Below are 113,320 nucleotides of genomic sequence, written 5' to 3' on the forward strand. Positions count from 1 at the left end.
GTCGAGCGCCTCGGTCCAGCCGTTCACGAAGGGCGGCATGATCACGCCCGTCGGCTCCGACTGGCCGCGCATAACGACCTGGCGGATGGCGTCGCGGTTGATCGCCATGTTCATGGCCTGCCGGACCTTGACGTCGGCCAGCGGGTTCGCCCCATCCACGTCGTCACGCTCCAGATCCGCGGCGCCCTGGTTCATGCCCAGGAAGATCGTCCGGTTCTGCGGCGCCGACTTGACCACCAGGTTGTCGGTCTCGTCCACCCGGCCCAGATCCTGCACCGGCACGTCCTGGATGAAGTCCACCTCGCCCGACAGCAGCGCCGCCACCCGCGTCGCCGCGTTCTGGATCGGGGTGTACTCGATCCGGTCATAGGCCAGCGGGAATTCCCCCACGCCCCAATAGTCCGGGTTCGCCTCCAGCACCGTCTTCACGTCCGGCTCGCGGCTGACGACGGTATAGGGGCCGGTCCCGTTGGCGTTGGTCGCCGCGAAGGTCGTCTCGCCGTTGGCGATGTCCTGCACCGCCACGACGCCGTTCTCCTCGGCCCAGCCCGAGTCCATCATGAACAGGTTGGTGAAGTTGTTGGGCAGGATCGGGTTCGGCCCGTCGGTCACGAACTCGACCGTGGTGTCGTCCACCGCCCGGACCTCGACGATCGAGGTCAGAAGCTCCTTCATCGCCGAGGTCTCGGACTTGGCGCGCTCGAAGCTGAACACCACGTCCTCGGCGGTGAAGTCCTGCCCGCCGTGGAATTTCACCCCCTCGCGCAGGTTGAACACCCAGACGTTCGGGTCGTCCTCGCTGACGGCCCAGTCGGTGGCCAGCGCCGGCTCGAACGCACCGGTCTGGTCGCGAATGATCAGAGGCTCGTAGATCTGGTGCGCCAGCGTGTGCGTCGGCCCCTCGTTCTGGGCATGCGGGTCCAGCGTCAGGCTGTCGCCGGCGCGTGCCCAGCGCAGCGTCTCGGCATTCGCCATGCCGGCGGTCAGCGCCAGCGTGGTCAATATGGCAGTGGTGCGAAGCATCGTCGTCTCCCTGTGGATGCGGCCCCTTCCCCGGGGCTCATGCGCGGGAGGGGACCATTGTTTGCGGGGCGGTGCAAGGGGACGGTGGGGGCGGTCGAGGGAGACGAGGTTCTGCTGTCCCGTCCGCGACGACGACGACGAGGACAAGGACGAGGACGAGGACGAGGACGAGGACGAGGACGAGGACGGTCTGTGCGACACGGTCTGGCCCGGCGAGACCAGCGTCGGAAGCCGAGTGCAAAAGCGATGATCCGCCCGCCCTCTCGGGACATCGTTTCGCAATACCCTGCCGGGTGAGGGACCAAGGGAGTCAGTTCACCAGCATAGATTGGGCTCCTTTCCTGAAAGCCCACGACCTCGAGCATTCCATGAACCGTCGCGGCAATTGCCACGATGACGCCGCCGCCGAGAGCCCTTTCAACCTGTTCAAGCATGAGTGGGTCATCCCCGCCGACCGCCATGCGGCGTTCGGGTGGCCGGCGACGCGGGTTCGACGTTTGCGGTCTCGGTGCCCGGATCAGGGGCCCTCTCGACCCGTCCTGCACGGCCGGGCCCGGCGGTTGAGCTATGAAATTGGGAGGGCTGCGACAGAAGCCTCAGCTGCGACCGTACCAGCGCCTCGGATACGGAAATCGTGGCAGGCACGGCAACGGTCACACGTGAAGACGAAGGCCGAGATTCCGTCCTATACGCGGCAAAGTCGCTTCCGCGTGTCGGCAGAATGCGCTGACGACGGGGCTTGCCGTTCGGGACCGTTGGGTCAGCAAGCTTATGGTTCGCGTCGTCCCCGAGCCGGTCAACGGCAGCGCGACGATCGTCTCCGGCAGTGACCGCGTCGCGAGGCCCGGCAAGACCGTGATGCCCGCACCGGAGGCGACCATGGCGAGCAAAGAGAGATTGTTTCGCGCGGACATGCGGCTGCCCTCGACCAGCGCCACCGTTTCGTCCGAGCCGACGGACCGGATCGTCTCGTTCACGATCAATGCGCCGCGCCAAAGGTCTGCCCAGGTCAATCCCTCGCCGCGGCTGGCGAGGATATCGGTCGGCTTGCAGATCACGAACAGCGTATCGCTGAACAGCGGTCGCGACCGAATACCGGAACTTTCCATGGAATTGTCGGCGATCCCGATGTCCGCGTGACCCGAGGCGACTTCGTCTCGAACGGCCGCGCTGTCGCTGTCCATCAGGTCGACGCGGACGTCGGGATGGATCTTCATGAAGGACGATAGGAGCTCCGGCAGGATCAGGGCGGCGACCGACGGGACGGACGCGATCCGCAATTGCCCCGCTTCGCCGCGGGAATAGGCCCGGATCGTGGCCAGGCAGGCATCGTGATCCCGGACCATGCGGTCACCCACGTCTTTCACGAACCTTCCAAGATCGGTCAGATCCCGCTTGCGGTCCGTCTCGAAGAGGGGACCACCAAGGTCGGTCTCGAGCTGCTTCAATGTCATCGACAGAGCGGATTGCGTTCGCCCAAGTTCCTGCGCTGCCGCTCGCAGGTTTCCGTGATGGGCGACGGTCGTGAACACGCGGATGCTATCGAACTTGATCATGCAGGGCCGCAATTTCAGAAAAACTCAAACGGAGTCAAAAAATACAAGATTGCCTGAAGCCGCGCAACGATCATGATGAAGGTCGAGGGGCTGGTTCATGAGCAAGACACTTACACTGGACGACGTCGAGACGCTGGCGCATCGCCGCCTGGTGAGGGCCGGGGCCTCGTCCGAGGCCGCATCCTCCGTGGCCCGGTCGACGCGCCGGGCGGAGCGGGACGGCCTGCGCAGCCATGGCCTGCTCTACGTGCCGATCTACGCGGAGCATCTGGAATGCGGCAAGGTAGCCACCGATGCCGTTCCGGCCGTGACGACGCCCCGACCCGCGGCCATCTGCGTGGACGCGGGGAACGGCTTTGCGCACCCTGCCATAGACGCGGGCTGGGCTGCGTTGACCGATGCGTCGCGGACCTGCGGCGTCGCAGCTCTGAGCATCAAGAATTCGTACAACTGCGGCATTCTCGGTCATCATGCCGAACGGCTGGCAGAGGACGGTCTGATCGGCCTTTGCTTCACTCACGCGCCCGCCTCCATCGCGCCCACCGGTGGCAAGCGCCCGGTGATCGGCACCAACCCGTTGGCGCTCGCCGTGCCCGATGGCGAGGGCGGCGCACGGCTGGTGCTGGATCAATCCGCCAGCGCCATCGCCAAGTCCGAGATCCTGCTGCGCAGCCGCGAAGGTCGAAGCATCGAGCCGGGCTGGGCGCTGGACGCCGACGGGAAACCGACGACCGACGCCGATGCCGCGCTCGAGGGTTCGATGGTTCCGGCGGGCGGGCAGAAGGGCTTTGGCGTGGGGCTCATGGTCGAGATCTTCGCCGCAGCCCTGACCGGCGCAAACCTAAGCACCGAGGCCAGCCCCTTCTCGGGCCCCAAAGGCGGACCGCCGGGAACGGGACAGTTCTTTCTGGCCGTCGACCCGTCGGCCTTCGCCGGAGACGGATTCGCGGCTTCGATGGACCGTCTCATCGCTTCGATCGAGGAACAGGAGGGCGCGCGCCTGCCGGGGCAGCGCCGGATGGACAACCGCCGCCGCATCGAAGCGGCGGGGGTCATCGTGGACGACGACCTGCTGGCGCGGATCGAAGGAGAGGACGCATGAACCTGCAGGTCGAGACGCGGAACCTGATCGCCGGGCGCTGGATCGGAACGGATCGCAAGGTCGCGAACGTGAATCCATCCGATCTGTCCGACGTGATCGGTGACCACGCGCAAGCGACGCGCGCGCAGCTTGACGAGGCCGTCGATGCCGCTGGCCGGGCACAGCGGGTCTGGTGGGCCGCCGGCATCCAGAAGCGTCACGACGTCCTGATGGCCATCGGCACCGAATTGATGGCGCGCGCGGGCGAGATCGGTACGCTAATTTCGCGCGAGGAAGGCAAGCCGCTGGCCGAGGGCACGGGCGAGGTCTACCGCGCCGGACAGTTCTTCACCTATTTCGCCGCCGAGGCGCTGCGCCAGATCGGCGATACCGCCCAGAGCACGCGACCCGGCATCGAGATCGACGTGCGGCGTGAACCGGTTGGCGTCGTCGCCATCATTTCCCCGTGGAACTTCCCCGTCGCCACGCCCGCCTGGAAGATCGCTCCGGCGCTTGCCTTCGGCAATGCCGCCATCTGGAAACCCGCCAGCCTGACCCCCGCCAGCGCCGCCGCCATGGCCGAGGTCATCGCGCGGCAGGATATCCCCGAGGGGCTGCTGTCGATGCTGATCGGACCGGGCGGCGAAATCGGCCGGGCGATGGTCGAACATCCCGGGATCGATGCGATCAGCTTTACTGGATCGGTTCCCGTGGGACGGGGCATCGCGGCTTCGGCCATCGCGGGCATGAAGAAGATCCAGATGGAGATGGGATCCAAAAACCCGATCATCGTGATGGACGACGCCGACATGGACCTTGCCGTCGCCCATGCGGCGGGCGCGGCCTTCGGGGCGTCGGGGCAGAAATGCACCGCCGCCTCGCGCCTGATCGTGCACGACGCGGTGCATGACCAGTTCGTCGAAAGGCTGGTCGATGCGGCCAAGGCCCTGAAGGTCGGCCACGCGCTGGAAGACGGGACCCAGATCGGGCCCGTCGTCAGCGCCGGGCAACTGAAGGCGAACCTTGCCTATGTCGACGCGGGCCAGGGGGAGGGGGCTGAGCTTCTGTGCGGCGGCACGCGGCTGGAGCGGGCGACCGAAGGGCACTACATGGCCCCCGCCGTCTTTGCCGGCACCACCAACGACATGCGGGTCAACCGCGAGGAGATGTTCGCCCCGATCACCTGCGTGATGAAGGCTGGCAGCTACGACGAGGCACTCTCCGTCGCCAATGACAGCGATTTCGGCCTGACCGCCGGGATCATGACGCGCAGCCTCGCACGGGCCAGTCATTTTCGCGCGAACATGCGGGCCGGCACGCTGATGGTCAATCTGCCGACCGCCGGGACCGACTACCACGTACCGTTCGGTGGCATGGGCGCATCGTCCTATGGCCCGCGCGAACAGGGGCAATACGCGGTGGAGTTCTACACCACCGTGAAGACGGCCTATGTTTTTGCAGGAGATCCCGACTGATGCCTGTCGTCGACGGTCTGCAATACGGGAACTGGTCGGAGAAGATCTTCCGCCAGATGCGCGCCGGCGGCATCGATGCGGTGCATGTCACGATAACCTACCACGAGACGTTTCGCGAAACGGTCCTGAACATCGAAGCCTGGAACCGCCGGTTCGAGCGGTTCCCGGACCTGATCTTCCAGGGGTTCACCGCCGAAGACATCACGCGCGCAAAGGCAACGGGGCGCACCGCGATCTTCTTCGGATCGCAGAACCCGTCATGCATCGAGGACGATATCGGTCTGGTCGAAGTGCTGCACCGTCTTGGCCTGCGGTTCATGCAGCTGACGTACAACAACCAGTCGTTACTCGCGACCGGCTGCTACGAGGATGACGACACCGGGTTGACCCGCATGGGCACCGCCGTCGTGGCCGAGATGAACCGCGTCGGGCTGGTCGTCGACATGAGCCATTCCGGCGAGCGTTCCACGCTGGAGGCGATCGAGCATTCGACCCGTCCCATCGCCATTACCCACGCCAACCCGCATGTCTGGCACGCGGCACCGCGCAACAAGTCGGAGACGGTCCTGCGGGCACTGTCGCAGACTGGCGGGATGCTTGGCTTCTCGCTTTACCCGCATCACTTGGCACATGGCGGGGCCTGCACGCGGGCCGAATTCTGCGAAATGGTCGCCCGCGCCGCCGAGGCGTATGGCGTCGCAAGTCTCGGGATCGGGTCGGACCTGTGCCAGGACCAGCCCGATAGCATCGTCGAATGGATGCGCACGGGCCGCTGGACCAAGACCGTCGACTACGGCGAGGGGAGCGCCGACGCCCCCGGCTTCCCTCCGATGCCCGATTGGTTCGCGACGAATGCCGATTTCCCCAACATCGCCGCGGGTCTGCGCCAGATCGGGTTCTCGCCCGAAGAGGTCGCAGCCCTGATGGGCGGCAACTGGGCGCGCTTCTTCGAAGTCAGCTTCGGGGCCGAGACATCGCCGTTGGCTCAGGTCGCGGAATGACCTGCGCGCCGCTGTCCCCCGTGCCGGACGCGGCGAATTACCGTCGGGATGCGGCGGACGTGATGCGCCTGTCGCGCATGGGGGCGGCCCATCCGACGCGCCTGTCCTTCCATCGGGTCCTGCTGCGGCGGATGCAGGCCGAGGGATGGACCTTCGACCGTCCCGTCTTCGATTTCGACGCCGCCGGTGTGGGGCGCGCGGTCTATCGCGCTCGTGGGCCGGAGCGGACCTATTCGCTCGTCGCGTTCGGCCATGACCTGCCGCCCGAGCAGCGCTCGGACCGGGTGATCGCGACGGCTTGGGACGCGACTTTCGCGCTGTTCGACGGTGAACCGGACGCCGCCGATCTGGACAGGCTGGCGGCGGACGTTCCGGTGCAGGAGGCCGGGCGCGTGACCCGGAAGGAGCTGACGCTGAGCCGGGCGAACAGGTCGGTGCGCCTGTTCGCGAACGTCGTCACGGCCCTGTCCGAAGGGCGGCAACCGGATGCGGAGATGCTTGCGCAGACCGGCTACCTCATGCGGACCACGGCGGTTTACGGGTCTGGCAAGTTCGGCGCCGCGTGCCACGCCGACATGGCGATCCGACCGGAACTGGCCGCCCCGTTCCAGGCCGAAATGCTGACCGTCTGGCTGATCCGGACGTTCACCGTAGATCTGGTGGAGCATATGGCGCGCGCCCGGGGGGGCGACGTCGCCGTTCCGCTCGATCCCGCCTTGCGGCGCGGCTTGGGTGTTGGCAATTCGACCGGTCTCGGGATGGCCCCGTTTCTGGTGCGGCACCCGCGCCTTCTCAATAGCTGGATGATGGTGCGCGAAGAGGCGTTGGCACGTGTCCGGTCGCGACCCGATGCCACCGCCGCGGAGGTGGAAGAGTGTCGCATCGCGCTGGAGGAGGCGCAGGAGAACGCACGGATCTGGAACAGCGAGCACCCGTTGCAGGGCGCACGCCTGACGGATCTGCGCACCGGGCTCGATCGGATCGCGGCCCATATCGAGGCGGAGTGGGACCCGACCGATCCCCACCCTTGGGATGCTCTCTGGCGCTGGGCCGAAGCGAATGTCGCCGCAGAAGCGCAGGAGGCCCTCGTCGCTATTCTGCTGGAGCCGCACGGCGATCTGGTCGACGGCCTCATGTCCTGCCTGAGTGCCGATGAACATGCCGGCTTCGCCATCGACGGCACGATGTCCGTCGGGGTTTTGCGCGGGCTGATGACCGACAGCTACGGATGGGCCACTGGCACGGATTACGCCGGGACGTCGGAATGTGCCCGGTTCTGGTACGTTTCCGAAGACAAGCTGGAGCCGCGCCTGGGTGAGCGCCACGAGGAGCCGGGGGCGGAGCGCGAACTGCCGCTGGACATTGGACGGCAGGCTGCGGCGTTGACCGCCGCACTGGAGAAGTTCGATCCCGCCACACCCGTTGCGCGGCTCCTGCTGGCAACGCCGGAACATCGCCCGATGGTGCGCCGCGCACAGATGACGCGGGGCCACCCCTTCGCGGAAATCCGCGACAATCTCATCTCGGCCGATCTGCTGCCGATCGACATGCTGCGCTGCAAGCTGGCCTTCTTCGGCGCGACCCGTTTTGACCCCCGCTCGGACCGCTGGGTGCGAATTTCCCTGTTCCAGGGAGCGCCCTATCCCGACGAGCTGGAAAAGGCGGCCCCGGTTTGATCCTCTTGGGCGACGATCCCACCCGCCTCGCGGGTCGGCCGGTCTCGACGGACCAGGGCAAGGTCCGCCTGTCCTGGAGCGAGGTGGAAGCGGGCACGACGCGATCGGCGCGGGGGGCCGGGATGACCTGGGGCGACGCGGAGGAATGCGGCGCTGCGGCGGTGTGGCTGGCCCGCTGCCGGCTTCCCTGGGCCGAGATCCTGCTGTCGCGTCTCGAAGGCCCGGCCGGCAGCGTCTTTGAACCCGCGCCCGGGGCATGGGCGTCGGACGGCCCGATCTGCGGACTGCGGGCGGGCATCGCCCTGTCGGATTTTGCCGCTCTGCCCGAAGGCGTGGGCATCGCGCCGCTGTCGCTGGGCTCCGTATTGGATCCGATGTTGCTCCTGCCGTTCCTCGGCCGCGTGGCGGAACGGCAAGAGACGCCGATCCGTGTCGAAATCGGGGGTGTCCGGTGCGCGACGGTGTCTACGCAGGGGCTCCATCTTTTCGAGGGCCCGCTCGGCGACGGAGCGCAGGGGCCGGTCACGCTGCGGTTCGATCCCGCTGCGGATGCACCCGACCGGCCCGCCGCCCCCGCCGCGCACGCGGGGGACATCGAAAATGCCCTTTGGAACCAGCTGGACCTGCTGGCCATCAGAATAGCTGTCCCATCGTCCGAAACCTCGCAAGCCCGCGCCGGCGGCGCGATGCCCGACGACGACTGAGACACCCGTCATCGGGGGCAGGTTTGATGCCACGGCAAGACCGGCCCCGATCAAGAGAAGAAACGACGCAACACTATCTGGGAGACCAACATGAAGAAGATCGCAATCGCTGCCGCCATGACGACGTTCGCCGCTCCTGCCTTCGCGCAGGAACAGTGCGGAGAGGTCGTGCTGGCCGAGATGAACTGGGCTTCGGCCTCGATCATCACGAAGATCACCGAATTCCTGATGACGCAGGGCTATGGCTGCGACGTCCAACTGGTGCCGTCGGCCACGGTTTCCGCCGTTACCTCGCTGGCAGAGAACAACCAGCCAGACATCGTGCCGGAACTGTGGGTCAATTCCGCCCCGCTCTACAACGAACTGGAGGCGGAAGGGAAAGTTATCACCGCGGCCAACGTCTTCTCCGATGGCGGCACGGAAAACTGGTGGGTGCCCGACTATCTGGTCGAAGCTCACCCCGAGCTTGCGACGATCGAAGGCGTGCTGGCCAACCCCGAGTTGGTGGGCGGCCAGTTCCACAACTGCCCCGAGGGTTGGGGCTGCCGCACGGCAAACGACAATCTGATCCAAGCTTTCGATTTCGACGGGCGCGGCATGGATGTCTTCAACCACGGCTCCGGCGAGACGCTGGCCGCGACGATGGCTGCAGCCTACGAAGCCAGGGAGCCGTTCTTCGGCTACTATTACGGGCCGACCGCCATCCTCGGACGCTACAACATGGTCGCCGTCGACATGGGTCCCTACGACGCGGAGATCCACGCCTGCAACCAGACCGAAAAATGCGAAACGCCGGGCATCTCGTCGTATCCGGCGGCCCCGGTGCTGACGGTGGTGACGTCGGATTTCGCCGAGCGGAACCCGGATATCTTCGATCTCGTCAGCAAGATCACCTTCACCTCGGCCGATCTGAGCACGCTGCTGGCTTGGCAGGACGACAACAGCGCCTCGGCCGAAGAAGCGGCGGTCCACTATCTGAGTCAGAACACAGAGACCTGGAAGAACTGGGTGAACGAGGCCGCGGCCGAGAAGCTGGCACCGCTGCTCCAGTGACAGATCCAAGGCCGGGCGGCGGTCACGCCGCCCGGACACCTGTACAGACACGGGTCAGTCGTCTCGGATTCCTGCTTTTCCCGGACTTCCCCATGGCCTGTCTGACCTCGACCATCGAACCCCTCCGCGCCGCCAACGAAATCGTGGGCCGAGGCGTCTTCTCCTGGACATTGCTGGCGGAGGCGGTAGGGCCGATCGTCTCCAGCGCCGGGGTCGAGTTCGAAGCCGAAACCGCTTTGCGGAATGCGGATCCCCTCGACATTCTCCTGATCCTCGGGGCGCCGGTATCCCGATTTCGCGACCCGCAGGCTGGAAACGCCACATTGCGCGATCTGGCCCGTCACGGCATCGGCGTCGGCGCGATCAGCGGCGGGGTGTTTCTCCTGATGCGCTCGGGCGTGATGGTGGGGCGGCCCGTCTCGGTGCATTGGTGCTATGAGGCGGCTTTCCGGCAGGAGTTTCCGCAGGCAGACGCGCGGTCGGACGTGATCGTCGAGAACGGGCGGCATCCGACGATATCGGGGGCCGCCGCGGCCTTTGATTTCGCGCTGGCCTTGGTCGATGCGTCTTTGGGCGGCGACGTCGCACATGAGGTCGCCTGCTGGTTCCAGCATCCCCCGATGCGCGGCGCGGGCGTGCGTCAACGGGTGCCGCGCTGGGCTCCACCGACGGGAAACGATGCACTGCCCGATCTCGTGGCGCGCTGCGTCGCGATCATGTGCGAAGACCTGTCCGACCCTGTGACGGTCGATGATCTGGCAGACCGGGTCGGCGTCTCTTCTCGCCACATCCGCCGCGCTTTTGCGGCGGCGACGGGTGACGGACCCAACCGCTACCTGCGCGGCATGCGAATGCGCGCGGCGCGCCAGATGGTGCTCTACTCCGACACCGGGATGGGAACGATCGCGGGGGCCGTTGGCTTTGGAAACCTGGCAACCATGACAGCTTACTACCGGCAGGCCTTCGACGTCACGCCATCCGAGGATCGGGCGCGGATCAACGCGTTCCGGGTCGAGGGGGATCTGCCGTTGCCGCGCTAAACCGCGCCCATCGCCGTCAAGACAGCATGGTGCAGGGAGCGGGCCGAGGCCCGGGGGCCGTAGAGAACGACGCGGTCGGCATCGCGCACCAGCAGGCAGCGCAGATGATGGATCGTCGTGAATGTCCCTGATCCAACCATCATCTGCCTATGGTCGAGGTTCGACAAACGCTCCAACACCGGCACGACGTCATCGCCGGTCAGGTCCAGGCGCACCCACGCGTCGGTCTGCTCCACAAGGATGACCGGACCGCCTATCGCGACCCGCAGGACCGGTACGATATCCGCGTGCGTGTCGTAGGGCGCTTCGATCAGCCACTGGTCCCGTCCGGTCCAGATCGCCCGAAGGCCAAGTCCCGCCACCCGGCCCGGCGCTGGGGCGTCCGCTCCGATCAGGGCGGACACGGCTGCGCGCGCCGCCTGCTCTCCTCCACGGTGTGCGGCGACGGTGGCCAGGGCGACATCGGGTCGTTCGGTGAGGGTCAGGCCAGCCGTCGTATCGACACGGGGGGCTTGGCCGCCCAGGGCGCAGAGCGGGGCCAGATCAGTCACGGGCGCGCCCTCCCTCGGGATCGACGAAGTGGGGGGAAACGACATCCACATCGGCCTCGAGACCGGTCAATGGAGAGACGAGACGGAGCCGTTCGCCCATCCGGTCCGCACCGCGTTTCAGAAACCCAAGTCCGATCATGTGCCCCAATGTCGGCGAATGGCAGGCCGAGGTGACGTGGCCTTGATCGTGCGCCGCATCGATCGGACCGTCCGACGCCATCAGATGTCCGCCGGCGGTGATCTTCGCGCGGGGATCCACGGGCGAGAGACCGACCAGCCGCAGATCGTCCGGCGCATTCAGGCCGTCACGCCGCGACAAGACCGCACCGATGCTGTCCTTCTTGTCCGACACCATCCGCCCCAGCCCGAGATTCGCCGCAGTCGTCGTTCCGTTCAATTCGTTGCCTGCCGCGTGGCCCTTTTCGATGCGCATCACGCCGAGGGCTTCGGTCCCGTAGGGTGTGACGCCGAGGTCTTCGCCCGCCTCCATCAGCCGCCGCACCAGCGCATCGCCGAAGCGGGCGGGGACGGCGATCTCATAGGCCAGCTCTCCGCTGAAGGAGATGCGGAACAGGCGCGCCCGCAACCCGCCGCATACGGTGATCGGCCGGCATGCCATGAATGGAAAGGCGTCGTTCGACAGATCGATGGCGTCATCGACCACCCGCCGCAACAGGTCGCGTGCCCTGGGTCCGGCGACGGCATATTGCGCCCAGGCTTCGGTGGTCGGGGTCAGGACGACATCCAGATCGGGCGTCAGGCACTGCGCCACGAATTCCATGTGCCGATAGACGCCGGCCGCGTTGGCGGTGGTTGTGGTGACAATGAAATGATCTTCGGCCAGCCGCGCGGCCGTTCCGTCATCCATGACGATCCCGTCCTCGCGCAGCATTACGCCATATCGCACCCGGCCCACGGCCAGCTTGGCAAAGCCGTTGGCGTAGACGCGGTTCAGGAACGACGCCGCGTCGGGACCCTGCACGTCGATCTTGCCCAGCGTGGTGACGTCGCAGACGCCGACGCCCGATCGGGTGGCCATGACCTCGCGATCGACCGATTGGCGCCAATGCGACTCGCCCGGCTGCGGGAAATACTGCGCCCGCATCCAGTCGCCGACTTCCACGAAGACCGCCCCCCGCTCTTCGGCCCAACGGTGCGATGGCGTCAGGCGTGTGGGATGGAAGTGCGGCCCGCTGCTGCGGCCGGCAAAGGCACCGATGGCGACGGGGGTGTAGGGCGGGCGGAAGATCGTGGTGCCGACCTGCGGGATCGTCTGGCCGGTCAACCCTGCCATGACGGCAAGGCCCGCGATGTTGGACGTCTTGCCCTGATCGGTCGCCATGCCCAGCGTGGTATAGCGCTTGAGGTGCTCGACGGCCGTGAACCCTTCGCGATGGGCCAGCGTCACGTCCTTGACGGTGACGTCGTTCTGCTGGTCGAGCCAGGCGCGCCCGACACCCTGCACATGCCAGAACGGCGTCTGCGACACGGGTTCGTCTTCGGCTTCAGGCAGGTCCGTCGTCCGAGCGCGCATCCCGCAATCCGACAGCACCGCATCAGCCGCATCGCGCCCCTGCGCCAGTGCGCCATGGGTCGAGAACACTCCTTTCGCGGCCCCGGCCACGGACAGGCCCGGCGGTCCGTCGGAGCCGGGAACGAAGGCCGCGATATCCTTGCGCCAGGTCGGGCGGCCCCGGTGGTGGGACGTCAGATGAACGTTCGGGTTCCAGCCTCCCGCCAGCCCGAGTGCGCCGACCTCCAGCATTCTCTCCCTGCCGTCGGCCAACCGCACCTGGACGAAGGTCAGCCCCAACCGCCCACGCGTGCCGATCACCTGCGCACCGCGCAGCACCTCGTAGTCGTGCGAAATTGGCCCGTCAGCGCGCGTGTCGATCACGGCGGCGATCCTGACGCCTTTGGCGTGCAGGTCGGCGGCGGTGCGATGGCCATCGTCGTTGCATGTGAAGACCGCGACGCGGCGCGCGGGCGTGGCGGCAAATCGATTGGCGTAGCTGCGCAGGGCCGAGGCCAGCATCACGCCGGGCCGGTCGTTGTCGGCGAAGGCGATCGGGCGTTCGATGGCCCCTGCGGCAAGGATCGCGCGCCTGGCCGTGATGCGCCAGAGGATCTGGCGCGGCTTGCCGGGCAGGGGAGCGGAGAAGTGATCGGACACCCGTTCCAAGGCGCCATAGATACCGTGGTCGAAGGCCCCGATGACGGTCGAGCGCGGCATGAGGCGGACGTTCGGCAGAGTGGCGAGTTCCGCGACGGTTCGGGCCGCCCAGTCCGCACCGTCCATGCCGCCGACCTCCAGCCGTTCGGACAGCAGGGCGCCGCCCATCTCGACGTCTTCGTCGGCCAGGATCACGTCCGCCCCCGCCCGCCCCGCAGCGAGCGCCGCCATCAAACCGGCGGGGCCCGCGCCCACGACCAGAAGGTCACAGTGCCGGAAGCCCTTGTCATACGTGTCCGGATCGGGGGCCCCGGACAATGCGCCCAGACCTGCGGCGCGGCGGATGATCGGCTCGTAGAGCTTCTCCCAGAACGAGGCGGGCCACATGAAGGTCTTGTAGTAGAATCCGGCTGTCAGGAACGGCGACAGCCTGTCGTTGATCGCCAGCGCGTCGAAGCGCAGAGATGGCCAAGCGTTCTGCGACCGCGCGTCCATCCCGTCGAACAGTTCCGCCGTGGTGGCGCGGGTGTTCGGTTCGGCCCGCGCGCCGCGGCCCAGCGTGACGAGGGCGTTGGGTTCCTCCGACCCGGCGGTCAGGGGGCCGCGCGGGCGGTGGTATTTGAAGCTGCGTCCCATCAAGCGCACGCCATTCGCCAAGAGGGCCGATGCAAGCGTGTCGCCCGGGTGGCCGGTGTAGGTCTTGCTGTCGAAGGTGAAGGCGAGCGTGTGTTCGCGGTCGATCCGTCCCCCCGTCAGCCGGTTGATCTGGCTCACGATGATCGTCCTTGCGCGCGCGCCACGTCGCGGGCCAGTCGAACGTCCGAAATCTCATGCGTTACGGTATCGCGGGTCACCACCAGCCACGACCGGTCGCCCTGGCCGTGAAACCACAGCTCGCGGTGCGTGCCCGCCGGGTTGTCACGCAGGTAGGCGTAGTCGTGAAACGCTTGCGCATCGGTCATGCCATCGGGCCGGTCGATCAGGGTTGCGTCGCCCATATAGGTGAACTCCGACGCGTCGCGGGGACCGAGGAGAGGGTGGTCGATGATCATCGCGGCGTCCTCAATGCAGATTGGGCTGCGCGCCCATCCCTTTTTCATCGATCATGTGCCCCGTCCTGAAACGGTCCAGACGGTAGGCGGTGGCCGTTTCGTGCGGGGTGTCGGTCGCCAGCAAATGTGCGAAGGCCAAGCCGGACGCGGGCGTCGCCTTGAAGCCGCCATAGCACCAGCCCCCGTTGAAATAGAGACCGTCGATAGGCGTGCGGTCGATGATGGGCGAGCCGTCCATCGACATGTCCATCACGCCGCCCCACATCCGCAGGAGCCGTGCCCGCCCGATCATCGGCATCAGGGCCATGCCGCCTTCGCAGACGTCCTCGACGGTCGCGAGGTTGCCGCGCTGTGCATAGGAGTTGTAGCCGTCGATATCGCCACCGAACACCAGCCCGCCCTTGTCGGACTGGCTGACGTAGAAGTGGCCGGCGCCGAACGTGATGACGCCGGGCAGGATCGGCTTTAGCCCCTCGGACACGAAAGCCTGGAGCACGTGGCTCTCGATCGGCAGCCGCAGCCCGGCCATCTTCATCACGCGGCCGGAATTGCCCGCGACCGCCACGCCGACCTTCCCGGCGCCGATGAACCCGCGCGTCGTCTCGATGCCCCTGACCGCCCCGTCTTCGATGCGGAATCCGGTGACTTCGCAGTTCTGGATTATGTCGACGCCCCGCTGGTCGGCGGCCCGCGCATAACCCCAGGCGACGGCATCGTGACGCACCGTGCCACCCCGGCGCTGCGCGAGCGCCCCTTTGATCGGAAAGCGCGCATCATCGAAGTTGAGGAACGGCGCCTCGCGACGAACGGCATCGGCGTCCAACAATTCGGCGTCCGCCCCATGCAGGATCATGGCATTGCCGCGCCGGATGTAGGCATCGCGCTGCGCATCGGAATGGATCAGGTTCAGAATGCCACGCTGGCTGACCATGGCATTGTAGTTGATGTCCTGTTCCAGTCCTTCCCAGAGCTTCAACGACATCTCGTAGAACGGCTCGTTGCCATCTAGCAGGTAGTTCGAGCGGATGATCGTCGTGTTGCGTCCCACGTTCCCGCCGCCGATCCAGCCCTTTTCGACGACCGCGATCGAAGCCTGGCCGTATCTGCTGGCCAGAAAATGCGCCGTCGCCAGCCCGTGTCCGCCACCACCGACGACAACGACGTCGTACCGTGCCCTGGGCGCGGCATCACGCCACGCAGGCCCCCAGCCACGGTGGCCCGTCAGAGCTTCCTTGATAACTCTGAAGCCGGAATAGCGCATCGATCACCTCCCTTCCCTTAATCTTATCAAGACAAGGTTGGTCGGGCTCTCCAAAACCGGACGTCTAAGCCACCATTCCGGACTCACCGAGAGACATTTGATGCCTGACCTTGTTTGAAGGGATGTCGCAAATCACGGCGCCCTCATCGCGACCCGACGGGATGTCCAACTCGGAGAGGCTGCACTGACGAGCACTGTCCGCTTCGGGCCGCTTCCACACCCTCCCTCACTCGTCATCCGCATCCCGCCCCATCCCTTCCCGGCGTCGCGCCGGCGCCTGCGTGAAGGGGGCGGGGTTCGCGCATTCGGTCCACGCGGTGTTCTTCCGTAAGGTCCTCGCCCTGGATCGGTTCACCGAGGGCAGCGGCATGAAGCAGCGCCGCACGTCGTTCATCCGCGGCCCGTCGCCCGACCGCATCCAGCGGAAGAACCTGATCACGTCCCCCTCCAGCCGCAGATGGACCGACCCTTTCCGGCAGCGGCGCTTCCTCCGGATCGTCTCCTGTTACCTCTGCGTCGTGGCCCAGGCCGGGTGGATCCAGGGGTCGGCCTCCTCCCGGGGCAGGGACCGGTTCAGGATGTGGTCCGACATCTTTTCCCCCACCATGATCGACGGCCCGTTCAGGTTGCCGTTGGTGATGCGCGGAAAGATCGAACTGTCCGCCACGCGCAGCCCGCGGACCCCGATCACCCGCCCTTCCGGGTCGACCACCGCACCCGGGTCGTCCACCGCCCCCATCCGGCAGGTGCCGCAAGGATGATACGCGGATTCGGCATGTTGCCGGATCGCCTCGTCCAGATCCGCGTCCGTTTGCAGATGTTCGCCCGGCTGAATCTCGTGCCGCCGGAAGGGCGCGAACGCCTCCTGCGCGAAGATCTCCCGCGTCAACCGGATGCAGGTCCGGAACTCCGTCCAATCGTCCGGATGGCTCATATAGTTGAACCGGATCCGCGGCGCCTCCGACGGATCGGCCGAGCGCAGCGTGACGTCCCCTCGCGACTTCGATCGCATCGGCCCGACATGCGCCTGGAACCCATGCCCCTCGGCCGCGACCTGCCCGTCGTAGCGCACCGCCAGCGGCAGGAAATGGTATTGGATATCGGGATATTCGACGCCGGCCGCCGAACGCACGAAGGCCGCGCTCTCGAAGTTGTTGCTGGCCCCCGGCCCCGTCCGCGTGAACAGCCACCGCGCCCCGACCCAAGCCTTGCCGGGCAGGTTCCAGTACCGGAACAACGTCACCGGCTGCGACGCGGCCATCTGCACGTACATCTCCAGATGGTCCTGCAGGTTCGCCCCGACCCCCGGCCGATCCGCGCGCACCTCGATCCCGTGTTCGCGCAGATGCGCCCCGGGCCCGATCCCCGACAGCATCAGAAGCTTCGGCGAATTGATCGAGCTGGCCGCCACGACCACCTCCGCCCGTGCCGCGACCAAACGCCCGTCGGCCAGTTGGATACCGGTCGCGCGTCCGTCGGCGAATGCGATCCGGGCGGCCAAACCCTTGGCGATATGGCACCGGCCCGTCGCCCGCGCGGGCCTCAGATAGGCGTTCGCGGCCGACCAGCGACGGCCCTTCCAGACCGTCTGCTCCATCGGGCCGAACCCCTCCTGCTGCGCGCCGTTGTAGTCGTCGGTGACCGCGTACCCGGCCTGCCGCCCGGCCTGAACGAACGCATCGTAGAGCGGGTTCGCCCGCATCCCCCGCGACACGTGCAGCGGCCCGTCGCTGCCGCGCCAGACCGGATCGCCACCATGGCCGCCATCGTGCCAGGTCTCCATCCGCTTGAAATACGGCAGGACGTCGGCGAACGCCCAGCCATCCGCCCCGGCCTCGGCCCAGTGATCGTAGTCGCGCGCATGGCCGCGCACATAGACCATGCCGTTGATGCTGCTCGACCCGCCCAGCACCTTGCCCCGCGGCGTGGCCAGGACACGCCCGCCCAGATGCGGCTCCGGCTCCGTCCGGTAGCCCCAGTCGTAGCGCGGCATGTTCATGGGGAACGAGAGCGCGCCCGGCATCTGGATCAGCGGCCCCGCATCGGTGCCGCCATACTCGACCACCAGAACGGATTTCCCCGCCTCGGCCAGCCGATAGGCGATGGCGCAGCCGGCACTGCCGGCACCCACGACGACGTAATCCGCGATCAGCGATGGCATCAGAACGCGGCCTCGACCGGGCCCATGCCGACATAGACCGTCTGGACTTCGGTGAAGTGGTCCATCGCGACCCGCGCGTTCTCCCGCCCGATGCCGGATTGCCGCGACCCGCCGAAGGGCATCCCGGGCGGCGTCAGGTTGTACTGGTTGATCCAGCAGGTCCCCGCGCGCAACTGCGCCACCACCCGATGCGCGCGCGCCAGGTCGCGGGTGAACAGACCCGCCGACAGGCCGAACTCGGTGGCATTGGCGCGGGCGATCGCCTCCTCCTCGTCCGTGAAGGTCAGGACGGACATGACGGGGCCGAAAATCTCCTCGCGGACGCAGGTCATCGCGTCGGTCAGGTCGGTCAGGACCGTGGGCGCGATCCAGAACCCCTCGCGGTCGATCCGATGGCCGCCCGCCGCGACGCGCGCCCCCTCGGATCGCGCGGTGTCGAGATGGCGCAGCACGATCTCCATCTGCGCCTCTGTCGTCATCGGCCCGAAATTCGTCGCCTCGTCCAGCGGATCGCCGATCCGCGCATCCTTCAGGCGTTCGGTCAGACGGGCCAGGAAACCGGCTTCCACGTCCGCATGCACGAAGACCCGCGTGCCGTTGGAGCAGACCTGACCGGACGAATAGAAGTTCGCGTTGATCGCACCCGACACGGCATCGTCCAGATCGGCATCCGCGAACACGATCAGGGGCGACTTGCCGCCCAACTCCATCGTGACCTGCTTCATCCGCGCGGCCGCGGCGGCATAGACGCGGCGCCCCGTCGGCACCGACCCGGTCAACGAGACCTTGGCCACGCGCGCGTCACCGGTCAGCGCGGCACCCACCTCGCCCGCGCCCTGCACCACGTTGAACAGGCCCGCAGGCAGCCCCGCCTCGTGCAGGATCTCGGCGACCTTCAAAGCGCAGAGGGGCGTCGTCTCGGACGGCTTGAACACCATCGCATTGCCGGTGGCGAGCGCGGGCGCCCCTTTCCAGCAGGCGATCTGCGTCGGATAGTTCCACGCCCCGATGCCCACGCAGACGCCCAGCGGACGGCGGATCGTATAGGCCCAGTCGCCGCCGAACTGCATCGTCGTCCCGGTCAGATCGGCCGCCAGCCCGCCGAAATACTCGAGCGCATCGGCCCCCGACGTCGCGTCGGCCACCAGCGTCTCCTGAAGCGGCTTGCCCGTGTCCATCGTCTCCAGGACGGAAAGCTCGCGGTTCCGCGCGCGGATCATGTCGGCGGCCCGGCGCAGCACGCGACCCCGCTCCGTCGGATCGGTCGCGGCCCAAGCCCCCTGCGCCCGCGCGGCGGAGGCAAGCGCGCGTTCGATCACATCGGGCGTGGCGGCATGGACGGTGGCGATCGTCTCACCCGTCGCGGGATAGATCACCGGGATCGGCGCGCCGGTCCCGTCCTCGACATATTCGCCGTCGATGAAATGGCTGGCCTCGGGCCTTGCATCGGGTCTGGTCATCTCGTCTTCCTCTGGCCGGAAATACCTCGGGGGTGCGGGGGCTGGCCCCCGCTTCGCGGTTCAGTCCTTGGGCGCGCGCTGCGCCTCTTCCACCACGTTCAGATCCATGTGGTTTCGCATGTAACGCTCGGACGCCACGCGCATCGGCTGCCAGTCCCAGGGGTAGTAGCCGCCCTGGCGCAGCGCCTCGTAGACGATCCATCGGCGGGCCTGGCTCTCGCGCACCTCGGCGTCGAACCGGTCGAGGTCCCAGCGAAGCTCCGCCTCGGCCCGGAACCGGGCCAGCGTGTCGGCATGGGCCGGGTCGGCGGCGAGGTTCGACAGCTCGTGCGGGTCCGCCTCGAGGTCGAACAGCAGTTCGGGGTCGAGCGCGCAGCGCGTGTATTTCCACCGCCCCTGCCGAAGCGCGACCAGCGGGGCATAGGACCCCTCGGCGGCGTATTCCATCGCCACCGGCGTCCCGCGCGTGCCGCCCTGCCCCAGGGGCACGAGGGACTCGCCCGTCGTCCAGGGCTCCACCTCCGACATGTCCACGCCGGCCAGGTCGCAGAGGGTCGGGCAGACGTCGATGTTGCTGACGGGCGTGGTGTCCAGCCCCGGCGCGATCCCCGGCGCGGCGATCATCATCGGCACGCGGGCGGAGCCCTCGAGGAAGGACATCTTGTACCACAGCCCCCGCTCGCCCAGCATGTCGCCGTGGTCGCTGACGAACAGGACGATTGCCTCCTGCCGGGTATCCTCCAGCACCTTCAGGATCTCGCCGATCTTGCCGTCGAGATAGCTGATATTGGCGAAATAGGCGCGGCGCGAACGGCGGATGTCTTCTTCGGTCACGTCGAAGTTGCCGCGGTCGTTGGCGTCCAGGATGCGCCGGGAATGCGGATCGTGATCCTCATAAGGCATCTCGCCCACTTCGGGCATCAGATGCGCGCAGTCCTCATAGAGGTCCCAGAACTCGCGTCGCGCGACGTAGGGGTCGTGCGGATGGGTGAAGCTCGCGGTCAGGCACCAAGGGCGCGGGTCGTGGCCGCGCGCATAGTCGTAGAGCTTCATCTTCGCGTGGTGGCAGACCTCGTCGTCGTATTCCATCTGGTTGGTGATCTCGGCCATGCCCGAGCCGGTGACCGAGCCCATGTTGTGATACCACCACTCGATCCGCTCGCCCGGCTTACGGTAGTCGGGCGTCCAGCCGAAATCGGCCGGGTAGATGTCGGTCGTCAGCCGCTCCTCGAAGCCATGGAGCTGATCGGGGCCGACGAAATGCATCTTGCCGGAAAGGCAGGTCTGCCACCCCGCGCGGCGCAGGTGATGGGCATAGGTCGGGATGTCGGAGGCGAACTCAGCCGCGTTGTCGTAGACCCGCGTGCGGCTTGGCAGCAGCCCCGACATGAAGCTGGCCCGCCCCGGCGCGCAAAGCGGCGACGCGGTGTAGCAATTGGCGAACCGGCGCGACCGTTCGGCCAGCCGCTTGAGGTTCGGTGCATGCAGCCAGTCGGCGGGGCCGTCGGGGAACAACGTCCCGTTCAGCTGGTCCACCATCAGGATCAGGATGTTCGGCCTGGTCATCGGCGAAGCCCCATTTCGATGTAGTCGAGGACGAGCGCGGTCGACGCCTCGGACGACAGGCCCTCGCGGCGCAGCGCCTGCCGGACATAGAGGCCGTCGATCATGGCGCCGATTCCCTCGGCCAGCGCATCCGGGTCATCGGACAGCGACCGCAACGCATGCAGCAGGTTCGACCGCAGACGCGCGTGATAGATATGCAGAAGGCGCCGCGTCCCGCCCTCCCTCTGCGCCTGGACATAGAAATTGAGCCAGGCGGCCACCACCTCGTCGCGGAAGTTCGACGGGGTGAAGCAGGCGCGCACGATGGCCGTCAGCCGTTCGTGCGGTCCGGTGGCCATGGCGAGCGCGCCGCGCGCCTCGGCGCCGAACGTCGCCAGCACATGACGCATCGCGGCCAGCAACATCTGATCCTTCGACCCGAAATAGTGATGCGCCAGCGCGGGCGACATGCCGGCGCGCCTGGCGATCCGCGCGACCGTGATGTCGAGCGTTCCGGCATTCGCGATCTCGGCGATCGTGGCGCGCACCAGGGCGTCGCGACGCTGGGGTTCCATTCCGATGCGGGGCACAGCAAAGTCCATCTCGGTTGCAACTTGGCGGATGGCCTGTCTTAATTGATCCGTCAATCAATAAAAATCCCCAAAGCGGGGCAAAATCCCCAAGGCGGGGAACGTCAACATCGGGAGAGATACGCCATGAAGACCATCCTGACCGCCGCATCCGCACTGGCGATGACCGCGGGCCTGGCCTCGGCCGCCTGCGAGGAGGTGACTTTCGCCGACGTTGGCTGGACCGACATCACCGCGACCACGGCGGCGACGACCGTCATCCTCGACGCGCTGGGCTACGAGACCGACGTCAAGGTGCTGTCCGTGCCGATCACCTACACCTCGATGGCCGAAGGCGACATCGACGTCTTCCTCGGCAACTGGATGCCGACGATGGAAGCCGACATCGCCCCTTACCGTGAGGCAGGCACCGTCGACACCGTGCGCGCCAACCTGGAAGGCGCCAAGTACACGCTCGCCGTCAACAAGGCCGCGCAGGAGCTCGGCATCGAGAGCTTCGCCGACATCGCCAGCCAGGCCGAGGCGCTGGACAGGAAGATCTACGGGATCGAGCCCGGCAACGACGGCAACCGCCTGATCCAATCGATGATCGACGAGGACGCCTTCGGCCTGTCGGATTTCGAGGTCGTCGAAAGCTCCGAACAGGGGATGCTGGCCCAGGTCGACCGCCTGTCCAAGCGCGACGAGCCGATCGTGTTCCTGGGGTGGGAGCCGCATCCGATGAACGCCAATTTCGACATGGGCTACCTGCAGGGCGGTGACGATTTCTTCGGCCCCGATCTGGGCGGCGCCACCGTCTACACCAATACGCGCGCGGGCTATGTCGCGGAATGTCCTAATGTCGGCCAACTCCTCGAGAACCTGGAGTTCAGCCTGTCGATGGAGAACGAGATCATGGGCGCGATCCTGAACGACGGCGCCGATCCCGAGGAGGCCGCCCGGGACTGGCTCGCCGCCAACGCGGATGCGCTCGACGGCTGGCTGGACGGCGTGACCACCGTCGATGGCGGCGACGCGATGGAAGCGGTGAACGCCGCGCTGCAGTGACGCAGTCCGCCGCGATGGCTGCGGGCGCGTGCAGGCGGGTCCGGCACGCGCCCGCGCCCGATTCAGACCGCCGGCATCTCGGCCTTGGTGCGATCCGGGGCCGCGACCTTCTTCATCATGTTGATGGAGACATGCGGCCAGCGGATGAGCCCCGGAAAGCCGTCGCGCCGCCCGAAGAAATCGAGCATGACGATTTGGCTGTAGGCGAGGATCAACTCATCGCTGTCGGCAATCTCCATGATCCAGAAGGTCGAGCGCATCGCCGTGGCGTCGGCCTGCCGCTCGATGAACGGGATGTTGTGGATCCCCGCCTTCTCGCGCGTCGTGTCGAAATCGAGGATCGTCGTCCGCGCCACATTCGGCGGCAGGAAGTTCAGAAGTCCGTTCGGCGCCACCGGATCGAAACCCGGAAAGCCCGCGTCCTCGATGACGCCCTTGAACGGGTTGTCGGCGAAGAACTTGTAGGGCGACAGGTACGGATGATCGAGGTCCTGCGGCGCGCCCACCGGCAGGCCGTTCACCGCCGGGATCGTCGGCGGCCCGTCGATGACCCGCACGTTGCCGAGGGCAAGCGCCACGTTGCCATGCGGCACCGTCGCCAGGCGCGCCACCTCGATATCGCCGGTGGTCAGGTTCGTCATGTTGAGGAACAGGCCCGGTTCGTGATGGATCGCGAGGTCCGGCCCGCCTTCCAGATCGCTTTCGGGGCGATCGTCGGCCGCGATCTGCTTGATCATCTGCTCGTAGTCGAGCGTGACGATGAGCTGGTCGGTATTGACGCTGGGACTGCCGCGCTCGATGCCGCGGTTCGGCACACCCTTGTCCACGAGCGTGAACTTCAGCTCCTCGTTGTACTGGTTGACGAGGACGCGGTAGTCGAGCGGCCCTTCGCTGGCGAAGGGAAGCGCGATCATGTTCCAGCCGCGCCCCTCGAAGCCGTCCTCGTTCTTCCACGTGCCGGGCAGGAGTTTCAGCGCGCCGAGATCCTCGTCGCCTTCCTGCGCCAGTTCGACGTGGCGCGCGTTGCTGCGATACTGATGAATGAAATCGACCTTGTTCATGGGAAACACTCGCTCTTGATTGGAAATGACAATCGGCGTGCGGCGGCTGGAATCCCGGTCGCCGGTGGGTCATCCTACCATTCCGGCCCCATCCGCCCGATTGCGGGAAACCCCACCCGGGCGGCACGGCCGGGGCGAAAGGCCGCGTGACATGGACTGGCTGACCGAAAACAAGATCCCGGTGGGCGACCGCGCCGCCGACGTGTTCGAATGGCTGGAACGGGTCGGGCAGCCCTTCTTCGACGGCCTCGCCCTGGTCATGGAGGCGATGATCGACGCCATACTCTGGCTCATGCAGACGCCGCACCCCCTGATCGTGATCGCCGTCTTCGTCGCGGTCACCTGGATGCTGCAGAGGTCCTGGAAGGTCTGCCTGTTCGTGGCCCTGGGGTTCCTCTTCGTCCTCAACCAGGACTACTGGGAGGAGGCGACCGAGAGCCTGACGCTCGTGCTGTCGGCCTGCGTGGTCTGCATGGCGATCGGCGTGCCCATCGGCATCGCCGCGGCGCACCGGCCCCGCCTCTATGCCTGGATGCGGCCCGTGCTGGACCTGATGCAGACGCTGCCCACCTTCGTCTACCTGATCCCGGCCATCGTCTTCTTCGGCATCGGAATGGTGCCCGGCCTGATCGCCACCGTGATCTTCGTGCTTCCCGCCCCGATCCGCCTGACGCATCTGGGCATCTCCTCCACCCCGGCCGCCCTGACCGAGGCGGCGGAGGCCTTCGGCGCCACCCCGCGCCAGACGCTCTGGAAGGTGGAACTGCCCTATGCGCTGCCGCAGATCATGACCGGTCTGAACCAGACGATCATGCTGTCGCTGTCGATGGTGGTGATCGCGGCCCTGGTGGGCGCCGACGGGCTGGGCGTGCCGGTCGTGCGCGCGCTGAACCAGGTCAACACCAGCCTGGGGTTCGAGAGCGGCTTCATCATCGTCGTCGTGGCCATCATGCTCGACCGGATGCTGCGGATGGAACGGAAATGATGCGCGGACGCTGCCATTGCGGAACCGTCACGTTCGAGGTGCGGCCGACCGACGGGGTCGCGACGGCGCGGCGCTGCGACTGTTCACTCTGCGCGCGCCGGGGGGCGGTCGCGATCTCGGCGCCGCTGGACGGTATCACCTACCTGACGGGGGCCGATAACCTGACACTGTACCAGTTCGGCACGAAGGTCGCGGAACACTGGTTCTGCAAGACCTGCGGCATCTACACGCATCACCGGCGCCGCTCCGATCCGGGCGAGATCGGCGTGAACCTCGCCTGCCTCGACGGGTACACGCCGTTCCTTCCCGAAGTGATCGTGAACGACGGGATCAACCATCCGTCCGACGGCCCGTCGGGTCGCGCCGGCATCCTGCGATTCACGCCGGAGGTTTCCGAATGACGCGCCCCGCCGTCGAGTTCGACCGCGTCTCCATCGTCTTCGGCGAACGGCCCGAGACCGCGCTGCCGCTGATGGACGAGGGCCGCACCCGCGCCGAGGTGCAGGAGGCGACGGGGCAGGTGCTGGGCGTCCACGATTGCTCGCTGACCGTGGAGCAGGGCGAGATCCTGGTGCTGATGGGCCTGTCCGGCTCCGGCAAGTCGACGCTGCTGCGGGCCGTGAACGCGCTGAACCCCGTCGTCCGCGGCGAGGTGCGGATCGACGATGGCGAGGGGATGGTCTCGGTCACGAATGCACGGCCCCGCGACCTGCGGCGGCTGCGGCAGGGCCGCGTGGCGATGGTGTTCCAGCAATTCGGCCTGCTGCCCTGGCGGGACGTTCGGCACAATGTCGGCCTGGGGCTGGAGCTGGCGGGCCAATCGGCCGCCGCCCGGCGCGAGGCGGTGGACCGGCAGCTGGACCTCGTCGGCCTGTCGGACTGGGCCGATCGCAAGGTGGGCGAATTGTCGGGCGGCATGCAGCAGCGCGTGGGCCTCGCGCGCGCCTTCGCCACCGATGCGCCGATCCTGCTGATGGACGAGCCGTTCAGCGCGCTCGATCCGCTGATCCGGACCCGCCTGCAGGACGAGCTGTTGGAGCTTCAGGACCGGCTTCGGCGCACCATCATCTTCGTAAGCCACGACCTCGACGAGGCGTTCAAGCTGGGCGGCCGCATCGCCATCATGGAAGGCGGGCGCATCATCCAGTGCGGCACGCCGGCCGACATCTTCAACAGCCCCGCCGACGATTACGTCGCGGATTTCGTCGCCCACATGAACCCGCTGGGCGTGCTGACGGCGGCCGACGCCATGGTCCCCGGCACGGGCACAGGCACCGCGATCCCGGCGGCCATGCCGGTCCGCGACCTGATCCGCCTTTGCGCCACGCGCGACGGCCCCATCCCGGTGGAACGCGACGGCGAGGTCGTGGGCACGGTCGACCGCCAGACCCTGTTGGCACGTCTGGGTCGCTGATCGGGGCCGCGCGGGCGTTCAGCCCTCGGCCACCCGGCGCAGATAGCTGCCGTAGCGGTTCTTGGCATATCTGTCGGCCTCGGCCAGCAGGGCCTCGCGCCCGATCCAGCCGGCCTGGAACGCGATTTCCTCCAGGCAACCCGTCTGCAACCCCTGCCGCCGCTCCAGCGTGCGCACGAAGTTGCCCGCGTCCAGCAGGCTTTCATGCGTTCCGGTATCCAGCCAGGCATAGCCGCGCCCCATCCGCTCGACCGCCAGGGCACCATCGTCGAGATACATCTGCAACAGCGAGGTGATCTCCAGCTCGCCCCGCTCCGACGGCGTGATGGCGCGGGCGCGGTCCGGCGCCGTCCCGTCGAGGAAATAGAGCCCGGTCACGGCATAGCTCGACGGCGGGTCGGCCGGCTTCTCCACGATCCTGCGGGCCTGCCCCGAGGCGTCGAAATCCACCACGCCATAGCGTTCGGGATCGGAGACCTGATAGCCGAAGACCGTGCCGCCGGCCCCGCGCGCATCCGCCGCACGCAGGATCTCGGGCAAGCCGTGACCGAAGAACACGTTATCGCCCAGCACCATGGCCGAGGCGGCCCCATCCAGCCAGTCGCGCGCCAGCAGATAGGCTTGCGCCAGCCCGTCGGGCGAGGGCTGTTCGACATAGGACAGCCGGATGCCCCACCGGCTGCCATCGCCCAGCGTCCGCCGGAACTGGGCGCGATCCTCGGGGGTGGTGATCATCAGGATTTCGCGGATGCCCGTCAGCATCAGTACCGAGATCGGGTAGTAGACCATCGGCTTGTCATAGACCGGCAGCAGCTGCTTGGACACGCCGGCAGTCACCGGATAGAGCCGCGTCCCCGATCCCCCGGCCAGGATGATGCCCTTGCGTGTCGTCATGCCGCCCCCGTCGCTGCACGATCGATAGCCAGCCGGAAGCGGCCCGGCAAGCGCGCGCCGTTAAGGTTCGATTAACCAAGGCCGCGCAATAACGCCGGGTGCGGTCCCGAAACCAGGCCGGACGGAACGGGCGGGACAGGTGAGATGACACAGGAAATCATCCCGGTGATCCTTTGCGGGGGATCGGGCACGCGGCTGTGGCCCGTGTCGCGCCGCAGCCACCCCAAGCAGTTCGCGGCCCTGACGGGGCAGGAAAGCCTGTTCCAGCAGACGGCGCAACGCATGTCCGCGCCGGGGTTCGCACCGCCTCTGATCGTGACCCATTCGGACTTCCGCTTCACCGTCACGCAGCAGTTGGCCGAGGTCGGGATCGACCCCGGCCCCATCCTGATCGAACCCGACGCGCGCAATACCGGTCCGGCCCTTCTGGCCGCAGCCCTCGTGGCGGCGCGCGCGGACCCCGCGGCCCTGCTGCTCGCCGCGCCGGCGGACCATGCGATCGCGGATCCCGCGGCCTTCCGCGACGCGGTGGCGCGCGGCCGGGACGCAGCCCTGCGCGGCAGGATCGTCACCTTCGGGGCCGAACCCGATCGGCCGGAAACCGGCTATGGCTATCTGGAACCGGGCGGAGATGCGGCGCCCGTGATGCCGCTTCGCCGCTTCGTCGAGAAACCCTGCGAAGCGGATGCGCGGCGGATGGTAGACAATGGCCATCTGTGGAACGCGGGCCTGTTCCTCGCCCATGCGCGGACGCTGATCGAGGCATTCGCCGAACACGCCCCGGACCTGTTCGCCGCGGTCACGGCGGCCGTCGAGGCGGCGCGGCCCGATCTGGGATTCCTGCGCCTCGACCGCCGGTCCTGGCGGGCCTGCCCCGACCTGTCGGTCGACTACGCGGTCATGGAGGCAGCGCGGAACCTCGACGTCGTGCGCCTGCCCTGTGCCTGGTCCGACCTCGGCGGGTGGGAGGCGATCTATCGACATGCCGAAACAGACGCGCAGGGCGTCGTCCGGCAGGGTCCGGCCGAGAGTTTCGACTGCCGCGACACCCTTTTGCGTGCCGAGGAGGGGGGGCAGCGCCTCATCGGCCTCGGCCTCGACAACGTGGTCGCGATCGCGATGCCCGACGCGGTGCTCGTGGCCGACCGGGGCCGCGTCGGCGAACTGGGCCAGGTGGTCCGCGCGATGCGCAACGCCAACATGGCGCAGGCCGACAGCTTTCCCAAGGTGCATCGCCCCTGGGGCCATTTCGAGACGCTGATCCGCGGCGACGGCTTTCTGGTCAAGCGCATCGTCGTCAATCCCGGCGGCCTCCTCAGCCTGCAGAAGCACCTGCACCGCGCCGAACACTGGGTGGTCGTCGCCGGCGTCGCGCGGGCGACCATCGGGCCGGACGTCCGGCGCGTGACCGAAAACGAGTCGGTCTTCATCCCCGTCGGCACCGTGCACCGGCTGGAAAACCCCGGCACCGAACCCGTCGAACTGATCGAAGTGCAGACCGGCGCGTTTCTGGACGAGGACGACATCGTCCGGTTCGACGACCGTTATGCACGGGCGACGGCGGATCACGACGTCGCCCTCACATAATGTCGATCGCCTCGGCCAGGCCGGTCAGGCCGGTCATATCGTGCAGAAGGATCGCGTCGTCGCCCGGCAGGTCCAGCAGGACCCCTTCGGCCGTCTCGCGCGCGTAGCGGGCCACGATCTGCGCGCCGGTTTCGGCATCGCCGACGAGCGCCCGGTCCAGCAGGATGCGGTCCGCGCCCAAGCGGAAATCCTCGACACGGTCCCGACCCGCACTCGCGCGGAAGACGAAGACATCGGCCCCGTCGCCGCCGCGAAGCACGTCGTTCCCCCGCCCGCCGTCGAGCCGGTCGCCCCCGTGACCACCGATCAGCGTGTCACGCCCCCCGCCGCCGCTCAGACCGTCATCGCCACTTCCCCCGTCGAGTCGGTCCTGCCCCGCGCCACCCAGAAGTTCGTCCGCATCATCCTCTCCCAGCAGGGTGTCGGCGCCGTAGTCGCCCGCGATCGTGTCGCGACCGGCCCCGCCCGAGAGATGGTCGCCGCCGCCGCCGCCCGAAAGATGGTCGCCGCCATTTCCCCCCGCGGCCCGGTCGGCCCCGGCCTCGCCCAGGATGCGGTCATCGCCCCGACCCCCTTCGGCGACGTCGCCGCCATCGCCGCCCCACAGGGTATCGGCGCCGCGTCCGCCGAACAGCCGGTCACTGCCGCCGCCGCCGGAGAGATGGTCCGCAGAATTGTTGCCGCTCAGTTCGTCCGATCCGCCACCACCGACAAGCAGGTCCGCCCCGCGCCCGCCGGCCAGCGTATCCATTCCGCCGCCGGCGAAAAGCGTGTCGTCCCCACGCCCCGCACCGATCCAGTCATCGCCCTGCTCGCCCGAAAGATGGTCGTCCTCCGATCCGCCATCCAGCCGGTCGTCCCCCTCCCCACCGACCAGACGATCCACGCCGGCCCCGCCCGCGAGACGGTCCGCGCCCGCGCCCGCGAACAGGCTGTCATCCCCGTCGCCACCCAGAAGCGTGTCTGCATCGCGTCCGCCGGACAGGTGATCGGCGCCGTCCCCGCCGTCCAGCCGGTCTGCGCCGCGATCACCGGTCAGGGTGTCGTCACCCGCGGCCCCCAAAAGCGTATCGCCCCCGTCGCCTCCGGCCAGACGGTCCCATCCCGCGCCCCCGTCCAGTTCGTCGTCGCCGGTATCGCCGTCCAGGTCGTCGTCGCCGGCCCCGCCCAGCAAGGTGTCGTTCCCGGCGTCGCCCCTGAGCGTGTCTGTATCCGCGCCCCCCTCGAGCAAGTCATGGCCGCGCCCGCCGAGAAGGAGGTCGGACCCGGCCTCGCCCATCAACGTGTCGTTGCCGTTCTCGCCCGCCAGCGTGTCCCGGCCATCCCCGCCGAGCAGGAGGTCGGGCGCGTCGCCCCCTTCCAGGACGTCGCCGCCGCCATGCCCCTGCAACACGTCGCGCCCCCACGAACCCTGCAGCGCGTCATCCTCTGCCCCGCCGGTCAGCGTCATGTCGGGGGCGCGGAACGTCCGGTTCGGTCCGCGCAGGATCGCCGCGCGGACCTCCTCGGGCGGGATCGGGGCGAGGTCCAGGGCGATCAGCGTCAGAACCTCGCCCCGCCATTCGATGCGGGCACCATCGGCGGTGGACAGGATCGACAGGCTGTTCACGTCGTAGAGGAAGGGCCAGGCGCCCAGGTCCAGGCGGTCGTGCCTGGGGTTGAAATCGGTGATGACATCCGCCGTTCGGTCCGATGCCAGCACGAAGGTGTCATGGCCCCAGCCGCCGGTCATGCGATCCGCGCCGGCCCCGTCCGACAGGATGTCGTCACGTCCGCCCCCGTCGAGCGTGTCACTACCCGCGCCGCCCGCGATCAGGTCCAGCCCCGACGTCCCCGAAAGGCGGACCGGGCCGTCGTCCTCGGCGCGCAGGGTGCGGCCCGCCTTGCCGGGGGCGTGCCGCAGATGGGTGATCCCGACCTCGCTCTCGGACGTGACGTAGATCTGGATCGCGCCGTCGCGGAACTCCATCGCGATGGCCGTGACGTCGGCCAGCCCGGCGGTCAACGTATCCTCGAAGCTGTCGATCAGGACGAGCTTGCCGTCGGGCATCAGCACGAACAGGCTGATCCCGCCATCCGTGCCCCCCGCCGCGACATAAACGACGCCGTCGCGGTTCAGCGTCTCGACGGCCCGCGCCCCGCCGAACCGGGTGTCGCGCGTGTCGTTCACGTGATCGACGGGCAGCATCTGCCCCTCGGGGTCGACATGCATCACGCTCAACCCGCCGGACGCGCCCTGGGCGGAGGCGAGGATGAGCCAGGTCTCGCCCGCGACCGTCGCGGTGGCAATCGACGTCGGCACCATGAAGCCGACCCCGTCGAGCGTGGCGACGATATCGGCGGGGCGCAGGCCGCCCGCATCCGCGGTCCAGCTGCTGACACCGGAATCTGCCTGCGAATAGCCGTCCCCCTGCGCGGCGGCGAAGACGATCTGACGACCGCCGATGTTAGCATGGGCCAGGTCCGCTACGCCGCGCGCGCCGTCCTGCGGCCCGGTGCCCGCCACGGCGATCGGATCGGCCAGGCCCGCGCCACCGGCCGAGAGCGCCAGCCCGGCCCCGCCCGCGGCACGCGTGACCAGCAAGCCGTCGTCGATCTCAACGGCCACCGAGACGTCGACGGCGGCGGGAGCGCCCGAAGGCAGATCCTGCGCGATGTCGAGCCGGCCGTCGGACCCGATCGTCAGCGTCGCGGCCCCGTCGCGGCGGCCGCCGACGAGCAGTTCCACCCCTTCCGCCGTCGTCTGCACGGTCGTGGCGACACTTGTGCCGGCGGTCCGGTCCATGCCCACGCCGCGGTCGTTCAGCGCCACCAGTTCCCCGTCCGCGGCGATCGCATGACCGAAGATCCGCCCGTTCGGGTCGGTGGCGAACAAGATCGCCTGGCCGTCCACATGCACGAGGTCCAGGTCCGACAGCGTGGCGAACCGGTCGTCATGCGCGGGCAGCGTCATGCCTATGAATGTAAGCGTCATCCTCCGGTCCGCGCCGCTTGGGTCGGATCGGATCTAGGTCGCCGGTTCAGCCGGCCGGCGGCACTATTTGGACGGACCTGTGACGCATCCGTCTGATTTTACGACATCTTGTCTCGACCGTGCGGGCATCGCCGCCCTCGACTGCGCGGACTCAGGCCAGCAGTTCCCTGTGACGGGCCACGCCGTCCTCCAGCTTGTCGTAGAATTCCAGCTTGCCTCCGGTCAGCACCAGGGCCGCGTCGCAGTAGTCGCGCAGCTTCTCCATCTGATGGCTGACCATGATGGCGCTGGCGTTGCGAATCCGCTCTCGGAAGACGGCCTTGCTCTTGCGGTTGAAGCTGGCGTCGCCAACGGCGGTGACCTCATCGACCAGGTAGGTGTCGAAACGGATGCCCATCGACAGCCCGAACCCCAGCCGCGCCCGCATCCCCGAGGAATAGGTCTTGACCGGCGCGTCGAACTGCCGCCCCAGCTCCGAAAAGTCGAGGACGAACGCCTTGAGGCTTTCGGTATCGACACCGTAGACCCGCGCGACGAAGGCCGTGTTCTGCGCGCCGGTCATCTGCGGGTTGAAGGACCCGCCGAACCCGACGGGCCAGGAGACCGCGCCGGTCGAGATCACCCGGCCGGAATCGGGGCGCTGCACGCCGGCGATCAACTCCAGCAGCGTCGACTTGCCGGCCCCGTTTCGCCCCAGGAGCGCCAGCGACCGCCCCGTCGGCAGCGTCAGCGTCAGGTCCGAGATGACCGTCCGCTTCTCGCCCTTGAGCCAGAAACTCTTGGAGAGGTTCTCGAGACGCAGCACCGGCCGAACCCTCAGCGGCTGTCGCGGATCGAGTAGTAGATCAGCACCAGGATCGACCAGCCCAGCAGCAGGAACAGCCCCGTCAGGCCGAAGATGATGCCGCGGCGCGGATAGCCGGCCGATTGCGGGTGGGTGGGGCTGATATAGGTCGCTAGGTAGCGCGTCTGCCGCGTCGCGTTCGTGCGCGAAATGTCGAGTGCGGTCAGCGCCGCGCGATAGCTCTCCTCTGCGAATTCGCGGTCGACCACCAACCCTTCGTATTCGGCCAGCAGCGACGGATAGTCGTCGCCATCGACGTCGGACTGGCCGGCGGCGACGGCGGAGCGTTCCTGGCGGATGCGCTCGCGGATGACGTCGATCTGGCGCTGCGCCTGCACCGCGCGCGGGTCCGAGGCGTTCGTCCGCTCCAGCAGGATGTCGAGATCGACGAGTGCCTGCGCCAGCTGCGCCTGCAACGTGTTCACGACCGCCATCCGGCCCTGCAGGTCTGTCTCGGGGTCGACGATCTGGGTGCGGGTGCGGAACAGGGTCAAGGCCTCGCGGGCGGTCTTCAGCCGTTCCAGCGCCTCCTCCAGGTCCTGCCGCGCGAAGCGGCTGGCATCGTCGCGGGCGGTGGCGTTCAGATCGTTCACGAGGTCCTGGCTCTCGCGCAGGATCGCCTCGGCGATCTCGGTCGCGGTGACGGGATCGAAGGCCTGAACCCGCAGCTCCACCTGGCCGCTGGTCTGGTCGTAGGCGACGTCGACGACGCGCGACCAGTACCACAGCAACTCCTCGATCGAGGGGCCGGGCCAGATCGAAAAGACGGGATCCTCCTCCCAGTATTGCGAATAATGCGTCACCAGGTCGATCTGCTCGTCGATGGCCTGAACCATCGCCTGGCTCTGGATGTACTCATAGAGGATCGCCGCGTCCGAACTGGCCGCGCCGCCCGACAGCTGTGCGGCGAACCCGCCCAGCAGTTCGGTCGCGGCGCCGCCCTCCTCCTGCCGGACGGTGAAGCCGGCGGTGGACGCGTATTGATCGCGCGCCATCGTCCAGAGATACCCGCCCGTCAACGCCAGCGGCAGCAGCACCACCAGGATGAAACTCGCGATCACGCCCCAATGGCGCCTGCGGACGCTTGCCGGCGCGGCGACGGGTCCGACCTCCACCGGGGGCGGCTTCGGCTTGCCGCCGCCCTTCTTGCCGCCGTTCTTGTTGTTCTCGCGCCGCTTTGCCTGCCGGGCCTTGCGGGCCAGGCGCTCGGCGCGCTCCTCCTCGGTCTCGGGCGTGTCCGTGGCGGGCGGGGTCTCGGCCGCGGGGGGCAACGTCTCCGGCGGGGTGTCGGAAGGGGCGCGGTCTGACATGGGGATCGGGTGCTCGCTTGCCGGGACGCGCGACGGAAGATCCCCGGCGCGCGATTGCAGTTCCTGTGGATTTCTTAAATAGCTTGGGCGCAGATTGCCAGTTCCGCGAGGGAGGCCGTGCGCGACACAGAGACCATAAGACCGGCGCAGACGCCGAGGTTCCAGGTTCCGCGCAACGGCAGCCGCGTGCGGTCCACGGTCGCGCTGACGCTGCGCGAGATGCAGGCCCGCTACGGCCGCTCGCCCGGCGGCTATGTCTGGGCCATACTGGAGCCGCTGGGCATGATCGTGTTGCTGGCGTTCGGCTTCTCGCTGCTGCTGCGCCAGCCGTCCTTAGGCGACAGCTTCCTGCTGTTCTACGCGACGGCCTTCCTGCCCTTCAACCTGTTCAGTCGGGTCCAGCTGACCGTCTCCTCGGCGCTGACCTACTCGCGCAACCTGCTGGTCTATCCGGTGGTGTCCTGGCTCGACGCGGTCGCGGCGCGGATCGTGCTCAACACGCTGACGGGCGTCCTGATTGCGACCCTGCTGCTGGGCGGGATCATCATCCTGCAGGACATCCACACGCGGATCGACATGGCCATCGTGATCGCGGTCTACGCCACGATCGTGGCGCTGGGGGCGGGAATGGCGATGGTCAACGCGGTCATCGCCGCCTATTTCCCGATCTGGAAGACGATCTGGAACATCGCGACGCGACCGCTCTTCCTGGCCTCGGGCATCATCTACCTGTTCGAGGAACTGCCCCGCGTCGCGCAGGACGTGCTGTGGTGGAACCCCCTCATTCACCTGACGGCGGCGATGCGGGCTGGGTTCTACCCGACCTACGACCCGCAATTCGTCTCGCCGGTCTTCCTGGCCGTGGTGACGTTGGGGTTGCTGTTCTTCGGGCTGCTGCTGATGCGCCGGTTCAACGCGAAGGTGCTGGAGAAGTAAGGAGGGCGCGGACGGCCGCGTGGTCGCGGTCGCGCCGCCCCGCGAGCCCGTCGCGCATCGCCGCGCGCCAGAGCTTCAGATAGGCGCGCCGGTCCGATCCGTAATGCCGCGCCCGCGCCAGCCAGATCGCCCCGAACGCGAGGAAGATCGCCGTGCCGGCCACGCGCCCGGCCGTCAGCCGATAGACGAACGCCCGGTTTCGATAGAGGTAGAACACCTTCCAGAGCGGCGCGATGCGTCGCGCACCCACGATCGCCGTGGCGCAGTCATGCTCGAACACCACGTCCGGATCGAACCCGAGCGGGCCGGCACGACGCCCGAGCGCCAGCGAATAGATCGTGTCATCGCCATAGATGAACAGCCTTCCGTCGGGATAGCCCGCGACCTCGACCGCGCGGCGCGACAGGAACGCGCCGACGAAGGACCCGCCGTCGATGTCGCGGGGGGCCCCGGCGTCATAGGCCTCGGGGCCGGCATGGAACGTCTCGCGCCCGCGCAGCAGGGTGCGCAGGATGCGGCCCCAGTCCCGGAACGGGTCCAGAAGGGGGCGGTTCATCTCGCAGATCGTGCCGTCGGGATAGACCACCGCCGCGAACCAGGCGATGCGGTCGCCGCGATCCCGCGCGGCGAAGCGGGCCAGGGCATCGGGCCGCGGCCGGGCGTCGTCATCCATCAGGCAGAACCATTCGGCGTCGGTCCGTGCCATCGCATGGCGCAACCCCGCCTCGAACCCACCGGCCCCGCCGACATTGGACGGCAGCGTCAGCACCTCCAGGCGCGGATCGTCTTGGGCGGCGAGCCAGTCCGCCGTGCCGTCGGTAGAGGCGTTGTCGACCACCAGCACGCCGTCCAGATGCGCCGGATCCGCGTCGAGCAGACGCCGCAGCGTCCTTGCCAGCTGATCGCGGCGGTCGAATGTGACCACCACGGCCCAGAGCCCGGATCGGCGCCCCTCGGTCAGAGCGGTGACCGCAGGAAAGGCGGCAACGAACGCCCTGCCGCATGTGCATCGAGATAGGCGCGCGCGGTGTCCAGCGCCTCCCGGATGCAGACATCCATGTCGAGATAGCGATAGGTGCCCAGGCGCCCCATGAAGGTCACGCCGCGCACGCCCTCGGCCAGGGAGACGTAGTCGCGCAGCATCGCCTTCTCGTGCACCTGGCGGATGGGGTAGTAGGGGATGTCGTCCGGCCCGCAGTCCCGCGACGTCTCGCGCGAGCAGATCGTGGCGGCGTGTTCCTCCCACGGGGCGAAGTGCTTGTGTTCGGTGATGCGGGTCTGCGGCACGTCGGCATCACCGTAGTTCATCACCGGCGTCCCCTGCCAGTCGCCCTGGGCCGTGAAATCCTCGAAATCGAGGGTCCGGTATCCCAGCCGCCCATGCGCATGGTCGAACCACGCGTCGAGCGGCCCCGACCAGAACAGGTGATCGCCCGGCCCGGTGTCCCCGGGCGCGTGCGGCTGGTTCAGCCTCAGGCCGATGCCGGGGTGGTCGAGCATGGCCTGCACGACGGCGGTATATCCGTCCTCGGGCATGCCCTGCCAGGGATGGGCGAAATAGCTGTCGTCATAGCTGAACCGAAGCGGCAACCGCTTGAGGATCGAGGCCGGCAGCTCGCGCGGCGAACAGCCCCACTGCTTCTCGGTATAGCCCTTGAAGAACGCCTCGTAGAGATCGGGCCCCACCATCGCCAGGGCCTGCTCCTCGAAGGATTTCGGATCGGTGATCGTGCGGTCCGCCTGTTCGGCGACGAAGGCCCGCGCCTCCTCGGGACGGAAAGTCGTGCCGAAGAACTGGTTGATCGTCAGCAGGTTGATCGGCAGCGAATAGACCGCCCCCTGCGCCGTGGTCTGAACCCGGTGCCGGAACGGACGGAACCTGCCGAAACGGTTGACGTAGTCCCAAACCTCGGCATCGCCGGTGTGGAAGATGTGCGGCCCGTAGCGGTGGACCAGAACCCCCGTGTCCGCATCGCGCTCGGTGTGGCAATTGCCGGCGACATGGGGCCGGGCGTCGACCACCGTGGCGCGATGCCCCGCCTCGGCCAGTTCGCGTGCGAGCACGGCGCCCGAAAAGCCCGCGCCGACGATATGGACATGCGACGCGCGGTCAGCGGGCATAGTAGGCGTGCGTCTCGGCGATGCCGCGTTCCAGATCGGTCACCCCGTCGCCCAGCAGGACGCGCACGTCGCGCGGGTTGGCGATGACGTCCCGGGGCTCGGTGGCCAACAGGTCCTCGGCCGGGACCTTCTCGTAGGCCAGGGGCTTGCCTGCGGCCTTCTCGACCGCCGCGATCACGTCCATCAGCGAGGTCGACCGCCCGCTGCCCAGCATGTTGACCGGGTCCGTCTCCTCGCCCGCGGCCAGCTTGCGCGCCAGCGTGGCGATGCCGCGGCCGACATCGCCGGCATAGATGAAGTCGCGGCTCTGACCGCCGTCGCCGTTGACGAACACCTGCCGCCCCTCGATGGCGGCGCGGGTGAAGGCATGGATCGCGCTCTTCTTGTTGTCGGAATAGCGCCCGAACACGTTGGTCAGGCGCACGACGCGGAACGTGCCGCCGCGCAGCGCGACCAGCTTCTCCAGGATCATCTCCTCGGCGGCCTTGGTCGCGCCATAGAAGTTCTTGGGGCAATAGGGGCTGTCGACCGACACTTCGAACGTGCCGTCGAACAGCGCGCCGGCAGTCGAGACGAGGATGAACCGGTCGCCGGGCCGCACGGCCTGCATCACGAAACGCGACGGGTCGGCGATGTTGGCCTCGATGAAGTCGAGAGGGCGGTCCTTGCTTTCGGCCACCCGCGTCTCGCCGGCGAGGAACACGAAGGTGCGTCCGGCCGGACCCGCCTCCATCCCCTCCAGGAAGTCGATCGCGCCTTCGGACTGGTAGCCGCCCAGATGCATCGGCAGATCCAGCGCGTCATGCCCCGGTGCCGGGTTCGACAGGTCGTCGATCACCGACGGCGCAAGGTCGGCGAACCCGGCCTCCGTCCCGATCGCTTCGAGGATGTTGCGCCCGACGAAGCCGAGGCCGCCAACGAGGACGAGGGAGGAGGAGTTCTTCATAGGACCGGATCACCAGAATTGCCTGCGGACCGCCCCCGGGGCCGTCCGATGCGGCGGATACCTACGGATGGGGCGGTCGGGTTGCAAACGGCGAATTTCCGCTTGGGCGGGGAGTCGCGGAGGTCGTTTGCCATGTCCGGGTTTTGCGACGATATAGCCCCGCAATCCATAGGTCGATTCGAAGAGGAAGCAGCACGATGAAGGTCATCATTCTGGGCGGGGACGGGTTCTGCGGCTGGCCGAACGCGCTGTATCTCTCCGCACGCGGGCACGACGTCACGATCGTCGACAACCTGTCGCGCCGCGAGATCGACCTGGAGCTAGAGGTCGAGAGCCTGACGCCGATCCGGCCCATCGGCGAACGGCTGCGCGTCTGGAAGGAGATGACGGGCAACGAGATCAAGTTCCACAACTTTACCGTGGGCCAGCACTATCACCGCCTTCTGACCCTGTTCCAGGAGGAGCAGCCCGACGCCGTCGTGCATTTCGCCGAGCAGCGCGCCGCGCCCTATTCGATGAAGTCCGCCGCGCACAAGCGTTACACCGTGTCGAACAACCTGAACGCCACCAACGACGTGCTGGCCGCGATCGTTGAATCGGGCCTCGACATTCACCTGGTCCATCTCGGCACGATGGGCGTCTACGGCTACGGCACGGCGGGCATGCAGATCCCCGAGGGCTACCTGAAGGTACGCATCGACACGCCGGCCGGCGAAAGCGAGCAGGAGATCCTGTACCCGACGAACCCCGGCTCGATCTACCACATGACCAAGAGCCAGGATCAGCTGTTCTTCCACTTCTACAACAAGAACGATCAGGTGCGGATCACCGACCTGCACCAGGGCATCGTCTGGGGGACCCAGACCGAGGAGACGCGCCGCGACGAACGGCTCATCAACCGCTTCGACTATGACGGCGACTACGGCACGGTCCTGAACCGGTTCATCATGCAGGCCGCGGTCGACTATCCGATGACCGTCCACGGCACCGGCGGCCAGACCCGCGCCTTCATCCACATCCAGGACACCTGCCGCTGCATCGAACTGGCGCTCGAGAACCAGCCGCAGAAGGGCGAGCGGGTGAACATCCTCAACCAGATGACCGAGACCCACCGCGTCCGCGACCTCGCCAAGATGATCGCCGACCGGATGGACGCCGAGATCGCCTATCTTGAGAATCCCCGGAACGAGGCCGACGAGAACGACCTGCACGTGGCCAATGACAGGTTCCTGGGTCTGGGCCTCGACCCGATCAAGCTGTCGGACGGCGTGATGGAGGAGGTGCGCGACATCGCCGCGAAATACGCCGACCGCTGCGACCGCACCAAGATCCCCTGCGTCTCGCTCTGGCGCTGACCGAGCCTCGCGCGACCCGATTGGCGGGCGGCTCCCGGCGGGGCCGCCCGTCTTGCCTTCAGGCGCGCCGGCTGACGTTCCGCGGCCGTATCGGCCGCCCCGGATCGCGCACCCCGCAAAAGGCCGCGAGCCGCCCATGGTCGCGCAACTCCTCCATCCGCAGTTCCAGGCAATCCTCGGGGAAGGCGTCCGCCGCGGCGCGGAAGTTGCGCCAAGCCCGGTCGCGGCGCGCGGTCACCTGTGCGATGCGGGTGTCGGGCCGCGTCCGCCATTGGCGACAGCCTGGATAGGTCTCGGGATGCGTCTCCTCCCAATGGCGGACGCTCTCCAGCCAGTCCTGCAGCGGGCGATCGACCCAGATGAACCGCGCCCGTGGCGCCAAGGCACGGATCAGCACCGGGTGGACCTGTCCGTGGCCGAAAGGCGCATCGGCGAAGATGTCGAACGGCGTCATCAGCAGGGCGACGCGGGCGAACCTGCGCCGCACCTCCGCGCCCCGGGACGCGAGGAAGGCCGCGGCGTCGTCGAAACCCGCCATCCGCGCCTCCCACCGGGCGAAGGCATCGCGGCGTGCGCGGGGCAGCGCGGCGCAATAGGGCATGACCGCGCGCCCCGCACCCAGATCGGCAAGCGCGCGGCCGACCGTCGTGGTCGCCGTCTTGTAGGGCGAGACGACGAAATAGGATGGACGCCGCCGCCAGATTTCCAGATATTCGCTCTCGTCGGGGGTCAGGGGCGTCGGCATGCCGGGCCTCGTCGTGATGTCGGACATGCCGCCTAGCGCTGCCGATCGCGCAGCGCCGCGTGAACCCGCAGGAGCACGGGCTTGAGCACGGGGAATCGCTCGGCCAGCTTGCGGCCGGTCTCGACCACGGACCCGCGGCGCCCCGGCGCGGTCTGGACCCGCTGCCGCGCCAGCACCTCGGCGTAGAACGGGGTCTGCATGATGGCTGCCCAGTAGTGCTGCGCCATCGGGACGGCCACGCGGTTCCACGGCTTGTAATCGCCCGCGGCGTAATGGACCAGTCGCGGCGCGGACCTGGCCTGCATCGCGCGCCGGTGGTTCGGCGCGGGCACCCGGTTGTAACCCGCGCGGATCGTGTTGAACACGTTCCATTCGTCGGGAAGCACGTGCAGGTCGTCCTTGAAATGCATGTTCAGGATGTCCTGGTCCCGGAACAGGTAGCGCCCCTTCTCCGCCGCCGCGAAAAGCGTGCGCCCGGTGGCCGCGACGTCCATGCGGGTGAAATCGAACAGCAGCAGCCCGGCGTTGAAGTAGCGGGCGATCTGATCGTCGCTCAGGCCCAGAACCTCGCGGTGATAGGTCCGCAGGTCCGGCACCTCGGGGTCGACGGTCGGGGTCGCGCCGGTCAGCGTTCGGGTCATGATGTGGTCGGTCACGGCCCCCAGCGCGGCCCCGCCCATGTCCGTGTCGAACAGCGCGCAGACGTCGTCCAGCGCGATCATGTCGACGTCGAGATACAGCAGCCGGTCCAGCCCGGGCAGCAGGTCGAACAGCAGGAACCGGTTGTAGGTGGCGTTCGACGGCGCACGGCTGGCCGACCGATAGGCGCCGCCGAAGGTCTCGCCCGCGTTGATCGGGTGCAGCGTCGCACGGGGATGGATCGCCACCACCTCGCCCAGCAGTTCCAGATCGACGGGCGCGATGTCCGAATGCAGGAAGAACAGGTTTATCCGCCGCGCGGGGTCGGCGCGCGACAGCACCGATTGCAGCATCGCGGCCGTATGCGGAAGATAGGCCCGGTCGGCCGAGAAGGCGATGTTGACGTCCTCGGGCCCGTTGCAACGGTCGTCGCTGACATAGGGATTGAACAGGGCGTTCGACGTGTTGATGATATGGACCTCGCGGACCCGCAGGTTCGGGCGCCGGGCCCGCAGGTACCGCATGTACACGCCCAGCAGCCGTTCGGCCAGAAACCCCAGATAGCGCGCTTGCGTGGGCGAGTAGTGGGTCCGTTGCAAATCGGTCACGGCCACCCGTTCCAGGATGTCGAAGAGCCATTCGCAATAGCCATCGAAGATGTCCCGCCGCATCAGGAAGATATTGCCGAGATAGATCCGGCGATGCGCAGCCTCGGCCTCGAACGCGTCGAGATGGGCGGGGTGGAACTCGGCGATCACCGCGCGCAACCGGTCGAAATCGGCGGGCGCGTGGCCGCGACGATAATTCGTCTCGACCGTCCGACCCATCGTGTGCCGTCGCGGCAAAATGACGTCCCAGTCGTCGCCGTGCTCGGCCAGCCAGTCCGACGTGCGGGCGGCCCAATCCCGCGCGTCGAAGCGGGGCACGAACAACTCCGCCTGCGCCCCCTCCGCCGTGCCCGCCATGTCCAGCATGCGGCGATAGTGCATCAGGCCGATACGTGCGCTTGTTCGGTCATTCTTCCACGCCCAGTAGAGGGCCGTCAGCTCGCAATAGGCGGGGTTCCGCGCCGAGATGTTGTCACCCGTGTCGTCGCCGATCATCCCGTCCAGGGGCGCGGCGGCGCGCGCCCGTCCGACATGGATCGGGACCACGAAATCGGCGTCGATGACGGGGGCCGGCGCGTGAAACGCAGCATAGACGGCGGTCTTTCGGCTCAATTCCAGCTCCGGGCCTTGGCGCATGTGGGCAGGTCGCGGCCTCTATCGGGCGTTCCGGTGTCTGTCAACGCGGGCCGACCGACCCGACGGCGCCCGGGCGAGAACGGGGTTGATCGTGCCGCTGCGCGCGGGCCAAGTGGCGCGCGGAGGGGACGATGAACGACTTGGCCGCCGGTCTGGGCGAGGCGCTGCGCCTCGTCCTCTCGCTGGATCCCGAACTGCTCGAAATCACGCTGCGGTCGCTGCGGGTGACGCTGACCGCGCTGGTGATCGCCTGCCTGATCGGGCTGCCGCTGGGGGCTTGGCTGGCGGTGCGGCGCTTTCGGTTGCGGCGCTTCGTGATCGCCACGCTGAACGCGCTGATCGCGCTGCCGCCGGTGGCGGTGGGCCTCGTGGTCTATCTGTTCCTGTCGCGCCAGGGTCCGCTGGGCGTGCTGGGCCTGCTGTTCACGCCGACGGCGATGATCACGGCGCAGGTGGTGATCATCACGCCCCTTGTCGCGTCGATCGCGCATCAGGCCACGCGCGACCTGTGGGCCGAATACCACGACCTCCTGATCTCGATGAACGCGACGCGGTGGCAGCGGGTCGCGACCCTTCTGATCGACGGGCGCCGCGCCCTTCTGACCGCGGCGCTGGCGGGGTTCGGCCGCGCTATCGGCGAGGTCGGCGCGATCATGATCGTTGGCGGCAACATCGACGGCGCGACCCGCGTCCTGACCACGGCCATCGCACTCGAGACGGGGCGCGGCGATTTCGCGCTGGCGCTGGGCCTCGGCATCGTGCTGATCGGCCTGTCGCTCAGCGTCAGCTGGGCCAGCCACTGGGTCATGCGCACCGAACGGCGTGGCACATGGTAGCCGCGCTGCCGCTGCGGCTCATGGGGGCCACGCTGCGCCGGCGCGGGCGCAATCTGGTCGGACCGGTCGACCTGACGGTCGGCACCGAAGGCATCACGGCGGTGATCGGGCCGAACGGGTCGGGCAAGACCTCGCTTCTGCGGATGATGCACGGGTTGCAGCGGGTGGCCGCGGGCCAGGTGACCTGGTCCATGCCCGAGGTGGAGGCCCGAACGCGGCAGGCCTACGTGTTTCAGCAACCGATCGCGTTGCGCCGGACGGTGCTGGCGAACCTGGCCTTTCCGCTGCGCCTGCGCGGGCTGACCCGGCGCGCCGCCGAAGCCCGCGCCCGCGACCAGGCCGCGCGGTTCGATCTGGCCGACAAGCTGCCGCGCCAGGCGCCGTCGCTGTCGGGGGGTGAGATGCAGCGGCTGGCACTCGCCCGCGCGCTCATCACCGAACCCGAGATCCTGTTCGCCGACGAGCCCTGCGCCGCGCTCGACGGACGTGCCACGCGCGAGATCGAGGCTCTGTTAGTCGCGGCATCCGCGCAAACCCGGATCGTCGTGGCGACGCATGACATGGGACAGGCGCGGCGGATTGCGTCCGACGTCATCTTCCTCTTGCATGGCCGCGTCCACGAGGCGAGTCCGGCGCCCGCCTTCTTCGCGGCGCCGCGTACGCCCGAGGCGGCGGCGTTCCTGAAAGGAGATATCGTCGAATGATCCGCGCACTGGCCCTCGCCCTGCTCCTTCCCCTCGCCGCCGCGGCCGAGCCGATGCGCATGGCGGTGACGACCTCTTTCCAGAACTCCGGCCTCGCCGACATCCTGCTGCCCGCCATCGCCGAGGAGACCGGGATCGAGGTCCAGCTCGTCGTCGTCGGCACCGGCCAGGCGCTGCGCCTGGGCGCGGCGGGCGATGTCGATGCCGTGCTGGTCCATGCGCGCGCCGCCGAGGCGGCTTTCGTCGCCGAAGGGCACGCCCCCCACCGGCGCGAGATCATGTACAACGACTTCGTCATCGTCGGCCCCGAGGACGACCCCGCCGCCATCGCCGGGGCCGACAGCGCGGCGGCGGCGCTGACGCGGATCGCCGAAGCGGAATCCCCCTTTGTCAGCCGCGGCGACGACAGCGGCACCCACAAGGCGGAACTGTCCCTGTGGCAGGCGGCGGACATCGTGCCCGATGGCGACTGGTACCGGCCCGTGGGCGCGGGCATGGGCGCCGCACTGAACACGGCCGTGGGAATGGGGGCCTATGTCCTGTCGGACCGCGCGAGCTGGCTGAATTTCGGCAACCGCGACGGCATGGCGATCGCGTATCAGGGCGATCCCGCGATGTTCAATCAATACGCCTATCTGCCGATCAGCGCGGACAAGCACACGGATCTGCGGGCGGACCTCGCCGCCCGGCTGGAGGAATGGCTCGTCTCCGAAAGCGCCGAGATGCTGATCGACAGCTACCGCGTGCAGGGCGAGCGGCTGTTCACCTTCAACGCGGAACGCTGACGCTATTCGTCGCCATGTACCGCGACCTGCGCCAGATCGGCGTCGCGCGGCGCCAGGATGCGGAACGTCTCGGTCACGCCAGCGGGGCCCAGGTCGCGCGCGACGGTCATGACCCGATTCGCGTCCACCCCGTCGCAGAGGTCGATCATCGCATCGACCTCCTGCGTGGCGACGGGATAGGCCGCATCGCGGTCGGGGGCACCGTGCATCGCGACGAAATGGTCGGCCAGGGCCTCGATCAGCGCCGCGCGCTCGGGCGCCTCGATCCGGGTGACGGCCACGAAGGTGACGCGGCCGAACGTCTCCAGCCCCAGCCAGCCATTCGCGAAGGCCTGCCGCGCCTTTCCGGTCAGGTCGCCCTCCGTCCAGTTGGAGAACTCGAACCCGCCGGGGATGCACCACTCGCCGGTGCGCGCGGCCACGTGATAGACGTTGCGGTCGCTGTCGTCGAAATGGATCGCGCGGGCGAGGTTCATGGCAGCTCCAGCAGGTCGGTCGGCGGGTCCAGAATGGTCGCGTCGCCGTTGCGGCGCAACCGGCCCAGATCCTCGGACAGGCCCAGGAAGGCCGCGTCCTTCGCCTCCCGCTCCCAACTCGCGGCCGTCAGTTCGGCGTGAAGGGCGCGGGGGCCGTCCTCCCATTCGGACAACCGGTGCATCAGGTGGCGGGCCCAAGCCTCCAGCAGGGCGACCGGATCGACGTCGCCGCCGCCTTCCAGCAGGAGCGCGGTGCCGACCCCGTCATCGGGAAAGATATGCAAGGTCAGGTGGATCACGACCCAGTCCGGCACCGCGTCGACGGCCGGGTCCGGCACAATCGGGCGGACGCGTCCCGCCTCTGCCCCGTTCAAGAGGATGCCCCCGTCCCAGCCCAGGTGGATCGGCAGTTCCGCCGGCCCCGTCGCGCCGAGCGCGTCGCGCAGGGCCACCGCGCAAAGCGGCGCCATCTGGACGGCCCGCGACAGCGGCACGTCGGGGGCGAAGACGACCGCCATGTCCAGAACCCCGCCCGCGCGCCAGAAGATCGTGCCGCCGTCGCAGCCCGCCCTCGCCGCGGCGATGGCCGCGGCGCGCGGATCTTCGGCCGCGACGCCGCGCATCAGCGGCGGAAAGTCAGGCATGGCCATCCGCGACCAGCCGCCGCGCCAGGGCGCGGAAAGCCTCGGCCTGCGGGCTGCCGGGTTTCGAGGCGACGACGGGCGCCCCGCCATCCGCCGCCACCCGGATCGACAGGTGCAGCGGGATCTCCGCCAGAAGCGGCACGCCCAGCTTTTCGGCCTCCGCCGCGACGCCGCCATGGCCGAAGATGTGCTCCTCGTGCCCGCATTCGGAGCAGATATGCGTCGACATGTTCTCGACCATGCCGACGACCGGCACGCCCATCTGGCGGAACATGTCGATCCCCTTGCGCGCATCCAAAAGCGCGACGTCCTGCGGGGTGGAGATGACGATGGCGCCGTACACGGCGAATTTCTGCCCAAGCGTCATCTGCACGTCGCCCGTGCCCGGCGGCAAATCCACCAGCAGCACGTCGAGCGCGCCCCATTGCACCTGGTTCATCATCTGCTGCAGCGCGCCCATCAGCATCGGACCGCGCCAGACGACGGCCTGATCCTCGTTCGTCATCAGGCCCATCGACATCATCGTGACGCCGTGATTGCGCAGCGGCAGGATGGTCTTGCCGTCGGGCGATTGCGGCCGTCCCGACACGCCCAGCATGCGCGGCTGGCTCGGCCCGTAGACATCCGCATCCAGCAGGCCGACGCGACGCCCCTCGGCGGCGAGCGCCACGGCCAGGTTCGCCGAGAGCGTGGACTTGCCGACGCCGCCCTTGCCCGACGCGACGGCCAGGATCCGGTCGACGCCGGCCACGGGCTGCGGCCCCGTCGGCGCAGCCGGGCGCGCGGGCTTCAGGTCGGGCGGCGCCTTGTCGGAATGCGCGGTCAACAGGACGGTCGCGCGGGTCATGCCCGGCATCGCGGCCATCGCCGCTTCGGCCGCGTCGCGCACCGGCTGCATCGCGGTGGCCTGGGCCGGCGCGATCTCCATCACGAAGCGCGCGGTGCCATCCTCGACCGACAGCGCGCGGACGAGGCCGGCGGACACGATGTCGCCGCCGCCGGGCGCCTCGATCCCCTTCAGGACGGCAAGGACCGCCTCGCGGGTGGGTCCGCTCATTCGGGCGTGCCGTTGATCGTACCGGTGACCACATGTTCGAGGTCGAGCCCGTCGACGGTCAGGACGACCTTCGCTTGGAACGGGCCGGACTTGCCGCTGTCGCGGGCGGCCTTCTCGATCTCCTGCTGCGAGGTCACGCCGACCTGCTTGAGGAACTTGCGCATGGACATGTTGAAATCGTCGGACATCGGGTCTCTCCGTCAGTTGAGGTAATCGTCGCTGCTGCGCGTCTTGGGGCGCGGGCGGGACGCGAAGGGGTTGTTTTCGGAATGCGCCATCGCGTCCACCCGGCAGGTGTCGCACATGCGGATCATGCGGGCCTTGTCGCCCCCGAACATCGCATGCTTGTCGGCCAGCATGCCCGCAATCCGCTCGACGGTGGCGGCCGTGCCGAACGCCTTGCCGCATTCGACGCAGAGCGCCGGCTCCTCCGCGTTCAGGACGCGGGGCGACAGGGCGGCAGGGCTGAGGTCGAGCTGCGGCCGCAGCGCGATCGCATCCTCGGGGCAGATATTGGCGCAGAGGCCGCATTGCAGGCAGGCATCCTCCTGGAACCGCAATTCGGGCCGGTCCGGGTTGTCCAGAAGCGCGCCCGACGGGCAGAGCGACACGCAGGACAGACACAGCGTGCAGGCCTCGGTATCGACCAGCACCGCGCCATAGGGCGCGCCCGCCGGCAGCGGCAGAACGGGCGTGCCGCCTTGCAGCGCCGTCGCCGCGACCCGCGTGACCTGGCGGCGCGTGCCCAGCGGCAGGATCGGATCGCGGTCGCAGGCCGGGACCGGATCGCGGGTCGCGGCCTCCAGCGCGTCGGGCTCGCCCGCATCCGGCAGGCGGACCAGATCGTGCCCCGCCAGGGCATTAGCCAACGCGACCTGCGCGGTCAGCGGCCCACGTTCGGTCCGGGGGCCGGGCAGGATATCGACCCGCGCGAACCCCGCGCCCAGGGCCGCGACCGCCTCGGCATGGCCGAACGCGGCGAGGGCGGGCAGTTCCAGCGGCACGGCATGGGCGGGAAGGCCGCGCCCGTGGCGCGCCGACAGGGCGATCATCTCGCGCCCGTATTCGTCGTGGACCAGCAGGGTCGGCGTGGCGCCCATGCCGCGAAATACGCGGGCCAGAACCTCGATCCGGCGGAAGACGTCGTCGACCGGCGGCGCATCATAGGCGATGGCCCCCGACGGGCAGGTCGCCGAGCAGGCCCCGCACCCGGCGCAGACCATCGGATCGACGGTGACATGTTCGCCTGCCGGCAGGATCGCCCCGGTCGGGCAGAGGTCGAGGCAGCGGATGCAGCCCGTCTGCTCGGCCCGCGAATGCGCGCAGAGGGCCGGTTCGACCCGGACATGCAGCACCTTCTCGAACGTACCGACCATCTGGCTGGCCTCGAGGATGGCGTCGGCCACGGCCTGGCGGTCGCCGGGATCGGGACGCAGATAGCCCTCGCGCTTGTGATGCGCCGGAAACAGCGGCGTGCCGCCCGTCAGATCCAGGATCACGTCGCAGCGCGTCTTCGCCCCGTCGCGCGCGGGCCCGAAGGCGATCGCGCGCCCGGCCGGATCGACCTGCCGCAAGCCGTCCAGCGTCAGGTCGAACCCGCCGAAGGCGCCGGTCGCGCGTCGGATGCGGCCCGACACGATGTCCACCGCCCGCGTCTCCGGCGCCGCCGACCCTTCGGGCAGAAGCACCGTGACGGCGAGCGCGTCCTTCAGCCGCGCCGCCGCCGCCATCGCGCGGTCCGCCGGACCGACGATCAGGCACAATCCCTGGGACGCCACGTCGAGCACGCGGGGCGCCGGCGCGGGCAGCGCGGCCTCGGCCAGCAGCGCGGTCTGCTTGGGCGTCGCCGGGCCGTCATCGGACCAGCCGGCCCGGTCGCGGATATCGGTGAACATCGGCGGCGCCACGCCGCCCTCGGCCGCAAGTGCCGCCAGGCGCGGCGCCTCCTGCGCGCAAGCCATCAGCGTGTCGGGCTGGGCGAAGGCGCGGGCGACCACCTCGGGCGCGGCCAGGCACAGCGCGTCATGCACCCGCCCGCAGGCCCGGCCGGTCGCCTGCGACAGCGCGTCCGCATCCAGTTCCTGCGTCCCCGCGCAACTGCAAAGAACCAGATGTCCGCCCATGGATTCCCTCCGGAGGTTCGGGCGCAACTTGGCCACGCGACCGGTGCGGTTGCAAGCAGTCCGCCGAATGCCCCTTTCGCGCGGCGCCGCTTTCACGGCAACATGGCCGCATGGACGAGACGCCGAAGACCGCCACCATGCCCATCGGGGTGCTGCTCCGCCGCAGCCCCGGCGTCACCCGCTGGGTGGCGCAGGTCTGGACCCTGGCCGGAATCGTGCCACACGCCCCGCCCGCCGACTGGACGCCGCTCCGCGACGACGGAACGGTAGCCGAATTCCACGCCGCGACCCTGACGCTGGAGTTGCATCGCAAGGACACCGACAGCCTGATCCAGAACCTGACGGCGCAGGTGCCTTCGGTCTGGGTCGCACTGCGCGGGGCCGGACGGCCCGAACCGGTCAAGGTCACCGCCAGCCCGTTCGAGGCCAGCTTCCACGAGATCGACGCCGAGGATCGGGTCGAGAAGGTCGCGATGCCGGCGGGCATGGTCGAATGGGTGGAAGCGTTCGTGGCGCTGCACCATGTCGACGAACCCTTCGTGAAGCGCCGCCGCGACAAGCATCGCGAAGGGGCCGCGCAGGACGGGATCGGCGACGCGCGCATCGCGCAGGGCGCCGATGTCTGGCGCAATCCGCAATCGCTGCGTGGGCGGCGGTGAGCGACTTCTGGGCCCGCCGCAAGCGCGCCGTCGAAGCGGCGGAGACCGCCGAGGCGCGGGCCCGGGAGGCGCGCGCGGCCGAAGCCGAGGTGGCCGAGCTGGCCGACCTGCCCGAGGCGGAAATCCTGGAGCGCCTGTCCCTGCCCGACCCCGACAGCGTTCGGTCGGGCGACGACGTCGCGGCGTTTCTGGCGCGCGCGGTGCCGAACCATATCCGCAACCGGGCACTGCGCAGCCTGTGGCGGTCGAACCCGATCCTAGCGAACCTGGACGGGCTGAACGACTACGACGGGGACTTTACCGGCGATGGCCTGAACGGCGGGGCGCTGCGCACTTCCTACGAGGTGGGCAAGGGGCTGGCCGCCCATCTCCGCCACCTGTCCGAACCGAACCCCGCACCCGATGCCGAGGTCGTGGCCGAGCCGGAAGCGCCCCTCGGTGCGGACGTGCATGATGACGCAGGGGAACCGATTTCTCTTGCCCGAACGCCCCCGGCAGAGGATGATCGCGATACGGACGGCGCGGCGGAGGAGGTCGCGCCCGCCGTGGTGGAGGCACTGCCCCGGATGCGCTTCACCTTCGAGGGAGACTGAGAGCGAATGAACGCCAGCGCCCCCGCACCCGCGGGCCAGCCAGCCGAGGAAGACCGCCTTCGCGCGGATCTCTACAATTATCTCGGGCTCGTGCTCGCGCGTCCGATGGACCGGATGGTGCTTGACCAGACGGCGGCGCTGTCGGGCGATTCCACGCCGCTGGGCCGGGCGATCCACGATCTGGCGGGGGTCGCGCGACAGGCCGATCCGGTTTCGGTCCGCCGCGAATACGACGCGCTCTTCATCGGTTTGGGGCGGGGCGAGTTGTTGCCCTATGCCAGCTACTACCTGACCGGGTTCCTGAACGAAAAGCCGCTCGCCGCACTGCGCGCCGATTTCACCCGGCTGGGCCTCGCCCGGGCCGGGGGCGTGTTCGAACCCGAGGACGGCATCGCCTCGCTGATGGAGGTGATGGGCGCGATCATCGTCGGCCGCTTCGGCGCGCCGGTGGCGATGTCGCGACAGCGCGAGTTCTGGGCCCGGCATGTCGGCCCTTGGGCGGGGCATTTCTTCGCCGACCTGACGGAGGCCAAGGGCGCGCGGCTTTACGCCGCCGTCGGCCGGGTGGGTCGGGAATTCATGGATATCGAACGCGAGGCGTTCCGGCTGGCGGCCGCCTGAGCGCCGCATCTTCTGGAGGACACGGACATGACCGACGAGACGCAGAACGAAGAGGTCCGGCAGGGGCGCCGGGGGTTCCTGAAGATGGCCGCCGTGGCGCCCGCCGCCGCGGCCGCGACCGTCGCCGGCACCGAGGGGGCCGAGGCCGCCACCGGGCCGCAGAAGGGCCTGGCCGATACCGAGCAGACCCGCGCCTATTACGCCAGCGCACGTTTCTGAGGGGGACACGCACATGCTTCGCAGGAAAACCACGCAGGCCCCCGCCCAGGGCGGCATCGGCCTGATCGACCGCGCCGCGCGCACCGGCGTCGACCGCCGCGCCTTCCTTCGCGGGTCGGGCCTGGCCATCGGCGGCCTGGCCGCGATCGGTGCGACCGGCGGCACCGTCGCCCGCGCCGACATGGCCGAATACGCCGTCGCCGACGGGGTCGAGAAGATCCGGTCTGTCTGCACCCATTGCTCGGTCGGATGCACCGTCGTGGCGGAGGTGTCGAACGGCGTCTGGTTCGGGCAGGAGCCGGCCTACGACTCGCCCTTCAACCTGGGCGCGCATTGCGCCAAGGGCGCCGCCGTGCGCGAACACGCCCATGGCGAACGACGCCTGAAATACCCGATGAAGAAGGTCGCCGGCGCCTGGGAGCGGATCTCCTGGGAGCAGGCCATCGACGAGATCGGCGGCCAGATGCTGCAGATCCGCGAGGAGAGCGGCCCCGACAGCGTCTATTGGCTGGGCAGCGCCAAGCACAACAACGAGCAGGCCTATCTCTTCCGCAAGATGGCCGCCTATTGGGGCACCAACAACGTCGACCACCAGGCGCGCATCTGCCATTCGACCACCGTGGCCGGCGTGGCGAACACATGGGGCTACGGCGCCATGACCAACAGCTACAACGACATCCACAAGTCGAAGGCGATCTTCCTGATCGGCGGCAACCCGGCCGAGGCGCACCCCGTGTCGCTGCTGCACATCCTCAAGGCCAAGGAGGAGAACTCCGCCCCGCTGATCGTCTGCGACCCGCGCTACACGCGCACCGCGGCCCATGCCGACGAATTCGTGCGCTTCCGGCCCGGCACCGACGTCGCCCTCGTCTGGGGCATCCTGTGGCACATCTTCGACAATGGGTGGGAGGACAAGGAATTCATCCGCACCCGCGTCTGGGGCATGGATCAGATCCGCGACGAGGTCGCCCGCTGGACCCCCGAGGAGGTCGAGCGCGTGACCGGCGCGCCCGGCAGCCAGCTGCGCCGCGTGGCCCGCACCCTGGCCGAGAACCGGCCCGGCACCGTCATCTGGTGCATGGGCGGCACCCAGCACACCAACGGCAACAACAACACCCGCGCCTATTGCGTGCTGCAACTGGCACTCGGCAACATGGGCACATCCGGGGGCGGCACCAACATCTTCCGCGGCCATGACAACGTGCAGGGCGCGACCGATCTGGGCGTGCTGGCCGACACGCTGCCGGGCTATTACGGCCTGTCCGACGGATCCTGGGCCCACTGGGCGCGGGTCTGGGACGAGGACCTCGACTGGCTGCGTGGCAATTTCGCGACCATGGTCGGGCAGGGCGCCGACGGCGCCGACCGGATGATGATGAACGAGACCGGCATCCCGGTCAGCCGCTGGATCGACGGCGTGCTGGAGGAGGCCGAAAACCTGGACCAGCCCGCCAACACCCGCGCCATGGTGTTCTGGGGCCACGCCCCCAACAGCCAGACCCGGATGAAGGAAATGAAGACCGCGATGGAGAAGCTCGACCTTCTCGTGGTGGTCGATCCCTATCCGACGCTGACGGCCGTGATGCAGGACCGCGAGGACGGCGTCTATCTGCTACCGGCCTGCACCCAGTTCGAGACGCGCGGCTCGGTCACGGCGTCCAACCGTTCGCTGCAATGGCGCGACCGCGTGGTCGAGCCCCTGTTCGAGAGCTTGCCGGACCATACCATCATGGCGATGTTCGCCGACAAGTTCGGCTTCAAGGATCGCCTGTTCCGCAACATCGCCATCGACGGCGCCGAGCCGAACGTCGAGGATATCACCCGCGAGTTCAATCGCGGCATGTGGACGATCGGCTATACCGGCCAGTCGCCCGAGCGCCTCAAGATGCACATGGCCAACCAGCATACGTTCGACAAGACGACGCTGCGCGCCAATGGCGGGCCGGCGGATGGCGACTATTACGGTCTGCCCTGGCCGTCCTGGGGCACGCCCGAGATGAACCATCCGGGCACCGCCAACCTCTATGACATGTCGCTGCCGGTGGCCGAGGGCGGCCTGACCTTCCGCGCCCGCTTCGGGGTGGAAAAGGACGGCGAGAACCTTCTTGCCGAGGGCGTGGCGAGCGTCGGGTCGGAGATCCAGGACGGCTATCCCGAGTTCACCATGCAGATGCTGCAGGACCTGGGCTGGGACGGCGACCTGACGCAGGACGAACGCGCGATGATCGAGTGGGTCTCGGGCCTGCGCGGCGCGCGGCCCGGCGAGGAAGAGGTCGGCGAGACGTCGCAGCAGGGCGAGATCCCCTCCGACTACAAGGAGAAGGTCGCCGGCGTGAACTGGAAGACCGACCTCTCGGGCGGCATCCAGCGGGTGGCCATCGCCCATGGCTGCGCCCCCTTCGGCAACGCCAAGGCGCGGGCCGTGGTCTGGACCTTCCCCGACCCCGTGCCGCTCCACCGCGAGCCGCTCTATACGCCGCGGCGCGACCTGCTGCCGCAATATGCAACCTACGAGGACAAGAAGTTCTGGCGGGTTCCGACGCGCTATGCCTCGATCCAGACCGAGGATTTCAGCAAGGAATTCCCGATCATCCTGACCTCCGGCCGCCTGGTCGAATACGAGGGCGGCGGCGACGAGACGCGGTCGAACCCCTGGCTTGCCGAGCTGCAGCAGGAGATGTTCGTCGAGATCAACCCGCGCGACGCCAACGATCTGGGCCTGCGCGACGGCGGCGATGTCTGGGTCGAGGGGCCCGAGGCCGGCAAGGTTCTGGTCAAGGCGATGGTGACGCCCCGCGTGGGCGAAGGCGTGGCCTTCATGCCCTTCCACTTCGGCGGCATCTTCGAGGGGCGCGACCTGCGCCACAAGTATCCCGAGGGGGCCGATCCCTACGTCCTGGGCGAATCCACCAACACGGCGCAGACCTACGGCTACGACTCGGTGACCCAGATGCAGGAAACCAAGTCCACCCTGTGCAAGATCTACGCGGCGTAAGGAGAGAGATCATGGCAAGAGCGAAGTTCCTCGTCGACGCCGAGCGCTGCATCGAATGCAACGCCTGCGTCACCGCCTGCAAGAACGAGCACGAGGTCCCCTGGGGCATCAACCGCCGCAAGGTGGTCACGATCCAGGACGGCCAACCGGGCGAGCGTTCGATCTCGGTCGCGTGCATGCACTGCTCGGACGCGCCCTGCATGGCGGTCTGTCCGACCGATTGCTTCTATCAGACCGATGACGGCGTGGTGCTGCATTCCAAGGATCTGTGCATCGGCTGCGGCTACTGCTTCTACGCCTGCCCGTTCGGTGCGCCGCAATTCCCGACCGCCGGCAATTTCGGCAGCCGCGGCAAGATGGACAAATGCACCTTCTGCGCCGGCGGGCCGGAGACCGACTTCTCGGAGGCCGAGTTCACCAAGTATGGCCGCAACCGCATCGCCGAAGGCAAGCTGCCGATCTGCGCCGAGATGTGCGCGACCAAGGCGCTGCTCGCGGGCGACGCGGCCGAGGTTTCGGACATCTACCGCGAACGCGTGGTGGCCCGCGGCTTCGGCTCGGGCGCCTGGGGATGGTCCACCGCCTACGGGGCGCAGGGCAACCTCTGATCCGACCGAACCCCGGTCCAAGGGCCCGCCAGATGCGGGCCCGAACCAACCCCGAAGGATGGTCGACGATGTTTCGCGCGATTCTCGTGTTCCTCACGCTGACGCTCCCGGCCCTCGCGCAGGACGCCGCGTCACCCGACGGCCCGCTGGTCATCGACCGCAGCACCACCGGCGGCGCCACCACGCTGGAGGAAATCCTGGCCCGGCAGGAGGCCCTGCGCGCCGGAGAGGAACCGCCCCCCGTCGATGACGCCTACCGGCGGACGAATATCGGGGGCCCGGGTCGCCCCACGGACGCGCCGCTGGGTGGCCTGGGCGGAGCGTCGGATGCGGACCTCTGGCGTGGAATCCGGTTCGACACCGCGCCCACCACGACGCAGCAGCGCGGCCCGGCGGCCACGACCCTGATCCAGACCGGCGGGATGGACTGGCTGACCTTCCGCGCCGGCCCCCTGCGGACCTGGGGCGGCGGGCTGCTTCTGGGGACGCTGTTTGCACTGGCCCTGTTCTATCTGCTGCGCGGGCGGATCCGGATCCACGGGCCGCGCACGGGCCGCAAGCTGCTGCGCTTCCGAACCTATGAGAGATTCGCCCACTGGCTCCTGGCCGGCAGCTTCATCGCGCTGGCGATCACCGGACTGCTGGTCCTGTTCGGCCGCGTGGCCTTCATTCCGATCTTCGGGCATGCGGCCTGGGCGCCGGTCGCGCTGGCATCGAAATGGGTGCACAACAATGTCGGCTGGGCCTTCATGGTGGCGCTGGTCGCGATCTTCGTGATGTGGGTCATCCAGAACCTGCCCGACCGGACCGACCTGAAATGGCTGGCCCGCGGCGGCGGCCTGTTCGGGGGCGGACACGTGCCGGCCAAGAAGTTCAATGCCGGGCAGAAGCTGATCTTCTGGTCGGTCATCCTGGGCGGGGCGTCGCTCTCGGCCTCGGGGTTGTCGCTGCTGTTCCCGTTCGAGATGCCGATGTTCGCCGGCACCTTCGAGGTGCTGAACGGGACGGGCGTCTCGCAGGCCCTGGGTCTCGGAACGCTGGAGACAGACCTCACACCACAGGAGGAGATGCAATACGCGCAGCTCTGGCACGGGATCGTCGCCTTCGGCCTGACGGCCGTGATCCTCGCGCATATCTATCTCGGCTCGCTCGGGATGGAGGGGGCATATGACGCGATGGGCGACGGCGAGGTGGAAGAGCAATGGGCGCGCGAGCACCACTCCATCTGGGCCGAGGCCGCGATCGCCGAACGCGACGGACGACCGGCGACCGACACCGTCGCCCCCGACGCCACACCGGCGGAGTGACCCGATGAAGACCATGCTCGCCGCCTTCGCCGCCATCCTCTTGATCGCGATCGTCGCGGATCTGGCGCTGGACGAGATCGGCTTCGAGTCCGACGAACGCCACACGGCCGATTCCGTCCGCCTCGACTAGCGGGTGACCGTCTCCTTGCGCAGGCGGTCGGGCGCGTCGGGGTCCAGGCCACGGGCGCGCGATGCCGCCTCCAGCGCGACATAGGCCGGAACGAGGTCCAGAAGCGCGTCCGACACCGAATGCAACCCCGCGCCGAATGGCATGCGGAGCGGCACCGTGTCGGCCAGCGCCGGCCCGCGGGTCAGATCGTACACCGGATGGCCGTCGCGGATCACCTGCAGCGGGCCATGCCGCAGCTCGGCGGTGGAATAGGCGAGGGCGGGAATGCCGCACAGCTCCATCGCCTTCAGCGCGATCTCCTCGGCCACCCCCAGCGACGGGCCGCGCCCCAGCACCAGCAGGCGGTCATCCATGGCCAGCGACCGCGCCAGTTCGGGCATGGGCGTCGAAAGGGCCGCCCGCAGCGTGTCCGGCAAGCCCTGCAACGAGGCCAGTAGCGACGGGTCGTCCAGCCAATGTCCCAGCAGCAGCGCGCCTGCGAGGACCGAGTTCACGAAGCTCTTGGTCGCGGCCACGGCCCGTTCGGGGCCTGCATGGATATCGATCACCAGCTCGGCCTCCCGCGCCAGCGGGGCGTCGGGCGTGTTCGTCAGCACCACCAGCGCGGCGCCGCCGGACCGCAACGCGCGTGCCGACGCGATCAGGTCCGTGGACCGGCCCGACTGGCTGATGGCGACGGCCACCTGCCCGGCGACGCGCGGGCGCTGCGCGTGGAGCGAGGCCAGCGACGGCGGATAGCTGGCCGGGACGATGCCGGAAGCCTGCCCGCAGGCATAGGCCAGGACCGTCGCCGCATGATCCGAGGAGCCGCGCGCCACCGTCACCATCATCGCCGGATCGCGCCTGCGCAGATGTCGGGCGACGTCCCGGATCGACCCCTGCCCGCGGTCCAGCAGACGCGCCGCCGCCTCGGGGATCTCGTCGATCTCCCGCGCGAGAAGGGTCGGGCCGGTCACTGCGCCGCCGCGAGGCCGGTGCGGCTCTGCCGGATCGCCTTCGTTCCGGTCATCCCGCCGACCGCCGCCACGGCCGCTGCGCCGCATTCGATGCCGCCTTCCAGGCAGTCGGGCAGCGGCCGACCGTCGAGCCAGCGATGAAGGAACCCGGCATTGAACGCGTCCCCGGCCCCGGTCGGGTCGCGGCAGGGACCCGACCGGGCGGCGCGATCGATCGGCGTGCCGCCGTCATGCGCCGTCGCGCCCCGGTCGCCCCGCTTGACCACGGTCAGGGGCGCCGGGCGGACGGGCAGGCCAAGATCCGTCAGATAGGCGCTCTCATCGGCATTGGGCAGGAACAGGTCGACCCCGGCGACCAAGGGGGCCACGCCGGCATCCAGCCCCGCATCCCATCCGCAGTCGAGCGAGACGGTCATTCCGGCCGACCTCGCCTGCTCCAGGAGCGCCGGCCGGTCCACCAGGGTCCGCAACTCGCCGATATGAAGGTGGACGAAGCCCCGCGCGCCAAGCGCCGAGATGTCGATCTCGGGCGCCACGGCCCCGGTGGCGCGGGTCAGGAAGGCGCGGTCCCCGCCCGCGACGATGGCCACCGTGACCTGCGGATCGCGCGGTACGGGATCGGCGGCGAGGAGGGTCGTATCGACCCCCTGGCCCCGGAGGTCGGCCAGGATGCCGTCGTCGAACGGCGCACCGGGCAGATGGGCGGCAAGCGCGACCTCGCGCCCCGACGCGGCGAGATAGGCGGCGGTGATCGCGGCCCCGCCGCCGGCATGCAGCGCCAAACCGCCGGCGAATGTCTCCGTCCCGAGCGTCGGCAAAGCGGGAACGCCGGTGAAGACGAGATCCGCGTAGAGCCGTCCGAGACAGAGGACCTTGCCGTTCATGTCAGCGCGATACCCGAGGCGCGGTCGAACAGGTGCAGATCCTGCGTGGCCGCCCCGAGGCGCACCGTCGCGCCGACCTCGGGCGGGCGGCGGCCGTCGGCCTTGGCGATGATCTCGCCCGCGGCGGTCTCGACATAGATCAGGGTCTCGGGGCCCAGCGGCTCGCGCACGGTGACGCGGCCCTCGATCAGCGGGTCGCGCTCGACGGGGTGCAGATCGTCGGGCCGGACCCCCAGCAGGACCTCGCCCGCGCCGCGGTTCAGCGCCGCCGCGCCGCCCGCCGACAGCTGCACCGTGCCGCCCTCGGCGCGTCCTTCCAGCAGGTTCATGCTCGGCGCGCCGATGAAACGCGCGACAAAGGTGTTGGCCGGGCTCCGATAGACCTCGGACGGCGTGCCGACCTGCTGGATATGGCCGTCCTTCATGATGACGATCCGGTCGGCCATGGTCATCGCCTCCACCTGGTCGTGGGTAACGAAGACGATGGTGTTCCCGACGCGGTGATGCAGCTTCTTGATTTCCAGCCGCATCTGCGTGCGCAGTTGCGCGTCGAGGTTCGACAGCGGCTCGTCGAACAGGAACACCGCCGGGTCGCGCACCAGCGCCCGGCCGATGGCCACGCGTTGCCGCTGGCCGCCCGAAAGCTGGTTGGGCTTGCGGTCCAGCAGCGCCGTCATGTCCAGTATCTCGGCCACCTCGTCGATGCGCCGTTCCTTGTCGGGCTTGGGCATTCGCGAGGAGCGCAGCCCGAAACCGATGTTCCGTCGCACCGTCATATGCGGATAGATGGCGTAGTTCTGGAACACCATGGCGATGTCCCGGTCCTTCGGCTCCAGCCGCGACACGTCGCGACCGCCGATGGCGACCGTCCCGTCCGAGACCTCCTCCAACCCGGCGATCAGGCGCAGCGTGGTCGACTTGCCGCAGCCCGACGGCCCGACGAAGACGACGAACTCGCCATCGGCCACCGACAGGTCGATGCCGTGCAGAACCTCGGTCGCGCCGTAGCGTTTGGTCAGGTTGGAGAGCGTCAGGTCTGCCATTGTGTCAGGGCTCCAGCAAGTCGGAAAATGCCTGTTTCAGGCTCTGCTCGGCGGTTTCGTGACGCATGCGACGGTCGTGGCGGCGGCCCGAAAGGGTTCCCAACTCGTCGCGATACAGGGCCAGCGCTGTATCCAGCGCGGCCGGCGCCGGGCCGCCGATCCGGTCCCGGCGGGCGACGAAGGTCGCGGGGTCCACGGCTTGGGCGAAATCCGCATCGGTCATGCGCGGCGCGCGGCCGGCCACTTCCTCGAACGCGGCGCAGAACGCCGCCGTCCCCTGGCCCAGGGGCCGGTCGCGGGCGATCACCTCGCGCGCGGTCCGCGCGGCGACCGCGTGGGCCGCGCGAAAGGTCAGCCCCTCGTCGCGGACCAGCGTGTCGGCAAGCTCGGTGACGGTGATGCAGGCCGCATCCGCGTTGCGGCGCACCCGGTCGCCGTCGATCCGGGCAGCCGCGACGACGGCGGCCATCAGGTCCAGCATCCGGCCACCGCTGTCGAAGGCGGCATATCCGGCCTGCTGCACTTCCCCTTCGCTGTCGTTCATGTCGGTGAAGGGCGTGTTGCGCATCGTGTCGACCATCGTGTCGCAACGGCCGGCGGTGACGGCCGCCAGATGGCGCATGTGTTCGATCGGGACGGGGTTTCGCTTCTGCGGCATGATCGAGCTGATCTGCACCAGGCTGCGCGGCAGGTGGAGCTGCCCCACCTCAAAGGCCGACCAGAAGGCGAAATCCTGCACCACGCGGCCCAGGTGGACGAAGGGCAGCTTCATCGCCGAATAGAGCGCGGTGATATAATCGACGCTGGCGATACAGGCATAGCTGTTCACCGAAACGGCCCCGAAGCCCAGCAGATCCGCCACGCGTTGCCGGTCGATGGGAAAGCCGCTGGTGGTGATCGCGGCGGCGCCCATGGGGCAACGCTCCAACCCGTCGGCGGCGTCCGACAGGCGCACGGCATCGCGGAGCAGCACCTCCAACGCGGCGGCGAGATAGTGGCCGAAGGTCGAAGGCTGCGCCGGCTGCCCATGCGTATAGGCCACGATCAGCGTGTCGCGCTCCGCCCGGGCCTTGTCGAGAAGTGCGGCCGCCAGCGCATACACCTGCCCTTCGAGCACCGTCACCCGCGCGCGCAGGGCCATCTTGAACAGCGTGTGGTCCATGTCGTTGCGCGACCGCGCGGTGTGCAGCGCCCCGCCCAGATCGCCCAGTCGGCCGCGCAGCTCGGCCTCGACCAGGAAGAACCAGTCCTCATGCGCGCCGGTATATGTCAGCGCGTCGCGGTCGGTGGTGGCGGCGATGTCGCGCAGGGCGCCCGCGATGGCGCGCCCGTCATCACGCGACAGGATGCCCGTCTCGACCAGCATCACCAGATGGGCCCGATCGATCGCGTCCATTCCGTCGGCGTAATGCGCCTTCACCCCATCGAAGAGGGGCGCCAGCACCGTCTCGCGATAGACCGGGTGCGGAAAGGCATCGAGGTCGGTCATGTCTGCGTCACGCCCATCTCCGGCGGCACCTTCCTCTGGCCCGAAATACCTCGGGGGTACGGGGGCGGCGCTCCCGCCCGGGCCACGGCACGATCCGCCTGCTTCGCCGAACCGGTCCTGAGCTCCGCCCGTTCGGGCCTCGGACCGTCCACTGAACGATCCGTCGGCTTCGCCGAACCGGTCCTCACCCCTTCAGCCCCGCCATGACGACCCCCCGGATGATGAACCGCTGGAAGATCAGGAACACCACCAGCGTCGGGATGGTCGAGATCGCCGCACCGGTCATGATCAGCTCCCACGCGACGTCGGCCTCGTCGCCGAAGCCCGACAGGCCCACCGGCAGGGTGTACATCTCGACCGAGTTCGTCACGATCAGCGGCCACAGAAACGCGGTCCAGTTGCCCAAGAAGACGAAGATCGCGAGCGCGGCGAGGGCGGGGCGGACCAGCGGCATCGCGACTTCCCACCAGATCTGGAACTCGTTCAGGCCGTCGATCCGTGCCGCCTCGATGAAATCGTCGGGCACGCTTTCGAAGAACTGCTTCATCAGGAAGACGCCGAAGGCCGTCATCAGGCCCGGGAACATGATGCCCCAATAGCTGTCGAGCCAGCCGAACTGCTGCGACATCAGGTACCACGGAATCACCAGCATTTCGGTCGGGATCATCAGCGTCGACAGGATCGCGATGAACACCAGCGTGCGGCCCGGAAAGCGGAACTTGCACAGCGTGTAGCCCACCAGGCTGTCGAAGAGGAGGTTCGAGACCGTCGTCAGCGTCGCAATGACCAGCGAATTGACGAACCAGCCATAGAAGCGACCGTCCTCCAGCACATAGGTGTAGTTCTCCAGCGTGGGTTCCTCGGGAATGAGGTTCACGTTGTAGACCTCGTGCGGCCATTTCAGCGAGGTCGAAATCATGTAGGCGATCGGCATCACCATCAGGATCCCGCCCGCGAACAGGATCAGCCAGCGGATGATCTGCGCGTTGTCGCGCGGGCCGCGCCCCGTGGGCTTGGCCAGCAGCGCCTCGGACGTGGGGCGGACGGGGCCGGGGACTTCGGTCACCGCCATGTCAGTCGCTCCTCAGCAGGCGCAGCTGGATCAGGCTGACGATCAGCAGGATCGTGAACAGCACGACCGTCTGCGCGGCGGCGTAGCCCATGTCGAAGCTGGTGAAGGCGGTCTCGTAGATCATCAGGACGAGGGGCTTGGTCGAATTGAGCGGCCCGCCCGGATTGTTCGTCGTCATGTTGAAGACGTGATCGAAGATCCGCAGGAACCCGATCGAGGAGAACACGACGATGAACACGATTGTCGGTCGCAGCAGCGGCAGCGTGATCTCGGTCAGGACGGTCCACCAGCCCACCCCGTCGATGCGCGCCGCCTCGTAATAGCTGGTCGGGATGGCGCGCAGGCCGGCCATGAAGATGATGATCTGGAAACCCAGCCCCGCCCAGATCGCCGGCGCCAGCACCGCCGGCAGCGCGTTCGTGGTGGAGTTCAGGAACTCGATCTGCGCGATGCCCATCGCCGCCAGCATGTTGTTGAACAGCCCGATCGGGACGCCCTGATAGAACCAGCGCCAGACCCAGGCCATGGCCACCGCGCTGGTCATGAAGGGCAGGAAATACAGCATCCGCAGGAACGAATGGGCGAAGCGCAGTTTGTCGAGGTGATAGGCGATCACGAAGGACAGCAGGAGCGACAGCGGCGTGCCGATCAGCAGGTACTGGAACGTGTTGACGAACACCTTCCAGAACACCGGGTCGTTCCAGAGCTTGGCGTAGTTGTCGAGCCCGGTCCACGTCCGCGAACCCAGCAGGTTCCAATCCTGGAACGAAATCAGGATCGCGTTGCCCGTCGGGTAGAAGCGGATGATCCCGTAGAACAGGACCGGGACCGCCAGGAAGGTCCACGCCCAGGCGATCCGCTTCTGCCGGATGGTCAGGTTTCGATAGAACGACATGGGCGGCCCCGTCGAATGGGGCGGCCCCCGCAAGGGCGCCGCCCGGCGGACGTCACTCGGCGTAGTATTCGTCGAGCAGCGCCTGTTCGGCCTCGGCCGCCTGGGCCAGGCTCTCGGCGGGGTCCTGCCCCTCGATGTCGACGCGGCCCAGCATGTCGACCAGCACCTGACGCTGCCCGCTCTCATCGGCGAACTTGGTGGTGTGGGCATAGTCGAGCCCGCGGATGAACGGGCCGTAGACCGGATCGTTCGCGTTGGCCTCGGTCATGCCGACCGACGGCTTGGCGGGCAGTTCGCCCACGATGTCCAGCCAGATCTGCATCGCCTCGTCCGAGGTGATGTACTCCATGAACTTGACGGCGGCGTCATAGCGCTCGCCCTCCGCCTTGGTCGTGATCGCGTTCACCCAGTAGGAGGAATAATTCGACCGCGTCCCGTCCGGCCCGGCGGGCAGTTCGGCCACCCCGTAACGCAGACCCCTTATGTCGGCGAGCGAGCCGATGCGGAAGCTGCCGTCGATATGCATGCCCGCCCGCTGCGCCTTGAAGGCCGCCTGCGGCTCGTCCATGAAGCCCGACGCGGTGACGCCATGCTCCTTCTCCAGCCCGGCATAGAAGTCGAGCGCGGCCAGACCGGCGTCGCTGTTCCAGTTCACGGTGCGATAGTCGTCGGTGTAGGGCTCTCCGCCGAACTGCCGGACGAGGACCTCGCGGAACCAGTGGTGATCCTGCGCCGTCATGCCGGTGGTGATGCCCACCTGCGTGATGTTGCCGGCGCCGTCGCGCTTGGTCATGGCCTTGGCATGTTCGACCAGCTCGTCCAGCGTCTCGGGCGGGCCGTCCAGACCGGCCTCCTCGAACAGGCGCTCGTTGTAGAACAGCGCCAGGCTGCGCACCGCCGTCGGCAGGGCGTAGTACTGGCCGTCGACCTTCATCGCCTGGACCATCGGGAAGAAGCTCTCGTCGATCTCCTCGGCCGGGAAGGCATCGGCGGGCAGCGGCTGGATCAGCTCGGCCTCGATATAGTCGTTGAGCCAGCCGTAGAAGAGTTGCACCACATCCGGTCCTTCGCCCGCGGGGATCGCGGCGGCGACTTTGGTGCGATAATCGGCATAGGGGAAATGCGTCATCTTGACGGTGATGTCCGGGTTCGCCGCCTCGAAGTTCTCGATCAGCTCCTCCATCGCGGCCACGCGCGCATCGAAGAAATACTGCCAATACTCGATCTCGACGGCCTGCGCCGAACCGGCCATCCCGAATGCAAGCGCCCCCGCCAGGGCCGTTTTCCCCATTCCGAACATCTTCGCCTCCCCTTGAATGGCGTCCGCCGCGCGCCCCCGGGGGCGCCGGTCTGTACGACCCAGCGTTAACTCAACTTGATTGAACGGACAACTGTCTTGAGTTATCGCGGGGTCATGCGACCGACCGTCATCCTGCGCGGCGTCAACGCCGCAAGATCGCGCGACCACAATCGGCAGCTGGTTCTGGGCCACCTGCGCGCGGGCGGCCCGCTGGGCCGCGCGGAACTGGCACGCCGGTCCGGCCTGTCGACCCAGGCCGTCAGCAACATCATCGCCGGGATGGAGGAAGACGGCCTGCTGCGTCCCGAGGGCGCCCGCAGCGGGCGCCGCGGCCTTCCGGCCATGCAGTACACGCTGAACGCCGAGGGCGCCTATGCGTTCGGCGTGGAGATCCGGCCGACCGTCCTGCTGGCGGCGCTGCTGGATTTCGGCGGCACGCCCGTCTGGCAGCGGCGGCTGCCCCTGTCCGAACCCGCCGCGCCCGAACCCGTCGCCGAGGCGCTGCGGTTGATGGTGGCGCGCGCCGGACGCGCCGTGCCGCGCGCGGCGGGGCGGATCCTGGGGGCCGGTGTCGTCATGCCCGGCCCGTTCGGCCGCACCGGCGTGGCGGGTCACGACACCGACCTGCCCGGATGGGACGCGATCGACCCGGCCGGCCACCTGACCGACGCGCTCCGCGTGTCCGTGACGGTCGAAAAGGACGCCAATGCCGCAGCCATGTCCGAGCGGATCTCCTTCGCGGCCGAGGACCTGACCCATTTCGGGTGCCTCTATTTCGGCGCCGGGCTGGGCCTGGGGATCGTCCATGACGGGCGACCCTATGGCGGTGCCTTCGGCAACGCGGGCGAGATCGGCCACATCCCGATCCCCACGCCCGATGGGCCGGTCCCGCTGGAATCCCGCCTGAGCCGTCTGTCGGCCGAACGCCACCTGCGCCGCGCCGGCCACCAGGTTGCCGATATCGAGGGGCTGGAAAGACTCTATCTCGACCGGGACCCCGACTTGATGGCCTGGCTCGACGCGGCCGAGGACCCGCTGCATCAGGCCGTCGCAATCATCGAAAACCTGATCGACCCGCAGACCATCATCCTGAACGGCGCCATGCCGGAGCCGATCGTGCGCCACCTGGTCGACCGGTTCACGCCGCCGGCCCGCTCCGTCGCGCGACGGTCCGACAACCCCCATGCGCCGCTGCGGATCGGAACCTGCAGCCGGATGACCGCCGCCTTGGGCGCCGCGGCGCTGGTGCTAAACCGCAGTTTCACGCCCGCCCTGGCCAGCTAAGGAGCGCCGATGACACCCGATCAGGCCCGACTGGAGGCGGACCGCGCGCGGCCCCGCATCGTGGAACTCTGGCATGCGCTGACCGCGCTGCGGACGCCGCTGACCTTCCTGCAGTCCGGCGCCCATCCCGATGACGAGACCTCGGCGATGCTGGCCGCGCTGCGGTTTCGCGACGGGATCGGCGTGGGCTATGCCTGCGCGACGCGGGGCGAGGGCGGGCAGAACGACATCGGCCGCGCGCGCGGCACGGCGTTGGGCACGTTGCGCACCGCCGAGATGGAAGCCGCCGCCGCCCGCCTCGACATGGACCTTCACTGGCTGGGCACCGGGCCGGAGGACCCGATCCGCGATTTCGGCTTCTCGAAATCGGGCGAGGAGACGCTGGCCCATTGGGGCCGCGACCGCACCCGCGACCGTTTCGCCGCCATCCTGCGCCGGGTGCGGCCCGACATGCTCTGCCCTACCTTCCTCGACGTGCCGGGGCAGCATGGCCACCACCGCGCGATGACCGCGCTCGCCCCCGAGGCGATGGCGCGCGCGGCCGATCCGGGCGTCGCGCTGGATGGCCTGCCCCCCTGGACCGTACAGAAACTCTACCTGCCGGCCTGGTCGGGGGCGGGCCAGGCCTATGACGACGACCTGCCGCCGCCGCCGGCCACGGTGACGGTCCCGGGCGCGGGGCGCGACCCCGTCACCGGCTGGACCTGGGCCCGCATGGGTCAGCATTCGCGCGCCATGCATCGCACGCAGGGAATGGGCCGCTGGCCGCCCGAGGCCGGGGACTTCCCCCTGCACCGCGTCGGCGGCCCGCCCGAGGTGGACGTGTCGGACGGCCTGCCCCGGTCGCTGGCCGATCTGGACATCGCGGGCGGGGCCGCGGTGCAGGCGATGATGGACGCCGCCCGCGATGCCTTCCCGGACCCCGAAGCCGTGGCGCGACATGCCGCGGCGGCGCTGGCCCGGCTGCGCGCCGCACAGCCCGCCCCCGAAGATGCGCATCGCGTCGACCGCAAGATCGCCGAGCTTGGCCGCGTGCTCCACCTGGCCTCGGGCGCCGATATCCGCGCCCATGTCGATGCCGACCTGATCGGGCCGGACGCGGCGGTCGGATTTGATCTTGAGGCTAGCTCCGGCGATGCGCGCGACCTTTCCGTCGACGTCGCCCTGCCCGAGGGATGGCGGCTTGATGGGAACACCCTGAGCGCGAAGGCCCTGCCCGACCCCTATCCGACGGAGTGGCGCCCGCTGTCCCCGCCCCGGCCCGCACTAGAGGTCGGCGCCACCGTCGCCGGTGAGCGGATTGCCATCCGCCTGCCGTTCGACCGCACCCCGGCGCCGATCCCGGATCGGGGCGTTCAGGCGCAACCGCAAACGGATGTCGTCAACCGCGCGGCGACACGGCGGGATTTCACCGTGCAACTGACCCCGCCTGACGCCGCGCTAGATCTGCCGGACGGCTGGGCGCGGGACGGCGACCGCCTGACGCCGCCGCCTTCGGCGCGGGGTCGCCGCGATATCCCGATCCTCCTCGACGGCCGTCCGGCCCGGCAGATCACGCCCGTGCAGGCCCCCCATGTGACGGCCCGGGTCCTGGCGCGTCCGGCGGTGCTGCGCCTCTCGGTGATCGACGCGGCCCTGCCCGAGGGACGGGTCGGATATGTCGGCGCCGGGCACGACCGTGTGGCGCATTGGATGCGGCGCATGGGCCTTGACGTGGTCGAACCATCGGATGCGCAGCTCGACGACGCCGGATATCTCGCTGCGCTGGACAGCCTCGTCATCGGGATCTTCGCACTGCGATTCCGGCCCGGCCTGTCCGGACGGATGCCGGTCCTGCATGCCTGGACCCGGGCGGGCGGCACGCTGCTGACGCTCTATCATCGGCCCTGGGACAACTGGGATCCAGCCGCGACGCCGCCAAAGCGCCTGCAGATCGGGCGGCCCAGCCTGCGCTGGCGGGTCACCGACGCGGGCGCGACCGTGACCCATCTCGCGCCCGACCACGCCGTCCTGTCGGGCCCCAATCGCATCGGTGCGACGGATTGGGAGGGTTGGAACAAGGAACGCGGCCTCTATTTCGCGCAATCCTGGGACCCGGCCTATGTTCCGCTGCTTGCCATGTCCGACCCGGGCGAGGCCCCACTCGAGGGCGCGCTGCTTTCGGCCGAGATCGGCGCCGGGCGGCACACGCATTGCGCCCTGATCCTGCATCACCAGATGGAGATGCTGGTGCCCGGCGCGTTCCGCCTGATGGCGAACCTCGTTGCCCCGCGCGCGTAACCTGTCGGGCGGGGCCTGGCTCCTCGCGGATATGGGTCTCAACATCTGGGCGCTGAGCATCGTCAAGGCGGCGGGGCCCGACATGGCGGCCACGCAGCTCGTCTTCCTGCGCGCGGCGACCGGCCTTTTGCTGATGCTGCCCTGGATCTGGGTCGCCCGGCATCGCTTCGCGCAGGCCCGCGCGCCGGGGCTGCATGTCCTGCGGATCGCACTCTCGACCGTCGCGCTGACCTGCAGCTTCCACGCCGTGGCACGGCTGCCCTTCGCGCTCTTTACCGTGGTCAACTTCACGCGGCCGCTGATGCTGATCGCCTTGGCCGCGCTCTTCCTGCGAGAGCCGGCGACCCCGCGTCGCTGGGCGGCGGCCGTGCTGGGGCTGGGGGGCGTGCTGCTGGCGGTGCGCCCGACGGGGCCATCGGCCGATCCGGCGCTGCTGGTCTTGGGCCTGGCCGTCCTGGCCGGCACGGCGGCCATCGTGGTCACGCGGCGGATCAACGATCAGCCGAGCCTCGTGCTCATGACGAGCTATACTGCCGGCCTGGGCATCGCCACGCTGCCCCTGGCCTGGGCGTCCTGGACGCCGGTACCGCCGCAGACCTGGCCTGTGCTGCTGGCCATCGGCCTTTTCGCGCAGGCCGCGCAGTTCTGCTTCCTGCAGGCGCATCGCCGGGCGGAGGCGGGAATCCTGGCCATCCTCGGATATTCGAGCCTGATCCTGTCGACCGCCGTCGGCTGGGCCGTGTTCGACGAGGTGCCGAACGCCGCCTTCTGGGCCGGGGCCGGGTTGATCGTCCTGGCCAGCTGGACCGCGCGCCGCCCCGTGGGGTTGGGCCCGCCGGCGCCATTTCGATAGGGGGGTGACTGGTCGGGCAGAGAGGATTCGAACCTCCGACCCCCTGCTCCCGAAGCAGGTGCGCTACCAGGCTGCGCCACTGCCCGACCGTGGGCCGGCACATATCGACCCCTCCGGGGCGAGGCAAGGGCCTATCGCGGCGCCACGCCCATGTCCTGCATCCGGTCGAGCGCGGCGGCCGCGTCTTGCGAGAGGGTCCGGATCTGTTCGCCGATGACGGCGAATCCCCGCCCGGCCACACCGGCGCGCGCGGCCTCGACCGAGGCGTTGATGGAGATGAAGTAGATCTGCCGGCTGATGGCCGAAACCTCGCGCGCGGCGACCCGGGACAGGGCGCGCGCATGGGCCTGACGGTCCAGCACCGTCTGGATGAAGGCCGCGCGCAGCAGGTCGAGCGCATCGTCGAGCCGCGGCCGCAACTCCGACATGAGGCGGACGGCGAGGGCCCGGCGCACATCGTCATCCGCGTCGCCCGCCGCGTCGCGCACCTCTGCCCCGGCCCGCTCCAACTGCGTGGCCAGATCCTTCAGCGCACATGCGGCGGCGGGGTCGAGCGTGACGTCATGCGGATCGAGAAGCCGGGCCTGCACCGTGCGGATCACTTCGACGGCGGCATGGGTCGTGTCGCCGACGGCAGCCCCGTTCGCATCGCGGGTCAAAAGCGCGAGCAGCATCGTCGGCAGGACCGGCGACAACCGCTTTTCGATCACGACGATCGGATCCTGACGCCAGTCGACGCGTTCGGCCATGGTGGTTTTCCTTCGCTTGCACGCAGGACTAGCGGCGAAGGATCAACAAAACCCTAATCGCGGTGCTGCGGCACCATGCGCTCCTTCAGGCTGAGCAGGGGCGAGATGCGCGGCGAAGTCCCCGTCTCGGCCCGCGATCGGGTGCGCAGGACGGGCGCGTTCCGCGACCCGCCGCGCCCCTCGCGGAAGACGATGTAGAGACCACTGGCGATCACGATGGCCGCGCCGATGGCGGTGCCCCGGTCGATCGTCTCGTCGAAGAACAGCCAGCCGTAGAGCGCGGCCCAGACGATCTGGCTGTACTGCATCGGCGCCACCAGCACCGCATCGGCGCGACGATAGGCCTGGATCAGGGCCAGGCCGGCCAGGAATGCCAGCCCCGCCATCATCGCCCAGAGGCCGAGGTCGCCCAACGGCATCGGCCGATACACGAAGGGCATCAACACCCCCATGATCGCGAAGTTGGCCACCATCGGGTAGAGCATCAGGACGGCGGCCCGCTCCTCGCGGCCGATCTTGCGCACGATCACCGATGACAGCGCCCCGCCGAAGGCCGCCATCAGCGCCGCCACGTGGCCCAGTTCAAGCGTGACATTCGCCGGGCGCAGCACGACGACGACCCCGATCAGGCCGACGATGACCGCCGCCCAGCGATGGATGCGGACCGTCTCGCCAAGGATCGGGATCGACAGGACGGTGATGATCAGCGGCGCGGCGAAGAGGATCGCGTAAACCTGTGCCAGCGGCAGGACCGAGAAGCTGTAGAACGCGCAGAAGCCCGTCGCCACGGCCGAGCCCGTCCGCAGGGCCGTCCACCAGGGATGGCGAGGGAACAGCGTGCCCACCTCCTCGTCGCGCAGCAGCATGAGAATCACCAGCGGGAAGGTCAGCAGAACGCCGAAGAACACGATCTGGAACACGGCGTAATGTCCGCCCAGCAGCTTGACCGCGACGTCATGGGTCGCGAACAGCCCGAAGGCGGCAAGCGCCAGCAGGATCCCCGAGAGGGGCGAGGCCTTGTCGGACATGGATCTTCCGTTCCGTTCGGGCCCCCGGACGAACGGGGACCGGGTGTCGCAACCGTCAGGCGGCGTCGAGCGCGGCGAGGATGGCGTCGCCCATCTGCGTCGTGGTGATCGGGGTGCCGCCGTCGGGGCCCATCAGATCGGCCGTGCGCGCACCGTCCGCCAGAACCGTCTGCACCGCGCCTTCCAGCATATCGGCCTGCGCCCCCTCGCCGAAGGAGTAGCGCAGCGCCATCGCGAAGCTCAGGATGCAGGCGATCGGGTTCGCCTTGCCCTGCCCCGCGATGTCGGGGGCCGAGCCGTGGACCGGTTCGTAGAGGGCCTTCGGCCGGCCGTTCGCCATCGGCAGGCCCAGCGAGGCGGAAGGCAGCATGCCGAGGCTGCCGGTCAGCATCGCGGCACAATCGGACAGGATGTCGCCGAACAGGTTGTCGGTCAGGATCACGTCGAACTGCTTGGGCGCACGCACCAGCTGCATCGCGCCGTTGTCGGCATACATGTGGCTGAGTTCGATGTCCTCGTACTCGGCCTTATGGATCTCGGTCACGACGTCGCGCCACAGGATGCCGGATTCCATGACATTGGCCTTCTCCATCGAGCAGAGCTTGCCCGACCGCTTTCGGGCCAACTCGAACGCGGCGCGGGCGGCGCGGGCAATCTCGCTTTCGGTGTAGCGTTGCGTGTTGATGCCGACACGCTCGTTGCCTTCCTTGTGGATGCCGCGCGGCTCTCCGAAATAGACGCCGCTGGTCAGTTCGCGGACGATCATGATGTCGAGCCCGGCCACCACGTCTCGCTTGAGCGACGAGAAATCCGCCAGCGCGTCGAAGCATTGCGCCGGGCGCAGGTTGGCGAACAGGTCCATCTCCTTGCGCAGGCGCAACAGGCCGCGCTCGGGCTTCACGCTGAAATCGAGGTCGTCATATTTCGGACCGCCGACCGCACCCAGCAGCACCGCATCGACCGCCTGCGCGCGGGCCATCGTGTCGTCGTGCAGCGGCGTGCCATGCGCGTCATAGGCCGCGCCCCCGACCAGATCCTCGGACACGTCGAAGGTCAGGTCGCGATTGGCGCCGAACCAATCGATCACGCGGCGCACCTCGGCCATGACCTCGGGGCCGATGCCGTCGCCCGGCAGGATCAGAAGGGAGGGGTTCGCCATGACGGGACCTTTCGGTGGGAAATGCGCAGCCGGGGTAGTCCGTGGCCCGGTTGCCGTCAAGGAAGGCGGATATCGACCCAGACCAGCCGTCCGGTCCCGGCTTCCGCCACGGCCCCGGCGAGCGCGTCGTCGCCCGCATCGCCCAGCACGCCGGCCCCCACCACCTTCGCCGCGGCGGGCGGCAGGACATAGTCGACACGCATGGCGCCGGGATCATCCCAGAACGCCGTCTCAGTTCGGCCATCCCGCGCCGTCGGCACCGGATCCTGCAGCTTGGGATGCGTCAGCAGCCCCGTGATGGCGGGCCGGATCCCCTGGCCGCGGTCGGGGTCGAGATTGGCGCGGCCCAGGACGATCGGCAGATCGGCATCGGCGGCCAGTTCGGACACGAGCGCCAGTTCGTCGCGGTTGCGCAGGCCGTTGCGATCTTCGGGGCCGTCGAAGACGGGCGTGCCCGCGGCCATGGTGATCAACGTCGCCTCGCGCCCCCCGATCTCGATCGGGACGGTCCATTGCGCCGTGGTGGCCAGCGGGACGAGGTCGCGCGCGCCGGGTGGCAGAAGCTTCGCCGCCTCCGACCGGTCGGACCAGAGCGTGCTGCTCAGATCGGTGGCGGACCCGAGTGGCAGGCGCGACAGCAGCGCCAAGCCGCTGTCGCCGGTGAACCAGCCATAGCCCATCGCATCGCGCGCCTCATGCGTCGTCCCGTCACCGTCGAGGTCATGGCCCGACGGCGTGCCGCTGTTGGGGCGAAGCGCGAGGCTGTGCCGATAGTCGGCGCCCAGATCGGCCAGCCGTTCGACCAGTACGGCCAGGCCCAGCCCCCCGTGGTCCCAGTCGATGTCCTGAAGCAGGATTATATCGGCCCGCGCGGCGGCGATCACGGCGAGCGCGGCCTCCGCCTGCGGGTCGCGGCCCTTGCGCAGATCCCGCATCATCACGCCGGGGCCCTTGCGGCCCAACCCGGTGTCGTAGGTTGCGATGCGCACCGTCTCCGCCCCGGCGGGCAGGGCCAGAAGGAGGGCCGTCAGGCCGGCAGGAATGCCGGTTCGGCCACGCCCTGGACGGCGCTGAAGCGGCGGCGCTTCTGCGAGATCATCAGCGCCAGCCGACGCATCGCGATGCCGCGCAGAAACAGCGAGGCGGGAAAGAAGGCCCATAGCGTCATCACCCAGACCAGCATCAGGTCGCTGTTCAGCATCGACAGGTCATAGTTCCGCGCCACGAACAGGGCGAGCGGCGGCGTCAGATATGGCAGGGCAAGCCCTAACAGGATGTTAACGGCGCCGTCGCGGTTCAGCCGCTTGACCACGTCCGCCCCCGCGGTCGGGTCGAAGGTCGGCAGATTGATCCAGACGTTGAAGCTGCCCGTGGGGGAGGGCCATCCGCGCAGGCGGATCAGGATGGCGAAAACCGTCAGGCCGACCAGGCTGACCAGGTAGGCCAGGCCCGCCGCGGCACGCACCGATTGCGCCTGGATCAGGGTCGTGCCCTCGGGCATCAGCCACAGGATCAGGCGCACCGGGCTGAACGGGAAATCGGTCGAATTGCCCAGCAGCAGGCCGATCGCCATGAGGAGCCGCGACAGGAGCGAACCGGTTTCCTTGCCGCTCATGGCGACGGCGATCAGCGTGAGCGTGCCGAACAGGACGGCGAAGCGCACGCGGTTGAAGGGTGGCGCGCCGCGGAACTCGACCAGGCCGGGATAGGTGGAGCCGTATTCGACGATCACGAACAGCGCCGCGAACAGCGCGATGAGGACGACGGCGTCAGTGAATTGCGGATTCGTCCCGGGCAGCAGCAGCGACGGTGTCAGAACCATCACGACCACGAGAAACGCGCGGATGCACGCACCGGGGAGCTGCGAAATCACTGCCTGCCATTCCTTGCCGGTCGCGGACCCATTCTTCGTGGGACCTGTGTACCTGTTGATGCCCGCGTTGGGGCGCCTGCCTCATTCTTGCCACCAAGGTGCCCCGTTTAACTTTGCCTCGCAACCGCCTGTCCCGGAACGGAAAGCCATGGGCGAAACTGTGTGCCCGGAAAGTCGCAAATCGTTAAGATACGATACAATTCACAAGTTAAATCATAGGCTTACAGATTGACGTTAAAGTCCTTGACCTCAGACCCAGGGACGCTCCTGCGCGGCCTTCGTCTCGAAACTCTCGATGGCGGCCGATTTCTCCAGCGTCAGGCCGATATCGTCCAACCCGTTGAGGAGGCAATGCTTCTTGAAGCTGTCGACCTCGAACGGATAGGCGGTGCCATCGGTGGCGGTGACTGTCTGGCTCTCGAGGTCAACGGTGATGCGCGCGTTCTCGCCGTTGCGCGCGTCGTCCATCAGCGCGTCGACCTGATGCTGCGGCAGGACGATGGGCAGGATGCCGTTCTTGAAGCAGTTGTTGTAGAAAATGTCGGCATAGCTTGGCGCGATCACGGCACGGATGCCGAAATCCAGCAAGGCCCAGGGCGCGTGTTCGCGCGACGAGCCGCAGCCGAAGTTCTCTCCGGCCACCAGGATCTGCGCATTCCGGTAGGCGGGCTTGTTCAGCACGAAATCGGGCAGTTCCTCGCCATCGTCGCCATAGCGCATCTCGTCGAAGAGGTTCACGCCGAGGCCGGAGCGCTTGATGGTCTTCAGGAACTGCTTGGGAATGATCATGTCGGTGTCGACATTGATCAGCGGCAGCGGCGCGGCCACGCCGGTGATGGTCTCGAACTTGTCCATGGGCATCCTCTTTCCGGGGTCCGGCGCGCGGGGCGTCCGAGGCCCGGATTACCCCTCGGGCACGGCAAAGGTCAACGCGGCCCAATGCGTCTGCCAGACCGGATCGCGCGCTTCCTCGGGCTCCAGCGGCAGGATGACGACGTGATCCAGCAGGTATTCCCGCCCCGGACGAACCGGCAGGACGGCGCGGCCATCGGCGTCCGCCTTGTGTAGGGTCACAGCCACCTCGCCCGTCGCGTCCTTCTCGAACATCTCGATCTGGGCGCCGGGGCGGGGGGCGCCATCGAACAGGATCTGCACCGGCAGGCCGTCAGACAGGTCGTCGGTATAGGGGTTCGCACCGGCGACAAATTCCACCAGCAGACCGCGCGCGGCATCCGACCCGGCGCCGTCGCCCACCGCCACCAGCGCCTTGGCATGGCGGCGATAGCGTTCGCGGAACTCCTCCTGCGGCAGGCCGCGGTCGAGATGTGCCTGCTGGGTGAAGGCGAAGTCCTTGTGCTCGGTGAACTTCACCCATTTTGCCCATTCCGAATAGGTGACGAACTGATCCGTCGTGACATGGAGAATGGTCAGCAGCCCCTCGGGCAGGTCGGCGACGCGGAAGGCGGGGTTGTCGCCGATCCGGGCGGGCACCTTCGTCATGTCGCCACCCGCGATCATGTCGAACCGTTCGGCGCGGCCGGGAATGTAGCTGAGCGCGGAGCCCACGAGTTCCTGGCCGTTGCGGAAGCGGGCCACCACCTCGGCTCCGGGTGCGACGGTGTAGTCCTCGGCCTCGATCCAGAATTCATGCGCTTGAAGCGGCGCGGCGATGATGCACATTGCCGCAAGCAGGGATCTAAACGGGACGGACAACATGACACTCCTTCGGCTGGCGATCAGGGTGGGCCTCGGCGCGCTGCTGTCAATTGTCTTCGCGATCACGGCTTCGGCACATGAGGTGCAGCCCTCGGTCGCCGACGTCACCATCGACGGCAACCGGGTGACGATCACCCTGACCACGGCGATGGAGCCGATCGTCGCGGGCGTGAACCTGTCGGAGGTCGCGGACACGGACGAGTCCCCCCTTTCGGACCGGAACGACGCGCTCCGCGCGCTCTCGCCCGACGAGATGGGCGCCGCGCTGATGGAGGCGTGGCCGGGCATCGCTGAACGCATCACGCTGCGCGTGGGCGACATGGACCTGGTGCCCGAACTGGCCGAGATGGAAATCCCCCCCGTCGGCGACCCGGAGATCCGGCGCGACAGCACGCTGACCCTGACGGCGGAGCTGCCGGAGGGGGACGAGCCGGTGATCTTCGGCTGGGATTCGGAGCTGGGCGGCCTGATCGTGCGGCAGGTATCGGACGGCGAAGGCTACGACGCCTACTTGACGAACGGCGCATTGACCGAACCGATGCCGCGCATCGGCGTGGCCGAGATGACGCTGGGCGAGGCCGTCATGCGCTATGTCGTGTCGGGCTTCGACCACATCATTCCCAAGGGTCTCGACCACATCCTGTTCGTGCTGGGGCTGTTCTTCTATTCCTTGGCGTTTCGTCCGCTGATCTGGCAGATCTCGGCCTTCACGGTCGCGCATACGGTCACGCTGGCCCTGGCGACGATGGGCATCGTTCAGCCGACGATGTGGATCGTCGAGGCGCTGATCGCGCTCAGCATCGTGTGGGTCGCGGTCGAGAACATCTGGGCGGGCGGCAAGCAAGAGATCGGGTGGACCCGGATCGCGGTCGTGTTCGGCTTCGGCCTGCTGCACGGGCTTGGCTTCGCCAGCGTGCTGTCGGAATTCGGCCTGGGGCAGCATTTCATCGCCTCGCTGATCTCGTTCAACATCGGGGTGGAGATCGGGCAGCTGACGGTCATCGCCGTCGCGTTCCTGCTGCTGGGCCTGCCGTTCGGATCGAAGCCGTGGTACCGCCGCGCGATCGCCATCCCCGGCTCGCTGATCATCGCGCTGATCGCGGCCTACTGGGTGCTGAACCGGATCGGGTTTGCGGGCGACCTGCCCTATCTAACCTAACAGCGACAACAGCGCGCGTTCGCCCCGGCGCAATCCGTCGGGGCGGTCGGGCGGGTCGATCTCGCGCCACGTCTCCGACAGGGCGATCACGTCGGGATGGACATAGCTGTTCCGCGCGATGGTCGGCGTGTTGTGCAGCACGTCGGCCGCGGCCTCGGACATGGCCTTGATGGTCACGCCCTCGCCCGCCCTCAGCGCCGCCTCGAGCGCGGCGACCGAGCCGTTCCAGGTGCGGAAGGTCTTGGCGGTCGCGGCCTCCAGGTCGGTCGCCTCACGCAGCCAGTCGTTGACATGGTCGGCATGGACCGCATGCATCCGGTCGCCATCCTGCCATTCGAAGATCGGCGCGCCGGGCAGGTCGGCCAGATCGTGCAGCGCGCGCATCAGCGTGCGGTCCGAAAGCTGCCGGCGCACGCGCTTGCCGCCCTTCGCCGTCCAGTCGAGGCGGACCTTGCCGTCCGACAGCTTGAGGTTGCGGTTCTTGAGCGTGGTCGCCCCCTCGGTCCCGTTCACGGCGTAGTAGTCCTCGGACCCGATCCGGATCGAGGTGCGGTCGATCAGACGCAGGACGGCGGCGATGGCGAAGTCCTTCTCGCCCGCCTCGCCGGACAGCGAACGGGCGATCCGGCGGCGCAGGGACGGCAGCGCCTCGCCGAAGGCGGGCAGCTCGGCGAACTTGCGGGTCGCGCGCCATTCCGACCAGTCGGCATGGTAGCGGTACTGCTTTCGGGTCCGGTCGTCGTAGCCGGTGGCCTGCAGGTGGCCGCGCTTGCGTGGACTGATCCAGACATCGGCATAGGCCGGGGGCACGGCCAGCGCCTCGATCCGCGCGCGTTCGGCCGCATCGTCGATGGTGGTGCCGTCGGGCGCGCGATACGACCAGCCGCGCCCGGCCCTGCGGCGGCTGATGCCGGGGCGGTCATCGGGATAGTAGATCAAGTCGGGCGCCTTCATTCCGATGAACGCCGGACGCCCCGACGCGGTTGCGCGTCAGAGCGACGCGGTGATGCCCCCGTCCACATAGACGATGGTGCCGTTGACGAAGCTGGACGCCTCCGACGACAGGAAGATGCAGGCGCCGACCAGTTCCTCCACCCGGCCCCAGCGACCGGCAGGGGTGCGGATGGACAGCCATTCGGTGAATTTCGGATCCTCGACCAACGCCTTGTTCAGCGGCGTGTCGAAGTAGCCGGGGGCGAGGCCGTTGCATTGCAGACCGTACTTGGCCCAGTCGGTGGCCATGCCCTTGGTCAGGTTCGCGACGGCACCCTTGGTCGCGGTGTAGGGCGCGATGCCGGGCCGGGCCAGCGCCGTCTGCACGGAACAGATGTTGACGATCTTGCCCCGCCCCCGCCCGATCATGTGGCGCGCGACGGCCTGGCCCACGTGGAAGACGGTGGCGATGTTGGTCTGAAGCAGGCGCTCGAACGCGTCGGCGGGAAAGTCCTCCAGCGGGGTGCGGTGCTGCATGCCGGCGTTGTTGATCAGGATGTCGATGGGGCCGGTCCCGGCCTCGAACCCGTCGACGGCCTCGCGCACGGCGTCGTGGTCGGTGGCATCGAAGGGCAGCGTCTCGACCGTCGCGCCCTCGCCCCGCAGCGTGTCGGCTGCGGCGGCCAGGTTGGCGGCATTGCGCCCGTTCAGGACGACCCCCGCGCCCGCCGCCGCGAGCCCGCGGGCCAGCGCCAGGCCGATCCCCTGCGACGAGCCTGTGATCAGCGCGCGCCTCCCGGTGAGGTCGAACAGGGTCGTGGACATGGCGCGGCTCCGCTGCAAGGCTGGGGGTCCCCTTCCCTAGCGAGGCGTTTCCATGAAATCCATCGTGATCCACGCCGCCCGCGACCTGCGCATCGACGACACGCCCGAGGGCGCGCCCGGCCCCGGTCAGGTCAAGGTGCGGATGGCGGCAGGCGGGATCTGCGGGTCGGACCTGCATTACTACAATCACGGGGGGTTCGGTACGATCCGCCTGCGCGAACCGATGGTGCTGGGCCATGAGGTGTCGGGCCACGTCGCCGAGCTGGGCGAGGGGGTCGACGGGCTATCGGTCGGTGATCTGGTTGCGGTGTCGCCGTCGCGTCCCTGCGGCGCCTGCCGTTACTGCCTGGAGGGGATGCCGAACCAGTGCCTGAACATGCGCTTCTACGGATCGGCCATGCCGTTTCCGCATATCCAGGGCGCTTTCCGCGAGACCTTGGTGGCGGACGCGTCGCAATGCGTGCCGGCCGGCGATCTGACCCCGGGCGAAGCGGCGATGGCCGAGCCGCTGGCCGTCTGCCTGCACGCGACGCGGCTGGCGGGGGGAATGGTCGGAAAGGCCGTGCTGGTCACCGGCTGCGGACCGATCGGCATCCTGTCGATCCTGTGCGCGCGGCGCGCGGGGGCGGACCTTATCGTGACCACGGACTTGTCGGACTTCACGTTGGGCATGGCGCGGCGGGCCGGGGCGGACGTGACGGTCAACATGGCCGACGACGCGCAGGGGCTCGCGATCTACGAGGCGGGAAAGGGAACGTTCGATCTTCTGTACGAATGCTCCGGCGCAGCGCCGGCCCTGTCGGCGGGGATCATGGCGATGCGGCCGGGCGGAACGGTGATGCAGCTCGGCCTCGGCGGGGACATGACGATCCCGATGCAGACCCTGACGGCGAAGGAGCTGTCGCTGAAGGGCAGCTTCCGCTTCCATCCGGAATTCGCGACCGGTGTGTCGCTGATGCGAAAGGGCCTGATCGACGTCGCGCCTTTCATCACCCATAGCCTTCCGCTGGCGAAGGCGGTGGAGGCGTTCGACTTGGCCGGCGACCGGTCCCGCGCGATGAAGACGCAGATCGCGTTCTAGATCGGGGCGGTCGATCCGCGTACGATCAGGCGCGACGGCAGCATGCGCCGCCCGTCCGGCGGCCGCGTGCCGGAGACCAGCGCCGCGACCAGCGTCTCGGCCGCGCGCCGGCCCAGCGCGGCGCGCGGCTGGTGGACCGTGGTCAGCGGCGGGATGAAGCGGTCCGAGAACTCGATATCGTCGAAACCCACCACGCTGACGTCGCCGGGGCAGGCGATGCCCATCCTGTCGCATTCGCTGATGAAGCCCAACGCGGATTCGTCCGATGCGCAGATGACGGCCCCGGTCCGGCCGGGCACGGCGGCCCAGTCATGCGCCGCGCGCGCGCCGCTTGCCATCGTGAAGTCGCCATCGAGGCGGTCGCCCGGGCGAACCAGCAGCCCGTGCCGCGCCATGGCCGCGTCGAAGCCGTGGCGACGCGCATGGCTGAGGACGTTGCCGCATGGCCCGCCCAGAAAGGCCACCCGGCGGTGGCCGAGCGCCGCCAGGTGATCGACCGCAAGCCCGATCCCGGCCGCGTTGTCGGTGCCGAAGCAGGGCATGGCGACATCGTCCATCCATTCGCAGACCATGACCACCGGCACCGTCCAGCCCGCGACCATCGCGGGGTCGAGCCCGCCATCCAGAAGCAGGATGCCGTCGGTCCGCCCGTCGGCGCCGATCGGACCCAGCCGCGCCGCCTCGACCCGGGAATCGGAGACCTGGACGATCAGACCGGCCTCGCCCGCCACCTCCTGCACGGCCGCGATGATGCGGTTGAAGAAGGTGTTGGCGAGGTTCGGCGCCAAGAGCGTAATCGCGCGCGCCCGGCGGGACCTGAGGTCGCGCGCGGCGGCATTGGCGCGGTAGCCCGTGGCCGCGACCGCCGCCAGCACGCGGGCGCGCGTCTCGGGCCCGACGCGTTCGGGCAGGGTCAGCGCGCGGCTGACCGTGGCGGTCGAAACGCCGGCCGCCTTGGCGACATCCGCGATCCTGGTCTTGCGTTGCATCCCGGCGGCCTCCCTCCATCGAAGGGTTGCCAGACGGACCGACCCATGTAAACGATTACATCAAGCGCGGCGAGTCGGGGAGGACGGTGCCGCCCTTGGGGGAGGATTTGCCATGAGGACGATCAAGGGACCGGCGCTTTTCCTGGCACAGTTCGCCGGCGACGCCGCACCGTTCGATTCCTGGGACGCGATCACGAGATGGGCCGCCGATTGCGGATATCTGGGCGTTCAGGTGCCCAGCTGGGACGCACGGCTGATCGACCTGAAACGCGCCGCCGAGAGCAAGGATTATTGCGACGAATGGGCCGGCCAGGCACGCGAGAACGGCGTCGAGGTGACGGAACTTTCGACCCATCTGCAGGGGCAGCTGGTCGCCGTGCATCCTGCCTATGACACCGCCTTCGACGGGTTCGCCGACCCGTCGGTCCATGGCGACCCGAAGGCGCGTCAGGAATGGGCCGTCGACCAGGTGAAGCTGGCGCTGACGGCGTCGAAGAACCTCGGGATCGGGGCGCATGCGACGTTCTCGGGCGCGCTGGCCTGGCCCTATGTCTATCCCTGGCCGCAGCGCCCCGCCGGCCTGATCGAGGCGGCCTTCGACGAGCTGGCGGCCCGCTGGCGCCCGATCCTGGACCACGCCGAGGATTGCGGCGTGAACGTCTGCTACGAGATCCACCCCGGCGAGGACCTGCATGACGGCGTGACCTTCGAGATGTTCCTGGACCGGGTCGGGGGGCACGCGCGCGCGATGATGCTCTACGACCCGAGCCATTACGTGCTGCAATGCCTCGATTATCTCGACAATATCGACATCTACCGCGACCGGATCGGGATGTTCCACGTCAAGGACGCGGAGTTCAATCCGACCGGGCGGCAGGGCGTCTATGGCGGCTATCAGTCCTGGGTCGACCGGGCCGGTCGGTTCCGCAGCCTGGGCGACGGGCAGGTCGATTTCGGGGCGGTCTTCTCGAAGATGGCGGCCAACGATTTCGATGGCTGGGCCGTCGTGGAATGGGAATGCGCCCTCAAGCACCCCGAGGACGGCGCGCGCGAGGGGGCGGCCTTCGTGCGTGATCACATCATCCGGGTGACGGAGAGGGCCTTCGACGATTTCGCCGATGGCGGGGCGGATGACGCGGCAAACCGGGCGATGCTGGGGTTGGACCGATGAGCCGTATCCGCCTGGGCATGGTCGGCGGGGGCCAGGGGGCGTTCATTGGCGGCGTGCACCGCATCGCCGCGCGGATGGACGACCGCTATGAGCTGGTGGCCGGCGCCTTCTCCTCCACGCCGGAGCGCGCGAAAGCCTCCGGCGAGGAGCTGGGCATCGATCCCAAGCGGAGCTACGCCGACTTCGCCGAGATGGCCAGGCGCGAGGCGCGGCTGAAGGACGGGATCGAGGCCGTCAGTATCGTCACGCCCAATCACGTCCACTTCGCCGCCGCGCGTGAGTTCCTGAAGCGCGGCATCCACGTGATCTGCGATAAGCCGCTGACCTCGACCCTTTCGGACGCGAAGAAGATGGTCCGCGCCGCAGAGAGTTCCGACGCCCTGTTCGTACTAACGCATAACTACACCGGCTATCCGATGGTCCGGCAGGCCCGGCGAATGGTGGCCGATGGCGAGATCGGCCGGATCCGCGTCGTGCAGGTCGAATACCCGCAGGACTGGCTGACCGAGGCGGCCGAGTCCGAGGGTCTGAAACAGGCCGAATGGCGCACGGACCCCGAACGGTCGGGCGCGGGCGGCTGCGTGGGCGACATCGGCACGCATGCGTTCAATCTGGCCGAGTTCGTCACCGGGCTGCGGGTCGAGAGCCTGGGCGCCGATCTGCAGACCTTTGTCGACGGACGGCGGCTGGACGACAACGTGCATGTCCTGCTGCGGTACGAAGGCGGCGCGCGCGGAATGCTGTGGTCGAGCCAGGTCGCGCCGGGAAACGAGAACGCGCTGCGCCTGCGGGTCTATGGGGAGAGCGGTGGGCTGGAGTGGGCCCAGGAGGATCCGAACCACCTGTGGTTCACCCCGCACGGGCAGCCCAAGCGCCTGCTGACGCGCGGCGGCGCGGGCTTCACCGAGGAGACCGGCAGCCGCATTCCGCCGGGCCATCCCGAGGGCTATCTGGAAGGCTTCGCCAACATTTATTCCCAGGCCGCCGACCTGATCGTGGCGCATCGGGACGGCCATGTTCCCGACCATCTGTTGCCCACGGTCGCGGACGGGCTGCGGGGCATGCGATTCATCGACGCCTGCGTCCGGTCGTCGAAGCGCAACGCCGCCTGGGTCGAATTGTGAAATTGTCGCTGCGTGAGATCGACCGCAGCTTCGGCGCGGTGCAGGTGCTGCATGGCATCACGCTGGATCTTGACCCCGGCGAGGTGCACGCCCTGATCGGCGAGAACGGCGCCGGCAAGTCGACCACGATGAAGATCATGTCGGGTTATCTGGCGCCGAGCGCGGGCACGGTCCTGCTGGATGATGCGCCCGTGTCCCTGGCCTCGTCGCAGGAGGCCGAGGCGCGGGGCGTCGTGCTGATCCATCAGGAGTTCAACCTGGCCGCGCAGCTGACGGTGGAGCAGAACATCTTTCTGGGTCACGAGCTGCGACGCGGGCCGTTCCTGGACAAGCGGGCCATGCGGGCACGGGCGCGGGCGCTGCTGGACCGGCTGGACTGCGACGTCGACCCGCGGGCGACGGTGCGCGACATCTCGAACCCCGACAAGCAGATGGTCGAGATCGCCAAGGCCCTGTCGCGGGACGCGCGGGTCCTGATCATGGACGAGCCAACCGCCGTCCTGACCGAACGCGAGGCCAGGGCGCTCTTTGCGCAGGTCGACCGTCTGCGCGGCGAGGGGGTGGCCATCCTGTTCACCTCGCACAAGCTCGACGAGGTCAAGCGCATCTCGGACCGGGTGACGGTGCTGCGCGACGGAGCCGTGGTGGCGCAGGCCGCGACCGCCGGGATGAGCGAGGACGAGATGGCGACGGCGATGGTCGGGCGCGACGTCTCCTCGCTCTATCCCGCGCGGGGGGCGCCCGTGGGGCGGGAAGTCGTCCTTTCGGTGCGCGACCTGAGCGTGCCGAACCATGCCGATCGGGTCGATTTCGACCTGCACCGGGGCGAGATCCTGGGGATCGCCGGCCTCATCGGATCGGGCCGGACCGAGGCGATGGAGGGGCTGGTCGGCCTGCGCCGCGCCACCGGCACCGTGCGGATGGACGGGCGCAACATGCGGTTCGACGGCCCCCGTGCCGCGCTTGACGCGGGCATCGCCTACCTGACCGAGGATCGGAAGGAACGCGGTCTGCTGCTGACCAAGGGCATGCGCGAGAACCTGACCCTGCAGAGCCTGCGGGATTTCACCCGCCTCCTGATCGACGAGAGCGCCGAGGAGGCCGCGCTGACCCGTGCCATCGCCGAATTCGACATCCGCGCCCCGCACCGCGCCGTCGACGTGGGCAACCTGTCGGGCGGCAACCAGCAGAAGCTGCTGCTGGCCAAGACCATGCTGGCCGAGCCCGAGATCGTCATCATCGACGAGCCGACGCGCGGCATCGACATCGGCACCAAGCAGCAGATCTACGAGTTCGTCCATGCGCTGGTCGCGCGCGGCAAGCCGGTCATCGTCGTCTCCTCCGAGATGCAGGAGGTGATCGGCCTGTCGGACCGCGTCCTGGTGATGCGGCAGGGCCGGGTCGCGGGGGAGTTGTCGGGCAAGGATATTACCGAGGATCGGATCGTCCGCCTCGCCATGGGCCTGGACGGGCTGAAGGGGGCGGCATGACCGCAATCGAGACGAAGGCACCTCGCGGCTTCCGGCCCGACCTCAAGGTGCTGGGCCCGATCCTGGCGCTCGTGGTGCTGGTCGCGGTGGGCGCCTGGCTGAACGCCAATTTCCTGAGCGCGGGCAACATCACCAACGTCCTGTCCCGTTCCGCCTTCATCGGCATCATCGCGGTCGGCATGACCTTCGTGATCACCGCGGGCGGGCTGGACCTGTCGGTGGGATCCATGGCGGCCTTCATCGCGGGGCTGATGATCATGGTCATGAACGGGCTTTTGCCGACGCTCGGGCCGGGCGTTCCGCTGGTGCTGGTGGGCATGGCCACGGCACTGGTCGTCGGCATCCTCGCGGGGGCGTTGAACGGGTTCCTGATCACGACGATGCGGATCGAGGCCTTCATCGTCACGCTTGGCACGATGGGCATCTACCGCAGCCTCGTGACCTGGCTGGCCGATGGCGGCACGCTGTCGCTCGACTTCGGGATGCGTTCGGTGATCCGGCCCATCTATTACGACGGAATCCTGGGCATCAGCTTTCCGATCATCGTGTTTGCCCTGGTCGCCATCGCGGGCGAGGTGGTGATGCGCCGCGCCGCCTTCGGGCGTCATGCCGCCGCGGTCGGCTGCAACGATCAGGTGGCGCGCTATTCCTCGGTCAACGTGAACCGGGTGCGCATGCTGACCTACGTGTTTCTGGGCCTGCTCGTCGGGATCGCGACGATCATGTACGTACCGCGCCTGGGCAGCGCCTCGTCGAGCACCGGCGTGTTGTGGGAGCTGGAGGCCATCGCCGCCGTCATCATCGGCGGCACCATGCTCAAGGGCGGGTTCGGACGCGTCTGGGGCACGGTGATCGGCGTGCTGATCCTGTCGCTGATCGACAACATCCTGAACCTGACCGACGGGGTCAGCCCCTATCTCAACGGGGCGATCCAGGGGGTCATCATCATTCTCGCCGTGATCCTGCAGCGGGAACGCAAGGCCGAAGGGTGACCTTCGGAGAACATCAAAGGGAGGAACGACAATGAAACATCTCGCGATCGCGGCCCTCGCCGCCAGCCTCGCCCTGCCCGCCTTGGCGCAGGAAACCAAGGTGATCGGCGTGTCGATCCCGGCGGCCACGCATGGCTGGGCCGGCGGCATGAACTTCCACGCGCAGGAAGCGGTGAACCGGCTGGAAGACGTCTATCCCGAACTGGATTTCGTGCTGGCCACCGCCTCGGACCCGTCCAAACAGGTCAACGATATCGAGGACATGCTGGCCACACGCAACATCGACGCGCTCGTCGTACTGCCCTTCGAATCCGAGCCGCTGACCGGCCCGGTCAAGGCCGTGGCCGACAGCGGAGCTTGGGTCACGGTCGTCGACCGGGGGCTGGCGCAGGAGGGGATCGAGGACCTGTACGTTGCCGGCGACAATCCGGGCTTCGGCCGCGTCTCGGGCGAATACATGGCCTCGGCGATGCCTGACGGCGGCAAGATCGTCGCGCTGCGCGGCATCCCGACCACCATCGACAACGAACGCGTCGCGGGCTTCGAGGCCGCCATCGAAGGGTCGGGCATCGAGGTCGTCGACATGGAGCACGGCAACTGGAACCGCGACGACAGCTTTACCGTGATGCAGGACTTCCTGTCGAAGCACCCGCAGCTGGACGCGGTCTGGGCATCGGATGACGACATGGCCATCGGCGTCCTCGCCGCGATCGAGGCGGCGGGCCGCGACGACATCAAGTTCGTCCTTGGCGGTGCCGGCATGAAGGAGATGATCGCCCGCACCCGCGACGGCGATCCGATGATCCCGGCCAACGTCACCTATCCGCCCGCGATGATCGCGACCGCCATCGAGATGACGGCGGTGGGCCTGACCTCGACCGCGCCGGTCTCGGGCACGTTCACCATAGGATCGGTCCTGATCACGCCGGATAACGCCGCCGACTACTACTATCCCGACTCGCCGTTCTGAGGCGGGAGCGCCGTTTCCGGGGGCCGCGGATCGTCGCGGCCCCCGCCCACCGGCGGAAGCGTCTCGACCGGCGGCTTCGGCAGGCCATCCAGCAGCACGCGCATCAGGCGGCGTCCCTCGGCCCCGCGCCAGCCGTCGGGGAAGGCCCGATCCGGCAGGTCAGGAACACGCAACACGATGCGGCGCCAGGCATGCACGATCAGCACCCGCAGGATCGCCATCTGCAACGGATCGGTCGGGCGAGGCAGCTCCGCCACCGCCGCGAACCGTCGCGCGACGTCCGTCGCGGCAGACAGCGGCACCTCCGGGCAGACCCGCCCGCGCATCCATGGCGGCGGCCGTGACAGCGCAAGCGCGTCGGGCGCCGGGTCCGCCGAAAGCGCGACGTTCGCGGTGATGGCGAAAGCCGCCCCCGGCAGCGGACTGCCCGGTTCGGTCACGATAAGAAACAACGTCTCGGGCGCGCGGTCGGAATAGATGCGGGGGGCGGCCGCGCGGCTCTGCTCGCGGCCCCAGGGCGTCAACCCGTGCGACGTCGTCCGCCCATCGCGGCGCGACGCGATCCAGCCCTCCTTGCGCAGGCGGTGCAGGGCGGTGCGCAGCGCCTCGGGCCGGATGCCCATCGGCTCGGTCAGCGCGGCGAGTTGCGGGCCGGACAGGCGCGCCCCCTCCGCAAGTGCCAGGTCGCCGAAAATCGTGACCAGCATCGACCAGACGCGCGGGGGCCGGCCGTCGGTGAGGATATCGATCGCCGCCTGCATGGCGCCTGTCTATCCGCGCGCCACCATGGTCAGCAAATCGTATTCGGCCACCGCCTCGTCGTGCTGGTTCGTCACGCGCACGTCCCACCGGATCTCGCCGTATTCGTCGGTGCGCGGCGTCTTGTGCTTGACCGTCAGCCGCACGCGGATCGCGTCGCCGGGCGAGACGGGGGCGAGGAACCGCAGCGCGTCGAGGCCGGTGTTCGCCAGCACCGGACCCTCCTCGGGCGAAACGAAGAGGCCGGCGGCGAAGCTGAGGATCAGGTAGCCATGCGCCACCCGGCCGGGGAAGAACGGATTCCGGGCGGCGGCGTCCTGATCCATGTGGGCGTAGAACGTGTCGCCGGTGAAGTCGGCGAAATGCTCGATATCGGCCAGCGTGATCTCGCGCGCCTCGGTGGTCAGCGACTGGCCGACCGTCAGATCGTCGAACGTGTCGCGAAACGGATGGGTCTTCGACGGCGCCACCGTCGCGCCCTTTGTATGGCGCCCGGTGATGGCGGCCAGGATGTCGGGGCTGCCCTGGATGGCGGTGCGCTGCATGTAATGCAGGACGCCGCGGATTCCGCCCAGCTCCTCCCCGCCGCCGGCGCGGCCCGGGCCGCCATGAACCATGTGCGGCATGGGTGCGCCATGGCCCGTCGCCTCGGCTGCCGAGTCGCGGTTGTTGAAGTAGAGCCGCCCATGGAACGCCGCGCTGGCCAGCGTGAGCCGTCGCGCCAAGGCGCCGTTGCGGGTGAAGACCGACGCGACGAGCGAGCCCTCGCCCCGGTTCGCGAGTTCGGCGGCATGTTCCATGTCGCGGCACGGCATGAGGGTGGAGACGGGGCCGAACGCCTCGGTGTCGTGCAGGCGGGCCGCCGCGTCCGGGTCGTCGCAGCGCATCAGGATCGGCTGCAGGAAGGCACCCTCGCCGAAGCGCACCTCCGGGTCGCCCCAGACGCGCGTGGCCTCGCGCGAGAGGGTCGCGACCTTGTCCAGAACGTCACGCTTCTGTGCGTTCGAGACCAATGCGCCCATCCCCGTGGCCTTGTCGCGCGGGTCGCCGATCGTGGTTGCCGCCAGCCTTTCGGACAATGCGCGGGCGACCGGATCCAGCATCGCCTCGGGCACGATCAGGCGACGGGTGGCGGTGCATTTCTGGCCGGCCTTGGCGGTCATCTCGCGATGCGCCTCGGCCACGAAGAGGTCGAATTCGGCGCTGCCCTCGGTCGCGTCGGTGCCGAGGATCGAGGCGTTCAGGCTGTCCTGTTCGGCGGTGAAGCGCACCGAATGGCGCATCAGATTGGGGTTGGCGCGCAGCTTCAGCGCGGTGGCGGCCGAACCGGTGAAGGCGACCGCGTCCTGCGCGCCCAGCCGGTCCAGCATGTCGCCAAGGCCGCCCGCCACCAGTTGCAGTGCCCCGTCCGGCAAAAGGCCGCTGTCCAGCATGATCCGGACGCAGGTCTCGGTCACGTAGCAGGTGGCGGTGGCGGGTTTTACGATGGCGGGCATGCCGGCCAGCAGCGTCGGGGCGAGCTTTTCCAGCATGCCCCAGACGGGGAAGTTGAAGGCGTTGATATGGACGGCCACGCCATGCAGCGGCGTGCAGACGTGGCGGCCGAGGAAGGTGCCATCGCGGGAGAGCTGCTCGACCGCGCCATCGACATAGACCTGCGCGTCGGGCATTTCCCGCCGCCCCTTGGAGGCGATGACCAGCATCGTTCCGATCCCGCCATCGACGTCGATCCGGTGATCGGCGAGCGTGGCGCCGGTGTGATAGCTGAGTTCGTAGAGTGCGGGGCGGTGGTCGCGCAGATGCAGCGCCAGCGCCTTGAGCATGCGCGCGCGGTCATGAAACGTCATGGCACGCAGGGCCGGGCCACCGACATCGCGGGCATGGTCCAGCATCTCGGCCGCATCGAGGGCGGCGCCGGCGCGGGCGAAGACCTGGCCGGTCACGGCATCTTCGATCGGGCGAGCGTCGGCATCGGGGTCGACCCAGCGGCCGGCGACGAAGCTTGGGACATGCAGCATGATCGTCCTCCCTGTTCTCCGTATTCTTGACCGTCCGGTCGGGTTTGTGCAAGCCTTCCGGGCGGGAGGATCCGCATGGCCGAGATGACCGGGAGGGAGCGCGCACGCCGCGCCGCCGACGCGATGTGGGCGGGCGATGCCGCGTCGCAATGGATGGGTCTGCGCCTGATCGAGGTCGGCGAAGGCCACGCCGTGATGGAGCTGGAGGTGGCGGCGCACCATTGCAACGGCCACGGCACTTGCCATGGCGGGGTGATCTTCAGCCTGGCCGACAGCGCCTTCGCCTTCGCCTGCAACTCCCGCAACCAAGCGACGGTGGCGCAGCACGCCAATGTCAGCTTCGTCGCCCCGGGGCAGGCGGGCGACATCCTGCGGGCCGAGGCGCGGGAGGTGACCCTGGCCGGGCGGAGCGGGATCTACGACGTGGCGGTGATACGGGCCGACGGCGCGGTGGTCGCGCAGTTCCGGGGCATGAGCCGCGCCATCGAGGGACATCTGTTCGAGGAGGGAGCATGAAGGACCTGACGCCGGGCCGCGACACGCTGGCCCCGATCGAGATCGCGCCGAGGGCCGAGATCGAGGCGCTGCAACTCGACCGCCTGCGCGCGACGCTGCGGGCGGCCTATGCGAACGTGCCGCTCTACCGCGCGAAGTTCGACGCGGCGAATGTTGGGCCCGACGACCTGGCGACGCTGGCCGACCTGGCGCGCTTTCCGTTCACGGTTAAGGACGACCTCCGCCGGTCCTACCCGTTCGACATGTTCGCCGTTCCGCGCGAGCAGATCGCGCGCATCCATGCCTCGTCGGGGACGACGGGCAAGCCGACGGTGGTGGGCTATACAGCGCACGACATCGAGACGTGGGGCGATCTGGTCGCGCGCTGCCTGCGTGCGGCGGGCGTGCGGCGCGGCGACATCGTCCACAACGCCTATGGCTACGGTCTGTTCACCGGGGGGCTGGGCGCACACTACGGGATCGAGAAGCTGGGCGCGACGGTGATCCCGATGTCGGGCGGGCAGACCGCGCGGCAGGTCCAGTTGATCGAGGATTTCCAGCCCAAGGCGATCATGGTGACGCCGAGCTACATGCTCAACATCCTGGAGGAATACGCGCGTCAGGGCCTCGACCCCCGCGCCTGTCCGCTGGAAGTGGGCATCTTCGGCGCCGAGCCCTGGACCCCTGCCATGCGCGCCCAGATCGAGGCGGCGTTCGACATGCATGCGGTCGACATCTACGGCCTGTCGGAGGTGATGGGGCCCGGCGTCGCGCAGGAATGCGTCGACACCAAGGACGGGCTGCATATCTGGGAGGATCACTTCCTGCCCGAGATCATCGACCCCGAAACCGGCGCGGTGCTGCCCGACGGACAGGAGGGGGAGCTTGTCTTCACCACCCTGACCAAGCAGGGAATGCCGGTCATCCGCTATCGCACGCGCGACCTGACGACGCTGATGCCCGGCACGGCGCGGACGATGCGGCGCATGGCCAAGGTCACCGGGCGCAGCGACGACATGATCATCCTGCGCGGCGTCAATGTCTTCCCCACCCAGGTCGAGGAACGGGTTCTGGCGGTGAAGGGGCTGGCCCCATATTTCCAGATCGAGCTGGTCCGCGCGGGGCAGATGGACGCGATGCGCGTGCATGTCGAATGCCTGCCCGGCGCGGATGGCGATGACTGCCGCCAGACATTGGCGCAGGCGATCAAGGAGATGATTGGCGTGTCCGCCGAAATCGTGATGGCCGAGGCCGGCGGAGTGGAGCGCAGCCAGGGCAAGGCCCGACGCGTCGTCGATAACCGTGGGCCGTAGCGTCGCGCGCGATCACGGCGCCAAACGCATGGCAATCCTGAAGGGCGCCGCGCGGGTCTTCGCGCGACAGGGCGTGGCCGGCGCCAGCATGGCGCAGGTCGCGGCCGAGGCGGGCGTATCGAAGGGGACGCTCTACCACTACTGGGATGGCAAGGACGCGCTGCTGTTCGAGGTGCTGGACGGGTACCTGTCCGCGCTGCGCGACGTGATCGTGGCCGAGGACGCGCTGCTCCCGATGCTGACGGCGACGCTGCTGGCCTATGACGGGATGGACGACGAACACCGCATCCAGTCCGAGGGGTTGATCCTGCTCGACCCCGCGCGCGCCGAGACCTTGAAAAGGCATCAGCGCGAGATGGTCACCGCCCTGTCCCGCGTGCTGGCCGCCGAGGCGCCGGGCCTGACGGGCCGTGCCCTGCGCGAGGCGACGATGTCCGTCTTCGGCATGCTCAACTGGTTCTACATGTGGAACCCGGGCGCGGATCGCGCGGCGCGGGTGGCCTATGCCGGGACGGTCGCGACCATCGCCACGGGGGGGATCGGCGCGCTTCGATGAACGGCGCGTCAGTGACCGACGTCGTATTCGATAACGACGCGGTCGGTCACCGGGTAGGACTGACAGGCCAGGACATAGCCGCGCTCGACCTCGTAATCCTCCAGCGCGTGGTTCTGCACCATCTCCACCTCCCCCTCGACCACGCGGCACATGCAGGTGCTGCAGACCCCCGCCTTGCAGGCATAGGGCGCGTCGATGGCGTTCTCGCGCGCGGCCTCCAGCAGGGACTGGTCGCGGTTCATGGTGAAGCTGTGCGACCCGCCGTCGATCCGCACCAGCGCCTCGGTCGGCTTGTCGTCCGCCCTGGGCCGCGCCGATTGCGGCAGGCGCCCGGCCTGGGCGGCCGCGAAGAGCTCCACATGGATCGCGTCCTTCGGCAGGCCGTGCCGGCCCAAGCTGTCGGACACGGTGCGCATCAGCCCCTCGGGGCCGCAGATGAAGGCCAGGTCGACCGTGTCGACCGGCACCCATTGCCGGAACAGGTCGTCCAGCTTGGCCGCGTCGATCCGCCCGGTGAAGAGCGGGATGTCCTGCGCGTCCTGCTTGAGGATGTGAACGATGGCCAACCGGGTCAGGTGGCGCGATTTCAGGTCGTCCAGCTCGGTCTGGAACATGATCGAGCTGACGGCGCGGTTGGCGTAGATCAGCGTGACCTTCGATAGCGGCTCCCGATCCAGCACCGTCTTGGCGATGGACAGGATCGGCGTGATGCCCGACCCGGCGGCCACCAGCAGGTAATGCCGTGCGGCATCCGGCAGGATGTCGGCATGGAACCGGCCCATCGGTGGCATCGCGTCGAGCGTGTCGCCCGGTGCCAATTCGGTATTGGCCCAGGTGGAAAACGCGCCCCCCTCGACCCGCTTGATGCCGACCTGCAAAGGCTCGCCCGGGGCGGAGCAAATCGAATAGGAGCGCCGGATCTCCGTCCCCTCGAAGTCGCGGCGGAAGGTCAAGTGCTGCCCCTGCACATGGTCGAAACCGGGCGCGTCGGCAAAGGTGACGACCACGGCGTCGCGGGTCGTCCTGGCGATGTCGGCGACGGTCAGGGGGGCGAACTTCATCAGTGGCACTTAAAGTAGTCGAAGGGTTCCAGGCAGTCGTCGCAGCGCCAATGCGCCTTGCACGGGGTCGATCCGAACTGGCTGACGCGGGTGACGCGGGCGCTGCCGCATTGCGGGCAGGCGTCCGGCCCACCGCCTGGCGAGGGCGGCGCGATGCCGTAGCGGCGCAGCTTGTCGCGCGCCGCGTCGGTCAGCCAGTCGGTGGTCCAGGGCGGGTCGATCCGCGTCTCGATCATCGGGGTCAGGCCCGCATCCGACAGCGCCATCTCGACCGAAAGCGCGATGACCGACGTGGCGGGACAGCCGGAATAGGTCGGCGTGATCGCCACGCGACAAGTCGCCCCCCGCAGGTCGACCGACCGCACGATGCCCAGATCGGTGATCGAGATCACGGGGATCTCCGGGTCGGGAATGGTGGCCAGCAACGTCCAGATGTCCGCTTCCGTGGTGGGGGTGGGGCGGGGCGTGCGCGGCCGGTCGGCGGCGCTGCCGGGCACGGGGGCGGGCGCGGGCCTTACCACGTGGCCCCCGGATAGGCGCGTTGCAGCCACTGCATCTGCGTCAGCATGTGACCCAGATGTTCGGAATGCCGCGCGCCGCTGCGCCCGCCGGCATGGGCGAAACCCTCCTCCGGCACGGTCAGCGTCGCGCGGGCGAGGATATCGCGGACCGTCTCCTCCCAACCGCCGCGCAGATCGGTGGGCAAGGGCGCGATGCCGGCCCGGGCCAGCCGTTCATCGACATCGTCATTGACGAACATCTCGCCGGTATAGGGCCAGAGCGTGTCGAGCGCGGCCCGCATCCGGCGGTGGCTCTCCTCCGTGCCGTCGCCCAGCCCGATGACCATCTCGGCGGAGCGTTCGGCATGATAGCTGACCTCCTTCACCGCCTTGGCGGCGATCGCCGCGACGCGTTCGTCGGACGAGGCGGTCAGGCGCGACAGCATGGCGTGATGCCAGTGGTCGAACAGGAAGGACCGCATCATCGTCAGCCCGAAATCGCCGTTCGGTCGCTCCACCAGCAGCAGGTTTCGGAAATCCCACACGTCGCGCAGCATCGCCAGATCGTCGGCATCGCGCCCCTGCTCCTCGACCTCCGCCGCCAGGCCGAGCCACATCTGCGTCTGGCCGATCAGGTCGAGCGCGGTGTTGGCCAGCGCGATGTCCTCCTCCAGCGCGGGGCCGAGACCGCACCATTCCGACAGGCGGTGACCCAGCACCAAGGTGTTGTCGCCCATCCGCAGAAGGAACGTGAACAGGTCGCTCACATCGCCCCCACGTCCTTGGGGATGTCGAAGAAGGTCGGGTGGCGATAGGGCTTGCTGTCCGCCGCCTCGAACAGAGGGCCCTTGTTGGACGGGTTCGACGCGGTGATCTGGGCCGAGGGCACGACCCAGATGCTGACGCCCTCGTGCCGGCGGGTGTAAACGTCGCGCGCATTCAGCATCGCCTTTTCCGCGTCCGGCGCGTGGAGGGAGCCGACATGCCGGTGGCTCATCCCGTGCTGGCCGCGGATGAACACCTCCCACAGCGGCCATTCGCGGCGGGGGGTGCCGTCGGGCGTCTCGGTGCCTGGATAGGGCTGGGCGGCGTGATTGCTCATGCCGGGGCCTCCTCGGGGGTGAGGCAGGGGCGGAACTTCGTCATGTCCACCGCGTCCCAGCCGAAGGCATGGTCGGTGGAGCCATGCGCGCGCAGATGGGCGAGCCGGTCCATCGCCTCTTCCAGGGTGGGGATATGCCCGTCGGCGACATGCCACATGACGAAATGCGGCTTCGTCATCGCACCGAACCAGGCAGGGCGCTTTTCATAGAACCTCGCGTGGACGGTATTGAAGACATAGCCCCCCAGGCTTGGCACATCGGTCCACACCGAGAGGTTCGAGATCATGTCGGCATCGCCCGGCACCGCGATGTCGGTGGCGTTGCCGCCGTCGGACTGCATCCGCCAGACGAAGCCCGGGGATCGTTCGGCCAGCGCGTTGATCCGGTCGAGGTTGTCCATGAACCCGGCCATCCGCGGATCGTCCAGCGGATAGCGGGCATAGCCGACGTTCAGCTCCGCGATGTTCATTCCGCCGCCACCGGTGCCGCCTGCCGCCTCCGGGCGTGGGCCATCAGCCCCTCGCGGACCCAGGCGCCGTCGTCCCACGCCGCGTTGCGTTGGGCCAGCCGGTCGGCGTTGCACGGGCCGTTGCCGGCGATCACGTCCATGAACTCCGCCCAGTCCGGCTCGGTGAAGTCATAGCGGCCCTTCGCCTCGTTCCAGGCGAGGCCCGGGTCGGGCACGGTCAGGCCCAGATACTCGGCCTGCGGCACGGTCTGGTCGACGAACTTCTGACGCAGTTCGTCATTGGTGTTCATCTTGATCTTCCAGGCCATCGACTGCTCGGAATGCTTGCTGTCGCGGTCGGAGGGGCCGAACATCATCAGGCTGGGATACCAGAACCGGTTCAGCGCATCCTGCGCCATGCGGCGCTGCGCCTCCGTCCCGTTCGCCATCTTCATCATGATGTCGAAGCCCTGCCGCTGGTGGAACGACTCCTCCTTGCAGATGCGGACCATCGCGCGAGCATAGGGGCCGAAACTGGTTCGCTGCAGCGGCACCTGGTTCATGATCGCGGCCCCGTCGACCAGCCAGCCGACCGCGCCCATGTCGGCCCAGGTCAGGGTCGGATAGTTGAAGATCGACGAGTACTTCATCCGCCCGTCCAGCAACATTTCCGTCATCTCGTCGCGGGTGACGCCCAGCGTCTCGGCCGCGCAATAGAGGTAGAGACCATGGCCCGCCTCATCCTGCACCTTGGCCAGCAGGATCGCCTTACGCTCCAGCGTCGGCGCGCGGGTGATCCAATTGCCCTCGGGCAGCTGGCCCACGATCTCGGAATGGGCGTGCTGGCCGATCTGGCGGATCAGGGTCTTGCGATAGCCCTCGGGCATCCAATCCTTCGGCTCGATCTTCTCGCCCGCGTCGATGCGGGCCTGAAAGGCGGAGAGCTTCTCGGGGTCGTCCTTCGTGGCCTCGGATTTGATCATCTGGGCATACATCTGCGCACTCCGATCTGGCGGCGATACCTCGATATATAGCGCGGATTCGACACTCCGGCAACGAGATGTTACAGAATGGTCCATACTGGGAGATATCGTAACACAAGAATCGCCGCCGGCTCAGGTGTCCGCCATCGCCGCAGGCGCCGTGACCTGCCGTCCGCCCGCCCCGCGGATCGCGCCCTTACCGCGCACGGTCAGATCGCTGACGAAGGCGAACTGGTCGCGCATGTCGAACGGATACGCCTTGAGCTTGTAGTGCGTCCCCCAGGGGGTCTCGGACAGCATGACGAGCACCGGACGGTCGTAGTCGAGATAGGCGCTGGTCAGGGCGATGTTCCGCAAGGCCGCGCGCACCGCCTCGGCATCATGGTCCGGTGCCAGAAAGAAATCGGTCACGCACATCAGTGTCCGGGTGCCGTCATTGCCGTTCGAGACGTTCTGATCCCAGAGCCTGATATGCGGCACGGTAACGATATCGTCCGACGGCGTCCGCAGGCGGATGGCGCGCATGCCGACGGATTGCACCTCGCCGTAGTCGCCGCCGATCTCGATCCAGTCACCGGGACGATAAGGCTTCTCGAAGATGGCGACGGTTCCGGCGATCAGGCTGCTGACATAGTCCTTGAACGCGAAACCGATCGCCACGCTTGCCGCGCCGGCGATGACCAGAAAATTCTGGAAGGTGATGTTGAAGACGATCGGGATGATCCACAGGACCGCCCCGACCAGCAGCACCAACCGGATCAGCGGAACCGCCCCCAGGACATACAGGCGCGCCCGGCTGGGCCCGCGTTCGGCAATATACGGGAACGATTTTCGCACCACGAAGATGATCAGCCAGGTCCCAAGGACGATCAGCGCCAGTTTCAGGAAGCTGATGTCCTGGATGTCGTTGATCAGTCGGGCGGCGGGGGTGTCCTGGTCCATGTTTCAGAGCCTGTCCCTGGGAAAACCGGCATTGCCGAGCGCCGAACGGATGGCCGGATAGGCGACCGGGTTGACGCGCAGCATGGTGACGTCGGGGCGGACATGGCTGTCGCGCAGCACATGCCCCGTCTCGATCAGCGCGGGGATCACGGCGTCGGTATCCGGAAGGGGCAGAACCCGGTGCAGCAGCGGCGCGGGCAACGCGCCGTGGATCAGCAGCGCGTGCAGCGACAGAAGCGCGCTTTGCCGGTTCGACGGCGGCAGGGCGAAGTCGTCAGCATGGGCGATCCAGTAGGTATCGTCGTCGCCCAGACCGGCAGGCACCTCGGATCCGTCCTCGTCGGGGCGCAGATCGCTCAGCGCGGCGCGCCACATGGCCCAGGCGATCCAGGGGATGCCCAGCGACCGTGCGGCCAGGCGGTTGAACCAATCGCGCGTCCGCCGCTCCTCGGGGTCCTCGAATACGTCGGCGCCGGTATCGGCCAGGCGGAAGCGACGGCTGCCCGATCGGGCGTCCCGCGACAGAAGGCAAAGCCAGGCCTGCAGCCGTGCCCCGTCGAAGGCCTGGAACGTATAGGCCGACGGCAGCAGCAGGGCCGCATCCACCGCCTTCGTCAGATACGCCCAGGCCCAGGAGCCGCAGCCGATCAGGATCCGCCGGTCGGAGGCCACGATGGCGTCGACAAGCGCGCGGACCGTATCCAGCCCCGCCGCGTCGCGCAGGAACCACGCCTCCAGCCGTGGAAGGACCAGCACGCCGGATCCCGAAAGATCGGGCGCATCCGGGCCCGGCCGCTCGATCAGCAGGTGTCGCGCCGGCGGGTGGCGCAGTTCCAGCCCATGTGCCGCGGCCCAGCTTTCCACGACATCCGGGTCGCCACCGGGCGGCATGATCGCGACCTGCACGCGCGCCGCCTGCGACGGCCGGGCCAGCCATTCGGCGTAGCTGTGCGTCATGTCGTCGAGGATCGGCTGGCAGGCGGGCGGGCGCGCCACCTCGTCCAGCCGGTCGGGGCCCAGGTGACCCAGGCGTTCGGGCTCGATCAGGGGGGCGTCGGGCTCGGCGCGGTCGAACACCGCGCGCAGGTCCGCCCAGACGCGCTGGACGGCCTCGTCCCGCGGCATCGTCGGCCAGTCGTAGTTGCCCAGGGACCGAAGGCGGCGCGGGGCGAGCGGATCTTGATCGGGCATCGACGGTCCTGGTTGCGCCTGCGCGACCCTAGCGCCTCGGGCGCCCCGCGCAAAGCCGCCCCGAACGCGGCCCATGCAAACGCCGCCCTATACAAACGCACACGAAGGCTGTAGCGGGCGGCCCTTGCCCTATCGACAGGATGATGACGCGGTGAAGAAGGCTCTGGCAGAGGCGCTCGACGCGCGCGGATACGACACGTTGACCCCGGTGCAGCAGGCCGTGCTCGCCCCCGAACTGGCTGGGCGCGACCTCCTGGTCTCGGCGCAGACCGGGTCGGGCAAGACGCTGGGCTTCGGCCTGGCCATCGCGCCGACCCTGCTGGGCGAGGCGGAGACGTTCGGCCCGGCCGGCGCCCCGCTGGCCCTGGTCATCGCGCCGACGCGGGAATTGGCGATGCAGGTCCGCCGGGAGCTGACATGGCTCTATGACGGGGCCGGGGCGACGGTCGCCTCCTGCGTGGGCGGGATGGACATGCGCGACGAACGCCGCGCGCTGGATCGCGGTGCGCATGTCGTCGTGGCGACGCCCGGACGGCTGCGCGATCACATCACCCGCGGATCCGTCGACCTGACGGCGATCCGCGCCATCGTCCTGGACGAGGCCGACGAGATGCTGGACCTCGGCTTCCGCGAGGATCTGGAGTTCATTCTGGGCGAGGCCCCGACCGCGCGGCAGACCCTGCTCTTCTCGGCCACGGTCCCGGCGGCGATCGCCCGGCTAGCCGAAAGCTATCAGACGAATGCCGAACGAGTGGCCACCACGACGGGCGCCAGCCAGCATGCCGACATCGCCTATCATGCGCTGACGGTCTCGGCGCGGGACGCCGAGAATGCCATCATCAACGTCCTGCGCTTTCACGAGGCGCCGAACGCCATCGTCTTCTGCAATACCCGTGCGATGGTGAACCGCCTGACGACGCGGCTGTCGAACCGGGGATTTTCGGTCGTGGCCCTGTCGGGCGAACTGTCGCAGGCGGAGCGTACGCACGCGCTGCAGGCGATGCGCGACGGGCGCGCGCGGGTCTGCGTGGCGACCGACGTGGCCGCGCGCGGGATCGACCTGCCGAACCTGGACCTGGTGGTTCATGCCGAACTGCCCGGCAGCCATGAGACGCTGCTGCACCGGTCGGGACGGACGGGCCGGGCCGGGCGCAAGGGGATCAGCGCATTGATCGTGCCGCCCTCGGCGATGAAGAAGGCCCACCGCCTGCTGGGCTGGGCCAAGCTGCGCGCCGAATGGAACCCGGCGCCCGGCGCCGACGCGGTGATCGAACGCGACCGGCAGCGCATGCTGGACGACCCCGCCTGGGCCGAGCCCGTGCCGGACACGCGGCGCGAGACGGTGGATGCCCTGCTGGCGCGCTTTACCCCCGAGCAGATCGCCGATGCCTATCTGCGCCTCCATGGCGACCGCCATTCCGCCCCCGAGGACCTGTCCGAGCCGGATGCGAAACCCGCCCCACGGGCCGCCTTCGGACCCAGCGTCTGGTTCGCGCTGCAAGGTGGTCGTGACCGCGATGTCGAACCGCGCCGCGTGCTGCCGATGCTGTGCAAGGCCGCGGGCCTGACGCGTGAGGAGATCGGCGCGATCCGCATCCAGGCCGACGAAACCCTGGTGGAGATCCGTGCCACGGCCGAGCCCCGTTTCATCAAGGCGCTGGGACCGGACATGTCGCTGGGCGGGAATACGGCCGTGCGACGCGCCGATGGCCCGCCCGCCTCGGGGCCGGGACTTGCCAAACACAAACCCGGCGCCAAGCCCCGGCCGAAGACGGACAAGGCCGAGGCGCGGGACGGGGCCACGAAGCCCTGGCGCAAGCCCGCCGCCCCCAAGCCCCGCGGGCCGAAGCCGCCGGCCGGAAAGCCGTCGAGCAAGAAGAACCGCCAGCGCGCCGCGGACAAGCCGTCGAAGCCCGCGAAACCGGCACGTCGGAACCCCGACCGCGACTGACCGGCGGCCCCGCCGCCCCGCCCACGGAGCCGGAAGCGTCCGGAACCCCCGCACCCCGGAGGGGTTGCCCCCGGGGCATGTGCATGCGCGCGCCTTTTCTCCCGTGGATACGGCCGAACCCGCCGCGTCAGGCGGCGGAACAGAACGCCCGGGGCCGCGTTGGGCACCTGTAACACCGGACGGCACCGCATGCGCCGCCAGAACCCGGAGAGGTCGGAATGAACAGCATTTTTTACATCATCGGCGTCGTCGTCGTCGCCTTGGCCGTCATCAGTCTGATCGCCTGAACCGAACAACCCGAAGGAGCCTATCATGGCCGACAAGAAGACAACCCCCGAACCCAATTCCTTCAAGACCGTGACCGAAGCCTCGACCACGTCGCCCGCCGCGCGCGCCTCGACCGGCGCCGGCAGCACGCCGTCGTCGGCGACGACCGCCACGACGCCGTCGCAGGGCGCCGGGTCCGACGACAAATCGGCCGGCGAGATGGCCAAGGAAACCAAGGTCGCGGCCGAGGGTCGTGCCAGCGAACTGAAGGACAAGGCCAAAACCGAAGCCTCCAAGCTGGCGGGTCAGGCCAAGTCGGTGGCGGATTCCAAGGTCGAGGAGGCCAAGGACTACGCCACGTCGAACATCGAACGGACGGCGGACCAGATCCGCAATGCCGGCAACGAGTTCGGCGAGGACAGCTATCAGGCCCAGGCGGCGGATTACCTCGCCTCGAACCTGACCTATGCCGCCGACGTCATCCGCGACAAGGATTTCGGCTCGCTCAGCGACGACATCACGGCATTCGCGCGCCGCAACCCCGCGATGTTCCTCGGCGGTGCGGCACTTCTGGGCTTCGCCGCGGCGCGGCTGATGAAGGCATCCGAGCGCGACCACGGTCCTGCCGCCTCGACCTATGCCGACCGGGGCTACGACAGCCGCACCTATGACGATCGGCGTTTCGATGCGCCGACGCCCGGCGTCGCGCACACCCCCCATGACCGCCCGATCGGAAGGTAACCGCCATGAACGAAGAAACCCATAACAAGGGCACGACCGGTCTGATCGGCGAGGTTCTGTCCCACGTCTCGAACCTGGTCCGCAAGGAAGTCGACCTGGCCCGTGCCGAGGTGTCCGAAAACGTCAGCCGTGCCGGCGTCGCCATCGGTCTGCTTGCCGGCGCGCTGATCGTCGCCCTGGTGGCGCTGAACGTGCTGGCCGCGGCCTTGGTGGCCGCCATCGCCGAGCTCGGCCTCGATGCCGGGTGGGCGGCGCTGATCGTCGGTGGCGCGCTTGCCATCATCGCGTTCGCGATGGTCTCCAAGGGCACGAAGGACCTCAAGCTTTCCAGCCTGGCCCCCAGCCGCACGGCCAAGAATGTGCAGCGGGATGCGACCGTCGTGAAGGAGTCGATCTGATGACCGACAAGACACCCGATCAGATCGAACGCGAGATCGAGGCCGAACGCGGCGAGCTTGCCCGCTCGCTGGAGGAGTTGCAGGCCAAGTTCTCGCCCGAGGCGCTGGTGAATACGGCGACCGGCCTCTTTCGCGACCATGGCGGTGCCATCGCCGACAACGCGACCCGGCAGGTCAAGCAGAACCCGCTGGCGCTGGTGGTAACCGGGGTCGGTCTCGCCTGGCTCATCGCCGGGCCGGGCCGCAAGACAGGGCAGACCTATGACCGGTGGTCGGCCACGCATGGCATAGATGCGTTCCGCGACCATTACGGCCGGCCCGAAGACCGCGACCCTCCGCGCGTCGCCTATGACGACCGGGTCTATGCGAGCGCGCCCGGCTTCAACCCGGACAGGGATCCGATGACCGGCTTCGATGACCGCCTGGCACGGGCCGAAGGCGACTGGGAGGAGCCCGGTCTTCGCGACCGCGTGCAGGACCGCGTCCGTGGCGCCGCGCAATCGGCCCGCGATGGACTGGCCTCAGCCCGCGCCCGCGTGGCCGGCACGGCCGCATCGCTGGGTTCGGACAGCGACGGGTCGTCCGGTTCGGACAAGTCCATGCTCGATCGATTGAAGGAAGGAACAGAAAATATGACCGACGCCGCACGTGACCGTGTGATTGCCGCCCGCCAACGTGCCTATGAGGCGCAGCGCCGGGTCGAGGATCACGCCCGTCAATACGCGAGCTATGGCCGCGAGGCCTATGGCAGCCAGCCGCTGGTAGGCGGCCTGATCGCCTTTGGCGTGGGTGCGCTGATCGGCGCCGCCCTGCCGCGCACACGCCGGGAGGACGAGTACCTGGGTGTCTATCGCGACCGTGCCATGTCCGAGGCCGAGCGGATCTATCGCGAGGAATCGTCCAAGCTTCAGTCCGTGGCCCGCGCCGCCGCCGATGAGGCCAAGGCCGTGGCCTCCGACGCCATCGAGCAGGTCAAGTCTGGCGCGCCGTCGGGTAAGGAGGCCGTCGATCAGGCCGAGGGGGCCGCGAAATCCGCCGCCACCCGCGTTGCCGACGCCGCCAAATCCGAGGCGGAGAAGAAGGATCTGGGCGGCAGCGTCCGCTGAACGCGGCCTGATCCAGGACAAACGGGGCGTGGATCAACGGGTCCGCGCCCCTTTTTTGTGGTCTAAGAAGAGACGCGCGCGTGTCCGTGGCCCAGAAATATTCTAGGCGACATGCGACATAATGAAACGCGATACGGCCTGAAATGTCGAAAGACGCTTCGTAATTCGCACCATCCCGCGAGGACGATGGCATCCGAGTGGTAGGCCATGGCGATGGGTAGGATCGTGCGTTCGCCCTGCGTCTTGTCCGCTCTTTCATAGGTTATTCTTAATTTCTGCTCGTCGTGAATGGCCTTACGAACATCGAACAGGTCGATGGCATTAGGTTCTTCTGCCCCCCAACCTGCAGCAGACAGGTTACGACTCAAGGGTGGGGCGTCGGCCAGTCCCTGGGCGTCGCCGCGGACTGCGCGTTCGCGTTTAGGTCCCTTGCGATGTCCTGCGCCGTGCATGGTTTTTCAGGAATACGAAGCAACTGGATTATCTCGAACATCCGAACCGAACGACCCATGGCCTTTTGCCTCTAACAGATACCCAACGTGACAGTCTTTCGAAGATTGCTGACACATACATGCCAGCATGGGCGTGTTATCGATCGTTGGCGACACGCCAATCAAGTCAAGGACATGCCTCCTGCCGACATCCTTCCGAGACCTTCATGCGCGCGGAAACCCCTTCATTCTGGCAAATGCATGAGACATCGGAACGGTTCGTTTGTTCGCCGGTATGGGTGCAAGGGCCCTCGCCACGTCTTCTGGCGCGCATGCGTTCACACTGGGGCGGTCCGACCTTCATACGATCACACGGGACGAAGCACTTGCCCACGCCGAGGCGATTGTGTCGGCAACATCGCTTCCAGTATCGGGTGACTTTGAAAAACGGGTTCGGCGGTGCCCCGGATATCGTGGAGGAAACCGTCAAACTGTCAGCGGACGTCGGGCTCGCGGGGATCTCGATCGAAGACGTCGTGCCTGTCGATGCACAGCCCTACCCGTTCGACCTCTCGGTCGAGCGCGTCCGTGCGGCCAATGCGACTGCAAGTGCGCTGTCCAAGGACTTCGTCCTCGTCGCGCGTGCAGATGGCTTCATGTACGGCTCCTATGATCTGGACGAGGCGGTCAGGCGCATTCAGGCGTTCGAAGCGGCTGGCGCGGATTGCGTCGATGTCCCCTATCTGAAGGATATCGCGACCGTCACGACGGTCTGTCGCAGCGTATCCATCCCGGTGAATGTCGGGATCAGCACAGTCGAAAACGTCAAGCTGGCGGAGTTCGCAAATGCGGGCGCTGCACGGCTTTCATTGGGAATGGCGATGGCAACCGCGAGCGGGCGCGTCAATCTCTCTCCGACGACCGGTCGAATTCAAGTCTCGGAGTCGCAACCGCTGGAAGCCCACAACCGTTCGTCGGACAGTTCTTCGAAACGCGGCCGGTCGGCCCGACCTACTCGTCTCCGTCGCAGCAGACGCAGACCTCGTTGTCATCCATATCGCGAAAATAGGCGCCGAAGTATGTCGCATGATACTCTGGCCTAAGCCCTGGCGGCCCATCGCACCTGCCTCCGGCCCCGACCGCCGCTCCATGGCAAAGATCGACAGCCTTGCGTGTTGACGCGAGAAGCGCAGTCATCTGACCGTTGCCAGCGTTGTGGGGCTGTTCGTTATGGGGTGTCCCGACAAGGAAGAGTGGACGATCATGCTGGCCGATCCAGCCCGCCCAACCACGCCCGTCATCCGCAAATTTGCGTCTCAGCCCCAGAGGGGCGAGGACCGCGTCATAAACGCGATGGCCCTCGAAAGATTGCGGGTTCCAATATGAACGTGAGACAGCATCAAACGTTGTCCGCCATCATCTTCGCCTCGATCGCCAGAGCCTGCGCCACGGACGTCCGTTCGCCCATAAGCCTCCGATGGGCGGCCACCTTCGGGAAATCGTCCGGGCCGCACCCGTCGGACTCCATCCACCGAGAAATCGTGAAGAGATAGGGGTCGGCAATCGTATAGCTCTCGCCGAATACAAATGGGCCCTGCATCAGGTGGTGCTCAATATGGGCGTAGCAGACGTCAACGGCCTCGGGCACTTTCTGTCGCATCGCTTCTTCATGTTCCTCGCCATCCAGCCAGCGATACCCCCGCATTCGATGCGCGTGGGCGACGTGAAGCGTAGAGCAGAGGTAGCTGTTGAACGCTTGAACTTTCGCCTGCGCCACAGGTGCGACGGGAACGAGTTCAGCGGTCGGCGCAAGCTGCGCAATCAGCATCAGGATCGCAGGCGTTTCTACCACGATATCCTTGCCGAACACGATTGCAGGCACCTTGGCGGAAGGGTTGATTGCGCGGTAGGCCTTCCCCAGTTGCTCGTCGCGCGCAAAGGAAACCTCTTTCACCGTCGGCTCCATCCCGGCATCGTAGCACGCGATGAGGGATGCCAGCGAACAGGTGTCAGGCGCGAAGTAAAGTATCGGTCGCTCAATGTCCGCGGTCAAATCGGAAGCTGCTTTCATATCGGATATTCCGGAAATCGTTCTTAGTGTAACTGCATTTATCGGACAAAGAACGCTGGACTTTACGAAACATCGGACTCGATGGTCGTCGCGTCATAGCTCGATCAGTCCAGGGATCATGGCCTGCAGGAATTAAGCGTATCTTCGACGGGTATCGGTGCGCGACGGCTTCGCCTCCACATCCGACACCCTCGGCCCCGACACCCCCGCAAATGACCGCGAAGGCGCGTCCCCTGACCGACCGCCGCCCGCACCGGCAATGAAACCCATACCAAAAAGGGGCACGTCCGCGACGCGCCCCCCGTTCGAAGCGGATATCGCGCGCCGTCAGGCCGCCCGGGCGTCGCCGTTGATGCCCGAGGTCGCGATCTCGGTCATCCGTTCGTCGCCGTCATAGGTGTGGCTCAGATGCGTGTCGATCTTCTGGGCCTCGTCGGGCAGTTCGAGACGTTTCGCGAAGGCCTTCACGCAACCGTAGCCCGCGATCGCGTAGTGGGCCATCCGCTGGTACTGGGTGACGATCATCGCGTCGCGCGTCGCGTCGTCGCCGAAATCCTCCTCCAGCGCATGGGCGCGGGCCTCGGCGACGAGGCCTTCCATTCCCTTGCAATGCTCGCCGCCCGGGTCCTTGCCATGGCCCTCGATCAGGCCGCGCAGCATGTCCATGCCGTCCGAGATGCCCTTGTGCCCCGCATGAAGGGCCTCCTTCAATTCGGCGTCGGTCGCCGCCTTCTCCAGTTCGATGGTGATGTCGCGGGACTGCTTGCAGGCCGAGTAGATGTCCTGCAGCTGATCGAGATAGAGATCCTTCAAGCCATTCATGGCGTCACTCCTGTCATGGGTTGGGTCATGCCCTTCAACGTGTGCGAAGGCATGCGCGTTCCGGCCCGGGTGCGTGTTGTCGCAGGGCGGAACTGGCACCCGGTCGGGGCGTTCTTGGACGACCTGCCAGAGGAGATATCCATGCCCCGTACCCATCAGCCCGTCGCCGTCGTCGCCGGCGGCACCGCCGGCGTCGGACGTGCCACCGTCGACGCGCTCCTGGACCGTGGATACCGCGTCGCGGTCGTGGCCCGCGGGCAATCTCGGCTGGACGCGCTGCAGGGCGAGTTCGGCGACCGGGTCTGGACGCGATCGGTGGATGTGGGCGACGGCACCGCGTTCGACCGCGCGGCGGATGCCATCGTCGCCGATTTTGGCGTGCCCGAGATCTGGGTGAACTCGGCGATGCTGACGAGCTTCTCTCCGTTCGAGAAGGTCGACGAGGCCGAGTTCCGCCGAATCACGGATACCACCTATCATGGGACGGTGAACGGCTGCCGGACCGCCCTGCGGGTGATGGTTCGGGGCAATATCGTCAATGTCGGCTCGGGCCTGGCCTATACTTCGGTGCCAAACCAAGCGGCCTATTGCGGTGCCAAGCACGCCGTGGAGGGCTTTACCCAGGCTCTGCGGATCGAAATCGCGCGCGACGGGCGCCCGATCACCCTGTCGATGGTGCAGCTGCCGGCGGTCAACACGCCGCAATTCGACTGGGCGCGCAACCGGATGGATGCCAAGCCGCAGCCCGCCCCGCCGATCTTCCAGCCCGAGGTCGCGGCCAAAGGCGTGATGCAGGCCATCGACACCGACGCGCGCGAAGTGCTGGTCGGACGGTCCGTCCTGCAGCTGGTCTTCGGCAACATGCTCCTCCCCGATCTGGTCGAGCACCAGTTGGAGAAATCGGGCGTCGAGGCACAGAAATCCGATCGTCCCGCCGGGGATGGCCCCGACAACCTGGACGGCCCGGTCGAGGACTATCCGACCAGGGCGCACGGATCCTATGACGACAGGGCGAATGCGCACGGAATCATCGTCGACGGCGACACCGCCCGAAAGTCGCTCGTCTTTGGGGGTGCGGCGGCACTGCTGGCGGTGGGCATCCTGCTGGGCCGTTCGACGCGAACCTCCGGCGGTGACGATGAGCGCAACCGTCTGGCGCGACGCGGCCGTCCTCCGTTGCCGGCCTATGAGCGTCCGGCCGAATACCGGCGCTGAGGCTTGGACCCGCTGGACCTGGTTCGCTGGGCGGCCGCGCTCTGCACGATCGCGGCGGCCCTGATGGTGGCCTGGGGCGAGCCCGCGCGTCTCGTCGCCTGGGGGTTCGTGCTCTTCACGGTCGCCGCGCTCCTGTGGATCGGTGCGTCCGTCGCGGACGGCAAGGCCGATCTGCTGGCGCAGAACGTCGTCCTGCTGGGCGTGAACCTCTGGGGCGTCTGGCGTTGGTGGCGGCGGATCTAGGCGAGCCAGATTGCGCCGGTGCGTCCCGGCATCGTCATCTCGCCCATCGGGCCCGAGGCGAAATCGGCCCGGCCGGGCACTTCGATCTCGGACTGGCCGAAATTCAGGATCACGCGGGCCCTGCCATAGGTTAGCTCGATCACCTCGTCCGTACGGGTCCAGTCGTTCAACGTCACGGATCCCAACATCTCGCGCCGGAACCCGAAGGCGGCGCGATAGAAGGACAGGTTGCTGTCCGCGCCGTATTGCTGCACCGCGACCGAGACCCCCGCCGGCCAGTCCATCGGCAGCCAAGGCTGCGCGATGGAGAAGCCGCGGTCGTCGCCTTCGGCCCAGGGCAATGGCACGCGCGCACCTTCACGTCCGGGGCCGTCGGGCCAGTAGAGCAGGTCGAGTGGATCGGTCACGGCCCATTTCGGCAGGTCCGGCTGCGACAGGCCCAATTCCTCCCCCTGATACACGATCACCGGGCCCGGCGCGGTCGCCAGCACGAAGGCGAGGAACCGGACGTCGCGGTCCGACCCGTCGCCCGCCTTGGCCGCATGGCGCGGCTGATCGTGCGACGACAACCACCAACCCAGCCGCGCCGGGCGCGTCGCCCGCGACAGGATGTCGGCATAGGCGGCGGCGCTTCCCTTCCCGGCCGGAAAATCCGTGGTGTAGGCCGCGTCGAGGCGCCCCGGCTCCGTCAGGCCGCAGGCGAGTTCGACGGATTGGTTGCCCGACGTGACCTCGCCCAGCAGGAACGCGTCGTCCCCGGCCCAGTCGCGGACTTTCTCGACATAGGCGAGGCCGTCGCCGGGCAGGATGTCGTGAGCATGGTCCTGATAGGTATAGGGCACGAAGCTCTCGCCCGCGACCTTCGCGCGCACCTCGGGCGAGGCGGGCGGGTTGTCCTTCATCGACGTGTCGAAGAGGAACGAGGTGATCGCGTCGATCCGGAACCCGTCGACGCCGCGATCGCGCCAGAACCGCATGATCTTCTGCATCTCCGCCTGCACACCGGGGCAGCGAAGGTTCAGGCTCGGCTGATCGGCGGTGAAGTTGTGGTAGTAGTATTGCTCGCGCTTGTGGTTCCACGTCCAGGCGGGCGGCCCGAACTGCGAAAGCCAGTTGTTGGGCGCCGTCCCGTCCGGCTTCGGATCGTGCCAGACGTAGAAATCGTCGTAATCCGGATCGCCCTGGATCGCCCGCTGGAACCACGGACATTCGGTCGAGGTGTGGTTGAACACCTGATCGATGATCAGCTTCATCCCCAGCTCGTGCGTCCGCGCGACCAGCCGGTCGAAATCGTCCAGCGTGCCGAGCGCCGGATGCACCTCCGTATGATCGGCGATATCGTAGCCGCCATCCTTCATCGGCGACGGATAGAACGGCGAAAGCCAGACCGCGTCGGCGTTCAGCCTGGCCGGATGGTCCAGCTTCTGGATGATTCCGTTCAGGTCGCCGGTGCCGGTGCCGGTGCTGTCCCGGAAGGAGCGGGGATAGATCTGATAGATGACGGGGGCGGCGGGCCAGGAACGGTCGGTCAAGCGAAAGGTCTCCTGCGGGATGGGAATGGCCCGCTTCACGCGACGAAGGCGCCCGACGGGGCGCCCTCATCTTTGCCCGGCGACTTAGCGCCCGTTCAGGCGCCGACCACCATGCCGCCATTCGGGTGCAGCGTCTGGCCGGTGTAGTAGTTGCCGTCCGACGAGGCGAGGAACAGAAAGGCGGTCGCCACCTCCCACGGCTGGCCCGCGCGACCCATGGGCGTGCCGGATCCGAAATCCTCGACCTTCTCGGCGGGCATCGTGCCGGGGATGAACGGTGTCCAGATCGGCCCCGGCGCCACGGCATTCACCCGGATGCCCCTGTCCGCCAGGTTCGACGCAAGCGACCGGGTCAGCGCCAGCGACGCGCCACGGGTCATGGAGTAGGTAATCAGCGACCCCATCCCGGCGAAGGCGTTCACCGACGACGTGTTCACGATGGCCGCCCCCTCCTTCAGGTGCGGCAGCGCGGCCTGCGTCGTGAACATGTAGGCCTTGATGTTCGACGCGATCATCCGCTCGATCTTTTCCTCGTCCAGCTCGGCGAAGTCCTCGTCGATCCATTGCTGGGCGCCGTTGTTGATCAGCACGTCCAACTGCCCGAACGTGTCGACCACCTGTTTCACCGTCTGCTCGCAATGCGCCTTGCCGCCGAGGTCGCCCTCGATCAGCAGGCATTCGCCGCCCTCCGCCTCGACCAGGCGCTTGGTCTCCTCGGCGTCCTTCGACTCCTCCAGATAGGCGATGGCGACCTTCGCCCCCTCGCGGGCGAACAGGACCGACACGGCCCGGCCGATGCCGCTGTCGCCGCCGGTGACGAGGGCCACCTTGCCCTTCAGCTTGCCCGAGCCGGGATGGCGCGGCTCGTAATCGGGGGCCGGGTCCATCTTGTGTTCATGGGCCGGCATGCTGTCCTGGGACTGGGCGGGAATGTGGGGGTCGTCCATGTCGGTGGCTCCGTCGTCGTTTGCAGGGTCTGGCGGCAGAACCCGCGCGGCGGCGTGCTTGTTCCGAACGCCCCCCGCCCCCGACGGTCAGGGAACCGATCCATGTCGGGGCGCGCTGTCTTCGGACGCAACCAATGCGATGGAGCATTCCGATGGACCTCGACATCAAGGGCCGCACGGCCGTCATCTCCGGCGGTGCGGGCGACATGGCGCTCGAGACGGCGAAGATCCTGCGGGGCGAGGGCTGCAACCTCGTGCTGACGGATATCGACGAAGACGAGTTGAAGATCGCCGCCGGCAAGCTGGGCGGCGAGGTCGTCACCGTGGTCGCCGATCTGGGCGATCAGGCCGGGGCCGACAAGGTCGCGCAGGCCTGCGCCGATGCCGGCTGGGACTGCGACATATTGGTGCATGCCGCCGGCGTGACCGGCGCCAAGGGCGACCCGCTGGATGACATCACCGAGGACGACTGGAAGCATGCCTGGAACACCGATTTCATGACCGCCGTGCGGATGTCGAAGGCGTTCATCCCCGGCATGCGCAAGCGCGGCTGGGGCCGGGCGGTGTTTGTCGTGTCCGAGAACGTGGCCCAGCCCTATCCGGACGAGGTCGTCTACAACGCCTCGAAATCCGCCGTGCTGAGCTTCACCAAGGGGATGAGCCAGGTCTACGCGCAGCAGGGCGTGCTGATAAACTGCGTGGCCCCCGCCTTCATCGAGACCGACATGACCGACGGCATGATGGAAAAGCGCGCCGAGGAGATGGGCGTGAGCTTCGACGAGGCCGTCGAGACCTTTCTGGAGGAGGAACGCCCGCATCTGACCCTGAAGCGTCGCGGGCAGCCGGAGGAAGTAGCCTTCGTGATCGCCTGCCTGTGCTCCTCGCGCGCGAGCTTCGTGAACGGCTCGAACTGGCGCGTGGATGGCGGCGCCGTCCAGTCGATGAACATCTGAGGTGCCGTTCAACGGCCCCGTCGATCGCGACCGCATCGTCCAGCGGATCGAGGCGCATACGCTGGGCGAGACCCCGGCGGAGATGCGGCGCGGTTTCCGCAACCTGGCGCTGGGCGCGGCGGGGCCGGGCGACGGATCACTCCGTTTCAGGCCGGAAGGGACCGCGTGCGACCTGCCGCCGGTGGTCTGGTTCCATGGCGGCGGCTACGTCTTCGGCGCGCCCGCGACCCATTCGCGGATCGGCCGATACCTGGCCGACACGCATGGCCTTGCCGTGCACCTGCCTCGCTATCGCCTGGCGCCCGAACACCCCTGGCCCGCGCAACTGGACGATGCCTTGTCGGCCATTCCCGACGGGCCGACCCCGATCCTGGCGGGCGACAGCGCCGGCGGGCACCTGGCCCTCGTCACCGCCCTGCGGATGGCGCGCGACGGCCGTGCGCCCCGGGCGCTCCTGCTCTTCTCGCCCAATACCGACCGGACCGAGCAAAGCGGCACGCGTCGCAGCATGGAGGACGGCGATCCGATGGTCGACGATGCGGCGGATCGGCGGCTAGCCCGCATGTGCTTCGGCGACCGCGACCCGGCGGATGTGCAGGTCTCTCCGCTGCTGGACGACCTGTCGCGCCTGCCGCCCACCTGGATCGAGGTCGGCACGCCCGAGGTCCTGCTCGACGATGCGCGGCTCCTGCATGCGCGCGGACAAGCGGCGGGGGCCGATATCGGCATCGCCGTCACGCCGGGCCTGCTGCACATGGCGCAAATCTGGGCGCCGTGGTGGGACGAGGCCTGCCGATCCCTCGATCGGGCGGCGGCCTTCGCGCTCGCCCGTTTCTAGGGGCGTTCGCGCAGCCCGCGCTCGAACGTCCGGGGGGCCTGCGTCAGTCGCGACAGGAAAGACTCGGTCCACCAGCGGATGTCTTGGCGGAAGACGCCGTCGCGCAGGTCGGCATGGCGTTCGCGCCGCTCGGCCAGGGGCATGTGGATCGCCCGGTCGATGGCCTGCGCGAAGGCGCGCGTGTCGAACGGGTTCACCATCAGGGCGGCCCCGCCCATCTGCTCGGCGGCGCCTGCGAAATGCGACAGGATCAGCACGCCCGGGTCCTCGGGGTCCTGCGCGGCCACGTATTCCTTGGCCACCAGGTTCATCCCGTCGGCCAGCGGCGTGACCAGTGCGACGTCGGCCCGCCGATACAGGCCCGCGATCACGTCGCGGTCGACATGGTGGCGAATGTAGCGGATCGGCGTCCAGTCCAGCTCGGCATGGGCGCCGTTGGTCGAACCGGCGGTACGCTCCAGATCCTCGCGGATGTCCTGATAGGCGCTAACATCCTCGCGGCTGACCGGGGCGATCTGCAGGAAGGTCGGCCGCGGGTCGCGGGGCGCGCGGGTCTGCAAGTACATGCCGAACGCGTCGAACCGGTGCACCAGCCCCTTGGAATAGTCGAGCCGGTCGACCCCCAGCAACAGCGGCGCATCCTCGGCCATCTGAAGATCGACGACCGGGGCGCGTGCCGCCGTCTCGGCGAAGTTCTCGGCGTCGATCCCGATGGGGAAGCTGCGGACCGAGAACACCCGGCCCTCGCGGATCCAGCTTCCGTTGTTCAGGATCTGCGCCTTGGGGTCGCTGCGCAGCACGTCCTGCGCGGCGGTCACGTCACGCGAGGTCTGCAGCCCCACGAGGTCATGGGCGGCCAGCCAGCCGCCGATCTGGCCGACCTGCGGCATGGCCATCGCGTCCGAGAGGTTCGGAAACGGGATGTGCAGGAAAAGGCCGATCCGGTTCTCGACCCCCAGCTTGCGCAACTCCTGCGCGACCATCAGGAAGTGATAGTCCTGGATCCAGATCACGTCTTCGGGTTCGGCGGTGGCCGCGACGATGCGCGCCACCCGGGCGTTCACCGCGGCATAGGCGTCGAAATCGCGACTATCGAGCGAGAGGAGGTCAGTGCGGTGGTGAAACAGCGGCCAGAGCACCGAGTTGGAATAGCCCAGGTAGTGACCGCGATGTTCCTTCTTGGTGATGGGAAAGGTCGCGCGGTCATAGGCGCCGCTGCCGATCTGCGTCAGCTTGTCCTCGACCGTGGTGCCGGGTTTCGCCGCCCCGATCCACAACCCGCCCGAACGCGAAAGCGCCTCGTGGATTGCGAAGACGAGACCACCTGCCGGTACGTCGCCCTTGGGAATGCGGTTCGAGACGACGATCAACCGACCCGATCTGGCGGTTCCGTCAGCCAAGCCATCCCCCAAGGAACCTGATCAGATCGGCCGGGTGTTCCAGCCGATGACAGGCCACCGTCTCGGCCGGTCCCACCTTGATCGCCACGCCGCCGCGATCCTGGGCCAGTTCCAGCGCCGGCTCGTCGGTCAGATCATCGCCGGCATAGACCGGCGTCTTGCCGGCGAAGGCACCGGTCGACAGCAGACGTTCCAGCGCGACGTCCTTGCCGACCCCCTCGGGCTTGATCTCGTAGGCCATCAGGGCGGGCTGGATGCGGAACCCGTCCGCCGCCATCGCGAGGCTTTCCATGAACCGCATCGCCAGGGCGGCATGCTCCTCGGCCTGGCGGTAGTGCAGCACTACGCCCGACGGCTTGTGTTCCACCAGGAATTCGGGCCGGAGCGCGGCGAAGTCATCGGCCAGCCGGATCAGGCGCGAAACGGTGGCCCGGTCGAAATCGACGAGTTGGCGATGCTCGCCGTCCGCCCGCATCTCGGACCCATGGGTGCCGATCAGGGGGCCCGCGAAGTCCGGCAGGAACCGCTCCAGCTCAGCCACGGATCGCCCCGAGACGATCGCCACGCGTCCGTCCAGCCGCTCAAGTGCCTGCGCCAGGATCTTCCGCGTCTCGGACGTGACGACGATCCCGTTCGGGCGGTCGGCGATATCGACCAGCGTGCCGTCGAAATCCAGCAGCAGGGCTGCCTCCTCGGGCCGCGGCATCTCGATCTCCGAGCAGTCATCGGCCGAATCGGTCATCAGCCCCATGAAGCCCGTCATCTCGTAATATTCCATCGCACCCTCCCCGATCCGATACGGCTACTCGGCCGCCATGGAAAGATGCCGGTCGCGTCGCGCGGACTGCACCGCCAACGTCGCCTCAACCATGCCGTCCTTGCAACCGCAATCATGACGCTTACCCGAAAAACGGAACGCGTGCACCCGGCCTGCGGCCGCGATCGCGTCGGTCAGCTGAATCTCTCCACCCGCGCCGCGGCCCACGCCCCGCAAGGCGCCGAACACGTCGGACGACAGGATATATCGACCGACCGCGGCGAGGTTCGACGGCGCCTTCTCGGGCGACGGCTTCTCGACGAAGCCGCGGGCGGCCGTCACGACGTCCCCCGTCGCCCCACCGTCGCAGTCGAAGATCCCGTAGCTCGACACCCGGTTGCGGGGCACCTGCTGTGCGGCGACGAGGCTGCCCATCCGGTCCGGATCGAAGGCGGCGGCCATCTCGGCCAGGCAGGGCGTGCCGAGGATCAGGTCGTCGGGCAGGATCACGCCCACCGGCCCGTCCAGGAGATGCGGCGCAGCGCAGAGGACGGCGTGACCCAGGCCAAGCTGTTCCTCCTGCATCACGAAGATCACCTCGACATCCTCGGGAACGCGCCCTTCGCGCACGGCCTCCAGAACATCCTGCTTTCCCTTGGCAGCGAGCGTCGCCTCCAGACGGTCGGCCGGGCGCAGGAACGCCTCGATCGCGCCCTTTTCGGGGTGCGAGACGAAGATCAGCCGCCGCGCCCCGGCCGCCAGCGCCTCCTGCAGGGCGAACTGCAGAAGCGGCGTGTCATAGACGGGCAGAAGCTCCTTCGGGACGACCTTGGTGGCGGGCAACATCCGCGTGCCCAGACCGGCGACTGGAAAGATGACGGTGGGCAGGTCGGACATGGCGGGCGCTCCTTGGGATGTTCGGAAATCAAACTGTTACGCCCCGGCGAGGGTTCCGGCCGATCCGTCCTTCCCTTGCGTTCCAAGGGCCGCACGCGGTCAGGACGCCTCCACCAGCGCGCGTACCCGGCTCAGATCCTGGCGGAACAGTTCCGTCTCATGCGCCCGCGCCTCCTCGGTGGGCAGCCGCAGCAGGAAGCTCGGATGCACCGTCACGAAGAGCAGGCGGCCGTCCCGCGTCTCCTCGATGGCGCCCCGGCGCTTCAGGATGCCCTTGCCGTCGCCGGTCAGCGCATGCAGCGCCGTGGCCCCGAGCGCCACGACGACATCGGGGTCGATGGCCGACAGCTCCTGATCCAGCCACCAGCGGCAGGCGCTGATCTCGCCGGCCGCCGGGCGCTGGTGGATCCGTCGCTTGCCCTTCTGAACGAACTTGAAATGCTTCACCGCGTTGGTGACATAGGCCGACGCCCGGTCGATCCCGGCTTGCCCGGCCACCTCGTCGAAGAGCTGCCCGGCCGGCCCCACGAAGGGACGGCCGGCGATATCCTCCCGGTCGCCGGGCTGTTCGCCCACGAACATCAGCCCGGCATCGGGCGGCCCCTCGCCCCAGACCACCTGCGTTGCCGGCGCATGCAGGGGACAGCGCGTGCAGCCGCGCGCCTGGCGCGCCAGTTCGCCGGGCTCGGGCGTGCCGAACAGATCGGGTCCGGGGGTGCGTGGCATCTCGGGCTCCTTCCGCCTGAGTGAGGCGGGCGACGGCTGCGTCGGCCCCGCCGCCTGCATGGAGGCGACGCGTGCGCGCG

108 protein-coding genes, 1 tRNA gene and 1 pseudogene (2 of these 110 cut by a window edge) are annotated in these 113,320 nt (G+C 68.3%); 48 read left to right on the top strand and 62 right to left on the bottom strand.

Features of this window, described 5'->3' with window-relative positions; translation table 11 throughout:
* A protein-coding gene (locus MWU52_RS12050; RefSeq protein WP_246952352.1) for an ABC transporter substrate-binding protein crosses the window boundary here: on the bottom strand, positions 1-1,023 show its 5' portion. Its footprint begins 552 nt before the window's first position; the window shows 1,023 of its 1,575 coding nt (coding positions 1-1,023); it begins with the start codon at positions 1,021-1,023; its stop codon lies beyond the left edge, outside the window.
* Between the two features lie 299 nt (positions 1,024-1,322).
* Between MWU52_RS12050 and MWU52_RS12055 the strand changes: the two are divergent.
* Positions 1,323-1,460 (top strand): annotated as a pseudogene (locus MWU52_RS12055) (IS3 family transposase); the annotation flags it as partial.
* A 216-nt stretch (positions 1,461-1,676) separates the two neighbouring features.
* Here the strand turns inward: MWU52_RS12055 and MWU52_RS12060 are convergent.
* Complete coding sequence (locus MWU52_RS12060; RefSeq protein WP_246952353.1) at positions 1,677-2,579, bottom strand: LysR family transcriptional regulator; 903 nt, start codon at positions 2,577-2,579, stop codon at positions 1,677-1,679.
* Between the two features lie 97 nt (positions 2,580-2,676).
* Here MWU52_RS12060 and MWU52_RS12065 point away from each other — a divergent pair, with 97 nt between their 5' ends.
* The 7 genes from MWU52_RS12065 to MWU52_RS12095 all read left to right on the top strand — a co-directional run bounded on the left by MWU52_RS12065 (position 2,677) and on the right by MWU52_RS12095 (position 10,609).
* Complete coding sequence (locus tag MWU52_RS12065) at positions 2,677-3,681, top strand: Ldh family oxidoreductase (protein WP_246952355.1); 1,005 nt, start codon at positions 2,677-2,679, stop codon at positions 3,679-3,681.
* Positions 3,678-5,135 (top strand): aldehyde dehydrogenase family protein, encoded by a 1,458-nt coding sequence (locus MWU52_RS12070; RefSeq protein ID WP_246952357.1) that lies wholly within the window; start codon positions 3,678-3,680, stop codon positions 5,133-5,135. Before MWU52_RS12065 ends, MWU52_RS12070 begins: the two co-directional genes overlap by 4 nt.
* Positions 5,135-6,136: a membrane dipeptidase gene (locus MWU52_RS12075; protein ID WP_246952359.1), complete on the top strand. Its 1,002-nt coding sequence runs from the start codon at positions 5,135-5,137 to the stop codon at positions 6,134-6,136. Before MWU52_RS12070 ends, MWU52_RS12075 begins: the two co-directional genes overlap by 1 nt.
* Positions 6,133-7,812 carry a hypothetical protein gene (locus MWU52_RS12080; RefSeq protein WP_246952361.1) on the top strand — a complete coding sequence of 560 codons (1,680 nt, stop codon included), beginning with the start codon at positions 6,133-6,135 and terminating at the stop codon, positions 7,810-7,812. Before MWU52_RS12075 ends, MWU52_RS12080 begins: the two co-directional genes overlap by 4 nt.
* Complete coding sequence (locus MWU52_RS12085; RefSeq protein WP_246952362.1) at positions 7,809-8,516, top strand: DUF3726 domain-containing protein; 708 nt, start codon at positions 7,809-7,811, stop codon at positions 8,514-8,516. Before MWU52_RS12080 ends, MWU52_RS12085 begins: the two co-directional genes overlap by 4 nt.
* A gap of 90 nt (positions 8,517-8,606) precedes the next feature.
* Positions 8,607-9,569 carry an ABC transporter substrate-binding protein gene (locus tag MWU52_RS12090; RefSeq protein WP_246952364.1) on the top strand — a complete coding sequence of 321 codons (963 nt, stop codon included), beginning with the start codon at positions 8,607-8,609 and terminating at the stop codon, positions 9,567-9,569.
* A gap of 92 nt (positions 9,570-9,661) precedes the next feature.
* Complete coding sequence (locus MWU52_RS12095; protein WP_246952884.1) at positions 9,662-10,609, top strand: helix-turn-helix domain-containing protein; 948 nt, start codon at positions 9,662-9,664, stop codon at positions 10,607-10,609.
* Here the strand turns inward: MWU52_RS12095 and MWU52_RS12100 are convergent.
* The 9 genes from MWU52_RS12100 to betI form a co-directional block, all read right to left on the bottom strand.
* Entirely contained in the window at positions 10,606-11,160 is a 555-nt protein-coding gene (locus tag MWU52_RS12100) for a sarcosine oxidase subunit gamma (protein WP_246952366.1), read from the bottom strand. The two genes, MWU52_RS12095 and MWU52_RS12100, sit on opposite strands and share 4 nt — an antisense overlap.
* Positions 11,153-14,107: a sarcosine oxidase subunit alpha family protein gene (locus tag MWU52_RS12105; protein ID WP_246952368.1), complete on the bottom strand. Its 2,955-nt coding sequence runs from the start codon at positions 14,105-14,107 to the stop codon at positions 11,153-11,155. The genes MWU52_RS12100 and MWU52_RS12105 overlap by 8 nt, the downstream gene beginning before the upstream one ends.
* A complete protein-coding gene (locus tag MWU52_RS12110) occupies positions 14,104-14,385 on the bottom strand; it encodes a sarcosine oxidase subunit delta (protein WP_246952370.1) in 282 nt (93 codons plus the stop codon). Before MWU52_RS12110 ends, MWU52_RS12105 begins: the two co-directional genes overlap by 4 nt.
* A gap of 10 nt (positions 14,386-14,395) precedes the next feature.
* Positions 14,396-15,646 (bottom strand): sarcosine oxidase subunit beta family protein, encoded by a 1,251-nt coding sequence (locus MWU52_RS12115; RefSeq protein ID WP_246952372.1) that lies wholly within the window; start codon positions 15,644-15,646, stop codon positions 14,396-14,398.
* A 226-nt stretch (positions 15,647-15,872) separates the two neighbouring features.
* The gene (locus MWU52_RS12120) at positions 15,873-16,085 is read right to left on the bottom strand and encodes a hypothetical protein (RefSeq protein WP_246952373.1); all 213 of its coding nucleotides are present in this window, start codon (positions 16,083-16,085) and stop codon (positions 15,873-15,875) included.
* Positions 16,086-16,151: 66 nt separating this feature from the next.
* Positions 16,152-17,798: a choline dehydrogenase gene (gene betA / locus MWU52_RS12125; RefSeq protein WP_246952886.1), complete on the bottom strand. Its 1,647-nt coding sequence runs from the start codon at positions 17,796-17,798 to the stop codon at positions 16,152-16,154.
* A gap of 8 nt (positions 17,799-17,806) precedes the next feature.
* Positions 17,807-19,267, bottom strand: a complete 1,461-nt coding sequence (betB, locus tag MWU52_RS12130; protein ID WP_246952375.1) for a betaine-aldehyde dehydrogenase — start codon at positions 19,265-19,267, stop codon at positions 17,807-17,809.
* A gap of 60 nt (positions 19,268-19,327) precedes the next feature.
* Complete coding sequence (gene betC, locus MWU52_RS12135; protein WP_246952377.1) at positions 19,328-20,833, bottom strand: choline-sulfatase; 1,506 nt, start codon at positions 20,831-20,833, stop codon at positions 19,328-19,330.
* On the bottom strand, positions 20,830-21,387 hold the full coding sequence (gene betI, locus MWU52_RS12140; protein ID WP_246952379.1) for a transcriptional regulator BetI: 558 nt from the start codon (positions 21,385-21,387) through the stop codon (positions 20,830-20,832). Before betI ends, betC begins: the two co-directional genes overlap by 4 nt.
* Positions 21,388-21,528: 141 nt before the next feature.
* Here betI and MWU52_RS12145 point away from each other — a divergent pair, with 141 nt between their 5' ends.
* Positions 21,529-22,449 (top strand): choline ABC transporter substrate-binding protein, encoded by a 921-nt coding sequence (locus MWU52_RS12145; RefSeq protein ID WP_246952381.1) that lies wholly within the window; start codon positions 21,529-21,531, stop codon positions 22,447-22,449.
* 62 nt (positions 22,450-22,511) lie between these two features.
* Here the strand turns inward: MWU52_RS12145 and MWU52_RS12150 are convergent, their stop codons facing one another.
* Positions 22,512-23,510, bottom strand: a complete 999-nt coding sequence (locus MWU52_RS12150; protein WP_246952382.1) for a heme-binding protein — start codon at positions 23,508-23,510, stop codon at positions 22,512-22,514.
* Between the two features lie 151 nt (positions 23,511-23,661).
* On the opposite strand from MWU52_RS12150, the gene choW reads away from it, so the two are divergent.
* Genes choW through choV form a run of 3 tightly spaced genes read left to right on the top strand, consistent with a single transcriptional unit; the run spans position 23,662 to position 25,909 of the window.
* Positions 23,662-24,495, top strand: coding sequence for a choline ABC transporter permease subunit (gene choW / locus MWU52_RS12155; RefSeq protein WP_246952385.1), 834 nt, complete (start codon positions 23,662-23,664; stop codon positions 24,493-24,495).
* A complete protein-coding gene (locus MWU52_RS12160) occupies positions 24,495-24,896 on the top strand; it encodes a GFA family protein (RefSeq protein ID WP_246952387.1) in 402 nt (133 codons plus the stop codon). Before choW ends, MWU52_RS12160 begins: the two co-directional genes overlap by 1 nt.
* Complete coding sequence (gene choV, locus MWU52_RS12165; protein WP_246952388.1) at positions 24,893-25,909, top strand: choline ABC transporter ATP-binding protein; 1,017 nt, start codon at positions 24,893-24,895, stop codon at positions 25,907-25,909. Before MWU52_RS12160 ends, choV begins: the two co-directional genes overlap by 4 nt.
* 18 nt (positions 25,910-25,927) lie before the next feature.
* Here the strand turns inward: choV and rfbA are convergent, their stop codons facing one another.
* Positions 25,928-26,803 carry a glucose-1-phosphate thymidylyltransferase RfbA gene (rfbA, locus tag MWU52_RS12170; RefSeq protein WP_246952390.1) on the bottom strand — a complete coding sequence of 292 codons (876 nt, stop codon included), beginning with the start codon at positions 26,801-26,803 and terminating at the stop codon, positions 25,928-25,930.
* A gap of 144 nt (positions 26,804-26,947) precedes the next feature.
* Between rfbA and MWU52_RS12175 the strand changes: the two genes are divergently transcribed.
* Positions 26,948-28,390, top strand: a complete 1,443-nt coding sequence (locus MWU52_RS12175; protein WP_246952392.1) for a mannose-1-phosphate guanylyltransferase/mannose-6-phosphate isomerase — start codon at positions 26,948-26,950, stop codon at positions 28,388-28,390.
* Here the strand turns inward: MWU52_RS12175 and MWU52_RS12180 are convergent.
* From MWU52_RS12180 to MWU52_RS12190, 3 genes are all read right to left on the bottom strand, one after another.
* Entirely contained in the window at positions 28,383-31,364 is a 2,982-nt protein-coding gene (locus tag MWU52_RS12180) for a calcium-binding protein (RefSeq protein WP_246952396.1), read from the bottom strand. The two genes, MWU52_RS12175 and MWU52_RS12180, sit on opposite strands and share 8 nt — an antisense overlap.
* A gap of 151 nt (positions 31,365-31,515) precedes the next feature.
* Positions 31,516-32,169, bottom strand: a complete 654-nt coding sequence (locus MWU52_RS12185; RefSeq protein ID WP_246952398.1) for an ABC transporter ATP-binding protein — start codon at positions 32,167-32,169, stop codon at positions 31,516-31,518.
* A gap of 11 nt (positions 32,170-32,180) precedes the next feature.
* Positions 32,181-33,518, bottom strand: a complete 1,338-nt coding sequence (locus MWU52_RS12190) for a sugar transporter (protein WP_246952400.1) — start codon at positions 33,516-33,518, stop codon at positions 32,181-32,183.
* Positions 33,519-33,635: 117 nt separating this feature from the next.
* Between MWU52_RS12190 and MWU52_RS12195 the strand changes: the two genes are divergently transcribed.
* Positions 33,636-34,454 (top strand): ABC transporter permease, encoded by an 819-nt coding sequence (locus MWU52_RS12195; protein WP_246952402.1) that lies wholly within the window; start codon positions 33,636-33,638, stop codon positions 34,452-34,454.
* Here MWU52_RS12195 and MWU52_RS12200 read toward each other — a convergent pair.
* Genes MWU52_RS12200 through MWU52_RS12210 form a run of 3 tightly spaced genes read right to left on the bottom strand, consistent with a single transcriptional unit; the run spans position 34,429 to position 37,521 of the window.
* Entirely contained in the window at positions 34,429-35,382 is a 954-nt protein-coding gene (locus MWU52_RS12200; protein ID WP_246952403.1) for a glycosyltransferase, read from the bottom strand. The two genes, MWU52_RS12195 and MWU52_RS12200, sit on opposite strands and share 26 nt — an antisense overlap.
* Positions 35,383-35,411: 29 nt before the next feature.
* Complete coding sequence (locus tag MWU52_RS12205) at positions 35,412-36,575, bottom strand: UDP-galactopyranose mutase (RefSeq protein ID WP_246952405.1); 1,164 nt, start codon at positions 36,573-36,575, stop codon at positions 35,412-35,414.
* The gene (locus MWU52_RS12210) at positions 36,565-37,521 is read right to left on the bottom strand and encodes an NAD-dependent epimerase/dehydratase family protein (RefSeq protein ID WP_246952407.1); all 957 of its coding nucleotides are present in this window, start codon (positions 37,519-37,521) and stop codon (positions 36,565-36,567) included. The genes MWU52_RS12205 and MWU52_RS12210 overlap by 11 nt, the downstream gene beginning before the upstream one ends.
* Positions 37,522-37,718: 197 nt before the next feature.
* Here MWU52_RS12210 and MWU52_RS12215 point away from each other — a divergent pair, with 197 nt between their 5' ends.
* The gene (locus tag MWU52_RS12215) at positions 37,719-38,876 is read left to right on the top strand and encodes an NAD-dependent epimerase/dehydratase family protein (protein WP_246952409.1); all 1,158 of its coding nucleotides are present in this window, start codon (positions 37,719-37,721) and stop codon (positions 38,874-38,876) included.
* 58 nt (positions 38,877-38,934) lie between these two features.
* Here the strand turns inward: MWU52_RS12215 and MWU52_RS12220 are convergent, their stop codons facing one another.
* Both MWU52_RS12220 and MWU52_RS12225 read right to left on the bottom strand, forming a co-directional pair.
* On the bottom strand, positions 38,935-39,621 hold the full coding sequence (locus MWU52_RS12220) for a sulfotransferase (protein WP_246952412.1): 687 nt from the start codon (positions 39,619-39,621) through the stop codon (positions 38,935-38,937).
* A 32-nt stretch (positions 39,622-39,653) separates the two neighbouring features.
* Complete coding sequence (locus MWU52_RS12225; protein ID WP_246952414.1) at positions 39,654-41,480, bottom strand: DUF4422 domain-containing protein; 1,827 nt, start codon at positions 41,478-41,480, stop codon at positions 39,654-39,656.
* Positions 41,481-41,635: 155 nt separating this feature from the next.
* Between MWU52_RS12225 and MWU52_RS12230 the strand changes: the two genes are divergently transcribed.
* The 3 genes from MWU52_RS12230 to MWU52_RS12240 are packed head-to-tail and all read left to right on the top strand — an operon-like array spanning position 41,636 to position 43,829.
* On the top strand, positions 41,636-42,340 hold the full coding sequence (locus MWU52_RS12230; RefSeq protein WP_246952415.1) for an ABC transporter permease: 705 nt from the start codon (positions 41,636-41,638) through the stop codon (positions 42,338-42,340).
* Positions 42,334-43,044, top strand: a complete 711-nt coding sequence (locus MWU52_RS12235; protein ID WP_246952417.1) for an ATP-binding cassette domain-containing protein — start codon at positions 42,334-42,336, stop codon at positions 43,042-43,044. Before MWU52_RS12230 ends, MWU52_RS12235 begins: the two co-directional genes overlap by 7 nt.
* Positions 43,041-43,829 carry a substrate-binding domain-containing protein gene (locus tag MWU52_RS12240; protein ID WP_246952419.1) on the top strand — a complete coding sequence of 263 codons (789 nt, stop codon included), beginning with the start codon at positions 43,041-43,043 and terminating at the stop codon, positions 43,827-43,829. The genes MWU52_RS12235 and MWU52_RS12240 overlap by 4 nt, the downstream gene beginning before the upstream one ends.
* A 2-nt stretch (positions 43,830-43,831) precedes the next feature.
* Here MWU52_RS12240 and MWU52_RS12245 read toward each other — a convergent pair whose 3' ends face one another.
* From MWU52_RS12245 to MWU52_RS12265, 5 genes are read right to left on the bottom strand one after another with little or no spacing between them, the layout of a single operon-like run.
* Positions 43,832-44,305, bottom strand: coding sequence for a DUF6505 family protein (locus MWU52_RS12245; protein ID WP_246952421.1), 474 nt, complete (start codon positions 44,303-44,305; stop codon positions 43,832-43,834).
* Positions 44,302-44,949: a biotin/lipoate--protein ligase family protein gene (locus tag MWU52_RS12250; RefSeq protein ID WP_246952423.1), complete on the bottom strand. Its 648-nt coding sequence runs from the start codon at positions 44,947-44,949 to the stop codon at positions 44,302-44,304. The genes MWU52_RS12245 and MWU52_RS12250 overlap by 4 nt, the downstream gene beginning before the upstream one ends.
* On the bottom strand, positions 44,942-46,006 hold the full coding sequence (locus tag MWU52_RS12255) for an Mrp/NBP35 family ATP-binding protein (protein ID WP_246952425.1): 1,065 nt from the start codon (positions 46,004-46,006) through the stop codon (positions 44,942-44,944). Before MWU52_RS12255 ends, MWU52_RS12250 begins: the two co-directional genes overlap by 8 nt.
* A complete protein-coding gene (locus tag MWU52_RS12260) occupies positions 46,003-46,194 on the bottom strand; it encodes a DUF6494 family protein (protein WP_246952426.1) in 192 nt (63 codons plus the stop codon). The genes MWU52_RS12255 and MWU52_RS12260 overlap by 4 nt, the downstream gene beginning before the upstream one ends.
* Positions 46,195-46,206: 12 nt before the next feature.
* A complete protein-coding gene (locus MWU52_RS12265; RefSeq protein WP_246952429.1) occupies positions 46,207-48,129 on the bottom strand; it encodes a 4Fe-4S binding protein in 1,923 nt (640 codons plus the stop codon).
* 110 nt (positions 48,130-48,239) lie between these two features.
* On the opposite strand from MWU52_RS12265, the gene MWU52_RS12270 reads away from it, so the two are divergent.
* The 8 genes from MWU52_RS12270 to MWU52_RS18030 all read left to right on the top strand — a co-directional run bounded on the left by MWU52_RS12270 (position 48,240) and on the right by MWU52_RS18030 (position 55,261).
* Entirely contained in the window at positions 48,240-48,788 is a 549-nt protein-coding gene (locus tag MWU52_RS12270; protein WP_246952431.1) for a DUF3305 domain-containing protein, read from the top strand.
* Positions 48,785-49,381 (top strand): DUF3306 domain-containing protein, encoded by a 597-nt coding sequence (locus MWU52_RS12275; protein ID WP_246952432.1) that lies wholly within the window; start codon positions 48,785-48,787, stop codon positions 49,379-49,381. The genes MWU52_RS12270 and MWU52_RS12275 overlap by 4 nt, the downstream gene beginning before the upstream one ends.
* Positions 49,382-49,387: 6 nt before the next feature.
* Entirely contained in the window at positions 49,388-50,002 is a 615-nt protein-coding gene (locus MWU52_RS12280) for a molecular chaperone TorD family protein (RefSeq protein ID WP_246952434.1), read from the top strand.
* 27 nt (positions 50,003-50,029) lie between these two features.
* Positions 50,030-50,221 carry a twin-arginine translocation signal domain-containing protein gene (locus MWU52_RS12285; RefSeq protein ID WP_246952436.1) on the top strand — a complete coding sequence of 64 codons (192 nt, stop codon included), beginning with the start codon at positions 50,030-50,032 and terminating at the stop codon, positions 50,219-50,221.
* Between the two features lie 13 nt (positions 50,222-50,234).
* Positions 50,235-53,216 (top strand): formate dehydrogenase subunit alpha, encoded by a 2,982-nt coding sequence (locus MWU52_RS12290; RefSeq protein WP_246952438.1) that lies wholly within the window; start codon positions 50,235-50,237, stop codon positions 53,214-53,216.
* A gap of 11 nt (positions 53,217-53,227) precedes the next feature.
* Complete coding sequence (gene fdh3B / locus MWU52_RS12295; RefSeq protein WP_246952440.1) at positions 53,228-53,824, top strand: formate dehydrogenase FDH3 subunit beta; 597 nt, start codon at positions 53,228-53,230, stop codon at positions 53,822-53,824.
* Between the two features lie 68 nt (positions 53,825-53,892).
* Positions 53,893-55,131 (top strand): formate dehydrogenase subunit gamma, encoded by a 1,239-nt coding sequence (locus MWU52_RS12300; protein ID WP_246952443.1) that lies wholly within the window; start codon positions 53,893-53,895, stop codon positions 55,129-55,131.
* Positions 55,132-55,135: 4 nt separating this feature from the next.
* Entirely contained in the window at positions 55,136-55,261 is a 126-nt protein-coding gene (locus MWU52_RS18030; RefSeq protein ID WP_281493954.1) for a hypothetical protein, read from the top strand.
* Here MWU52_RS18030 and MWU52_RS12305 read toward each other — a convergent pair.
* The 7 genes from MWU52_RS12305 to MWU52_RS12335 all read right to left on the bottom strand — a co-directional run bounded on the left by MWU52_RS12305 (position 55,258) and on the right by MWU52_RS12335 (position 62,891).
* Entirely contained in the window at positions 55,258-56,217 is a 960-nt protein-coding gene (locus MWU52_RS12305) for an SIS domain-containing protein (RefSeq protein ID WP_246952445.1), read from the bottom strand. The genes MWU52_RS18030 and MWU52_RS12305 overlap by 4 nt on opposite strands.
* Entirely contained in the window at positions 56,214-57,101 is an 888-nt protein-coding gene (locus tag MWU52_RS12310) for a PfkB family carbohydrate kinase (RefSeq protein WP_246952447.1), read from the bottom strand. The genes MWU52_RS12305 and MWU52_RS12310 overlap by 4 nt, the downstream gene beginning before the upstream one ends.
* The gene (ugpC, locus tag MWU52_RS12315; RefSeq protein ID WP_246952449.1) at positions 57,098-58,144 is read right to left on the bottom strand and encodes a sn-glycerol-3-phosphate ABC transporter ATP-binding protein UgpC; all 1,047 of its coding nucleotides are present in this window, start codon (positions 58,142-58,144) and stop codon (positions 57,098-57,100) included. Before ugpC ends, MWU52_RS12310 begins: the two co-directional genes overlap by 4 nt.
* A gap of 4 nt (positions 58,145-58,148) precedes the next feature.
* Positions 58,149-59,633 (bottom strand): argininosuccinate lyase, encoded by a 1,485-nt coding sequence (gene argH, locus MWU52_RS12320; RefSeq protein WP_246952450.1) that lies wholly within the window; start codon positions 59,631-59,633, stop codon positions 58,149-58,151.
* A 184-nt stretch (positions 59,634-59,817) separates the two neighbouring features.
* Positions 59,818-60,705 (bottom strand): carbohydrate ABC transporter permease, encoded by an 888-nt coding sequence (locus MWU52_RS12325; RefSeq protein WP_246952452.1) that lies wholly within the window; start codon positions 60,703-60,705, stop codon positions 59,818-59,820.
* A gap of 1 nt (position 60,706) precedes the next feature.
* On the bottom strand, positions 60,707-61,600 hold the full coding sequence (locus tag MWU52_RS12330) for a sugar ABC transporter permease (protein WP_246952454.1): 894 nt from the start codon (positions 61,598-61,600) through the stop codon (positions 60,707-60,709).
* Between the two features lie 52 nt (positions 61,601-61,652).
* Complete coding sequence (locus tag MWU52_RS12335) at positions 61,653-62,891, bottom strand: extracellular solute-binding protein (protein ID WP_246952456.1); 1,239 nt, start codon at positions 62,889-62,891, stop codon at positions 61,653-61,655.
* A gap of 123 nt (positions 62,892-63,014) precedes the next feature.
* Between MWU52_RS12335 and MWU52_RS12340 the strand changes: the two genes are divergently transcribed.
* The 3 genes from MWU52_RS12340 to MWU52_RS12350 are packed head-to-tail and all read left to right on the top strand — an operon-like array spanning position 63,015 to position 67,317.
* Positions 63,015-64,184, top strand: coding sequence for an ROK family transcriptional regulator (locus MWU52_RS12340; RefSeq protein ID WP_246952458.1), 1,170 nt, complete (start codon positions 63,015-63,017; stop codon positions 64,182-64,184).
* A 9-nt stretch (positions 64,185-64,193) separates the two neighbouring features.
* Positions 64,194-66,464, top strand: a complete 2,271-nt coding sequence (locus MWU52_RS12345; RefSeq protein WP_246952460.1) for a PIG-L family deacetylase — start codon at positions 64,194-64,196, stop codon at positions 66,462-66,464.
* The gene (locus MWU52_RS12350; RefSeq protein WP_246952462.1) at positions 66,448-67,317 is read left to right on the top strand and encodes a DMT family transporter; all 870 of its coding nucleotides are present in this window, start codon (positions 66,448-66,450) and stop codon (positions 67,315-67,317) included. Before MWU52_RS12345 ends, MWU52_RS12350 begins: the two co-directional genes overlap by 17 nt.
* 9 nt (positions 67,318-67,326) lie before the next feature.
* On the opposite strand, the gene MWU52_RS12355 is transcribed toward MWU52_RS12350, so the two are convergent.
* From MWU52_RS12355 to MWU52_RS12390, 8 genes are all read right to left on the bottom strand, one after another.
* Positions 67,327-67,403, bottom strand: a tRNA-Pro gene (locus tag MWU52_RS12355).
* A 45-nt stretch (positions 67,404-67,448) separates the two neighbouring features.
* Positions 67,449-68,066, bottom strand: coding sequence for a methyl-accepting chemotaxis protein (locus tag MWU52_RS12360; RefSeq protein ID WP_246952464.1), 618 nt, complete (start codon positions 68,064-68,066; stop codon positions 67,449-67,451).
* Between the two features lie 53 nt (positions 68,067-68,119).
* The gene (locus MWU52_RS12365; RefSeq protein ID WP_246952466.1) at positions 68,120-69,094 is read right to left on the bottom strand and encodes a DMT family transporter; all 975 of its coding nucleotides are present in this window, start codon (positions 69,092-69,094) and stop codon (positions 68,120-68,122) included.
* Positions 69,095-69,149: 55 nt separating this feature from the next.
* The gene (leuB, locus tag MWU52_RS12370) at positions 69,150-70,253 is read right to left on the bottom strand and encodes a 3-isopropylmalate dehydrogenase (protein WP_246952468.1); all 1,104 of its coding nucleotides are present in this window, start codon (positions 70,251-70,253) and stop codon (positions 69,150-69,152) included.
* Between the two features lie 56 nt (positions 70,254-70,309).
* Positions 70,310-71,242 carry an endonuclease/exonuclease/phosphatase family protein gene (locus tag MWU52_RS12375; protein WP_246952469.1) on the bottom strand — a complete coding sequence of 311 codons (933 nt, stop codon included), beginning with the start codon at positions 71,240-71,242 and terminating at the stop codon, positions 70,310-70,312.
* A gap of 38 nt (positions 71,243-71,280) precedes the next feature.
* Positions 71,281-72,126 carry a hypothetical protein gene (locus MWU52_RS12380; protein WP_246952471.1) on the bottom strand — a complete coding sequence of 282 codons (846 nt, stop codon included), beginning with the start codon at positions 72,124-72,126 and terminating at the stop codon, positions 71,281-71,283.
* 249 nt (positions 72,127-72,375) lie between these two features.
* Positions 72,376-72,981, bottom strand: a complete 606-nt coding sequence (leuD, locus tag MWU52_RS12385; protein ID WP_246952473.1) for a 3-isopropylmalate dehydratase small subunit — start codon at positions 72,979-72,981, stop codon at positions 72,376-72,378.
* A 48-nt stretch (positions 72,982-73,029) separates the two neighbouring features.
* Positions 73,030-73,806: a DUF4198 domain-containing protein gene (locus MWU52_RS12390; protein ID WP_246952475.1), complete on the bottom strand. Its 777-nt coding sequence runs from the start codon at positions 73,804-73,806 to the stop codon at positions 73,030-73,032.
* A gap of 34 nt (positions 73,807-73,840) precedes the next feature.
* Here MWU52_RS12390 and MWU52_RS12395 point away from each other — a divergent pair, with 34 nt between their 5' ends.
* The gene (locus MWU52_RS12395; RefSeq protein WP_246952477.1) at positions 73,841-75,001 is read left to right on the top strand and encodes a HupE/UreJ family protein; all 1,161 of its coding nucleotides are present in this window, start codon (positions 73,841-73,843) and stop codon (positions 74,999-75,001) included.
* Here MWU52_RS12395 and MWU52_RS12400 read toward each other — a convergent pair.
* Both MWU52_RS12400 and MWU52_RS12405 read right to left on the bottom strand, forming a co-directional pair.
* Complete coding sequence (locus MWU52_RS12400) at positions 74,993-75,955, bottom strand: DNA topoisomerase IB (RefSeq protein WP_246952479.1); 963 nt, start codon at positions 75,953-75,955, stop codon at positions 74,993-74,995. The genes MWU52_RS12395 and MWU52_RS12400 overlap by 9 nt on opposite strands.
* A gap of 36 nt (positions 75,956-75,991) precedes the next feature.
* On the bottom strand, positions 75,992-76,759 hold the full coding sequence (locus tag MWU52_RS12405) for an SDR family oxidoreductase (RefSeq protein WP_246952481.1): 768 nt from the start codon (positions 76,757-76,759) through the stop codon (positions 75,992-75,994).
* Positions 76,760-76,811: 52 nt separating this feature from the next.
* Between MWU52_RS12405 and MWU52_RS12410 the strand changes: the two genes are divergently transcribed.
* The gene (locus MWU52_RS12410) at positions 76,812-77,840 is read left to right on the top strand and encodes an L-idonate 5-dehydrogenase (protein ID WP_246952483.1); all 1,029 of its coding nucleotides are present in this window, start codon (positions 76,812-76,814) and stop codon (positions 77,838-77,840) included.
* On the opposite strand, the gene MWU52_RS12415 is transcribed toward MWU52_RS12410, so the two are convergent.
* Positions 77,837-78,829, bottom strand: a complete 993-nt coding sequence (locus MWU52_RS12415; RefSeq protein WP_246952485.1) for a LacI family DNA-binding transcriptional regulator — start codon at positions 78,827-78,829, stop codon at positions 77,837-77,839. The two genes, MWU52_RS12410 and MWU52_RS12415, sit on opposite strands and share 4 nt — an antisense overlap.
* A 112-nt stretch (positions 78,830-78,941) precedes the next feature.
* Here MWU52_RS12415 and MWU52_RS12420 point away from each other — a divergent pair, with 112 nt between their 5' ends.
* The 5 genes from MWU52_RS12420 to MWU52_RS12440 are packed head-to-tail and all read left to right on the top strand — an operon-like array spanning position 78,942 to position 84,576.
* A complete protein-coding gene (locus MWU52_RS12420; RefSeq protein ID WP_246952487.1) occupies positions 78,942-80,000 on the top strand; it encodes a sugar phosphate isomerase/epimerase in 1,059 nt (352 codons plus the stop codon).
* Positions 79,997-81,124, top strand: coding sequence for a Gfo/Idh/MocA family oxidoreductase (locus MWU52_RS12425; protein ID WP_246952489.1), 1,128 nt, complete (start codon positions 79,997-79,999; stop codon positions 81,122-81,124). Before MWU52_RS12420 ends, MWU52_RS12425 begins: the two co-directional genes overlap by 4 nt.
* Positions 81,118-82,614, top strand: coding sequence for a sugar ABC transporter ATP-binding protein (locus MWU52_RS12430; protein WP_246952887.1), 1,497 nt, complete (start codon positions 81,118-81,120; stop codon positions 82,612-82,614). Before MWU52_RS12425 ends, MWU52_RS12430 begins: the two co-directional genes overlap by 7 nt.
* On the top strand, positions 82,611-83,606 hold the full coding sequence (locus MWU52_RS12435) for an ABC transporter permease (RefSeq protein WP_246952491.1): 996 nt from the start codon (positions 82,611-82,613) through the stop codon (positions 83,604-83,606). Before MWU52_RS12430 ends, MWU52_RS12435 begins: the two co-directional genes overlap by 4 nt.
* Positions 83,607-83,637: 31 nt before the next feature.
* A complete protein-coding gene (locus MWU52_RS12440) occupies positions 83,638-84,576 on the top strand; it encodes an ABC transporter substrate-binding protein (protein ID WP_246952493.1) in 939 nt (312 codons plus the stop codon).
* Here the strand turns inward: MWU52_RS12440 and MWU52_RS12445 are convergent.
* Together MWU52_RS12445 and paaZ are read right to left on the bottom strand one after the other, a co-directional pair.
* Positions 84,555-85,337 (bottom strand): PaaX family transcriptional regulator C-terminal domain-containing protein, encoded by a 783-nt coding sequence (locus MWU52_RS12445; RefSeq protein WP_246952495.1) that lies wholly within the window; start codon positions 85,335-85,337, stop codon positions 84,555-84,557. The genes MWU52_RS12440 and MWU52_RS12445 overlap by 22 nt on opposite strands.
* A 9-nt stretch (positions 85,338-85,346) precedes the next feature.
* Positions 85,347-87,353 (bottom strand): phenylacetic acid degradation bifunctional protein PaaZ, encoded by a 2,007-nt coding sequence (gene paaZ / locus MWU52_RS12450; protein WP_246952497.1) that lies wholly within the window; start codon positions 87,351-87,353, stop codon positions 85,347-85,349.
* Positions 87,354-87,437: 84 nt separating this feature from the next.
* Here paaZ and paaI point away from each other — a divergent pair, with 84 nt between their 5' ends.
* The 3 genes from paaI to MWU52_RS12465 are packed head-to-tail and all read left to right on the top strand — an operon-like array spanning position 87,438 to position 89,717.
* Positions 87,438-87,869, top strand: coding sequence for a hydroxyphenylacetyl-CoA thioesterase PaaI (paaI, locus tag MWU52_RS12455; protein WP_246952888.1), 432 nt, complete (start codon positions 87,438-87,440; stop codon positions 87,867-87,869).
* Complete coding sequence (gene paaK, locus MWU52_RS12460; protein ID WP_246952499.1) at positions 87,866-89,161, top strand: phenylacetate--CoA ligase PaaK; 1,296 nt, start codon at positions 87,866-87,868, stop codon at positions 89,159-89,161. Before paaI ends, paaK begins: the two co-directional genes overlap by 4 nt.
* A gap of 28 nt (positions 89,162-89,189) precedes the next feature.
* Entirely contained in the window at positions 89,190-89,717 is a 528-nt protein-coding gene (locus MWU52_RS12465; protein WP_246952501.1) for a TetR/AcrR family transcriptional regulator, read from the top strand.
* An 8-nt stretch (positions 89,718-89,725) separates the two neighbouring features.
* Here MWU52_RS12465 and MWU52_RS12470 read toward each other — a convergent pair whose 3' ends face one another.
* The 8 genes from MWU52_RS12470 to MWU52_RS12505 form a co-directional block, all read right to left on the bottom strand.
* The gene (locus MWU52_RS12470; protein WP_246952890.1) at positions 89,726-90,781 is read right to left on the bottom strand and encodes a 2Fe-2S iron-sulfur cluster-binding protein; all 1,056 of its coding nucleotides are present in this window, start codon (positions 90,779-90,781) and stop codon (positions 89,726-89,728) included.
* Positions 90,778-91,212, bottom strand: coding sequence for a 1,2-phenylacetyl-CoA epoxidase subunit PaaD (gene paaD, locus MWU52_RS12475; RefSeq protein ID WP_246952892.1), 435 nt, complete (start codon positions 91,210-91,212; stop codon positions 90,778-90,780). The genes MWU52_RS12470 and paaD overlap by 4 nt, the downstream gene beginning before the upstream one ends.
* 80 nt (positions 91,213-91,292) lie before the next feature.
* A complete protein-coding gene (gene paaC / locus MWU52_RS12480; RefSeq protein WP_246952894.1) occupies positions 91,293-92,015 on the bottom strand; it encodes a 1,2-phenylacetyl-CoA epoxidase subunit PaaC in 723 nt (240 codons plus the stop codon).
* Positions 92,016-92,041: 26 nt separating this feature from the next.
* Positions 92,042-92,380, bottom strand: a complete 339-nt coding sequence (gene paaB / locus MWU52_RS12485) for a 1,2-phenylacetyl-CoA epoxidase subunit PaaB (RefSeq protein WP_281493956.1) — start codon at positions 92,378-92,380, stop codon at positions 92,042-92,044.
* Positions 92,377-92,850 (bottom strand): DUF3291 domain-containing protein, encoded by a 474-nt coding sequence (locus MWU52_RS12490; protein ID WP_246952503.1) that lies wholly within the window; start codon positions 92,848-92,850, stop codon positions 92,377-92,379. Before MWU52_RS12490 ends, paaB begins: the two co-directional genes overlap by 4 nt.
* On the bottom strand, positions 92,847-93,824 hold the full coding sequence (paaA, locus tag MWU52_RS12495; protein WP_246952504.1) for a 1,2-phenylacetyl-CoA epoxidase subunit PaaA: 978 nt from the start codon (positions 93,822-93,824) through the stop codon (positions 92,847-92,849). The genes MWU52_RS12490 and paaA overlap by 4 nt, the downstream gene beginning before the upstream one ends.
* Positions 93,825-93,944: 120 nt before the next feature.
* Entirely contained in the window at positions 93,945-94,754 is an 810-nt protein-coding gene (locus MWU52_RS12500) for a mechanosensitive ion channel domain-containing protein (protein WP_246952507.1), read from the bottom strand.
* Between the two features lie 3 nt (positions 94,755-94,757).
* On the bottom strand, positions 94,758-95,945 hold the full coding sequence (locus MWU52_RS12505) for a hypothetical protein (protein ID WP_246952508.1): 1,188 nt from the start codon (positions 95,943-95,945) through the stop codon (positions 94,758-94,760).
* Between the two features lie 151 nt (positions 95,946-96,096).
* On the opposite strand from MWU52_RS12505, the gene MWU52_RS12510 reads away from it, so the two are divergent.
* The 5 genes from MWU52_RS12510 (at position 96,097) to MWU52_RS12530 (ending at position 101,942) form a co-directional block, all read left to right on the top strand.
* On the top strand, positions 96,097-97,896 hold the full coding sequence (locus MWU52_RS12510) for a DEAD/DEAH box helicase (RefSeq protein ID WP_246952509.1): 1,800 nt from the start codon (positions 96,097-96,099) through the stop codon (positions 97,894-97,896).
* Between the two features lie 312 nt (positions 97,897-98,208).
* A complete protein-coding gene (locus MWU52_RS12515; protein WP_246952511.1) occupies positions 98,209-98,904 on the top strand; it encodes a hypothetical protein in 696 nt (231 codons plus the stop codon).
* A gap of 5 nt (positions 98,905-98,909) precedes the next feature.
* A complete protein-coding gene (locus MWU52_RS12520; RefSeq protein ID WP_246952513.1) occupies positions 98,910-99,302 on the top strand; it encodes a phage holin family protein in 393 nt (130 codons plus the stop codon).
* On the top strand, positions 99,302-100,408 hold the full coding sequence (locus MWU52_RS12525) for a DUF3618 domain-containing protein (protein ID WP_246952515.1): 1,107 nt from the start codon (positions 99,302-99,304) through the stop codon (positions 100,406-100,408). Before MWU52_RS12520 ends, MWU52_RS12525 begins: the two co-directional genes overlap by 1 nt.
* Before the next feature lie 763 nt (positions 100,409-101,171).
* Positions 101,172-101,942: an isocitrate lyase/phosphoenolpyruvate mutase family protein gene (locus MWU52_RS12530; RefSeq protein WP_281494124.1), complete on the top strand. Its 771-nt coding sequence runs from the start codon at positions 101,172-101,174 to the stop codon at positions 101,940-101,942.
* 296 nt (positions 101,943-102,238) lie between these two features.
* On the opposite strand, the gene MWU52_RS12535 is transcribed toward MWU52_RS12530, so the two are convergent.
* Positions 102,239-102,910 (bottom strand): glutathione S-transferase, encoded by a 672-nt coding sequence (locus tag MWU52_RS12535; RefSeq protein WP_246952517.1) that lies wholly within the window; start codon positions 102,908-102,910, stop codon positions 102,239-102,241.
* Between the two features lie 327 nt (positions 102,911-103,237).
* A complete protein-coding gene (locus MWU52_RS12540) occupies positions 103,238-103,732 on the bottom strand; it encodes a DUF892 family protein (RefSeq protein ID WP_246952519.1) in 495 nt (164 codons plus the stop codon).
* A 141-nt stretch (positions 103,733-103,873) separates the two neighbouring features.
* On the opposite strand from MWU52_RS12540, the gene MWU52_RS12545 reads away from it, so the two are divergent.
* The gene (locus tag MWU52_RS12545; RefSeq protein WP_246952521.1) at positions 103,874-104,947 is read left to right on the top strand and encodes an SDR family oxidoreductase; all 1,074 of its coding nucleotides are present in this window, start codon (positions 103,874-103,876) and stop codon (positions 104,945-104,947) included.
* A gap of 3 nt (positions 104,948-104,950) precedes the next feature.
* Positions 104,951-105,190, top strand: coding sequence for a hypothetical protein (locus MWU52_RS12550; RefSeq protein WP_246952523.1), 240 nt, complete (start codon positions 104,951-104,953; stop codon positions 105,188-105,190).
* Here the strand turns inward: MWU52_RS12550 and MWU52_RS12555 are convergent.
* Complete coding sequence (locus tag MWU52_RS12555) at positions 105,187-106,722, bottom strand: alpha-amylase family glycosyl hydrolase (protein WP_246952524.1); 1,536 nt, start codon at positions 106,720-106,722, stop codon at positions 105,187-105,189. The genes MWU52_RS12550 and MWU52_RS12555 overlap by 4 nt on opposite strands.
* Positions 106,723-106,817: 95 nt before the next feature.
* The gene (locus MWU52_RS12560; protein WP_246952526.1) at positions 106,818-107,669 is read right to left on the bottom strand and encodes an SDR family oxidoreductase; all 852 of its coding nucleotides are present in this window, start codon (positions 107,667-107,669) and stop codon (positions 106,818-106,820) included.
* 152 nt (positions 107,670-107,821) lie between these two features.
* Between MWU52_RS12560 and MWU52_RS12565 the strand changes: the two genes are divergently transcribed.
* Both MWU52_RS12565 and MWU52_RS12570 read left to right on the top strand, forming a co-directional pair.
* Positions 107,822-108,622, top strand: a complete 801-nt coding sequence (locus tag MWU52_RS12565; protein ID WP_246952528.1) for an SDR family oxidoreductase — start codon at positions 107,822-107,824, stop codon at positions 108,620-108,622.
* A gap of 1 nt (position 108,623) precedes the next feature.
* Positions 108,624-109,460: an alpha/beta hydrolase gene (locus MWU52_RS12570; RefSeq protein ID WP_246952530.1), complete on the top strand. Its 837-nt coding sequence runs from the start codon at positions 108,624-108,626 to the stop codon at positions 109,458-109,460.
* Here MWU52_RS12570 and MWU52_RS12575 read toward each other — a convergent pair.
* The 4 genes from MWU52_RS12575 to MWU52_RS12590 form a co-directional block, all read right to left on the bottom strand.
* Positions 109,457-110,860 (bottom strand): trehalose-6-phosphate synthase, encoded by a 1,404-nt coding sequence (locus MWU52_RS12575; RefSeq protein WP_246952532.1) that lies wholly within the window; start codon positions 110,858-110,860, stop codon positions 109,457-109,459. The two genes, MWU52_RS12570 and MWU52_RS12575, sit on opposite strands and share 4 nt — an antisense overlap.
* Positions 110,853-111,638, bottom strand: a complete 786-nt coding sequence (otsB, locus tag MWU52_RS12580) for a trehalose-phosphatase (RefSeq protein ID WP_246952534.1) — start codon at positions 111,636-111,638, stop codon at positions 110,853-110,855. Before otsB ends, MWU52_RS12575 begins: the two co-directional genes overlap by 8 nt.
* Positions 111,639-111,662: 24 nt before the next feature.
* Entirely contained in the window at positions 111,663-112,514 is an 852-nt protein-coding gene (locus tag MWU52_RS12585; RefSeq protein ID WP_246952535.1) for a sugar phosphate nucleotidyltransferase, read from the bottom strand.
* A 99-nt stretch (positions 112,515-112,613) separates the two neighbouring features.
* On the bottom strand, positions 112,614-113,320 hold the end of the coding sequence (locus MWU52_RS12590; RefSeq protein ID WP_246952537.1) for a UdgX family uracil-DNA binding protein. Its footprint extends 736 nt past the window's final position; 707 of the gene's 1,443 nt are visible here — the last part of the coding sequence; the start codon falls outside the window, past its right edge — the gene reads right to left on this strand; its stop codon occupies positions 112,614-112,616.

The organism is Jannaschia sp. S6380 (assembly GCF_023015695.1).
In the GTDB taxonomy this organism is placed as follows: domain Bacteria; phylum Pseudomonadota; class Alphaproteobacteria; order Rhodobacterales; family Rhodobacteraceae; genus Jannaschia.

Coding starts and splice junctions, on each gene's coding strand:
- MWU52_RS12565 (WP_246952528.1), top strand. CDS start 107,822: ATGGACCTCGACATCAAGGGCCGCACGGCCGTCATCTCCGGCGGTGCG.
- fdh3B (WP_246952440.1), top strand. CDS start 53,228: ATGGCAAGAGCGAAGTTCCTCGTCGACGCCGAGCGCTGCATCGAATGC.
- MWU52_RS12205 (WP_246952405.1), bottom strand. CDS start 36,575: ATGCCCGCTGACCGCGCGTCGCATGTCCATATCGTCGGCGCGGGCTTT.
- MWU52_RS12290 (WP_246952438.1), top strand. CDS start 50,235: ATGCTTCGCAGGAAAACCACGCAGGCCCCCGCCCAGGGCGGCATCGGC.
- MWU52_RS12250 (WP_246952423.1), bottom strand. CDS start 44,949: ATGCCTGACTTTCCGCCGCTGATGCGCGGCGTCGCGGCCGAAGATCCG.
- MWU52_RS12425 (WP_246952489.1), top strand. CDS start 79,997: ATGAGCCGTATCCGCCTGGGCATGGTCGGCGGGGGCCAGGGGGCGTTC.
- betB (WP_246952375.1), bottom strand. CDS start 19,267: ATGACCAGACCCGATGCAAGGCCCGAGGCCAGCCATTTCATCGACGGC.
- MWU52_RS12395 (WP_246952477.1), top strand. CDS start 73,841: ATGACACTCCTTCGGCTGGCGATCAGGGTGGGCCTCGGCGCGCTGCTG.
- ugpC (WP_246952449.1), bottom strand. CDS start 58,144: ATGGCAGACCTGACGCTCTCCAACCTGACCAAACGCTACGGCGCGACC.
- MWU52_RS12585 (WP_246952535.1), bottom strand. CDS start 112,514: ATGTCCGACCTGCCCACCGTCATCTTTCCAGTCGCCGGTCTGGGCACG.
- leuD (WP_246952473.1), bottom strand. CDS start 72,981: ATGGACAAGTTCGAGACCATCACCGGCGTGGCCGCGCCGCTGCCGCTG.
- MWU52_RS12525 (WP_246952515.1), top strand. CDS start 99,302: ATGACCGACAAGACACCCGATCAGATCGAACGCGAGATCGAGGCCGAA.
- MWU52_RS12270 (WP_246952431.1), top strand. CDS start 48,240: ATGGACGAGACGCCGAAGACCGCCACCATGCCCATCGGGGTGCTGCTC.
- MWU52_RS12070 (WP_246952357.1), top strand. CDS start 3,678: ATGAACCTGCAGGTCGAGACGCGGAACCTGATCGCCGGGCGCTGGATC.
- MWU52_RS12325 (WP_246952452.1), bottom strand. CDS start 60,705: ATGGCGGTGACCGAAGTCCCCGGCCCCGTCCGCCCCACGTCCGAGGCG.
- MWU52_RS12215 (WP_246952409.1), top strand. CDS start 37,719: ATGAAGGTCATCATTCTGGGCGGGGACGGGTTCTGCGGCTGGCCGAAC.
- MWU52_RS12415 (WP_246952485.1), bottom strand. CDS start 78,829: ATGCAACGCAAGACCAGGATCGCGGATGTCGCCAAGGCGGCCGGCGTT.
- MWU52_RS12490 (WP_246952503.1), bottom strand. CDS start 92,850: ATGAACATCGCGGAGCTGAACGTCGGCTATGCCCGCTATCCGCTGGAC.
- MWU52_RS12210 (WP_246952407.1), bottom strand. CDS start 37,521: ATGAAGAACTCCTCCTCCCTCGTCCTCGTTGGCGGCCTCGGCTTCGTC.
- paaB (WP_281493956.1), bottom strand. CDS start 92,380: ATGAGCAATCACGCCGCCCAGCCCTATCCAGGCACCGAGACGCCCGAC.
- MWU52_RS12545 (WP_246952521.1), top strand. CDS start 103,874: ATGCCCCGTACCCATCAGCCCGTCGCCGTCGTCGCCGGCGGCACCGCC.
- MWU52_RS12150 (WP_246952382.1), bottom strand. CDS start 23,510: ATGAACAAGGTCGATTTCATTCATCAGTATCGCAGCAACGCGCGCCAC.
- MWU52_RS12335 (WP_246952456.1), bottom strand. CDS start 62,891: ATGGGGAAAACGGCCCTGGCGGGGGCGCTTGCATTCGGGATGGCCGGT.
- MWU52_RS12405 (WP_246952481.1), bottom strand. CDS start 76,759: ATGTCCACGACCCTGTTCGACCTCACCGGGAGGCGCGCGCTGATCACA.
- MWU52_RS12060 (WP_246952353.1), bottom strand. CDS start 2,579: ATGATCAAGTTCGATAGCATCCGCGTGTTCACGACCGTCGCCCATCAC.
- MWU52_RS12300 (WP_246952443.1), top strand. CDS start 53,893: ATGTTTCGCGCGATTCTCGTGTTCCTCACGCTGACGCTCCCGGCCCTC.
- leuB (WP_246952468.1), bottom strand. CDS start 70,253: ATGGCGAACCCCTCCCTTCTGATCCTGCCGGGCGACGGCATCGGCCCC.
- MWU52_RS12240 (WP_246952419.1), top strand. CDS start 43,041: ATGATCCGCGCACTGGCCCTCGCCCTGCTCCTTCCCCTCGCCGCCGCG.
- MWU52_RS12330 (WP_246952454.1), bottom strand. CDS start 61,600: ATGTCGTTCTATCGAAACCTGACCATCCGGCAGAAGCGGATCGCCTGG.
- MWU52_RS12220 (WP_246952412.1), bottom strand. CDS start 39,621: ATGCCGACGCCCCTGACCCCCGACGAGAGCGAATATCTGGAAATCTGG.
- MWU52_RS12420 (WP_246952487.1), top strand. CDS start 78,942: ATGAGGACGATCAAGGGACCGGCGCTTTTCCTGGCACAGTTCGCCGGC.
- MWU52_RS12340 (WP_246952458.1), top strand. CDS start 63,015: ATGCGACCGACCGTCATCCTGCGCGGCGTCAACGCCGCAAGATCGCGC.
- MWU52_RS12285 (WP_246952436.1), top strand. CDS start 50,030: ATGACCGACGAGACGCAGAACGAAGAGGTCCGGCAGGGGCGCCGGGGG.
- MWU52_RS12255 (WP_246952425.1), bottom strand. CDS start 46,006: ATGAGCGGACCCACCCGCGAGGCGGTCCTTGCCGTCCTGAAGGGGATC.
- MWU52_RS12310 (WP_246952447.1), bottom strand. CDS start 57,101: ATGAACGGCAAGGTCCTCTGTCTCGGACGGCTCTACGCGGATCTCGTC.
- MWU52_RS12400 (WP_246952479.1), bottom strand. CDS start 75,955: ATGAAGGCGCCCGACTTGATCTACTATCCCGATGACCGCCCCGGCATC.
- MWU52_RS12520 (WP_246952513.1), top strand. CDS start 98,910: ATGAACGAAGAAACCCATAACAAGGGCACGACCGGTCTGATCGGCGAG.
- MWU52_RS18030 (WP_281493954.1), top strand. CDS start 55,136: ATGAAGACCATGCTCGCCGCCTTCGCCGCCATCCTCTTGATCGCGATC.
- betI (WP_246952379.1), bottom strand. CDS start 21,387: ATGGAACCCCAGCGTCGCGACGCCCTGGTGCGCGCCACGATCGCCGAG.
- MWU52_RS12505 (WP_246952508.1), bottom strand. CDS start 95,945: ATGCCCGATCAAGATCCGCTCGCCCCGCGCCGCCTTCGGTCCCTGGGC.
- MWU52_RS12440 (WP_246952493.1), top strand. CDS start 83,638: ATGAAACATCTCGCGATCGCGGCCCTCGCCGCCAGCCTCGCCCTGCCC.
- MWU52_RS12435 (WP_246952491.1), top strand. CDS start 82,611: ATGACCGCAATCGAGACGAAGGCACCTCGCGGCTTCCGGCCCGACCTC.
- MWU52_RS12110 (WP_246952370.1), bottom strand. CDS start 14,385: ATGATCATCGACCACCCTCTCCTCGGTCCCCGCGACGCGTCGGAGTTC.
- choV (WP_246952388.1), top strand. CDS start 24,893: ATGACGCGCCCCGCCGTCGAGTTCGACCGCGTCTCCATCGTCTTCGGC.
- paaI (WP_246952888.1), top strand. CDS start 87,438: ATGACCGGGAGGGAGCGCGCACGCCGCGCCGCCGACGCGATGTGGGCG.
- MWU52_RS12230 (WP_246952415.1), top strand. CDS start 41,636: ATGAACGACTTGGCCGCCGGTCTGGGCGAGGCGCTGCGCCTCGTCCTC.
- MWU52_RS12445 (WP_246952495.1), bottom strand. CDS start 85,337: ATGCAGGCGGCGATCGATATCCTCACCGACGGCCGGCCCCCGCGCGTC.
- MWU52_RS12235 (WP_246952417.1), top strand. CDS start 42,334: ATGGTAGCCGCGCTGCCGCTGCGGCTCATGGGGGCCACGCTGCGCCGG.
- MWU52_RS12065 (WP_246952355.1), top strand. CDS start 2,677: ATGAGCAAGACACTTACACTGGACGACGTCGAGACGCTGGCGCATCGC.
- paaK (WP_246952499.1), top strand. CDS start 87,866: ATGAAGGACCTGACGCCGGGCCGCGACACGCTGGCCCCGATCGAGATC.
- MWU52_RS12345 (WP_246952460.1), top strand. CDS start 64,194: ATGACACCCGATCAGGCCCGACTGGAGGCGGACCGCGCGCGGCCCCGC.
- MWU52_RS12265 (WP_246952429.1), bottom strand. CDS start 48,129: ATGGGCGGACATCTGGTTCTTTGCAGTTGCGCGGGGACGCAGGAACTG.
- MWU52_RS12560 (WP_246952526.1), bottom strand. CDS start 107,669: ATGGACGACCCCCACATTCCCGCCCAGTCCCAGGACAGCATGCCGGCC.
- MWU52_RS12260 (WP_246952426.1), bottom strand. CDS start 46,194: ATGTCCGACGATTTCAACATGTCCATGCGCAAGTTCCTCAAGCAGGTC.
- MWU52_RS12090 (WP_246952364.1), top strand. CDS start 8,607: ATGAAGAAGATCGCAATCGCTGCCGCCATGACGACGTTCGCCGCTCCT.
- MWU52_RS12280 (WP_246952434.1), top strand. CDS start 49,388: ATGAACGCCAGCGCCCCCGCACCCGCGGGCCAGCCAGCCGAGGAAGAC.
- MWU52_RS12390 (WP_246952475.1), bottom strand. CDS start 73,806: ATGTGCATCATCGCCGCGCCGCTTCAAGCGCATGAATTCTGGATCGAG.
- MWU52_RS12190 (WP_246952400.1), bottom strand. CDS start 33,518: ATGTCAGACCGCGCCCCTTCCGACACCCCGCCGGAGACGTTGCCCCCC.
- MWU52_RS12080 (WP_246952361.1), top strand. CDS start 6,133: ATGACCTGCGCGCCGCTGTCCCCCGTGCCGGACGCGGCGAATTACCGT.
- MWU52_RS12175 (WP_246952392.1), top strand. CDS start 26,948: ATGACACAGGAAATCATCCCGGTGATCCTTTGCGGGGGATCGGGCACG.
- rfbA (WP_246952390.1), bottom strand. CDS start 26,803: ATGACGACACGCAAGGGCATCATCCTGGCCGGGGGATCGGGGACGCGG.
- MWU52_RS12095 (WP_246952884.1), top strand. CDS start 9,662: ATGGCCTGTCTGACCTCGACCATCGAACCCCTCCGCGCCGCCAACGAA.
- MWU52_RS12365 (WP_246952466.1), bottom strand. CDS start 69,094: ATGTCCGACAAGGCCTCGCCCCTCTCGGGGATCCTGCTGGCGCTTGCC.
- paaA (WP_246952504.1), bottom strand. CDS start 93,824: ATGTATGCCCAGATGATCAAATCCGAGGCCACGAAGGACGACCCCGAG.
- MWU52_RS12115 (WP_246952372.1), bottom strand. CDS start 15,646: ATGCGCTATTCCGGCTTCAGAGTTATCAAGGAAGCTCTGACGGGCCAC.
- MWU52_RS12465 (WP_246952501.1), top strand. CDS start 89,190: ATGGCAATCCTGAAGGGCGCCGCGCGGGTCTTCGCGCGACAGGGCGTG.
- MWU52_RS12530 (WP_281494124.1), top strand. CDS start 101,172: ATGCGTTCACACTGGGGCGGTCCGACCTTCATACGATCACACGGGACG.
- choW (WP_246952385.1), top strand. CDS start 23,662: ATGGACTGGCTGACCGAAAACAAGATCCCGGTGGGCGACCGCGCCGCC.
- MWU52_RS12245 (WP_246952421.1), bottom strand. CDS start 44,305: ATGAACCTCGCCCGCGCGATCCATTTCGACGACAGCGACCGCAACGTC.
- MWU52_RS12180 (WP_246952396.1), bottom strand. CDS start 31,364: ATGACGCTTACATTCATAGGCATGACGCTGCCCGCGCATGACGACCGG.
- MWU52_RS12075 (WP_246952359.1), top strand. CDS start 5,135: ATGCCTGTCGTCGACGGTCTGCAATACGGGAACTGGTCGGAGAAGATC.
- paaC (WP_246952894.1), bottom strand. CDS start 92,015: ATGGGCGACAACACCTTGGTGCTGGGTCACCGCCTGTCGGAATGGTGC.
- MWU52_RS12160 (WP_246952387.1), top strand. CDS start 24,495: ATGCGCGGACGCTGCCATTGCGGAACCGTCACGTTCGAGGTGCGGCCG.
- MWU52_RS12145 (WP_246952381.1), top strand. CDS start 21,529: ATGAAGACCATCCTGACCGCCGCATCCGCACTGGCGATGACCGCGGGC.
- betC (WP_246952377.1), bottom strand. CDS start 20,833: ATGACCAGGCCGAACATCCTGATCCTGATGGTGGACCAGCTGAACGGG.
- MWU52_RS12360 (WP_246952464.1), bottom strand. CDS start 68,066: ATGGCCGAACGCGTCGACTGGCGTCAGGATCCGATCGTCGTGATCGAA.
- paaZ (WP_246952497.1), bottom strand. CDS start 87,353: ATGCTGCATGTCCCAAGCTTCGTCGCCGGCCGCTGGGTCGACCCCGAT.
- MWU52_RS12540 (WP_246952519.1), bottom strand. CDS start 103,732: ATGAATGGCTTGAAGGATCTCTATCTCGATCAGCTGCAGGACATCTAC.
- argH (WP_246952450.1), bottom strand. CDS start 59,633: ATGACCGACCTCGATGCCTTTCCGCACCCGGTCTATCGCGAGACGGTG.
- MWU52_RS12500 (WP_246952507.1), bottom strand. CDS start 94,754: ATGGACCAGGACACCCCCGCCGCCCGACTGATCAACGACATCCAGGAC.
- MWU52_RS12515 (WP_246952511.1), top strand. CDS start 98,209: ATGGCCGACAAGAAGACAACCCCCGAACCCAATTCCTTCAAGACCGTG.
- MWU52_RS12535 (WP_246952517.1), bottom strand. CDS start 102,910: ATGAAAGCAGCTTCCGATTTGACCGCGGACATTGAGCGACCGATACTT.
- otsB (WP_246952534.1), bottom strand. CDS start 111,638: ATGGAATATTACGAGATGACGGGCTTCATGGGGCTGATGACCGATTCG.
- MWU52_RS12410 (WP_246952483.1), top strand. CDS start 76,812: ATGAAATCCATCGTGATCCACGCCGCCCGCGACCTGCGCATCGACGAC.